Below are 111,215 nucleotides of genomic sequence, written 5' to 3'. Positions count from 1 at the left end.
ACCAATCCGTTCCGGCTCGACCGCACGCAGGCCAACACGCGTTCGCAGAACCACGCCTATACGCCCGAGCAGCAGGCGGTCGACAACGGCAAGGAAGACCTGTTTCCGGAATTCACCGGTCGCGGCACCGCCGGCGGCGTCGGCGCCTTCGGCACCAACGGGCAGGTGATGGGTTATTTCGACGGCAACACCGTCACCGCGTTCTGGAATTACGCGCAGAACTTCGCGATGAGCGACAACAACTGGACCGACACCTTCGGTCCGTCGACGCCCGGCGCGCTCGAGGTGGTGTCCGGCCAGACCAACGGTGCGCAGAACATCGTCGGCACGTCATCGTCGATCGCTGACGGCCAGGGCGGCCTGACGCTGATCGGTGATACCGACCCGGCCTACGATTCCTGTTCGAGCACGACCAGCCAGGTCCTGATGACCAGCAAGAACATCGGCGACCTGCTCAATGCCGAAAAGATCAGCTGGGGCAGCTTCATGGGCGGCTTCGACCTGACGCTCAAGAACAGCAACGGCACCACCAACTGCGGCCGCAGCACGTTCTCGAGCAACGTCAACGGCACCATCGTGGATTACATCCCGCACCACGCCTGGTTCCAGTACTACAAGTCGACCGCCAACCCGACCCATGCGCGGCCGAGCTCGGTGAGCGCTGTGGGCCACACCTACGTTCCCGGCAGCAAGACGCTCGATCCGGCCAATCATGCCTACGATCTCGAGGACTTCTACGCTTCGGTGAAAGCCGGCAACCTCCCGGCCGTTTCCTACATCAAGATGCCGGCCTATCAGGACGGTCATCCCGGCAACTCCGACCCGCTCGACGAGCAGGCCGGCAATGTCGAGCTGATCAACTTCCTGCAGAAGCAGCCGGAGTGGCGCGACACCGCGGTCATCATCACCTATGACGACTCCGACGGTTGGTACGACCACCAGTACACTGCGCCGATCAGCGCCTCGTATGATCCGACCGCCGACCAGGTCAACGGTCTCGGCCAGTGCGGCCGCGGTATCGGCAAGCAGACGCAGCCGAAAGGCCTCAACGGCCAGCCGGTGAACGGCCGCTGCGGTCCCGGCACGCGGACCCCGTTCATCGTGATCTCGCCCTTCGCCAAGAAGAACTTCGTCAGCCACACCCGCATCTCGCAGGCGTCCGTCGTGCGCTTCATCGAGGACAACTGGCTGCACGGCCAGCGTCTCGGCGGCGGCTCGTTCGACGACAGCGTCGAATCGATCTCGGACATGTTCGATTTCGATCATGGCCACGATCACGATCACGACCGCGACGATCGGCAGAACAAGCTGTTCCTCGATCCGACGGCCGGCACGGTGATCGTCAGCCCGTCTGACGATCATCACCACCACTAACGCTCTGGGATCACTGGACGTCATATGAACGGCCGCATGTTGTGGCTTCTCGGCGCCGGCCTGCTTTGCATGGCCGGCGCCGTTGCGGCAGTCGAGACCCAAGGACTCCCGGGGACGAATCCGCATCCGGTGCAGCTCAGGCGCCCGCCGGTCGCCCCGCCGTCCGGCATGGCGCAGCTCGGCCAGAAGATCTTCTTCGACGCGTCGCTGTCGTCGTCGGGCGCATTGTCATGCGCGTCCTGCCACAGTCCGGATCACGCCTACGGTCCGCCCAACGATGGGGCGGTGATGTTCGGCGGGCCCGCGCAGTCGCGGCAGGGGACGCGCGCCGTTCCCGGCCTGACCTATCTGGAACGCCAACCGAATTTCAGCATCGGGCCGGAGAAGGACGAGGACGACAATCTCGTCGACTTCGCGCAACTGGCCGCGGCCGGTCAGCAGGCTGCGCGTGCGAAAAAGGTCGCGACCGGGACCGCGGCATCGGCGGTCAACATCGTGCCGCAGGGCGGACTGTTCTGGGACGGCCGCGCCGATACGCTGCAGGACCAGGCGATCTTCCCGCTGCTCGATCCCAACGAGATGGACGGCGGTAGCATCGAGGTGGTGGCGGGAAAGCTGCGCCAGGCGAGCTACGCCCCGCGCTTTGCCGAACTGTTCGGCGCTCAGGTCTTCGACAACACGCGGCTGCTGGTTGCGGAGGCGATGTTCGCGGTGGCGCGCTATCAGGTCGAGGAGCCGAGCTTCCATCCCTACAGCAGCAAGTTCGACTACTGGCTGGAAGGCAAGACGCGGCTGAGCGAAAGCGAGTTGCGCGGCCTGCAATTGTTCAACGATCCGGACAAGGCCAATTGCGGCGGCTGCCATACCTCGGCGCCGACCCGCGACGGCCTGCCGCCGCTGTTCACCGACCACCAGTATGAGGCGCTCGGCGCGCCGCGCAACGCCGCGCTCGCCGGCAACCGCGATCCCAATCATTTCGATCTCGGGGTCTGCGGTCCGTATCGCACCGACATCGCCGAACAGACGCAATATTGCGGGATGTTTCTGACGCCGACCCTGCGCAACACCGCGACCCGCCGCGTGTTCTTCCACAATGGCGTCTTCACGAGCCTCGACCAGGTGCTCGATTTCTATAACTTCCGCGATACCAATCCGGAGAAGGTGTATCCGCGCGCGGCGGACGGTACGGTGCGCAAATACGACGACCTGCCGGAGAAGCATCACGGCAATGTCGACGTCAGCGATCCGCCGTTCGAGCGCCATCTCGGCGACACGCCTGCGATGACCGCGCAGGATGAAGCCGACATCATCGCCTTCCTGAAGACGCTGACCGACGGTTACCAGCCGGAGCGGTGAGCGGCCGCGACGGCCCACAGCGAAACCCATACGTGAGTTGGCAGGTCCTCGTCATGCGCGCATACTGGGCGCATGAATGTGGTCGAAGGCAATGGTGCCAGAATCCCCGCGATCGGGCTCGGCACCTGGGAGCTGCGCGGGCGGACCTGCGCCCGTATCGTCGAGCAGGCGCTGCGGCTCGGTTACCGGCACATCGACACCGCCCAGATCTATGACAATGAGCGCGAGGTCGGCGAGGGGTTGCGCGCCTCTGGCGTCAAGCGCGACGATGTGTTCCTGACCACCAAGATCTGGACCACGCATTTCATGGCGAAGGATCTTGAACGCTCCGCCAAAGAGAGCCTGGCGCGGCTGCGTCTGACCGAGGTCGATCTGTTGCTGCTGCACTGGCCGCATCCGCACGTGCCGCTTGCCGAGACGCTCGGCGCGCTGGCGCGGGTCAAGCAGGCCGGACTCGCGCGGCATATCGGGGTCTCGAACTTCAACACGGCGCTGATCGAGGAGGCGGTGGCGGCGTGCCCCGAGCCGCTCGCCTGCGATCAGGTCGAGTACCATCCTTATCTCGGCCAGGCCGACGTGATTGAGGCGTGCACGCGCCATGGCATGGCGTTCGTCGCCTACAGCCCGATCGCGAAGGGACGCGTCAAGGGCGACCGCGCGCTGGCACGGATCGGCGACCGCTATCGCAAGACGGCTGCCCAGGCCTGCCTGCGCTGGCTGGTGCAGCAGAATGTCTCGGCGATCCCGCGCACCTCGAAGCTCGAGCGGCTCCAGGAAAATCTCGACATTTTCGACTTCGAGTTGTCGGATGAGGACATGCGCGAGATTTCGGCGATCGGGAGCGTGGCCGCGCGCTGACAGGCCATCTGACGGCCCTCTGACGGCCTATGGCGCATCGGGCCCTTGCCTGTGAAACGCCACACGGAAAATGGCTGGGCGGCGGTCCGGATCATGCTATTGCGCTGGCCGATTGCGGTTTTGGACCGAATGGGGATTGAGGCAGGCGGGTTCCGGCCGGTATTGTGACCGGCGGGGAGACGACACTGATGTGATCGAGCGGGATGAAGTTTCGGCCAAACGCGGATCTGCTGGTGTCGGTGTTCGTGCACCTGATGCTGCTCGCGCTGATTTTCCTGTATTCGGAGGTGCATCAGTTCGATCCGGTCGCCGCTGACACGGTGCCGGTCGAGATCGTGACCCCGCAGGAGGTCGCCAGGAGCGAGGTCCAGACCGAGACCAAGCCCGATCCAGTGCCGAGCCCGTCGCCGACGCCTGAGCTCCAGTTGCCGTCGCTCGACAAGCCTGTCGACACCGCCAAGTCCGAACCACCGGCGCAAGCGCCCGCACCACAGCCGCAGCAGGCTCAGCAGCAACCGCCGCAGAAGCCGGCGACGCCGCCGGAGCCCAAACCCAGCCCGGCTCCGCAGCATGCCGCGGTCGAGCCGCCGGCACCGCAGACGCCGGCACAACAGACGCCACCGATGCCCCAGCCGATGGCGCAGCAAGCGCCGCCGCCGTCGCAACCTGCCTATGCGCAGCCCGAACCTGACCTGTCCGTCAAATACAATGTCCTGCTTGGCTTGCCGCCCGACATCCCCATCAAGCCGCCGGCCGAAGCGCCGCACGGCCTCGGTCCCGGTAAGGACAATTTCGACGCCGCGGCCACCGAGCAGGCCGACGTCGGCTCCAGCGTGGTCGCCGAATTCCGCCGTCATCTGAAGAGCTGCATGAAGCTCCCGGCGACGCTGAGCACCGGCGATGACGTCAGGATCAAGCTCCGGGTGTTTATGAAGCCCGACGGCAAGCTCGGCGCATCGCCGTTGCTGATCGAGGCCACCGCATCGGAGAAGGGGCCGCTGCTGCTCAAGAGCGCGATCGAGGCGCTGCAGGCATGCCAGCCCTACGCGATGCTGCCACGGGATCGCTACGGCGAATGGAAGGTGCTCGACCTCGACTTCACGCCGCGCGATTTCGCATCGTAGGGCAGGGACGAGCGGCGAACTTCGCCTCGCCCCGCGTGCGGGGAGAGGCATAGGCCGCCTTCGGCGGCCGTTCTCAAGAACGCCGAAGCGAAGCTTCGGCTACGTTGCATCGCCAGATGCAATCCGGGCGAGGGGAGTCTCCGCGAGTACGTCTGTGTCCGTCGATGCGGAGCCAGCCCCTCACCCCAACCCACTCCCCGTAAGAACGGGGAGACGGAGCAGAGTGCGGTCGCGCTTGCCGCTCGATCAATTCCTCAGCTTCCCATCGCCTGCCAGGCGTTCGAGGCGAACTGCCGGCGCCAGATCACGATGACGACCGCGGCTGTCGTGGCGAACAGCACCCAGGGGCTGACGAACCAGCCGAGATAGCCGAGCGCGAAGAAGAACGCGCGCTGGCCGCGGTTGAAGTGTCGGCCCGCGGTCTCGAACAGCCGCGTGGTGCGGATCACATGCGCCTCCGCCTCTGGCGTATCGCGCTGGCCGGCCGGCGGCATCGCACCGAACAGGATCGCAACATAGTTGAACAGGCGATAGGCCCAGGCGAATTTGAAGAACGTGTAGATGAAGATCAGGATCAGCCCCATGCACTTGATCTCCCACAAAGCGGGCGAGGGCGTCAGGTTGACCGGCAGCGCGCCGAGCACCGCGAGCGCGTCGCTGGTCGCGCGCAGCAGCGCCAGCGCGCCGCCGATCGCGATCAGGCTGGTGGAGGCAAAGAACGCGGTGCCGTTCTGCAGGCTCGCCATGATCTGCATGTCGACCATCCGCGCGTCGCGGTTGAGCAGATTCCGCACCCAGATCTCGCGATAGACATGCATTCGCGCCGACAGGCTGTCGCGACCATAAGCGGTGTGCTCCAGCGTGATGGCGTAGACCAGCCATTCCAGCGCAAAGAAGCCGACGGCCAGGATGTCGACCCAATAGCCGCTCATTGGTGCTTTCCTTCGTCAATGCTCTGCGACGGGTCCGTGCCGCGCTGCATCCCGCGTCATGTACAGGTTGAACGCGTGCAATGCACTATGGCAAACTGAGGTGGCAACAGGATTCACAGGCATGCTCAAGCTCGTCATCGGCAACAAGAACTATTCGTCATGGTCGCTGCGGCCCTGGCTGGCGCTGCGCGCCAACGACATCCCGTTCGAGGAAATCTTCGTTCCGCTCTACACCGACCAGGCCGACAAGGACCGCATTCTCTCTTTCAGCAAGGCCGGCAAGGTGCCGACGCTGATCGACGGCGACGTCACGGTGTGGGATTCGCTGGCGATCATCGAATATCTCGCCGAGAAGTTTCCCGAAGCGAAGCTCTGGCCGTCGGATCGCGCCGCGCGCGCGCATGCCCGCGCGATCTCGGCGGAGATGCACTCCGGCTTCGTGCCGCTGCGCAGCGAGTGCGGCATGAACCTGCACCGGCCGATCCGCGCCGTCGCGCTGTCGGACGATGCGCGGGCCAATGTGGCGCGGATCGAGGAGATCTGGGCCGATTGCCACGCGCGTTACGGCAAGCAGGGCCCGTTCCTGTTCGGGGCATTTTCCGGGGCGGACGCGATGTACGCGCCCGTGGTGCATCGCTTCCGCACCTACGCGATCCCGGTGAAGCCCGAAGCGCAGCACTATGTCGATGCCATGATGCAGCTGCCGGCGTTCCAGCAATGGACCCGCGACGGCCTAGCCGAGACGCTGCTGATCGACCGATTCGAGAGCGTCTGACGATCCTGGCGCTGCCGAATTGTGACAGCGGCGGCAAAGATCGCGGCTTGACGCCGCGGGGCCGAAGGCGTCGAATCCGAAAGACCGGTTTTGCAAGTCGTGAAAGGACTTAGACCATGGGCATTCTCGATTCCCTGGGGAATTCACCGGAGCTGAAAGGCATGCTTGGCCAGCTCGGGGCGGCAGTGATCCCCGTCGTGCTTGGCCAGGTGATGGGCAATGGCGGGCAGGGCGGCTTGTCGGCAATCGTGGCCAAGCTGGAGCAGGCTGGCCTCGGCGACCAGGTCAAATCTTGGATCGGCACCGGCCAGAACCTGCCGATCACCGCCGAGCAGCTCCAGGAGGTGCTGGGCAGCGACACCGTCAAGCAGCTCGCCGCCAAGTTCAACATTCCGGTCGACCAGCTGTCCAAGGTGCTGGCCCAGCAACTTCCGGCTGTGGTCGATGGCGCGAGCCCCAACGGCAAGCTGCCGCATACCGCCTGAGGCGGCGGAACCGGGTTCCGGCCGAGCTCGGCGGGCAATTTCCGGCTGGCACGTAAATTGCTGCCTATCGCCCTGAAAAACCTGCAAAATCGTAGCTTCGCCACGCCCCAATCTTGCTGGATTTGGGGCGGTGCGATGTGCTACGTTGCCGCAGGGTTCTCAAAATGCCGGCTTGAGCTATCGGGACTGTCAGCTCAGCCAGCAATCTCTAAGAAAATGGAGAGGGCGTTGAAGCATAAGTACTCGATTGGCGAGATCGTCTATTTCACGGCGAGCAACGTGGCGCGCCCCGCTGCGAGCGGCACCTATGAGGTGATCCGCCTGCTGCCGACCGATGGTGACGATTGCCAGTATCGTATCAAGAGCTCGACTGAAGCTTTCGAACGGGTGGCCAAGGAGAGTCAGCTCGCGCTGTCCTGAACGCGTTGTGCGCAAGCCGGTGGCTGGAGCGGGTTCCGCGCCGTCGCCGTCAAAAGGCCCTGTTCGCAGACCCATTGTGCTGAAGGTTGGACGTCGGGATGGCGGCGTTCGCCGTCGCTGGCTGTGCTTACGCTGCGTTGAGGGACATCGCGCATGAACTGGGCTTCCTCGCTGGATCAGATCTGGCGCTCACCGACCTTCCCGATGTGGCTGACGCTGGCCGCGGCGGGCTTCTTTGGGATTGTCGTTCTGGTCACGCTGCTGCGCGCGGAAAAGTCCGTCGCCAACGGCGCGCTGACCGTCATCACGCTGCTGTCGATCGCGGTTGCGGTCGCCGCCACGATCCGCGGCTTCGGGCCGGGCGGGCAGGCGGCGGCCGCCGACACACGGACCGCGCAATTCACCAGCCAGACCGTGCCGGCGCTGGCCTGCGTCGACGAGCTCGCCGGAGATGCTGTTCTCAATGCCTGCGAGAAAGTGCTGTTCGGCTCGTCTGATACGGCCGCGGCTGCGGTCAGCTATGCGGCGGCGCAGATCTCGCGCCTGACCGCGCTCGGCGACCTCGCAACCGCGGAGCGCAATACGACCACCGAATTGCAGGCGCTGCGCCGCGCCATCGAGCACGACCGCTACGGCCTCGTGGCCTACGCACTGATGGCGCGGGACCACTGCACGCCGACGGCGTGTCCCGCGTTCCGCTCGCTGGGCGACAACCATCAGATCATCAACAACATGAACGAGCGGACCTACGAGAACCTGGTCACGCGCTACGCGGCGTCCTGGAACGGCCCGGCCGGCGCGCAGGCGTCGGCTGCCAGCGGCCTGATCGCAGCGTTGCCGCAGTCGATGCCCACCGGCAAGCCGACCAATGCGGAGTTTCCGAGCGCGTCCTCGACGCCGCCGGTCAGCATCATGACGCCCGAACCGGCGAAGCCGGCCGCAGCGGCCCAGCCGCCGGCCGCACGCGCTGCCGCCGCGCCGCCCGCTGCTCCGAAGCGGCCGCCCGCACCGAAGCGCCCGGTCCAGATCGCGCCGGCTCCTGCGCCTGCGGCGCCGCCACCTGCCGCGGCGAGTGCGCCGGCGGCCGCGAACCAGGAATGAGCTGATGGCGGCGGCGTGAGCCGTCGTCATCGCACCGTTCCGGGCAATAAATCCGATATCCACTGCCGCTGATATCGCTCCCTTTCCAAAGGGCGCGCCGGCCGCTACATCCGGCCCATGCCGCTTCATCTCATCAAGCTTGCCGTCGGTTGCGACTCGGTCAAGGAACTCAAGGGTTGGGTCGCCGAACGGATGGCGACCGCGAAGAAAAAGGGCCTGCCGCTCCGTCACATCCACATCACGCGGATGACGCCGAAGCGCGAGGAGGAAATCCTCGCCGGCGGTTCGCTGTATTGGGTGATCCGTGGCGAGATCGCCGCGCGCGAGAAGATCATCGCGCTCGAGCCGTTCCGCGACAAGGACGGCATCGGACGCTGCCGGCTGGTGATGCAGCCCAAGGTGATCGCCGTCTCGCCGCGGCCGATGCGGCCGTTCCAGGGCTGGCGCTATCTGACCGCGGATTCCGCGCCCGCAGATCTCACCAAGTCGAGCGCAGCCAGCGTGGCGTCGATGCCGGAACCGATGCGCCGCGAGCTGCGCGACCTCGGATTGCTCTGAGCAATCGAATTGCTGTGAGCGGAAGACGGCTGGCGCGGATCACTGCGTCACGAGATGCAGCCGGCCCCATTCGGACGCCGGGATCTCGACATAGCGGCCGCCGCCCGCGTTGCTGACGGCGACGTCGAGCAGTTCATGGTCGATCCCCATCTCGCCGAGATAGCGCCGGAACTGGTCGGTGAAGATCGAGGTCAGGCTTTCGCGATGCTCGGCCGAGACGTTGGGGGCGAGCCGGTTGTGGATCGCCATGCCGCTCAGCACCACGCGGCTGCCCGCCGGCAGACTGCGATGCACGCCGCCCGACAGCACCAGCAAGCAGGCAAGATCGCAGGCAATGCTGGACGGCTTCTCCTTGGCGTCCAGCGGGCCGCCGGGCCGCTTCAGCGCAAAGCATTCTTCGTCGGGCTTCCCGTTGCAGGCGTCGACCTCGGTCGCCGCGACTGCGGTATCCATCCCACGGTCGCGCAGGATCCGGCCGAGGCTGGAGGCGACATTAAGGTTGGATTGGCCCTTGATGTTGATCACCACCGGGAGCTTGCGTCCGGCCTGCCGGTCGAGGATTGCCAGCAGGCGCTTGTAAGTGTCCCATTGCACGGAGCCCTCGGCGGCGATCCAGTCCGAGCAGCCCGGGCCGCAGGCATCGGGCGCACCATGCGCGACGTAGAAGATCATCGCGCCGGGCGAGGAATTGACGCCGCCGACCGGCGGCCGGGTCTGCGCCTGCGCCGCGCCGACGGCCAACAGCGCGATGCAGTAGAGAATGCCTTGCCTGAAACAACTGACCATTCCGATCGCCTCTGAAAGGCGCAATCATCCTTGCGTCGCGGCGGCGGCGCAAGCCTGACCCAGCACGGCTACACCGCGATGTTATCGATCAGGCGCGTGCCGCCGATCCTCGCCGCCACCAGCATCCGCATCGGCCCGTCCTTCAGCGAGCCGATCGGCGCCAGCGAGGCGGCGTGGCGGACCTCGAGATAGTCCAGCACGAAGCCGGCCTTGGTGATCTCAGCAGCGCCGGCGGCCATGGTGGTCGCGGCGTCCTCGCCGGCGCGCAAACGGCCCGCCGCCTGCTTCATCACACGGTTGAGCTCGGGGGCCGCACGCCGTTCCTCCGCGGAGAGGTAGACGTTGCGCGAGGACATCGCGAGGCCGTCGCGTTCGCGCACCGTCTTCGAGCCGATCACCTTGACGCCGAGATCGAGGTCCGCGGCCATCTGGGTCACCACCCGGAGCTGCTGAAAGTCCTTCTCGCCGAAGATCGCGACATCGGGCCGGACTTGCGTGAACAGCTTGCCGACCACGGTGGCGACGCCGCCGAAGAAATGCGGCCGGAAGCGATCCTCCAAACCGGCGGTGGCCGGTCCCTCCGGCACGATTCGGGTGGCGAAGCCGTCGGGGTACATCGCCTTCACCTCGGGGTGCCAGATCAGGTCGACACCTTCGGCGGCGAGCTTGGCGACGTCTTCCTTCCAGGTGCGCGGATACGAACCGAAATCTTCCGTCGGCGCGAACTGGGTCGGGTTGACGAAGATCGAGACGACCACCCGCTTGGCGCGACGCTTGGCGAGCCGCACCAGCGACACATGGCCGTCATGGAGCGCTCCCATGGTCGGGACCAGCGCGACGGTCGCCTTCTTGGCGCGCAAGGTGTCGACGGCGCGACGAAGGGCGGGGACGGTACGGACGACGGTGGGATTTCTCGGCATCTGGTCTCGACTCGTGGGACAATCTGGGTGGGGGGAATCCAAGTGGAACGTTTCGCGTTCGGCAGGTGGCGGAGCTTACCAAGTTCGAACCGTTATCGGCAAACCGCCGCGCAAGCATTACCCGATCTCGCGCGCGCATGGATCGCAGGCCGCGTGCCGCCGATCGGCGCAGCCGGCTTGCGCGCTCGATTCATCATTAAGGGCGGCTGCAATTGATTTCCTTGCGCAGTGATGCATTTCACTTGACCGCAGCCGTGCGCGATTTGAAGATCATTGCGGGGATTGAATCATGTTGGTGCAGGCTAGTCAGGGTCAGTCCGGCTCCGCACATGTCGTGGTGCTGGGGAACGAGAAGGGCGGTTCGGGCAAGTCGACCACCGCCCTGCATATCGCGGTTGCGCTCCTGAAGGCCGGACAGCGCGTTGCCAGCATCGATCTCGACTGCCGCCAGCAGAGTTTCACCCGCTACATCAGCAATCGCCAGGCCTGGGCGCGGCGCTCCGGGCTCGATCTCGAACTCCCCGCGCATTATTGCATCAAGTACGGCGAGACGATGCAGATCGAGGAGAACGAGAACGCCGAATTCCAGCAGTTCATGGCCGCGGTGAGCGCGGTGGAACATGCCTATGATTTCATCGTCATCGATACCCCGGGCTCGGACAGCTACCTGATGCGGCTCGCGCATTCGATGGCCGACACGCTGGTGACGCCGATCAACGACAGCTTCCTCGATTTCGACGTGCTGGGCACCGTCGATCCCGCGACCTATGCGGTGATCGGCGAGAGCCATTATGCGGAGATGGTGCGCGACACCAGACGCAAGCGCCGCCAGCTCGACGGCGCCTCGACCGACTGGATCGTGGTGCGCAACCGGCTGTCGATGCTCGGCTCGCGCAACAAGCAGCTGGTCGCCGACGGCTTGAAGCAGTTGTCGCTGCGGCTCGGGTTCCGTGCGGTCGACGGCTTTGCCGAGCGGGTGGTCTACCGCGAATTCTTCCCGCGCGGGCTGACGGCGCTCGACGACATCGACGAGGCGACGCTCGGCACCCGCCCGAGCCTTGGGCACGTCACCGCCCGCGAGGAGGTGATGGGCCTGTTGCGCCAGCTCAAGCTGCCGCTCGACGAGCGTGGCCGCCGCCGCGCCGCCAACCGGGCCGAATGGTTCAGCCAGGTCGACAAGCCGCTAGAAGTCGACGACATCATCGGCAACTAGGCCCGCAAGGCCGGCAATCCCGGTGGCGGCCCAGCATCGGGTAGATTCTCCGAGCGATCGGCTTGGGCGGTCGCAAGGCGATGAACGGAGGATCGAATGGAACGGCGCCAATTCATGTCCCTTCTCGGAGGAGCTGCGTTGGCACCGCTCGCCACCTTGCCGGCCTATGCGGACCCGTCCGACGCCTGCGGTGTTCCGGTCGCGCGGGACGATGGTTGGTCCGTCGCCTCCATCAATGAGGACAAGCTCGCCGACCGCGCTGTGTCCTGCAAGCGATTTCGCCACGGGTTTAGTTCGGCTCCAGCACCGTCATCCTGAACGGCCCGCCATTGGCGGCGGCATGTGCAACGGCATCGTTGACGTGATCGAGATCGAAGGTCGTGACCTCGAACTGGTCGAGCCGCAACAGCCCGGCGCGCGCGAGGTTGACGAGACCAAACGTCGCCTCCGGCGGATACATCCAGACGCCGTGAATGCTGATGCATTCGCGCATGATCCAGGGGTAGGGCAGATCGAGCCCCGGTCCGCCCTGCATTCCGACGCCGCCCATCAGCACGACCCGGCCATAGGGACGCACCGTCATGATCGCGGCGCGCACAGTTGGTGTCGTCACCGATGGCGGCATCAGGTCGAGCACGCAGTCGATCGGGCCGGGCGCGGCGCGCCGCATGCGCTCTCGATCGTCGTCCTCGTGACCGCTCAGCCTGACCGGGCGCACGCGCGGGCCGAAGCGCCGGACCAGATCGGCCAGCACTCTCTCGTTGCGGCCCGGCGCGACGACGCAGGCCGCGCCCATCGCCAGCGCGACGGCGACCGCAGCGCTGCCGAAATTGCCGGTCGCGCCGCTCACCAGCACGGTCTCTCCCGGCTGCAGGCGAGCCGCCAGCAAGCCGCCATAGGGCACGAGACAGGTGCCGAGCGCGCACCATGATGGCGCATCGGCCGGATCGATGGTGCCGATCCGCTTGACGTTCTCGGTCGGCACCAGCGTCTGCTCGGCGAACGAGCCGTGGCGGAAGTGGCGCTGCAGGCGCAGCCCGCCTTCGCCGCGCGCGCTCCAGCCCTGCAAGGTGATGTCGGGCGAGATGCTGTCGTCGCGCGAGCGGAAGGTCGGATCGCAGTACACCCAATCGCCGGCGGCGAGGTGGGTGGCGTCCGGCCCGACGGCGCGCACCCGTCCGATCGCGCCGGGACCCGGAACGGCCGGCAACTCGAGCAGGTAGTTGCGCGCACCGCTGAAGACCTCGTTGGCGTAGGACAGCACGCGCGTCGCGGCGACGTCGACGAGGACTTCGCCCGTTCCCATCACGGGTGCCGGGATCTCCTCGATCGCGAGCGGCGAACCGAACGATTTCAGGATTGCTGCTTTCATCTGGTCTCATCCTTCCTGAGATCGGCATCATCCCGTGCTCTGTTGCGCTCTGGAAGACCTGGTATTATCCTAGGATTGTAAGACCCACTCAGGAGGCCGGCGATGGCCACGGCGCGGCAAAGCGAACTTGGCGATTTCCTGCGGTCGCGGAGGCAGAAGCTGACGCCCAAGCTCACCGGCACTCAGGCCGGGCGGCGGCGCCGGACGCCCGGTCTGCGCCGCGAAGAGGTGGCCGAGCTCGCCGGCATTGGGGTCGATTGGTACATCCGCCTCGAGCAGGGCCGCTCCGTCAGCCCTTCCGCCACCACGATCGACGCGCTTGCGCGCGCGCTGCGCCTCAGCAGGGCCGAGCACGCGCATCTGCGCGCGCTTGCGAAGGATGGCGACCGCCGGCCATTCTCCGCCGAGACCGTGCCGGCTGCGATCCGGCGCGTCGTCGAAAGCCTCAACCAGCCGGCCTATGTCACTGGGCGGCGATGGGACGTGCTGGCCTGGAACGCGGCCGCGGAGGATGTCTTCGCCTTCGGCCGCGTCCCTGAGGACGAGCGCAACACGCTGCTCTTCGTGCTGACCAACCCCAAGAGCCGGCAGCTGTTCGGCGCAGGCTGGCATGAGGAGGCGCGGCGCATCGTGACCCAGTTCCGCCGGACGCACGACCTCTGGGCCGGCGATCCGGCCTTCCTCGGTCTACAGACGCGGCTTCGCGAAGGCTGTCCGGAGTTCGACGGCTGGTGGGGAACCCACGACGTCAGCGTCAGCGTCGCCGGAAGAAAGGCGCTGAACCACCCTAAGCGCGGCCAGCTGACCTTTGAATACGCGACCTTCCAGGCCAACGACGATCCCGGCCTTAAGCTGATCATTTACACCGAAATCGGTTGAAATCCGTGTTCTTCCGGTGATTTCGGCCACACCACGGCCAAAAAGCCGGAACAAAGCAGCCCAAATCCAGTTTCTCCCCCAGGGCGAGCCAAGGGTGAGCCAAGGCTCGAACGCAACCTTGGGAACTCGCATCGAAGGGGAGATAGAGAGCACGAGCTGTCGCAGTGAGGCGTGTGCAACTGCACAAACTATAGGTGCGGCGCACAACGTTATGCCACCGAAGCCACAATATTTGGACTTCCTGTCACGGCGCTGTGACATATATTCTCAAAAGGAGGCCGAAGAGCCTCCGGCCAAAATCGCCCTGTAAAGGCGGGCACCTCGAGGACGTCATGAAGCGTGGAATTCTCGTTCTGCTTTCGCTCTCCGTAGTGATCACGGGTGCGTATTTCACCGCGAGCAAGTGGGCGATCCGTCACGAAACGCTCATGTTCAAGGATCCGACCCGCGATGAGCGGCCGGTCGCGGTCGACGTTGCCGTGCGCTTCGACAAGGAGATGCAGGCTGACGCCGGCATGATCAAGCTCCCGGTTGCGATCCTCAATCATGGCAATACCGTCAAATTTACCGAATATTCCTTCCTCGCTAATGTGTTCGCGGCGCGCGGCTATCTGACCGTCAGCATTCAGAACGACCTGCCGTCGGATGGACCGATGGTGACCAAGGTCGGCGAACTCTATGTCGGGCGCCTGCCGCAGTATCAGCGCGGCATCACCAACATCAAATTCGCGATCGAGGAGATGAAGAAGCGTCAGCCGAACGCGGACTACAGCAAGCTGACGATGGTCGGCCATTCCAATGGCGGCGACATCGCGATGTATTTCGCCAAGCAGTATCCGGACGAGATCAAGAAGGTCGTCACGCTGGATAATCTGCGCGTGCCGTTCATGACCGACGGCAAGTTCAAGATCCTCTCGTTCCGATCACACGATCAGCACTTCAAGCCCGATCCCGGCGTGGTGCCGGACGAGGAGGAGTGCGAGAAGGCCGGTATCACCGTTGTGAACACCAACTTCCAGCACAACGACATGCGCGATACCGGACCCGAGAAGGCCAAGGACTCGATCCAGGCGATGCTCGATAAATTCCTGGCCGACACCGACAGCGATGTTGCGGCGGTCGATACCAGGAATGCGCCGCTGAAGATTCTGGAGCCGGGTCCCGTCTCGCTCTACGTGCCGGTCGAGAAGCCCGTGAGCTTCGGCGAGAAGGTCAAGAAGTCGCTCTCGTTGACCAAGACCGAGACCAAGAAGGATCCCTCGGTCACGAACTGACAGGACCGCCCGGGATTCGATCCGGGCCGGCGGGCGCGTTACGTTGACCAATCCGATGCCGCGGCCCACATAGTGTTTGCTGTACGAGGCAAGCGCTGATGGCTGGCAAGACGATCAAACCGACATCCGGAGGCGACGTGCGCCCGGCCGATGCGTCTGGCGTGCCGGCGTCGAGCGCCAATGACATCGCCGCGTTCGTGGCCAAGGCGCGCGCGATGTCGCCGCATCGCGCCGGCGCACGCGGCAGGCTGGTGTTTGCGCTCGACGCCACGATGAGCCGACAGCCGACATGGGACATGGCGTGCACGCTGCAAGCGGACATGTTCCGCGAGGCCGGCTCGCTCGGCAGTCTCGATATCCGCCTCGTCTATTATCGCGGCTTCAACGAGTGCCGCGCGTCGGGCTGGATCTCCGACAGCGCGCAACTCGCGCGGCTGATGGGCAAGATCGACTGCCAGGGCGGCAATACCCAGATCGGCAAGGTGCTATCGGAGACCCGCCGCGAGGCGGTCGCGGCAGGCGTGCGCGCGCTCGTGTTCGTCGGCGACGCGATGGAGGAGAACGCCGATACGCTGTGCGCAAGCGCCGGAGAGCTCGGCCTGCTCAAGGTGCCGGTCTTCATGTTCCAGGAGGGCGCGGACGCCACTGCCGAGCAGACGTTTCGCGAGATCGCGCGGCTGACCGGCGGCGCGTGGTGCAGGTTCGATCCCGGTGCGGCGGCACAGCTCCGCGAGCTGCTGCGCGCCGCCGCGGCCTATGCTGCCGGCGGCCGCGAGGCGCTGCTGCAACTGGCGAAGACGACCAGCGGCGCGGCCAAGCTGATCGGTCAGATGAAATAAGCCGCCCGCCGGGTCAGGCTCCGCCCGACGTCGCGGCTTTGGCAATTGCGCCGAGCAGCGCCGACATGTTGGCCGTGATCTGTTGGGTCGCTTCCGCGACGCCGTGCCGCTCAGTGAGCCAGGTCGGATCATTGTAGGAGAGCCAGCAGTCGCCGGCCTCGTCCTGCCAGACCAGCGCCTTGAGCGGCAGATCGATCCCGATGGTCTGCGCAGCCTGCATCAACGGCGTGCCGCCCTTGGCGTTGCCGAACACGAACAGTTCGGTCGGACGGAGCGTGAGGCCTACGCCGGCGGCGCCCGCGGCATGATCGATCTGCGCGAACAATGTCAGCCCGCGCGCCTGCAATTCGGCCTTGAGCCGGTCGGCGGTTTGCTTCGGCCCGACATGGCTGCGAAGGCTGATCAGTCCGTCAATCGCCATCAAGCTTCCTCCAGCGCGATTGCCGCAAGCTACCCAATCGCAGGGGGCGGCGCCACGCTAAAGCATGATCCGGAAAAGTGCGAAGCGGTTTTCCGAAAAGATCATGCTCAAACAAGGAGCTAAAGCGCGATGACGATTCTACCGGATCTCATCGCGCTTTAGGACGCCTTCACGCTCCAGTGAGACGAAGCTCCGCATGCTTTTTGTCGCCGGGCCGCCTATATTCAGCGCATGCCAACCCTGATCGCCGGCGTCGTCGCAATTGTCATCCTTTATTCCGCGCTGCAGATGTTTCGTGCGGCCAATCCTGCCGTGCTTGCTCGGGCGATCAAGATCGTGGGTGGGGTGCTCGCGCTGGCCGTCGCGGCCTTCACCGGCGTGCGGGGCGAACTGGCGGTGGCAATCCCGCTCGGCATCTTCGGCGCCGGATTGCTCGGCTGGTCACCGTTCGGGAGCACCGGCTTTCCCAATTTCGGCGGCATGTTCGGCGGTTCGCGCAATCAGGGACAAAGCTCGCGGGTGCGCTCGCAATATCTCGACATGAGCCTCGATCACGACAGCGGCGTGCTCAAGGGCCAGATCGTGGCGGGACCGCAGGCCGGCCGCATGCTCGACGAGTTCGACCTGTCGCAGCTTCTGGCGATGGTCCCGGGCTTCGACGCCGAAAGCGTCGCGCTACTTGAAAGCTATTTGGACCGCCGCTTTCCCGCCTGGCGTCAGGACGCACAGGGCGACCGGACAGGGGGGCAGGGTCGCGCGGCGGCGACCGGCAAAATGACGAACGAGGAGGCCTATCAGATCCTTGGCCTGCAGCCGGGAGCGTCGCGTGACGACATCGGCCGGGCTCACCGCACCCTGATGAAGAAACTCCATCCCGACCAGGGGGGCTCGACGTATCTCGCTGCCCGTGTGAACGAGGCCAAGGATACTCTGCTTCGCACGCATCTCTAACTCCGGCTACGCTACTGACGCCACAGCCGAGAGCTGCCTTCCGTTTCTGATTGATGCCCCGCGTGGCCCGCCGTTGTCCGGCGCGGCCGATCGTTCTTTCGGGAAAACTTAACCGTAAAATATTGACGAGAAGTTCTCATGGTTGCGCCGCGCGCGGAAAGACCGGTCGTTCGCGCGGGCGGCGTGCAAAGCAAAAGGCCGGCACTTGCGGCGCCGGCCCTTTGAAATCAGCTGTTGCTGTCGATCAGTTGCGAACGGTGATGCAGGAGATCTCGGCGCGCTTCAGCGTCTTGCACGCCGCTTCCGCCTGATCGCGCTCGAGGCCGGCAAAGCGGGCGCGGTAGAGCTTGCGATTGTCCTTGGCCACCACCTCGGTGAACGGGTCCGCCTTGCTGAGCAGGCCGCGGGCCGAGCTGCGGGCGAGGTCGATGCGCTTGTTGGCCTCGCCTTCGGACTCAAGCGCGCCAACCTGGATGATCCAGCCGGAATGCGCGGCGCCTGGCTTGACGACGCTGGTCTGCGGCGCGGCCTGCAGGCTGCGGGTCGTCGATTCGATCGAGGCCACGGCCTGCGGTGCCGGGGCGGCGGCCGGTGCATGGACGGACGAGGCCGGCAGCACGCCGAGGATGCCGTTGCCGGTGCCGAAGTTCGCCGGTTGCGGCGGCATCTCGGGCCTCGAGGTTTCGGCAGCCCGCGCCATCATCGCATTGGAGGTCTCGGGAACTTCGCCGCGCGACGGGATGGTGCTGGTGATCGGGGGCGCGGACTGTGCCGGGCCGGCGGCGGCGAGCCTGACCTGGCCGGCCTTGACTTGCACGGTCTTCACCTTGACCGGCTTCATCGGCTCGGCCGAGCCGGGGATCGCGGCGATCGGCTCGGTCTGGATCACGCCGGAGGTCAGCGGGGCCGGCTCGGGCTTGGCCTGCGGCTCAGGCTTTGCCGGGGGCGGCGGCAGGGCGGCGGCGACGGCCGCCATCAGCGTGGGCTTGCTGGCCGGGCGCGGCGCCTGCACCGCGACGGCTGCCGCGGCGGGCTCTGACGCTGCGACCGGCGCGCTGTCCGCGTTGCGGGCGTTGTCGGCATCGGCAACCTCGACATTGGCGTCGGCTGGGTTGCGCTCGGTGATCGCGGCGGCGGTGCGGGTGGTTGCGCCCTTGCCGATGTTCTCGGCCAGCAGGTTGCGCATGATGGCATCGCGGGAGCCGCCGCTGCGGCCGCCGAGCACCACGCCGACCAGGAAGCGGTTGCCGCGGTGGATCGAGGTCACGAGGTTGAAGCCGGAGGCGCGGGTGTAACCGGTCTTGATGCCGTCGACGCCTTCGACGCTGCCGAGCAGGCGATTGTGACCGGTGATCGTGTGGCCGCGGAAATTGAACGCCGTGGTCGAGAAGTAGCGATAGTAGCGCGGGAAGCGATCCTGGATGGCGCGGCCGAGGGTCGACTGATCGCGCGCGGTGGTGATCTGTTCGTCGTTGGGCAGGCCCGAGGCGTTGCGATAGGTGGTCCGGCTCATGCCGAGCGCGCGGGCCTTGCGGGTCATCATTCGGGCGAAGTCGTCTTCGCTGCCGCCGATCGCCTCGGCGATCACGACCGCGGCGTCATTGGCGGAGCGGGTGACGAGACCCTTGATGGCGTCTTCGACCCTGATGGTCTGGCCGGGCCGCAGTCCGAGTTTGGTCGGGTCCTGCTCGGAGGCATGCTCGGAAACCGGCATCTCGGTGTCGAGCTTCATCTTTCCGGAATCGAGGCGCTCGAACAGCAGATAGAGCGTCATGATCTTGGTGAGCGAGGCGGGGTGCCGCAGGCCGTCGGGACTGTTAGCTGTCAGCACCGAGCCGGTGTTGCCGTCGACGATGATCGTCGCGAATTGCGGGCTGTAGCTTTCGCGCGCGGCCTCGCTGTGGTTGTGACGGGCGACGTGGCGCCGGTGACGGCGCGCCTCCGCACTATCACTGGTGATCAGGATCGCCGTCGTGACGGTAACGAGCCCAAGAACGCCAACTCGCAGCGCCCGCGAGGAGGCCAAGGTTGTTCGAAGCATCTACTTCCCCGTCCCAATTTCTATCTAGATCACTGGCTCGTGAGGCGAAATTGTGCCCGGCGGCCGTCGATCCTTGCCTGCGCAACAGACCACTTCGGGCAGAACCATCGGCCCTCGTGGCGGCTCAGGTCGCTCTTCTAGCTAAGGTGTTGTTCACAAACAGCTTTCAAGGCTGCCCGTCGGAAGGCGAACAAAGTCCAGGAATCAGGTTAGGCGGACCGAGTTTCCAAAAGATTAAGCAACCGTTGCGTAGTCCCCCGGGGTTTATCGCAAATGCTCAGGATTCGGGCAAATGTCGTTGTGCGTCGCACAATATTCGTTGACTTTATTGTGCGATGCGATATGTCTATCGCCGTCAGGGGGCCGGGAGCTTCCCGGCAATGGGAATTTGCGCCTTCAAGTCTGGGAAAAGGAATTCCATCCATGGTCAAGATCGAAGACATTCAGAACTACGGCAAAGAGCATATCGAGTCGGTCACTGCGTCTGCGAACAACCTGCAGAGCGGCGTCCAGGCGATTGCCACCGCCTATGGCGACTACGCCAAGAAGTCGTTTGAGGACACCAAGTCGTTCGTCGAGAAGCTGTCGGGCGTGAAGTCGCTGGACAAGGCGCTCGAGGCGCAGACCGAATACCTGCGCTCGTCCTACGAGACCTTCGTCGCGGAATCGCAGAAGATCGCCGGCCTGTACAGCGATTGCGCCAAGCAGACCTTCAAGCCCTACGAGGGCCTGGTCTCCAAGTTCGCGCCCGCTCAGTAAGCGCTACTGATCAAGACAAACGAAAAGCCCGGCCGTTTCGGCCGGGCTTTTTTGTTGTGCCTGAAGCGGGCGGTTATTTCGCCAGCCGCAGCTTGCTCAGCGCCGTGCCGATCGTGTTGAACGTCGTCAAGATCTGGGTCGAACTGGTCAGCATGTAGAACTTGTCGGGGCTGCTGGCGCAATTTTGCAGAACGGTCGAGGTCGGATCGGCGGGCGTGCTCGTGTTCACCTGGATCGCGTAGATCGTGTACATCGGCGCACCATTGGCGTCCTTGGCGGCCTGCAGATTCTGGCACTGTAGGGCTTGCCGCGCATCGATCGGATTGCCGGACGCCTGGCTGCTGCCGTCGCCGTAGTCGGGCCAGCGGTCCTCGGTGTTCAGACCGTCGGAAAGAATGATGATGACGCGGTTGTAGGTGGTGTTGGCGTCCTCTGCCGGCGCGTTCAGCGGACCGCCCACAAGAAGGGACTGCCACGCCCAGGCAAGGCCAACCGACTGGTCTGTGCCGCCGGTCGGCTGCATGGCGTTGACCGCCGTCTTGAGCGCGCTCCAATTGTAGCTCAGCGGAATGATCGGCCCGAGCTGCGGCGAGGCGCTGTTGCTGCAATACAATGAGCTGTTCTCATAGTACTCGTTGGCCGGGAACAGCGTGGTGACGTCGGAGGTGTTCGGCAACACACCGGTCGCATCGTTCGGCTGGGTACGGTCGGTGATGCAGCCCGTCCAGGTGCTGATCGGATTGGTGGACGCGAGCAGCCAGTTGTTCTGGACCGTGGGGAGCTGATTGGTCGAGGTCCACTTGTTGTTGGTCCAGCCCACCACGGCGCTCACGCGGGGCTGCCCCAGATTGTGAATCAGGTCCAGGGGGCCGGGTTGGGTCCAGTCGTGGGTGTACAGATTGCCGGAGCAGGATGTGACGCCGCTAGTGGTGGTGCAACTGCAGCCGGAGACGTTGTTACCGGACGAATTCTTCGGGCAGCTGCAGGAGGACGACCCCGTGCAGAACACACCGGTGCCTGCCGGCGTGCTCACCCAGCAGCCGTTGTAATTCGTGTGAGAGTTGTAGTCGACGCTCGGGCAGATGTAGCCCGAATAGGTCCCGCTCGACGGAATGTAGTTCGCATTGGACGTGCTGGTCGGGCTGGTGTTGCAGGTAAAACCGCCGCTGCTGTTGGTCCAGGGGCATCTCGCGCCGGGGCCCACCGCATGCCAATTCATTGGCAGGCTCGCCTGCGTGCTGCCGTTGTTGGGCTGCGTGGTCGGCGGATTGAGCCAGTCGGTCCAGTCGATGTAGCTCTGGGTATAGTTGCTGGTGCCGAGGTTGACGACCTTGGCGAACGGGATGACGGAGATGTAGACGTCGCCGTTGTTCTTGCTCAGCGCGCTGAGCTGGTCGATCAGGCCGCCGGTTCCGGCCACCGCGTTCCGCAGCGCGGTAATCTTGCCGTTCTGGCTCATCGATCCCGTGTTGTCGAGGGCCAGCGCGACGCGCATCTTGACGTTGCCCCAGGTAGTGGTGGTCGAGGAGCCGAAGTTCACTTTCCGGAAATTGCCGCCGGACAGATCGGCAAACTTCATGAAATAGGTGTTGATGTAGCCGGACCCGCTCAGGAGAATGGTCGCCGCCGCGGTCGAGGTCGGGGTCGTATAGGTGGCCGAGATGGCAATGCCCTGGCCGTCCTTGTTGGTGAAGAGGCTGTTGAAATAGGTCTGCGCCTTGCTCGGGATCTGCGCGGCCGTGATGGTGCCCATCGTCAGATCCTTGGACAGCATCAGCGCGGTGGAATCGAGGGCCGACTGCATCGCTGTGCGAGCATTGTTGGCGCGGGTATAGTCGACCGCTGCTCCCACGAAGGCGAGGATCGGCAGGATCGCGAAGGTGAAGATCACCGCGACATTGCCGTCGGTTGCCCTGGAAAACCGGCGGATGGCCGCGCGGACGCAATTGGAAATGGCTGAACCAAGCATGGCGCTCTCGTCAAAAATGGATTGCGCGGCCATCTCGACGTGCGCGGCTAAACAGATGGTGAATCGGGGAACGGAAACCCGGCGAGCGGCCCGGTGGAAGATCAAAAGCAGGGCAAAAGCATGCGCTATCCTGAATGCCGGCTAAATTGGATACCCTAGTCCTTTGTCAAATCAGGCAGAAATGATTAACCTTCCGAGGGTTGCCGCGCCGGGAATCGGACCGGTGGGCTGCGGCGGGTCTGCGCTTGCGGCAGGGCGTCGTGAGGCCCATATTCGGGAAGTCGATCCGGCCGCCGGATCGGACCGGGAGCGGCAATCTGGAAAGCATTGCTGGGGGTTCCGCGATTAGTCTTGCGGCAATCGCGACCACCTTCCAATCGCCAACCGGTTTCCCGCCAGTTTCCCTTGGGGAATTCGAACGCCTGAGCCATGCTGCGATACACGTTGACAGTCCCGATCTCCGAGCCGGTTTCGGCCATGCCCGCGGTGTCCGCCGCTCCGGTGCCGAAAATGAGCAATGACGACAACCGCAATGGAACGGGCAGCGGCCCGTCGACCTCGGTCATCACCAAGGTCAAGCCGAAGACCAAGCGCCCGAACCTGTATCGTGTCCTGATCCTGAACGACGACTACACGCCGATGGAGTTCGTGGTTCACGTGCTGGAACGATTCTTCCAGAAGGACGCCGAGGCGGCGACCAAGATCATGCTGCACGTTCATCATCACGGGATCGGCGAGTGTGGCGTGTTCACCTATGAGATCGCCGAGACCAAGGTGACGCAAGTCATGGACTTCGCGCGCAAGCATCAGCATCCACTGCAATGTGTGATGGAAAAGAAGTAGTTCGCCGGAACGATTGACCTGCCGCGGGAAGCGGAACGGGTTTTGCATCGCGTTTTTGACGCAGCGAACGGCGTTTCCGTACGATCACGGGGCGCGGCCGCACCACGTCCCGGCGCCCCCGAATTTAGAAGAAAACCATCATCGCGGGACCGGTCTTTCGCCACGATCCGTCGTAACTATATCAATGGCGATCACGAAGGTTGTTATTGCCTGACCCGGTAATGGCGATCATGATGGCCGGGGGCCATAGAGGACGCGAATGCCTACTTTTTCCCAAAGCCTAGAACAATCCTTGCATCGTGCATTGGCGATCGCGAACGAGCGTCACCATCAATACGCGACGCTCGAACACCTTCTGCTGTCGCTGATCGATGACTCGGATGCGGCGGCGGTGATGCGGGCCTGCAGCGTCGATCTCGACAAGCTGAGGACCAGCCTCGTCAATTATCTCGAGACCGAATTCGAAAACCTGGTGACTGACGGCGCCGACGACGCGAAGCCGACCGCCGGGTTCCAGCGCGTGATCCAGCGCGCGGTGATTCACGTCCAGTCGTCCGGTCGCGAGGAAGTGACCGGCGCCAACGTCCTGATCGCGATCTTCGCCGAGCGCGAGAGCCATGCCGCATATTTCCTGCAGGAGCAGGACATGACGCGCTACGACGCCGTCAACTACATCAGCCACGGCATCGCCAAGCGGCCCGGCGTGTCCGAGGCGCGGCCGGTGCGCGGCGTCGACGAGGAAACCGAGACCAAGGGCAACGAGGACGCCAAGAAGAAGGGCGAGGCGCTCGATACCTATTGCGTCAACCTCAACAAGAAGGCGCGCGACGGCAAGATCGATCCGGTGATCGGCCGCAATGCCGAGATCAACCGTGCGATCCAGGTCTTGTGCCGTCGCCAGAAGAACAACCCGCTGTTCGTCGGCGAAGCCGGCGTCGGCAAGACCGCGATCGCCGAAGGCCTCGCCAAGCGCATCGTCGACAGCGATGTGCCGGAAGTGCTGGCGGCCGCGACCGTGTTCTCGCTCGACATGGGCACGCTGCTCGCGGGCACCCGCTACCGCGGCGATTTCGAGGAGCGGCTTAAGCAGGTCCTGAAGGAGCTGGAGGCGCATCCGAACGCCATCCTGTTCATCGACGAGATCCACACCGTGATCGGCGCCGGCGCCACCTCCGGCGGCGCGATGGATGCGTCCAATCTGCTGAAGCCTGCGCTGGCTTCGGGCACGATCCGCTGCATGGGCTCGACAACCTACAAGGAATATCGTCAGCACTTCGAGAAGGACCGCGCGCTGGTGCGGCGCTTCCAGAAGATCGACGTCAACGAGCCGACGGTGGAAGACGCGATCGCGATCCTCAAGGGCCTCAAGCCCTATTTCGAGGATTACCATCGGCTGAAATACACCAATGAGGCGATCGAGGCGGCGGTGCAACTGTCGTCGCGCTACATCCACGACCGCAAGCTGCCCGACAAGGCGATCGACGTGATCGACGAGTCCGGCGCGGCGCAAATGCTGGTCGCCGAGAGCAAGCGCAAGAAGACGATTGGCATCAAGGAGATCGAGACCACGATCGCGACCATGGCGCGGATCCCGCCGAAGAGCGTGTCGAAGGACGACGCCGAGGTGCTGAAGCATCTCGAGCAGACCCTGAAGCGCACGGTGTTCGGTCAGGACAAGGCGATCGAGTCGCTGGCGGCGTCGATCAAGCTGGCGCGTGCCGGCTTGCGCGAGCCGGAGAAGCCGATCGGCAGCTATCTGTTCTCGGGTCCGACCGGCGTCGGCAAAACCGAGGTGGCCAAGCAGCTCGCGGCGTCGCTCGGTGTCGAGCTGTTGCGCTTCGACATGTCCGAATACATGGAGCGGCACACCGTGTCGCGCCTGATCGGCGCGCCTCCCGGCTATGTCGGTTTCGACCAGGGCGGTCTGCTCACCGATGGCGTGGACCAGCATCCGCATTGCGTCGTGCTGCTCGACGAAATCGAGAAGGCGCATCCGGATCTCTACAACGTGCTGTTGCAGATCATGGATCATGGCCGGCTCACCGACCACAATGGCAAGCAGGTCAACTTCCGCAACGTGATCCTGATCATGACCACGAACGCGGGCGCGGCCGACCTCGCGCGGCAGGCCTTCGGCTTCACCCGCTCGAAGCGGGAAGGCGACGATCATGAGGCGATCAACCGGCAGTTTGCGCCGGAGTTCCGCAACCGGCTGGATGCGATCGTCTCCTTCGCGCACCTCAATGCCGAGGTGATCGGCATGGTGGTCGAGAAGTTCGTGCTGCAGCTCGAGGCGCAACTCGCCGACCGCGACGTCACGATCGAGCTGTCCGAGCCCGCCAAGGCCTGGCTGATCGAGCACGGCTATGACGAGCAGATGGGCGCGCGTCCGATGGCGCGCATCATCCAGGAGCACATCAAGAAGCCGCTCGCGGATGAAGTTCTGTTCGGCCACCTCAAGGGCGGCGGACACGTCCGCGTCGTGCTGGTCAAGGACGAGGCGACCGCCAAAGACAAGATCGGCTTCGAATATCTCGAGGGCCCGGTCACGCCGAAGCCCGAGAACCTGCCGCCGCGCAAGCGCAAGCCGCCGAAGGGCGGGCCGAACAATGGCGGCGGAGGCGGCACCAAGGGGCCGGCCTCGAAGGGGCCGATGGTCAAGGCCTGAGGCGCAAGCGAACAAACAAATGAAAAAGGCCGGCTGTCCAGCCGGCCTTTTTGTTTAAGCCGATGGAGTCGCGCGTTGTGTGCGCGCGCGCGAGTTTCACTCGCCCTTCAAGCGCTGGCCCTCATGGACCCGCACCTGGTGAGCGCCGCGGCTGCCGGCCGAGGACAGCCGCAGCGTGCTGAGCACGGCGCCCACGACGGCAAAGCCGACGCCGACCATCAGCGAGATCCGGGTGCCGTCGGCCGGATAGCGCGCCAGCAGCATCGCCACCAAAGCTGCGCCGACGGTCTGTCCAAGCAAGCGCGCGGTCCCGAGCATGCCGCTGGCGCCGCCGGAGCGCTCGCGCGGGGCGGCGGCGATCATGGTGCGGTTGTTCGGGGTCTGGAACAGGCCGAACCCCGCGCCGGCGAGCGCCATGCGCCAGATCACGTCGATCGGTGTCGCATGGACCGGCATGAACGCCAGCGTGCCCAGACCCAATGCGAACAGCAGCAGGCCGATGCCGCCGAGCAGGCCGGCCGGGTAACGCTCGACCAGCCAGCCCGCGATCGGCGCTGCGAATGCGACCGCGATCGGCCACGGCGTGATCAAGAGGCCGATCTGCACCGCCGAATATCCGAAGTGGTTTTCGAGATAGAACGGCATCGCGACGAAGGCCAGCATCTGGCCGCAGAACGAGGCGATCGAGGTGCCGATCGACAGCGCGAAGATCGGTATCCGCAAGAGGTCGACCGGCAGCAGCGGCGAGGGCAGATGCTGCTGCCGCCGGTACAGAAGATGGGAAGCGACCGCGGCAATCGCGAACTCCAATGCGCAGAGATACAGTGCCTCGCCATGGCCGGCGCTGTCGATCGCGCTGATGCCGAACCCGAACGCGATGGCGCTCATCGCGGCGCTCTGCCAGTCGAAGGCGTGAACCGCGGGCCGGGTATGCGGCAGGAAGCGCCAGCCCAATGCCAGCGTGACGATGCCGAGCGGGACGTTGATGGCGAACAGATACGGCCAGGTGCCGACCGCCAGGATGACCGAGGCGATGGTCGGGCCTACCGCGGCCGAGATCGCGACCACCAGCGCGTTGACGCCGATGCCGCGGCCGAGCTGCGAATGCGGATAGATGAAGCGGACCAGCGCCGTATTGACGCTGAGGATGCCGGCAGCGCCGAACCCCTGCAGGATACGGGCGACCGTCAGCAGCGGCAGCGTATGCGACAGCGCGCAGAACAGCGACGCCAGCGTGAACAGCAACAGCCCCGCCAGATACACCCGGCGATAGCCGATGATCTCGCCGAGCGAGGCCAGCGGCAGCAGCGAGATCGTGATCGCGAGCTGATAGCCGTTGACGATCCAGATCGAGAAGGCGGGGCTGGCGTCAAGATCCCGCGCGATGGTCGGCAGCGCCACGTTGGCGATCGAGCCGTCGACGACGGCCATCACGAGGCCGAGCGCGATCGTGAGAATGGCCCAATTGCGCTGCGGTTGCGGCAGCCCGTCGGGATGCTCAATGATCGCGGACGACATGTCGTGAAATGGCTCTCGGTTCCAGCATGGGCGGGCTTACCGGATGCTGGATTAACCTGGCCTTTGCAACCCCCGAAATGACAGATGCCGGCCGCGATCGAAACGCGGCCGGGGAGCTGCCGGAGGACGCTCAGCCTTGGCCGAGCAGTTCCTTGATCCGTCGCTGCAACTGCCGCTTCTTGATCTCGCTGCGGCGGACCCGCTCGTCGAGATCGCTGACCGGGGTGTCCGAGGTCATGATCCGAAACGCAAGGCCGACCTTGTTGGCCTGGCGCCAGATCATCCGCGCCAGGAATGAGCGGCCCTTGCGCGCGACGTTGAGATTCATCTCTTCGGGCAGTCGCGTGGCGTCGCCAAATTCGACGCAGGCGCCGCCTTCACTGATGTTGCGGACGACGCAATCCATCGTCGAGCCTCGCTCATTGATCTCCGCAACCGCACCGTAAAACACCTTGTCACGTGGGCTCTGGCGCCGGTCCTGCATGGGAAATCCTCCTAAATTAACGGCAGGACTGTACCGGTCCGGGCACGCGAAAAGAAGGGTACGAACGGAACCCGTTGGAGTTAGTGTAAATTGTTTGCATCTGTGAAGGTCCGGATTCCCGGCTATTTTGCGCCGCAAACCACCCGAGAAATCAGTTCGGCACCCGGCTGTGCCGCCAATCGCGCGGGGAAAGGCCGTAATGGTCGCGGAACACGCGGCCGAAATGCGAGAGATCGTTAAAGCCCCAGGCGAACGCAATCTCGCCGATGTGGCGATGCGCGTGCGCCGGTGAGGCGAGGTCGCGCTTGCAGCGCTCCAGCCGCTGCGCCAGCACGAAGCGCTGGAATGAAGTGTCCTCATCGGCCAGCAGGCTGTTGACGTAGCGCGGCGAGATGCCGAGCGCCGCGGCGGTCTCGGTGAGGCTGAGCTCGGGGTCCGGCAGATGCGCGAGCACATGCGCTTTCAGCCGGTAGAGCAGGGCGGAGCGGTGCGTCGACGCCGGCAGCGTCGCGCCGCCGAGCCGCTCGCTGATCGCCATCGCGAGCAAATCGGCGGCCTGATCGGCGAGCCGGATCGCATTATCAGGATCGAGCTTGTCGGCGATCTCGGAGAGCCCGCTGATGAACTGCCAGGCGAGCCGCTGCACGGGGCGATCCGATGTGAACGTGGTCGCCGTCAGGCCCTGGGTGCCGGCAAAGCGCCGGTGCAGCATCGCGCGCGGCACCTGGAAGATGGTCTGCGTGAAGTCGTCGTTGAAGCGCAGCTCATACGGGCGCGTGGTGTCGTAGAACGCAAACTCGCCCGGCTGGATCACGGTCTCGCGGCCGTCCTGCACGACGGCGCCCGCGCCACTTTGGCCGAGCGCGAACAGAACAAAATCCTCGCTGGTGCGCGCGATCCGCGACGGCGTGCGCAGCACGCGCTGCCGGCCCGACGAGACGACGGAGCATTTCACCGCGCCGAGTTGCGCGCTGGTGATGGCGCCGTGGAAGGCGGTGCCGAGATCGGACTTGCAGTCGAGTTGCACGAACACGTCGCAGACGATGTCGCGCCAGAGTGCCAGGCGCCGATGCGTGGGCGCGACTTCCGTGGTGAACAGGGCCGGCATGAATTCCTCCCTTCACGAGTGCAAACGCTGGCCACGCAAACAAAGCAAGCTTCGTACCGGGGACGGCTGGGGGAATCTCCTCCGCAGTCGAATTTTCCTTCCGTCCTGGTCGAACGGCGCTCCCGGTCCCGGGGCAGCATGATGTCAGAGGCCGCTAGGCCCGATCAAGTACGAACCAGGCCGCATCGCCGGCCACGAGGAGGACATCATGGGCATCGAACATCCGAAATATCGCGTTGCGGTGGTGCAGGCCGCCCCTGCCTGGCTCGACCTCGACGCCTCGATCGCCAAGAGCATTGCCTTGATCGAGGACGCCGCCGCCAAGGGGGCCAAACTGATCGCGTTCCCCGAGGCCTTCATCCCCGGCTATCCCTGGTACATCTGGCTGGATTCGCCGGCCTGGGCGATCGGGCGCGGCTTCGTGCAGCGCTATTTCGACAACTCGCTGAGCTATGACAGCCCGCAGGCCGAGAAGCTGCGGCTCGCGGTGAAGAAGGCCGGCATGACGGCGGTGCTCGGCCTGTCCGAGCGCGACGGCGGCAGCCTCTATCTGGCGCAATGGCTGATCGGGCCCGACGGCGAGACCATCGCCAAGCGGCGCAAGCTGCGGCCGACACACGCCGAGCGCACCGTCTACGGCGAGGGCGACGGCAGCGACCTTGCGGTGCATGATCGCCCCGGCATCGGCCGCCTCGGCGCGCTGTGCTGCTGGGAACATCTGCAGCCGCTATCGAAATACGCGATGTACGCCCAGAACGAGCAGGTGCATGTCGCGGCCTGGCCGAGCTTCTCGCTGTACGATCCGTTCGCGCCGGCGCTCGGCTGGGAGGTCAACAACGCGGCCTCGCGGGTCTATGCGGTTGAAGGCTCATGCTTCGTGCTGGCGCCCTGTGCGACGGTCTCGCAGGCGATGATCGACGAGATGTGCGACCGCGACGACAAACACGCGCTGCTGCATGTAGGCGGCGGCCACGCGGCGATCTACGGGCCGGACGGCAGCTCGATCGCCGAGAAGCTGCCGCCCGACCAGGAGGGTCTGCTGCTCGCCGATATCGATCTCGGCGCGATCGGGGTCGCCAAGAACGCCGCCGACCCGGCCGGGCATTATTCGCGGCCCGACGTCACGCGCCTGCTGCTGAACAAGAAGCCATCGAAGCGGGTCGAGCATTTCGCGCTGCCGCTCGACATCGAAGAGATCGACGCGGCCGCGAGCTGAACGCCTGACATCAAACCGGAGGCGACTGCCATGGAATCCGCGATTCCCTCTCATCTGCAAACAGCGCGCTCCCGTCATCGTCGTGTGCCCGACGATTATGCGCCGCCTTATCCCTCGTTCGTCGCGCGCCACAAGCCCGCGGTCGCAAGCGTCATCATGGCCTATTTCGGCGTGCAACATCGTGGCGAGCCGACCGCCGCGATGGCCGAGGCACTGGCACTGATCGCAACGCGCTTTGCTGGTGAGAACGGCCCGACGCATTGGGACCGCGCGCAATATGTCGACCAGGCGGGCTTCTCCAACGTCGTCTCGGTCGCCTATTGGGACGATGCCGGGCGTTTCGATAGCTGGTTCGAGGCCGCGCGCGAGGCCTGGACTGGCAGCGGCGCCAGCGATGGCGTCGGCCGCTTCATCGAGGTGCTACGGCCGAATGTCGAGCGTTACGAGACATTGTTCTCGTCGCTCGGCCGCCCCGAGGGCGTCGCGGTCCTTGCCGACGGCATGAGCGGCGAGGTGCAGGAGCATGCTTACTGGGGCGGCATGCGCGACCGCATTCCGCTGTCGCAGACTGACGCGATGACGCCAGGCGGCGAACCGCGCGTGATCCGCGACGGCGCGCGCATCCGCGTGGTCGCGCATGACAATCTCTGCCTGATCCGCTCCGGCCAGGACTGGAGCGACACCGAGGCGTCGGAGCGCAAGATGTATCTCGACGATGTCGAGCCGGTCCTGCGCGAGGGCATGGACTTCCTGCGCGACGACGGCGTGCCGATCGGCTGCTACGCCAACCGCTACATGCGCGTCGTCGACGCGGATGGACGGCTGACGGAAAAGTCCTACGGCCAGAGCTGGTGGAAGAGCCTCGCGGCGCTGGAGCGCTGGGCGGAATCGCATCCGACCCATGTCAGGATCTTCGGCGCGGCGATGAAGTATCTCTCGACCTTGGGACCGGCCGCAAAGCTCAGGCTGTATCACGAGGTCACGGTCGCCGCCGCCGACGAGCAGTTCTTCGAGTATCTCGGCTGTCACGAGCGGACCGGCATGCTGGGCGCGGTGCAGATCGCGGCGGCACCAGCCGGCTGATGCGAGCTGCATTCAAAATATCGAAAACAACCCCATGCACAGTAGTCGGTGGCTGCCGGCGTTCGACACGGCAGCTTGACGCGTCGGGCAAATCAGCGGTAGACTTCTATTATTCAGAAGTGCAGGCGCACCTCAGCTCGCTCAGTGTCATCACCCGCGAAAGCGGGTGATCCAGTATTCCAGAGAAGTCTGTGCTTGAGCTGAGAGGCCGCGGCGTACTGGATCGCCCGGTCCACGTACGCAATTGCGCACAGGCCGGGCGATGACAGCGGTGGACGACGATATAGCCCTCAATGCGATCCGATCTAAGAGCCGGCTTCGCTCCTCTCGACCCCGAAAGCGGGAGGGTGTAGCGAGCGCGGCGTCAGGCCGTTCTAGCCAAACTTCTACGGCCGCAGCCGGCCGCCGCGTTCCGTGATGGCCTGCGCCAGTTCGACCGCCGGGCCGCGTCTGGTCCGGCGGGCGGTGCGGACCACGAACTCGACGCTGCCGAGCGGCGGCAGGCCTGACGCCGGCATTGCTTCTAGTCCATCCGGGATCAAGCCCTGCGCCTGTGGGGTGATGCCGAGACCGGCGAGTGCTGCGGCGCGGAGGCCGCTGAGGCTGCCGCTGGAGCAGACGATGCGCCAAGGCCGTCCGAAGCGTTCCATCGCCTCCAGCACCACGCTGCGGCTGACGCTCGGCGGCGCGTAGAGGATCAGGGGCAAAGGCTGGTCGGGATCGAGCCGCATGCCGGGCGCACTGGTCCACACCAGACGGTCCTGCCACACCAGTTGCCCCAGCGCGTCGCCGGGCCGGCGCTTGCCCAGCACGAGGTCGAGCTCGCCGGCGTCGAGCTGCTGGTACAGTACGGCGCTGAGCCCGATCGTCAATTCGAGATCGACCTGCGGGTGACGGCGGACGAAGTCGCGCAGCAGATCGGGCAGGCGCGAGCTGGCAAAATCCTCGGCGGCACCGAACCGGACCTTGCCGCGCACCTGCGACCCCGCGAAGTAATCGCGGGCGCGCGCGTTGGCCTCCAGGATCGGGCGCGCAAAGCCCGTCATCGCCTCACCGTCCGCGGTGAGCACGACCGAATGGGTGTCGCGCACGAACAGGCGGCGTCCCGCGGCGGCCTCGAGCTTGCGGATGTGCTGGCTGACCGTCGACTGCTTCAGGCCGAGGCGGCGGCCGGCCTCGGTGAAGTTCTGGGTCTGCACCACGGTCAGGAAGGTTTCGAGCTGGACCGGGTCGAGCATGGCAGCGTTCCATCATTACATAACGTAATGACAATAACATCGGTAAGCGCGGTTCACAATCGGCATGGGGAAGGCCATTTTCCGGTCAAGGAAAGGAAGCCACCATGACCATCAGTCGCCTGCGATCATTCGTGCCCGTCGACCCCTACATCGCCGCCATCGTCGGCATGGTCGGCCTCGCCACCCTGCTGCCGCTGCACGGGCAGGGCACCGTGATCGGCGGCTACGCCACTGATGCCGCGATCGCGCTGCTGTTCTTCCTCCACGGCGCCCGGCTGTCGACATCGGAGGCGCTGGTCGGTGCCCGGCACTGGCGGCTGCACCTCGTGATCTTCCTGTCAACCTTCGCGCTGTTCCCGCTGCTCGGCCTCACGGCGCATGCGCTGGCGCCGCACCTGCTGACGCCGGCGCTGTGGGCGGGCGTGATCCTGATCTGCATCCTGCCGTCGACGGTGCAGTCGTCGGTCGCCTTCACCTCGATCGCGCACGGCAATGTGTCGGCTGCACTGTGCTCGGCGACCGCCTCCAACCTGCTCGGCATCGTCGCGACGCCGCTGCTGGCGGGCTTCCTTCTGTCGAGCCATGGCGGGTTCTCCGGCAATGCCGCGCTCGACATCGTCGTGCAGCTGCTGCTGCCGTTCGTAGCGGGGCAGTTGTCGCGGCCGCTGATCGGACGCTGGGTCGAGCGGCACCATGCGATGCTCGGCCTGGTCGACCGCGGCTCGATCCTCCTGATTGTCTACACCGCGTTCAGCGACGGCGTCAGCCATGGCATCTGGCACCAGGTCAACGCGACGCAGATGGCCATCGTGCTCGGCCTCGATGCGCTGCTGCTGGCGATCGTGCTGCTGATCACCAATTTCGGCAGCCAGATGCTCGGCTTCTCGCGCGCCGACCGCATCGCCATCATGTTCTGCGGCTCGAAGAAGAGCCTCGCGAGCGGATTGCCGATGGCGAGCGTGCTGCTCGCCGGGCAGTCGGTCGGGTTGATCGTGCTGCCGCTGATGCTGTTTCACCAGATCCAGCTGATGACCTGCGCCGCGCTGGCGCGCCGTTATGCGGGCGGCGAGGAAGGGTCGTCACATGATGTCGCCCCGGCGCACGCGTAGGCATTTCTCCCTCGCTGTCGTCCCCCGGCTTGACCGGGGGACCCAGTACGCCGCGGCTTCTCCGTGATCGGCGTCTCTGGAATACTGGATCGCCCGGTCGAGCCGGGCGATGACACCGTTAGCTTGACAGGCGATGGTCTTCGACGCTCAACCTGAAGCTACGCCACACGCAGCCCCTTCGCGATTTCCTTCTGCGCGTCGAACTCGCGGCGCAGGCGGGCGAGCTCCTCGGCGCTCAGTGCGTCGGCGTTGCTGTAGTCGCGCTTCCATGACGCGTCTTCGCTCCAGCGCAGCGGCGACTGCACGGTGGTCTGCGGACCGGGCGCGGTTTCCAGCACGCGCAGCGCGAGCTCCAGCGTGAAGGCCTGCGAGGCCACGTCGTGCGGCTTGCCGGCGGAGTTGCCGAGCGGGAAATCCGAGAACAGGAAGCGCGGCACCGCGGCGTGCTCGACGATATCCTTGGCGCAGCCCATCACGACGGTCGGGATGCCGTTGGCTTCGAGATGCCGCGCCACCAGGCTGACGGTCTGGTGGCAGACCGGGCAGTTCGGCACCAGCACCGCGACGTCGACCTTGTCGTCGCGGCAACGCCTGAGGATTTCCGGCGCGTCGGTCTCGATAGTGACGCGGTGGCTACGGTTGGTCGGGGCCCCGAAGAAGCGCGGCGCGACTTGGCCGATTTTGCCGGCCGCGGCGAGGCGCTTCAGTTGCGTCAGCGGGAACCAAGTGCCGCTGTCGGTCGCCGTGGTGTGGATGCGGTCGTAGGCGATGTGCGAAATCCGCATATCGTGTGGCTGCGACGTGTCGCCGTCATAGACCGCATAGAATTTTGCCCCGCCATTGTATTTCGCGCCGGGGCCCTGGTCGCCTTTGGCGGGATCGAACGGCGCCGCGGTCGTGATGATGGCGACGCGGGACTGGCTCAGGGGCTTCTGCAGAGGTTGGAACGGGGCGGAGGTGTAGTGCGCCCAGCGGTAGGGGGTGGTGTAGCCGATCGCCGCATAATAATCGCGGGTCCGCTTCATGTAGCCGATCGGGGCGTCGTCGTCGGGGGCAAAGCCGGTTTGATCGTCTGAGGCTGCGGCCATTTTGCGCTCCCTTTTGCGCGCCATCATTTCAGTCCATAGCTAGACCACGAGCTTGCGGTGTCAAGCCGCGCCGCGCGGGAACAGATTTGCGATGCGAACAGGTCTTTGCGCCGCATGGGTCATGCTTGTGTTGCTGGTGCCGCCGGCCGGCGCCGGCGCGGAGGACGCGCCTGCCGCAGCCCCAGCGACGCCGCCGAGTGCCGAGCAGCCCGCAACGCCGCCCGCGGACAAGCCAGCCGCGCCCGCCGAGAACCCTGCAGCGCCGGCCGAGCAGCCCGCGCCGCCGCCGGGAGAGCAGGCCGCACCATCAGCCGAGAAACCTGCTGCTGCCGCGCCCGCGGCACCTGCCGAGAAGCCCGCGGCGGCGGCAACCGACAAGCCCGCGGACGATGCGCGCGAGAGCGACACCCGCGAGGCGATGTGCCTGATGATCGAATCGGCGGCACGGGCGAACGACCTGCCGCTTGAATTCTTCGCGCGCGTGATCTGGCAGGAGAGCCGTTTCCAGGCCGATGCGGTCGGTCCCATCACGCGGAACGGCCAGCGGGCGCAGGGCATCGCGCAGTTCATGCCGGGCACGGCAAGCGAGCGCGGGTTGCTCGATCCGCTCGATCCGGTGCAGGCGCTGCCGAAGTCGGCCGAATTTCTCAGCGAGCTGCGCAGCCAGTTCGGCAATCTCGGCCTCGCGGCGGCCGCCTACAATGCCGGCCCGCGCCGGATCCAGGACTGGCTCGCCGGCTCCGGCTACATGCCGCAGGAGACGCGCAATTACGTCTCCGCGATCACCGGCTCCAGCGTCGACGACTGGGCTGCCGCCGGCCGCAACGGCAAGATGCCAGCGCGTGCGCCGACCACGAGCTGCCGCGAGCTGATGGCGCTGCTGAAGCGCGCGCCCAATCCGTTCGTGGCCGGGCTCGAACAGCACATCACGCTGTCGGCGGCCAAGGTGTGGGGCGTGCAGCTCGCCGCAGGCTTCAGCCGCGACAATGCGCTCGCGATGTATGCCCGCGCCATCAAGCGGCTGTCGAGCGTGATCGGCGATCAGGATCCGAGCTTGCTCGGTTCGCGGCTGCGCACCCGCGGCAGCGCGATGTTCTACCAGGTGCGTATCGGCGCCGACACGCGCCCCGAGGCCGACGGCCTGTGCAGCCGCATCCGGAAGGCGGGCGGGGCGTGCTTCGTGCTGAAGAACCGGGCGTGAGGCACGGACTTCTCCACTTCATTGCGAGGAGCGAAGCGACGAAGCAATCCATCTGTCCGAGCAAGCGGAGCAATGGATTGCTTCGCTCCGCTCGCAATGACGAGTGGGGTTATCGCCACTGCATACCCGCCCTGTGCGGCCGCTTGCTTGACCCATCGAGCACCGCGCCCTAAGCCGCCGACATTGCAAACCATCCGGCTTCCCGTGGCGCTTCCTCCGCTCGATTCTCCGCAATGGCAGACCTCGTTCCGCGCCTTCCTGTGGGGCGCGCGGTCGATCGGCGCGACCGTGCTGACGCTGGTGCTGTTTGCGACCTATCTCGGCATCGGCGCGCTGGCGCATGATAGCGGCTTCTCGCTGGGCTGGACGCTGGCGAGCACGGCGTTCGTCTGGGCGGGCCCCGCGCAGATCATCGTGATCACGACGCTCGGCTCCGGCGCCACCGTGCTGCAATCGGCCATCGCCGTCACCGTCAGCGCGATCAGGCTATTTCCGATGGTGGTGTCGGTGTTGCCGATGATGCGCACCGAGGACACCAAGCGCCGGCATCTCATCCTGGTGGCGCACCTCACGGCGGTGACGCTGTGGGTCGAATGCTTCCGCTTCCTGCCGCAGGTGCCGCGCAACCGGCGGATTGCCTTCATCCACGGGCTTGGCCTGGGGCTGGTCTCGGTCTGCCTGATCGCGAACACGATCGGCTACACGCTCGCGGCCAACCTCACGCCGCTGCTCGCCGCCGGCATGCTGATGCTGACGCCGCTGGCCTTCCTGTTCTCCACCGCGCGCAACTGCCGCGAGCTCGCCGACGTCATCGCGCTGGTGCTTGGGCTCTTGCTGTTCCCGCTCGCGGCGATGCTGAACAGCGGCGTCGACATCCTGGTCAGCGGCGTCGTCGCGGGAACCATAGCCTACGGCGTGCACCGGGCCAGGGCAGGCATCGTGAGGGCGCGCGCATGAGCACCTTCATCGGCGACTGGCACGCGCTCGCGATCCTGTTCGTGGCGGGCGTCATCCCCAACCAGATCTGGCGCATGCTCGGCCTGTGGTTCGGCGGCGGCATCGACGAGAACTCCGAGCTGCTGGTCTGGGTGAGGGCGGTCGCCACCGCGATCCTCGCTGGTATCATTGCGCAGATCGTGGTGCAGCCGCCGGGCGCGCTCGCAAGCGTGCCGGATTGGCTGCGTTACGGCGCCGTCGCCGCTGGCTTCGTGGCGTTCATGCTGGCGAGGAAATCGATCTTCGCCGGCGTGATCGTGGGCGAAATCGTTATGCTGTCAGGCAAATACTGGCTCGGCTGATTGCGGCGACCGCATTATCCGTTACTCTCGTTCTCCAAGAAAACAATAACGGGAGAACGCCATGCAGCGGCGCGCATCATCGGCTTTCATTGTTGCTCTAGCCGTCATGCTGGCGACGGCGCTGTCTGCGCGTGCCGCAGACTATCCGTCACGTCCGATCAAGCTCGTGGTGCCCTACGCCGCGGGCGGCCCGACCGACGTGCTCGGCCGGATCGTCGGCGAATATCTCGGGCGCGATCTCAAGCAGGTGGTCGTGGTCGAGAATAAGGCCGGCGCGCAGGGCGCGATCGGCGCCGAGGCGGTGGCGCGCTCCGACCCCGACGGTTACACGCTGTTCGTGACGGCGGCCTCGATCTTCGTGCTCAATCCGCTGCTCTACAAGAAGCTGCCCTACGATCCGGCCCGGGATTTCCGCCTGCTGTCCGTGATTACGGATGCGCCGATGATCATGGAGGTGAATCCGTCGGTTCCTGCCAAGACGATCGCGGAGTTCGTCGCCTACGCCAAGACAAATCCCGGCAAGCTCAATTTCGGATCGGCCGGCACCGGTGGCACGGTTCACCTCGCCGGCGAGATGTTCAAGCAGATGGCCGGCGTCGAGATGACCCATGTGCCCTACAAGGGCGCTGGACCCGCGCTCCAGGATCTGCTGTCAGGCAACATCCAGCTGATGTTCGACACGCTCGGCACCGCGCTGCCGCCGGTCAAGTCAGGCATGCTGCGCGCGCTCGGCGTCAGCTCGACCGAGCGCATTGCGGACTTGCCCGATCTGCCGACGATTGCCGAGAGCGGCTATCCCGATTATGCGGTCAGCGTCTGGTATGGTATTGCGGCGCCGTCGAAGGTGCCTGACGAGATCGCGAGCAAGATCAAGGCGAGCCTCGACCGGGCCTTGAACGACGAGGCGTTTCGCGCTTCGCTGGTCAGGATCGGTTTCCCGCCGCTGCGCGTAAAGAGCCAGGCCGAGATCGACAGATTTTTGGACACCGATCGCGCGCGGTGGGCGGGCGTGGTCAAGGCGCTGAACATATCGTTGGACTGACACATGGTACGTGAAATGGAATTGCGCCAGGGCGAGGTCGCCGTGGACATGCCGACGGCACGCGACGCCGGGCTCGTCTTCATCGGTCGTATTCGCACGCCCTGGACTTCGCGGCTGGCGACGCCGCGGCAGGGGCGGCATGACGGCCCGGTGTGCCGGCTCGAGATCTTCGAGCCCTGGGTCGCTGCGATCAAGGGCGTCGATTTCTATTCGAACCTCGAAGTGCTGTACTGGCTGCACCAGTCGCGCCGCGACATCGTGCTGCAGAGCCCGAAGAACAACGGCAACACCCGCGGCACGTTCTCGCTGCGCTCGCCGGTGCGCCCGAATCCGATCGGCACCTCGATCGTCAAGCTGGTCGGTGTCGAGGGCAATGTCATCCTGGTGCGCGGCCTCGACTGCCTCGACGAGACGCCATTGATCGACGTCAAGCCCGACCGCTGCGAGTTCACCCCGCTCGCCCCGCCACAGGCGGGGGATTTCGAGACGGAGTGAGACCTCTCCACCGTCATTCCGGGGCGCGCGGAGCGCGAGCCCGGAATCCATCCTTCCGCGCGTTTCTTGGTGAAATGGATTCCGGGCTCGCGCCAAGAGGCGCGCCCCGGAATGACGAGGAGTGAAGCTCTCCGTCGTCGAGATCCCGGGTTCGTCGCTACGCGCCGCCCCGGGATGACGCCGATGGCGTCATTTCAACGCCGCGATCAGTTTCGCCGCATTCGCTTCCAGCACCTTGCCGTCTTCCTTGTGGCTGGCAGGCGGCAGCAGCGCGACGCCGTCCTTGCGCGGCATCACGTGCATGTGGAGATGGAATACGACCTGGCCGCCGGCGGGCTCGTTGAATTGCTGCACGGTGATGCCGTCGGCCTCGAACGCCTTCATTCCGGCGGCGGCGATCTTGTGGGCGGCGCGTGCGACATGGGCGTAGTCGTCGGGCGTGATGTCGAGGATATTGCGGGCAGGGGCCTTCGGGATGACAAGCGTATGCCCGGGCGAGCGCGGCATGATGTCGAGGAAGGCGAGCACGTGGTCGTTCTCGTAGACCTTGTAGGACGGAAATTCGCCGCGCAGGATTTTTGCGAAGGGGTTGTTGTTGTCATAGGCGGCGGGCATGGCGGCGGCTCCCTGGATTTTGTGGGTCTAATTTCTCGGTCGCGAGGCAAACGTCAAGCGTCGTCGTCGACGGTCTTGCGGAACGGACCGGCCTCGCTGAGTTCGCGGCCGACCTCGGCGACATAATCGCGCTCGCGCTTGAGGTAATCGGCGATCGCGCGGCGCAAGCCGGGATCGGCGATGAAATGCGCCGAATAGGTCGTCTGCGGCAGGTAGCCGCGCGCCAGCTTGTGCTCGCCCTGCGCGCCGGCCTCGACCACCTTGAGTCCGCGCTGAACCGCGAAATCGATCGCCTGATAGTAGCAGACCTCGAAATGCAGGAACGGGTGGTGCTCGATCGCGCCCCAGTTGCGGCCGAACAGCGTATCCGAGCCGATGAAGTTGATCGCGCCGGCGATCCAGCGGCCGTTGCGCTTGGCCATCACCAGCAGCACGTCCCGGCTCATGCTCTCGCCGATCAGCGAGAAGAATTCGCGGGTCAAATACGGCCGGCCCCATTTGCGCGAGCCGGTCTCCATGTAGAACTCGAAGAACGCGTCCCATGCGTCCTCGGTGATATCGGAGCCGGTCAGCCAGTGGATGGTGATCCCGGCGGTCACGGCCTCACGGCGTTCGCGCTTGATGCCCTTGCGGTGACGCGAGTTCAGCGAGCCCAGGAAATCGTCGAAAGTCTTGTAGCCCTCATTGTGCCAGTGGAACTGCTGGTCGGTCCGTTGCAGGAAGCCGTGTGCGCCGAGGAACTTTGCCTCGTCCTCGCGGGCAAAGGTGACGTGCACGGAGGAGGCCTCGGTGGCGTTGCAGAGCGCCCGCAGGCCCCGCGCCAGCGCCGAGCCGATCGCCTCGCGGTCGACGCCGTCACGGATCAGCAGCCGCGGCCCGGTCGCGGGCGTGAAGGGGACCGAGACCTGCAGCTTCGGATAATAGCTGCCGCCGGCGCGGTGATAGGCCTCGGCCCAGCCGCGGTCGAACACGTATTCGCCCTGCGAGTGCGATTTCAGATAGCACGGCACGACGCCGACGATCCGGCCATCGAGCTTTGCGATCAGATGCCGCGGTCCCCAGCCGGTCCGCGGGCAGGCCGAGTTCGAAGCTTCGGCCGCGGCGAAAAAGGCGTGGGAAACGAAGGGGTTATAGCTCGAACTTGCGGTCGTCTGGCAATCGCCTGCGGCAGCGGGCGAGGCCAGGGTGTCGAGGTTGTGGATGCTGTCCGCATCCGTCTTCGGATTGGCGCAGGCATCCCATTCGGCGGCTGGAATGCCGCCGATGTCAGCCACAGCCTCTAGGGTGATTTCAGACGACGCCATCGAGAGTGAAGACCGGTGCCTCTTTTGAGCATGATCTTTCCGGAACAGCTGGCTCCACTTCCGGATCATGCTCCGCATTCCGCCATCGCTGATGACGACCAACTCCCGACAAGATCGTGCGTCGCAGCGACGAGTTCAAGAGTCTCTGCGACATGTCAGGTTCCCGGCACAAACCCTTCGAAAATCATCTGGTCGGCGTAGCGCGTCGCGCGCTCGCGCTGTTCCGCCGTGCTTACGGTCCAGGCCAGCAGCGGGCAGCCGAACACGTTGCGGGCGATCCAGGGCGCCGGCGCCGGCAGCTGGTTGACCCAGAAGGCCACGAAATGCGGCTCGGTCTTGAAGCCGTGGCGCAGGTACAGCATGCCGTCGCGCTGGGCCGGCGTCAGCTTGGTCCAGGAACTGTCGTCATAGGTACGCTGGGCGGTGATGCCGCGCGGCAGGTTCGGCATGGCCTCGCGCAGCGCCAGCACCTGGTCGGGATCGAACGACATGCCGACGACGGGGCCGGAATAGGACGACAGCACCTCGGCCATCCGTCGAACCAGCTTGCGGTCGCCGTCGAAATGGCTCTTCACCTCGATCACCAGCGGGACGCGGCCGGCGACCAGCGCGCAGAGGTCGCCGAGCGTCATCATCTGCTCGGAGGTGTTCTTGAATTTCACCGCCTTCAGCTCGGCTGCCGTCTTGGTCGACAGCAGGCCCGAACCCTCGGTGAGGCGGCCAAGCGCATCGTCGTGATGCACCATCGCCTCGCCGTCGGCGGTGAGCTGGATATCGCACTCGATGGCGAAATTGCCTGCGACCGCGGCGGTAGCCGCGGCCGGCATGTTCTCGATGACGCCGCGTGCGGCATCGTGCAGGCCGCGATGGGCGACCGGCCGTTTGGTCAGCCAATCAGGAGCGCGCATCGCTCAGGCGACTTCGAACACGCCTTCGACCTCGACCGCGGCATCCGCGGGCAGCGAGGCGACGCCGACGGTGGTGCGGGCATGGCGGCCCTTGTCGCCGAACGCCGCGACCATCAGATCGGAAGCGCCGTTCAGCACCTTCGGTCCGTCGAAGAAGTCCGGCGCCGAGTTGATGAAGCCGCCGAGCCGCACCACGCGCACGACCTTGTCGAGATCGCCGAGCGCCGCCTTGACCTGGGCCAGGAGGTTGATCGCGCAGCCCTGCGCGGCGGCGACGCCCTGCTCGAGCGTGACGCCGGCCCCTAACTTGCCCTTGGCGATCAGCTTGCCTTCGGCGTTGAAGCAGACCTGGCCCGAGACGAACAACAGGTTGCCGCTGCGGACGAAGGGGACGTAATTTGCGACCGGGGAGGTCGGCTGGGGAAGTGTGATGCCCTGTGACGCCAGTTTCTGTTCGACGGTACCCGCCATTTTTGTTCCCCAATTGGATTTGCACGAAGCCTGAAACGCGGTCAGGGCCAAGTTTGTTTCGCGCATCGTGCCGCCGGTTGCAAGCGACGGTAAGGTGAGGGCGGCGCGGCCGTGACGTGTGGAATCGCACGGAAAACTGCCGGAAATGACGGCAAATTCGCTGCTTACATTGCCATTTTGTCAGACTTGCCCCAGTTGCGGCGCAATACCACCGTCACTATTGTGGCGAATCCCTGCCTCCTCGAGGAAAACCTATGACCTTGCCGTTTCGGAATTCGTCGCGTGCCCTGGTGCTCACGATCGCCGTTGCCGCAGGATCCGGTCTGGTTCAAGGGTCCGCTGCTGCGGCCGGTGGGCCGTTTCTGGCGCATCAGGCGCTGTACGATCTCAGCCTCGTGAAATCGCGCGGCTCCAATTCGGTCAGCGATGCGCGCGGGCGCATCCTGTACAATTTCTCCGGCAGCTCCTGCGAAGGCTACACCTCCGAATTCCGCCAGGTGTCCGAACTCGACAGCGGCGAGGGCAAGGTGACGCTGTCCGATCTGCGCTCCTCGTCCTGGGAAGACGCGTCGGGCAAGAGCTACCGCTTCAAGATCGACACGCGGATGAACGACAGTGACTCGTCGCCGGTCGACGGGATCGCCGAGCGCGTGGGCGATCATATCACCGTGAAGCTGACCCAGCCGGTGAAGAAGACCTTCAATCTCGACGGCAAGATCGTGTTCCCGACCGAGCAGATCCAGCACATCATCGCCGCCGCCCGCGACGGCAAATCGGTGCTCGAACAGACCGTCTATGACGGCTCCGACAATGGCGAGAAGGTCTACAACACGCTGACCGTGATCGGCCGGCCGATCGCAGGCGACCGCGCGCCGTCATCGCCCGATCCGTCGACCGCGAGCGACGCGATGAAGACCATGACGCGCTGGCCGGTGACGGTGAGCTATTACGACAGCGACGCGCGGGCCAAGGATGGCGAGCAGACGCCGGTCTATGCGATGTCGTTCGAGCTCTACGAGAACGGCGTCTCCCGCGCGCTGGTATTGGACTACAACGATTTCGTGATCTCGGGCGCGCTGGACAAGTTCGACGTCAGGGATTCCAAGCCCTGCAAGTGACGGCTGGCGATCGCCACCCACTCACTCGGTGTCGTCCCGGCGAAGGCCGGGACCCATAGCCACCGAAGGTCGTTATTGCGCAACGCTGGGGCCACAGCTTCCTTCAACAACTCAACCCTGTGGTTATGGGTCCCGGCCTTCGCCGGGACGACGGCGGAGACCGCACTGGCCGGAACCATCAGACACGAGTACGCTTCCCAAAACGCGCGTGTCAGGGAGGCACATCATGAGCAAATCAGACCATCTGCGCCCCAGCGGCCTGCATCACAATCCGGCTTACTCCCATGTCGTCGTCGCGACGGGCGCACGCACGATCTACATTTCCGGACAGGTTTCCACCGACGAGGAGGGACGGGTGGTCGGCGCCGGCGATCTCGCCGCGCAGACGACGCAGGTGATGCAGAACCTTGGCATGGCGTTGAAAGCCGCCGGGGCGAACTATTCCAACATCGTCAAGATCACGACCTTTGTGGTGGGATACAAACCGGAGCTTCGCCCGATCATCGGCAAGGCGCGCTCGGCGTTCTTCGAGGGCATGGAGCCGCCGGCCTCGACGCTCGTCGGCGTCACCGCGCTCGCGGCGCCGGAATGGCTGATCGAGATCGAGGCGGTGGCCGTCGCGGATTGATGCAGGTCGTCATGCGCGGGCTTGACCCGCGCATCCATCGCTCTTCGAAGAATCTTTCTGGATGGATGGCCGGGTCAAGCCCGGCCATGACGATCGATTACTCCTCCGCGCTCTTCCCCGGCCCCTCATAGGCAATACCCCTGATCACGGCGGCGTTGCCGAACTTCTTGCGCAGATTGTCGATCGCGCGTTCGGCGTGGGCCGAGCGGCGGTCGAGCATGTCGGAATCGTTGGCCTGCGCGCCCGGGCGCAGCGCGCTGACGCCGGCGCCCATCAGGCGGAACGCGGTGCCGTCGATCTCCCTGGCCAGCATCTCGCGCGTTACCGCAAAGATCTTTGCGGCTAATTGGGTCGGCGTCTGGATCGATTGCGAACGGGTGCGCTGGCGGAAATCAGCGGTCTTCAGCTTCAGCGTGATGGTGCAGCCCGAGAGGTCGCCGCTCTTCAGCCGCGCCGAGGTCTTCTCCGACAGCTTCCAGAGCAGTTTTTCCAGAACTGCAAAATCGCGGATGTCGGTCTCGAAGGTGGTCTCGCTCGAGATCGTCTTGGCGCCGCGATCGGGCACCACGCTGCGGTCGTCGATGCCGCGCGCCAGCCGCCACAGCCTGCGGCCTTCGCTGGCGAACTGCTTCATCAGTTCGTTCTCGTCAGCGCGCTGCAGGTCCGCGATGACGCGGAAGCCGCGCTGCACCAGCTTCTCCTGCGTCGCAGGGCCAACGCCGTAGATGAAGCCGACCGGCTTGCTGGCCAGCATCTCGCGCGCCTCGTCCTGGTCGAGCGTGGCGAAGCCCCTGGGCTTGTCCAAGTCGGAGGCGATCTTGGCGAGGAATTTGTTGCAGGACAGCCCGACCGACACCGTGATGCCGATGTCGCGCTCGACGTCGCGGGCAAACCTGGCGAGCACCTTGCCCGGGATCATGCCGTGGACGCGCTGCGTGCCGGCGAGGTCGAGGAAGGCCTCGTCGATCGACAGCGGCTCGACCAGCGGCGTCAGCGCCTGCATCGCCTGGCGCACCTCGCGCCCGACCCGGACATATTTCGCCATGTCGGGCGGGATCACGGTCGCGTCGGGGCAGAGTTCCAGCGCCTTGAACATCGGCATCGCCGAGCGGACACCGTAGGTGCGGGCGATGTAGCAGGCAGCCGACACCACGCCGCGCTTGCCGCCGCCGATGATGACGGGGCGGTCGGCGATCTCAGGATTGTCGCGCTTCTCGACGGTGGCATAGAACGCGTCGCAGTCGATATGCGCCAGCGCCAGCGCGGGCAGGGTGCGGTGGCGCACCAACCGCGGCGAACCGCAATGGCTGCATCGCTTCACCTTGATGTCGAGATCGCCGAGGCAGTCTCGGCAGAAACTGAGGGGGCCGTCGGAAGCTGGCGCCGCCGTCGTCACGGCACGTCGCGCTCCCATTTCGGGTCGCCCAGCACCTGGTGGGCGGCAGCGATATTGGTCGGGTGCAGTTCGGAGGCGGCGGCGAACGCCTTCATGGTGGCATCGTCGCGCATCACGAAATCGAGCACGCTCGCAAGAAATTGAGGATTGGAGGCCGCGTTCCGCAGCGTCTCCGGACCGATTCCGGTTTCGGCCAGGAACAAGCCCAGCCGCTCGGGATCGCCGGCAATGAAGCCGAGCGCCTGAATCGCAACGATTTCAGCGACTTCCCGGGGGTTGTGAACAGGCTTTTTCAACGCGCCGGTTTGCCTTTCCGTTAACTTATGGTCTCTAATGAGGGGCCCATCATGCCCGAGTCTTCCGCATGTGTTCAAGCAACGGAAACCACGCTGCGGAAGTTGGACGTCGGGTTAACGGGTTAGAGCGATTCTGGCGCTAGTTTGAATTCACATTTTCGACGCGCTCCGCGCGCGGTGCTTGAGGTGCCGCAGCCGAGCCTGTTTCCTAAGTCTGGGAGGGACGGGATGGCCAAAACCGTCCTGATCGTGGAGGACAACGAGCTCAATATGAAGCTCTTTCGCGATCTGTTGGAAGCGCATGGCTATCAGACTTCGGGCACCAGCAATGGCTTCGAAGCGCTTGATCTCGTCCGCAAGCTGCGCCCCGATCTCATCCTGATGGATATTCAACTGCCCCAGGTCTCCGGCCTGGAGGTCACGCGCTGGATCAAGGACGATCCCGATCTGCGCACGATTCCGGTGGTCGCGGTCACCGCCTTCGCCATGAAGGGCGACGAAGAACGCATCCGCGAGGGCGGCTGCGAAGCCTATTTGTCCAAGCCGATCTCGGTCGGCAAATTTATTGAGACTGTCCGACGCTTTATCGGATAGGGGAGTTGTGGTGCCATGTCCGCGCGTATCCTCGTCGTCGATGATGTTCCGGCGAACGTCAAGCTGTTGGAAGCCCGGCTGTCAGCCGAATATTTCGATGTGCTGACCGCTTCCAACGGGACCGAGGCGCTGGACATCTGCGCGCGCGCCGAATGCGACATCATCCTGCTCGACGTCATGATGCCTGATATGGACGGCTTCGAGGTCTGCCGCCGCTTGAAGTCGAATCCGGCGACCCACTTCATCCCCGTCGTCATCGTCACCGCGCTCGACAGTCCTGCGGATCGCGTGCGCGGCCTCGAAGCCGGCGCCGATGACTTCCTGACCAAGCCGGTGTCCGACGTCGTGCTGATCGCGCGCGTGCGCTCGCTGACGCGGCTGAAGATGATGACCGATGAGCTGCGCATGCGCGCCATCACCTCGCTCGAGATCGGCATGCAGGCGCCCGAGCGCAGCGCGATCGCCGACCGTGGCACCGGCGGCCGTATCCTGCTGGTCGACGACCGGCCGTCGTCCTACGAGAAGCTGGCGCCGATCCTGTCCGCCGAACACACCGTCGACGTCGAGACCAATCCGGCGGAAGCCTTGTTCCACGCCGCCGAGGGCAATTACGATCTCCTGATCGTGTCGCTCAGCCTCGACAATTTCGATGGCCTGCGGCTGTGCAGCCAAGCCCGCTCGCTGGAGCGTACGCGCCAGGTGCCGATCCTCGCGGTCTCGGATGCCGACAACAACGCGCGGCTGATGCGCGGGCTCGAGATCGGCGTCAACGACTATCTGCTGCGTCCGGTCGACAAGAACGAACTGCTGGCGCGGGCGCGCACCCAGATCCGCCGCCGCCGCTACACCGATCATCTGCGCGACAACGTGCAGAACTCGATCGAGATGGCGATCACGGATGCGCTGACCGGCCTCAATAACCGGCGCTACATGGAGAGTCATCTCGCGACCCTTGCGGAGCAGGCCTCGATCCGCGGCAAGCCGCTGGCGCTGATGATCCTCGACATCGACTACTTCAAGGCGATCAACGACACCTACGGCCACGACGCCGGCGACGACGTGCTGCGCGAATTCGCCGTTCGCATCCGCAAGTCGATCCGCGGCATCGATCTCGCCTGCCGCTATGGCGGCGAGGAGTTCGTGATCGTGATGCCGGAGACGGACCTGCATGTCGCCGGCATGGTCGCCGAGCGGCTGCGCCGCTCGATCGCGGGCGAGCCGTTTGCCGTTGAGAAGGGCGGCAAGCGGATCACGGTCACGATCTCGATCGGGCTCACCACGCTGGAGCGCAAGGGCGAGCAGGTCACCGACGTGCTCAAGCGCGCCGACACCGCGCTCTATCGTGCCAAGCACGACGGTCGCAACCGCGTGGTTTCAGCGGCGGCGTAATTAGAACTTTCCCGGATTTCGCTTCACTCCATCCGCGCTATGATGCCGATATCTGCGCGCCGATCGCCGCGGCCGCCTGCTGCAGACGCGGCAGATAGCGGTCGGCGAATACGGCCTCACTCATCGCCGTCGATCGCCACACGATATTGACGCAGCCAAGCAGGCGCCCAGTACTGAGGATCGGCACCGCAATGCCGATGTCGCCCTGTCCTGCCGGCGCGGAGACACCGGTTGCGGCCCGGCAGCCATAGCCCTTTTGTCGCGTGTGTTCGAGGACGGCCTCGATGTTCCGGCGGAGTCCGGCGCCAGCGCGTGTGCTCCGGTCCGCTACGTGACAGGCGTCGGCGATCGCCTGCCGCCTTTCTGCGTCGCCGCAATACGCAAGCCAGGCACGGCCGAGGCCGGACCCCAGCAACGAGACGCGCAGCCCGATGGGCACCCGGGCGATCGGCAGCGGGGTGAGGGCGCGATTGCTCTCGATGATCTCCATTGTGCCGTCGCGATAGACGCCGACGTCCGACGGCCATATGACGTCGCGGCACAGGTCGTGCAGCACCGCCGTGCTGCAATCGAGCAACTGCTCCTTTGCCTCGGAAGCTGCCGACAAACGTCCCCGCGACGTGCGTCGCCAACAGCCATCGGCCAGCCGCTGGCTGACATAGCCGTGGCGTTCAAGCGTCGACAGCAGGCGCAGCAGGGTCGGCTTCGGGAGCCTCGTGATCCGATGCAAGTCGCGCAGCGCCATCGCGTCACGCGTCTCGAGTGTGTCCAGAACACCGAGGCCGCGTGACAAGGCCCTGACCGCATCTTGCTCCATCTCTCAGCTCTTCCGTCGCCGGTGGGGATGTCTCTACATCCTCACGTTCCACTCTCCGGAACGCCGGTTCAAGAGCAATTGATGGGCGCCACAGGGCCTCCTACGCTCGCTGCCATGCAATGTGGGAGGTCTCGATGCCCAAAATGACCCGCCGGAAATTGATCAACTCGGCAGCCGCAACGTCCGTCACGCTGGCTCTCGGGCAGCAGGGGGCATTCGCACGGACGCCGCCGAAGCAGCCGAACATCATCTTCATCCTCGCCGACGATCTCGGATATGCGGATCTATCGTGCTACGGCCTGTCCGAGATGCACACGCCGAATATCGACCGGATCGCCGCCGGCGGTCTGCGTTTCCTTCAGGCCTATGCCAATTCGGCGGTCTGTTCGGCGACGCGCACCGCGCTGATCACCGGCCGCTATCAATATCGGCTCCGCCTCGGATTGGAAGAGCCGCTCGCCGGCGCCGGCAAAACCGTCGGTCTGCCGCCGGAGATGCCAACCATCCCCTCGCTGCTGAAGAAGCTCGGCTACGGCACGACGCTGGTCGGCAAATGGCACATGGGCGAGCTGCCGAAATTCGGTCCGTTGCAGAGCGGCTACGATCACTTCTACGGCTTTCGCGGCGGCGCGCTGGACTATTACGCACACCAGGGGCCGGATCATCACGACGACCTGTGGGACGACGACATGCCGATCCACAAGGTCGGCTATTCGACGGAGCTGTTCGGCGATCGCGCGATCAGCGTCATCGAGGGGTATGCCAAGGCCAGGCAGCCGTTCTTCCTCAGTCTGCATTTCAACGCGCCGCACTGGCCGTGGGAGGCGCCGGGCGATGAGGCGGAGTCGCAGCGTCTCGCGGCGAAGTCCCTGTTCGACTTCGACGGCGGCTCGCTCGCGACCTATCGACGGATGGTTCAGGCGATGGATGCCCAGATCGGCCGCATCCTGCGCACCCTCGAGACGAAGGGCATCGTCGACGACACCATCGTGGTCTTCACCAGCGACAACGGCGGTGAACGCTTCTCGAACACCTGGCCCTTTACCGGCCACAAGACCGAGCTGCTGGAAGGGGGGCTGCGCATCCCGGCCGTGATCCGCTGGCCCGGCAGGATATCCGCAGGCCGGACGCATGAGCAGGTCATGGCCAGCATGGACTGGCTGCCAACGCTGCTGGCCGCCGCTGGCGGGGCGCCGGATCCAGCGTATCCGCCGGACGGCATGAACCTGCTGCCCGTACTCACCGCCAATCCGGCGCCGGTACCGCGCAAGCTGTTCTGGCGTTACAAGGCGAATGCGCAGCGTGCGGCGCGTGACGGCGATTGGAAAATCCTCAAGATGCTCGACAAGACCTTCCTGTTCAATGTCGTGGCCGATCCGCTGGAGCGCGCCAATCTCAGGGATCGGCACCGTGACATCTACGACCGCATGGTCGCGGCATGGACCGAGTGGAACAAGGACATGCTGCCGGAAGTGCGTGAGAGCTTTACGGACAGTTTCGACAGCGGCCAGCTCGCCGATCATTTCGGCTCGCAGAAGGCCAGCGGTGAGCCTGATCTCGAAAAGACGTTTCCGCAGCAGGGCCAACGGTGAGGGCTGGGTCGCCCGTTCTCGCGAGGGTGACCCAGCACTGGAGGAGCTGTCCTACCGCCCGCGCTTTACCGCGTCATAGGCCAGCCGCTTGAACTCGAACGAGAACGGATGGACGAACGCCATCTGGCGCTGCGCCATCATGACGCCGGCCATCCCGGTCTTCGGCGAAATCCACCACTGCGTGCCCGCGACGCCGCCCCAGTAGAATTCGCCGGCCGCGTCGGGATGATCGATCGGCGAGGGGGTGAGGATCAGGCCACCGGCAAGTCCGTGCGCCTTGCCGGGTTGCTCGCCCATCATCGCGAAGCGGATCCACTGTCCTTCGGGCAGCTGGTTGGACATCATCATTGCGATCGTGTCCGGCTTCAGCAGCGTCGGTCCGCCGGGCAGCAGGCTGCGGATCAACGCGACCATGTCGGGCATCGTCGAGACGAGGCCGCCACCGCCATTGAGCCTGGCGACCGGGCGCAGATAGGCGCCGGGGAACGGCGCATTGTCGGTGCGGGTGAGGCCCGGCTTCATCGGCTCCATCAGATCTGCGCCGGCGTAATACGCGACAAGGCGTCCCTGGTCCTGTTGTGGAACGACGAAGCCGGTATCGACCATGCCGAGCGGATCGAGGATGCGCGCCTTGATGAACTTGTCGAAGGTCTGGCCGCTGACGACTTCCACCAGGCGTGCCACCACGTCGATCGCGAGCGAATATTCCCACGACGTGCCGGGCTGATAGATCAGCGGCAAATCGGCCAGCACGTCGACCATTTCAGCCAGGGTCGTGTTGGGATTGTGCACGCCGCGCTCGTTGAGCGCCTTGAAAATGACGGTGCCGGGATCGAAGAAACCGTAACTCAAGCCGGCGCTGTGGCTGAGCAATTGGCGGATGGTGATCGAACTCTTCGCGGGCTCGGTTTGATCGATCGACGTCGCGCCTTTCAGCAGGACCTTGCGGTTGCGGAGCTGCGGGATGAATTTCTCGATCGGATCGTCGAGCTGGAAGCGGCCATCCTCGAACAGCAATAGCGCCGCGCAGGAGGTGATCAGCTTGGTGTTGGAGAACACCCGGAAGATGTGGTCGGTGCGCAGCGGGCTCTGCGCTTCCTTGTCGGCCCATCCAACGCAGCCCGTGTCGGCGATGTCGCGCCCGACCAGAACCGACCAGGAGATTCCGGACAGCAGATCGTTGTCGATATAGCGCTGCATGGCGGCGCGCGCCGGCGCGAAATCGTAGCCGGTGGCCGTCACCTTCAGATCTTCCATGGTTGTTCCCCAGTTGTGCCGCAGGTTGTCGCGCGGTCGTCAATCTCGCCGGACGGAATATCCAATCGGGTATGTCGTCGCGTGCCGTCACGCTACCAACCAAACCGGACTTGTGTACGCAACCGGATTTATCCAGTGCGCTTGTTGTCCGCAGGCGCGGCGCCGTCCACCTTGACCCCCGCATTCGCCAGCAGCACGCGGGCGGCTTCCTTGGCCGCGCGCGCCATCGCCGGATCGTCGCGCACCAGGTCCTGCGCGATCGAGCCGTCGACCAGCAGCGTCAGCTGGGTCGCAAGTGCCTCGGCCTCCGCGACGCCAAGCTGCCGCAGCAGATCGCGAAACCAGATCCGGCGGCTTTCCTTGAAGGCGATGGCGATGTTGCGCACGGTACGGTCCTCGTCGTCCGGCCCGAGCTCGGCGACCGCGTTCACGAACGGACAGCCGCGAAAATCCTTCGCCGAGAACCGCCGCTCCAGCGAATCGAAGGTTGCGAGAATCTGCTCGGCCGGCGGCTTGTCGGAGGGGCGCGGCTGCACGAAGCGGCGCTGCAGATAGGCCTCGATCAGCGCGTCCTTGGACGGGAAGTGATTGTAGAGGGTGCGCTTGCTGATGCCGATCTCGGCCGCGATGGTGTCGACCCCGATGGCGCGAATGCCCTGCAGGTAGAACAGCTTGTCGGCGGTCTCGAGGATCCGCTCTTTCATGGTCTGTTTGGGAGGCGGGGAAGCCATGCGCCGGCGGTGATCCTCTTCGCTTGACAGTTGGCCCCCTGTATAGCCTAAGTACACAGGTCTGTGTAACCAAAACATGCGTGAATCGCAGGCCGTGGCACTCGTGCTGCGCCGTCATGGGAGAATAAGAACAATGCCCCTGTTGCAGGTCCTGCGTCCCACGCTTCCCATTCTGATCGGCGCCTCCATCATGCTCACGCTGAGCATGGGGCTGCGGCAGAGCCTCGGCATCTTCATGCAGCCGCTGACGCACGACATCGGCATTTCGGTGTCGCATTTTACGTTGGCGCTGGCCGTGCAGAACCTGGCCTGGGGCTTCCTGCAGCCGTTCGCGGGCGCGATGACGGTGCGCTACGGCTTCCGCCCGATCATGGTGGTCGGTGCGCTGGCCTACATCGCGGGCCTCGTGCTGATGACGACGGCGCATGGCCTCGTCGCCATCATGATCGGCGCCGGTGTGCTGATCGGCCTTTCGCTCGCCTGCACCGCGAATGCGATCGCGATGTCGGTCGCGGCGCGCGCGGTGTCGGAGACGGTGCGCTCGACCGTGCTCGGGATGGTCTCGGCCGCGGGCTCGCTCGGTGCACTGCTGTCGGCGCCGATCGGCCAGATGCTCAATGAAGGGTTCGGCTGGCGCGTCGGGCTTGCCGGATTCGTCATCCTGTCGATCGGGATGATTCCAGCCGCGTTGTACGCCGGTCGCGTCGACAAGATTCCGCTGCCGAAGCCCGCGGCCGATGATATCGGCAACGCCACGGCGGCGACCGCGGCCAAGACCGCGTTCGGCAACGCGTCGTTCGTGGTGATGACCTGCGCTTACATGGTCTGCGGCATGCAGCTCGTCTTCCTCACCACGCATCTGCCGTCGTATCTGGCGATCTGCGGGCTCGATCCGATGCTGAGCGCGCAGACGCTCGGCATGATCGGCGGCTTCAACGTGCTGGGCTCGCTGTTCTTCGGCTGGGCCGGCCAGCGCTGGAACAAGCTCGCGCTGCTTGGTGGCATCTACATCCTGCGCTCGCTGGCGCTCGCCTGGTACTTCATGCTGCCGGCAACGCCGGGCTCGACCTTGCTGTTCGGCGCCATCATGGGCTTCCTCTGGATGGGCGTCGGTCCGCTGGTCGCGGGCGCGGTGGCCGAGATGTTCGGTCTGCGCTGGCAGGCGATGATCCAGGGCCTTGCCTTCATGAGCCACCAGGTCGGCAGCTTCCTCGGCGCCTACGGCGGAGGGGTGATCTACGACTCGCTCGGCTCCTACACCATGGCTTGGCGCATCGGTGTCGCGCTCGGTCTTGCCGGCGGCATCATCCAGGTCGCCTTCGCGCTGATCCGGCCAGCGCAGCCGCCACTGCTCAAGACCGCCTAGCTTCCGATTCCGGCCACCGGCGACTGCCCCATGCGAGGGCAGTCGCCGGTTGCTGCCTATTTTTCCATCGATCGTTTGCTCCGAGAACGTGCAATGGAGCGCGAAGCCGTTCCGGCCGAACATCGAAGTAGCAGTGCTTTCAAAACGTTACGCGGCACGCTTCCGTGGCACGAATCTTGTTTCAATTTGGCTAGAAATCGTGCCGGAACCCGTCGCTGAGGTTCCGGCCTGGGGACCCATGGGAAGGGCTGGCCGCGATGAGGCTAGTCGCCGTCATTCTCCAGCCATCCGCGCACCACGGCCTTCGCCGCGCCGCCGAGCAGGGGGCGCTTGTGCCTCGCGTCCGGTCTGATGCCGCGACGACTTCGCGGCTTCGCGCCGTCGGCATCCTCGACGCCCGGAGCGCGCTGCGCCCATTCCGAACACCGATGTTTCTTGTGATGGGAGGACGATGATGGAGTCTGCGACATACACGCGCCCGAAGCTCGTGAGAATCGTGGTTGCTTTGCTGGGAGTGACGTTTCTTTGCCTGTTGTTCAGCAACCTTGCGCTGGCTGAGGATGCGGCGGCGCCGCCGGCCTGCGGCGGCAAGATCCTCGAGAAGTGCACGCCGAATTCCGGCGACACCGCCTGGATGCTCACGTCAGTCGCGCTCGTCCTGATGATGACGATCCCGGGGCTCGGCCTGTTCTATGGCGGCATGGTGCGCAAGAAGAATGTGGGCGACACCGTGATGACCAGCTTCGCCGTGACCTGCCTGGTCACGATCCTGTTTGCCGTCGTCACCTACAGCCTGGCGTTTCGTGCCGGCACGCCGTTTATCGGCGGTCTGGATCGCCTGTTCCTCAAGGACATCCTGAGCGACATCGGCAAGGGTGGCATCGGCAATCCCAATCCGCTAGCCGCGACCATTCCTGAGTCCGTCTACATCTGCTTCCAGATGACGTTCGCCATCATTACGCCGGCGCTGATTGCCGGCGCGTTTGCCGAGCGGATGAAGTTCTCGGCGATGCTCTGGTTCATCGGGCTGTGGGCGATCTTCGTTTATGCCCCGATCGCGCACTGGGTCTGGGGTCCTGACGGGATCTTCTCGGCGGGCAACGATGCTGCCTATGTCAAGGTTCTCGATTTCGCCGGCGGCACCGTGGTGCACATCAATGCCGGCGTGGCGGGCCTGATGTGCGCCATCATGCTCGGCAAGCGCGTCGAGACCGGGCCGGCGCACAACATGGTGCTGACCTTCATCGGCGCCTCGCTGCTGTGGGTCGGCTGGTTCGGCTTCAACGCCGGCTCCGCCGTCACCGCCGGAATGCAGGCGGGCATGGCCATGCTGGTGACCCAGATCGCGACCGCAGTGGCGGGCTTCACCTGGATGCTGGTGGAGTGGGCGTTGAAGGGCAAGCCGACCGTCGTCGGCATCTGCTCGGGGGCCGTTGCGGGCCTCGTCGCGATCACGCCGGCCTCCGGTTTCGTCGGGCCGGTCGGCGCGTTCGCGATCGGCATCGCCGCCGGCGTCTGCTGCTACTGGGGATGCACCGGCTTGAAGCGCATGTTCAGCTACGATGACGCGCTGGACTGCTTCGGTGTCCATGCCCTCGGCGGCATCGTCGGGGCGCTGCTGACCGGGGTGTTCGCGGTCGAGCAGTATGGTGGTACGGCCGGCGTTCTGGAGGGAAATCCCGGGCAGTTCATCAATCAATGCATCGGCGTCGCGACGGTTTTCGTGTATGATGCCGTCGTGAGCCTGATCATCCTGTTCGTGATCAATCTCTTCGTCGGGCTTCGCGTGACGCGCGACATCGAGCGCGAAGGGTTGGATCTGGCACTGCACGGCGAGGTCGTGCAGTAGACTTGGCGGCATTCCGCGCAAGCCGGCGATCGCCGGCTGGCGCGGATCAAAGCTGTTCGAGGTGATCCGATGAACTGGTTCTATTGGAACACAGCGTGGTCGCTGTTCTTCAGCCTCGTTTGGTTCATGACCATCACACACAATCCGGATGCAGAGATCGCGGACGCGCATCTGCGCGATGAGGCGTTCAAGGGCTAGCTCCGGTAGTAGCGCCACATCCTGAGGAACGTCCGGTGGATTTCGTCGGGCGTCCGATCGAATGGCTCGAGACTGACGCGGACCACGCCACGGTGGTCCATGCGCCACGGCAAGCGCATCAAGAGCCGATAGGCCGGCCGCTTGCGCCAATCGGCCACCAGCGCGCTGCCGAGCGGCCCATCGAGTGCGATCTGCAGTTCGTGAACGGTCATCGCGCGCTCGGCGATCTCGACGAGATCGATGCGCGTGATGGCGCGCCAGCGGATCAGCCCGAAGGCCTGGATGAATATGCCGTACTGGTTGGCCCCGATGGTCGGACGACCGGCCTCCAGCAGAGGAATGTTGTAATAGGTGAAGCCGCCCGCGGCAGCCGCCGGCGCCAGCCAATAGAGCGCGCCCGTGATCCAGCTCGCGGTCAGGAAGATCGCGGCGAGGGCTGCCGTGACATAGACCGGAAAGTAGGTGTCCTCGCGGCCGTAGGCGACCGAGTAGCCGCCGACGTTTCCCTCGTCCAAGGTTGCGATCATCTGAGCCCTGCGCCCCGGAACCTGTCCGGGAATCATGCGGGATGACGCAGGCTAGAAAGCAAAAACGGGGCCGCGAGGGCCCCGTTTGAAACGTCAGAAGCAGGCGATCTTACTTGATCTTGGCTTCCTTGAACTCGACGTGCTTGCGCGCGACCGGGTCGTACTTCTTCTTGACCAGCTTGTCGGTCATGGTGCGCGAATTCTTTTTGGCGACGTAATAGAAGCCGGTATCGGCCGTCGACACGAGCTTGACCTTGATGGTGACCGCTTTGGCCATGTGCAAAACCTCGAAAATGCAGGGATATCGGGAGCCGGCCAAATCGGCCCGCGTTTGGCCGGGAAACTAGCCAGAAACCGCCCAAAGTCAAGGATTTCCAAGCCAAAACCACCCCGATTCCGGGCCGATTACCCCCCAAAGAACTGATTTTTGGGCCGCGGCAGGCCCAAATTCTCGCGCAGGGTCTGACCTTCGTACTCGGTGCGGTAAATCCCGCGCTTCTGCAGTTCCGGCACCACCTTGTCGACGAACTCGAACAGGCCCTGCGGCAGATAGGGGAACATGATGTTGAAGCCGTCGCTGCCGCGGCCGGTCAGCCATTCCTCCATCTGGTCGGCAATGGTCTGCGGCGTGCCGACGAAGGCGAGCCCGCCATAGCCGCCGACGCGCTGGGCGAGCTGGCGCACGGTGAGCTTGTCGCGCGCCGCGACATCGACGAGGCGCTGTCGCCCGCTCTTGCTGGCATTGGTTTCCGGGATCGGCGGCAATTGCCCGTCAGGATCAAAGCCGGACGCATCGGTGCCGAGGACCACCGACAGCGAAGCGATCGCGCTGTCGTAATGCACGCGGCTGTCGAGCAGCGCGCGCTTCTCCTTGGCTTCCTCGACGCTGTCGCCGACCACGACGAAGGCGCCGGGCAGGATCTTCAGATGCTCGGGATCGCGGCCGATCTTCTCCATGCGGCCCTTGATGTCGGCGTAGAGCTTCTGTCCGTCCGCAAGGCTGCCGCCGCCGGTGAACACGGCCTCCGCCGTCTCGGCCGCAAGCTGCCTGCCGTCGTCGGACGCACCGGCCTGCACGATGACCGGCCAGCCCTGCACGGGGCGGGCGATGTTCAGCGGGCCGCGCACCGAGAGATATTTGCCCTTGTGGTTGAGCACATGCATCTTGTCGGGATCGACGAACAGCCCGGACTCGACATCGCGCACGAAAGCATCGTCGGCGAAGGAATCCCAGAGACCAGTCACGACATCGTAGAACTCGCGGGCGCGCCTGTAGCGCTCGGCGTGCTCCATGTGATCGTCGAGGCCGAAATTCAGCGCCGCGTCCGGATTGGACGTGGTGACGATATTCCAGCCGGCGCGGCCGCCGGAGATGTGATCGAGTGAGGCGAAGCGCCGCGCGACGTGATAGGGCTCATCGAAAGTGGTCGAGCCGGTCGCGATCAGGCCGATATTCTCGGTGACGGCCGCGAGTGCCGACAGCAGCGTGAACGGCTCGAACGAGGTCACGGTGTGGCTGCGCTTCAGCGCGTCGATCGGCATGTTCAGCACGGCCAGATGGTCGGCCATGAAGAAGGCGTCGAACTTGCCGGCCTCGAGCTTCCGGATCAGCGTCTTGATGTGATCGAAGTTGAAATTGGCGTCGGGCCAGGCCCCGGGATAGCGCCAGGCGCCGGTGTGAATGCTGATCGGCCGCATGAATGCGCCGAGCTTGAGTTGACGCTTCGCCATTGCCCCGTTCCGTCTTTGATGTCGTTAGCGGAACAGATAGGGAGGCCGGGCGGCAACGCCATGAGGGTCCTTAAGAAGAATCTTGCAATCTGGGCGACGAGCAGAGGATATTTTCAACCGGCACCTTTGTCATCGGGGAGGGGGACATGGTCTATCCGGGAAGGCTGTTGCTGATCGCGGGTGTTCTGGTCGCGATGGTGCTCTGTGTTGGAAGCCCGGCGCGGGCGCAGATCGTTGCGATCGGCGCAAGCAACGTCGCAGGAAAGGGCGTCAGCAGTTCGGACGCCTGGCCGGCCCAGCTCGAGGGGATGCTCGCCGCGAAGGGCCGGAGCGTTCACGTGACCAACGCGGGGATATCAGGCGATACCAACGCGGGCATGCTGGGGCGACTGGATTCCGCGGTCCCCGAAGGGACCAAAATCGTGTTGCTCGACCGCCGCGGCGGCGGCTGGAATGCGCGCCGACGCGGGCAGGGAGATCAGAATGCCGAACTGGCTGCGATCGAAGCCCGGCTTCGCGGCCGGCACATCCGCGTGATCCCGATGTGGTGGAACGAAGTGCTGCGCAATTATCTCCAGCCGGACCAGATTCACTTCACGGCGGAGGGACACAGGGTGGTCGCAGCGCACATGCTGCCCGCGGTGATATCAGCGGTGCGCTGACCTGACGTTGTGTACCGGTATTGCTGGGGTCACGCCCCCAGCACGTCTTTCTGCATCTTGCCGCCGTAGAAATGGAAGAACGGCACCGGCGCGTCGTGACGAAGCGGGCCGGTGGCGAGGCGGCGGTCGAGCTCGGCGAGCACGTTCTTGGTCATGGCGTGCGCGTCCGCGAGCGGCTCGGAGCCGATTTCGACCCACACGAGCTCGACCAGTTCGGCGTCGGCATGCACCACGCCTTCGACACGATGCGCGATCGTCGAGGCGTCGGCGGTGAAGAAGCGGGTGTCGAAGCGGCGGACGCGGCCGGGCGGCGTGATCGCACGCGCGATCAGGAACAAGCCGGACGGATCGGGCAAGAGACCAGCGTCGGCGAACGGCGCCCAGGGGCCATCGAGCTTCTGCGACTTCTCGACCTTGCGGCCGAGGCAGAGCCCGGTCTCTTCGCAGGCTTCGCGGATCGCGGCATTGGCGAGCGCACGCGCGCGGCCGGGCGTGATCTTCGGGCTGCCCTTCAACAGATTGGCTTCGAGCTCCGGTGTGATCGGCGCTGCGACCGGCACGCGGTTGTCGGCCTTGTCGACGCGGCCGCCGGGGAACACGAACTTGCCGGGCATAAACACGACCTTGTCGTGGCGCTTGCCAACCAGGACCTTCGGCTTGGCGCCGGAGCGATCGATCAGGATCAGCGTCGCCGCATCCTTCGGCCGGAAGTACGCGTGGTGATCGGCTTCTTTCTCGCCCTGATGGACGACGGCGGCGGGTGCGGCAGCTTCAGTCATTTCATCCCTTTCATTTCTTCTTGATGGCCGGTTTAGCTAGACCGGCGGGATGTCGCTAGGGGGATTCTCGTCAAAGCCATGCATGCGCAGGGCCCATTGCAGTCCGATCACGGCTCCCTTCACCGGCTGCAACAGCGCCAGCGATGCGAACAGCGTGAACGGCAGATAGATCGCAAGTTGCAGCCACACCGGCGGCGCATAGTCGGTCTCGATCCACAGCGCAGTCGGTACCACGATATGGCCGACAATGACGATGACGAGATAGGCGGGCAGATCGTCGGCGCGATGCGGCGAGAAATCGAGATCGCAGACTGGGCAATGGCCGTCGCATTTGAGAAACTTGCGGAACAGCCGGCCTTTTCCGCAGCGCGGACAACGGCTGAGGAACCCGCGCTTCATCGCGGTCCACACGTCGCGCTTCTCGGGCTCCACAGCGTCGCGAGTCCAAACCACCGTCGGCGGTGTCACTTCCATGACTTGCCTCGCTTCGATTTGCCGGACTTCTGCTTCGCCGGCTTGCGATCCTTCTTGTTGCGCGCCTTCCGTTCCTTGTGTGCCTTCTTGCCGGACCCCTTGCCTGGTCCTTTATTTGGCCCCTTGCCAAATCCCGCGCTGCGGCGCTCGGTTCCGACGCCCTCGCGTTTTCTGCCGCGCGGAATTGCCTGACCTTCGGATAATAGCTCAAAACGCAGCGCGCCCGCCACCGGCGCGGCCTCGACCAGCCGCACGTCGACGACGTCGCCGAGCCGATACATCGCGCCGCTGCGCGTGCCGATCAGCGCGTGGCGGGTTTCGTCGTAGTTGAAATACTCGCTGCCGATGGTGCGGATCGGGATCAGGCCGTCGGCGCCGGTGTCGTCGAGCTTCACGAACAGGCCGGCGCGCGTCACGCCGGAGATGCGGCCCTGGAACGAAGCGCCGACCTTGTCGGCGAGGAAATGCGCGATCAGCCGGTCGGTGGTCTCGCGCTCCGCCTTCATCGCGCGGCGCTCGGTGACGGAAATCTGCGCGGCGATCTCGGCCAGCGTTTCCACGCTCTCGTCGGTCGGCAAGGCACCTTCGCCAAGGCCGAGTGCGCGGATCAGTGCGCGATGCACGATCAGATCGGCGTAGCGGCGGATCGGCGAGGTGAAGTGCGCGTAGCGCCGCAGGTTCAAGCCGAAATGGCCGTAGTTCTCGGCGGAGTATTCGGCCTGCGCCTGCGAGCGCAGCACGACCTCGTTGACCAGCGGCTCGTAATCCTCGCCGGAGACTTGTGCCAGCACACGGTTGAACTGGGCGGGACGCAGCGCGCCCTGCTTGGTGAAGGGCAGGTCGAGTGTCTTGAGGAATTCCTGGAGGTTGTGCACCTTCTCCTGGCTCGGCTCGTCGTGCACGCGATAGATCAGCGGCAGCGCCTTCTTCTCCAGCATCTCGGCGGCGGCGACGTTGGCGAGGATCATGAATTCCTCGATCAGCCGGTGCGCATCGAGCCGCTGCGGCACGATCACCCGATCGACGGTGCCATCGCCCTTCAGCAGGATCTTGCGCTCCGGCAGATCGAGATCGAGCGGATCGCGCTCGTTGCGTGCGAGCTTGACGAGTTCATAGGCCGACCACAGCGGCTTGAGGATCGGATCGAGCAGGGGACCGGTGGTGTCGTCGGGCCTGCCGTCGATCGCGGCCTGCGCCTGCGCGTAAGCGAGCTTCGCCGCCGAGCGCATCAGCACGCGATGGAAGGTGTGCGAGCGCTTGCGGCCGTCGGAGCCGATCACCATGCGCACCGCGAGCGCACCGCGCGGCTCGCCCGGCACCAGCGAACAGAGATTGTTGGAGATGCGCTCGGGCAGCATCGGCACCACGCGATCGGGAAAATACACCGAGTTACCGCGCTGGAGCGCGTCGCGGTCGAGCGCCGAGCCGGGCCGCACATAGAAGGCGACGTCGGCGATCGCGACGTGGACGATGAAGCCGCCCTTGTTGTTCGGATCGGAATCGACCTCGGCATGCACCGCGTCGTCGTGATCCTTCGCGTCCGGCGGGTCGATGGTGACGAGCGGCACGTCGCGCCAGTCCTCGCGGCCCTGCAAGGTCGCGGGTTTTGCTTCTTCGGATTCGCGCACGGCGGCGGCGGAGAACACCTGCGGAATGTCGTGCGTGTTGATCGCGATCAGGCTGATCGCTTTCTCGCTCGCGATCGAGCCGAGCCGCTCCTTGACCCGGGCGGAGGCAAGCCCGTAGCCGCGGGTGCGGATCAGGTCGACGCTGATGAGGTCGCCGTCCTCGGCATCGCCGCTGTCGGCCTTGGCGATGTTGAGCTCGCGCCCGGCCTGCTTCTTGTCGACCGGGATCAGGCGCCCGCCGCCATCGGGGTTCTTGCGGAAGATGCCGAGGATGCGACTGCGCCCGTGGTCGATCACGTTGATGACGCGGCCGCGATAGTGCCTGTCGCCGTTCTCGTCGGTCACCTCGACGTGGAGCAGCGCGCGGTCGCCGACGCCGGCGGTAGTGCCGGGCTTCGGCCGCCGCGGCGTCTCGATGCGGATTTTCGGGGCGGTGCCGTCTTCCGAGTCCCACTCGGCAGGGGTGGCGATCAGCTCGCCGTCGCTGTCGCGGCCGGTGATGTCGGCGAGCAGGGTCGGCGGCAATGCCGCCGGTTCGTGGATCTTGCGGCCGCGCTTGGCGACCGTGCCGTCGTCCGCGAGCTCGCGCAGGATCCACTTCAACTCGATGCGGTCGGCGTTCTTCAGGCCGAACTCGCGCGCGATCTCGCGGGTGCCGACCTTGCCTGGATTGGCGCGAATGAAGGCGACGATGGCGTCCCGGCCCGGAAAGCCATGGTCGGGTTTTCGTTTCACTTATCCTCTTGCCTTGCCGGCGCTCTTCTTTGCGGGCGCTTTCGCGGGTGCCGATGACTTTGCGGGCGAGGTCTTGGCACCGGAGGCGACCGGCGCGCGCGCCTTGCTGGTCGCATCCGCTTTCGGCTTCGCAGCCGCCTTCTTCGACGCAGCCTTCTTGGCAGGCTTGGCCTGGGCGTCGCCGTCGGTCTCTTCAGACGTTGTCTTTTCAGATTTGGCTTTCTTGGCCTTGGCAGGCTTTTCCGCCTTCGCCTTCTTGGCCTTCTTGCCGCCGCCCTTGGCCGCGCGCTCGTCGATCAGCGCGATCGCTTCCGGAAGCGTGATCTCGTCCGGGGTGCGATCGCTCGGGATCGTTGCGTTGACGCCACCGGCCGCGACATAGGCGCCGTAGCGGCCGTTCTTCAGCGCAACGGCGCCGAGCGTCGGGTGGTCGCCGAGCGGCTTGCCCGGATCGGCGCCGAAGCGGCGGCCGCTCGGGCCCTTCGCGATCTTCTCAGCGATCAGCGTGACGGCGCGGTTCAAGCCGATATCGAACACCTCGTCGCCGGCCTCGAGGCTGGCATAGGTCTTCTCGTGCTTCACGAACGGCCCGAACCGGCCGAGGCCGGCGGTGATCGGCTCCCCGGTTTCCGGATGCTTGCCGATCTCGCGCGGCAGCGACAGCAGCTTCAGCGCGAGTTGGAGATCGACATCGCCAGGCGAGGTGCCCTTTGGAATGCCGGCGCGCTTCGGCTTCTCGCCTTCGGCGTAATCCTTCTGCTCGCCGAGCTGGATGTAGGGGCCGAACCGGCCGGCCTTCACCGTGACGTCGAACCCGGTGTCGGGATCGGTGCCGAGCACGCGATCGGCGCTCTCGGCGCTGTCGGCTGCGAGCGGCCTTGTGTAGCGGCATTCCGGATAGTTCGAGCAGCCGACGAAGGCGCCGAACTTGCCGGCCTTGAGGTTGAGCCGGCCGGTGCCGCAGGTCGGGCACTGCCTGACGTCGCCGCCGTCCGCGCGCGGCGGATAGATGTGCGGGCCGAGCATCTCGTCGAGCGCATCGAGCACCTCGGAGACGCGCAGGTCCTTGATGTCGTTCACCGCGCCGGTGAAGCCGCTCCAGAAATCCTTCAGCACCTGCTGCCAGGAGATCTCGTTGTTGGAGACGCGATCGAGCTGTTCCTCGAGATCGGCGGTGAAGTCGTACTCCACGTAGCGCGAGAAGAAATTCTCGAGGAACGCGACCACGACGCGGCCCTTGTCCTCGCCGTGCAGCCGCTTCTTCTCGAGCTTGACGTAGCCGCGGTCCTTCAGCACCTGCAGGATCGAGGCGTAGGTCGAAGGACGGCCGATGCCGAGCTCTTCCATCCGCTTCACCAATGATGCTTCCGAGAAGCGCGGCGGCGGCTCGGTAAAATGCTGGGTGACGGCAAGGCTCTGGCGCTTCACCGCCTCGCCCTGGCTCATCGCGGGCAGGCGGCGTGAATCCTCGTCCTCCTCGTCGTCGCGGCTTTCCTGGTAGAGCGCGAGGAAGCCGTCGAACTTGATGACCTGGCCGGAGGCGCGCAGCTCCAGCACACGGGCGCCGGCCTTGGCCTCGATGTCGACAGTGGTGCGCTCGAGTTCGGCCGATTCCATCTGGCTCGCAATGGTGCGCTTCCAGATCAATTCGTAGAGCCGCGCCTGGTCGGCATCGAGCCTGCGGCCGATGGCGGCCGGACGGCGCGACAGATCGGTCGGGCGGATCGCTTCGTGCGCTTCCTGCGCGTTCTTGGCCTTGGCCTGGTATTGGCGCGGGGCATCCGGCACATAGGCGTTGCCGTAATCCTCGCCGATCACCTTGCGGGCCTGGGTGATCGCGGACGGATCGATCTGCACGCCGTCGGTTCGCATATAGGTGATGAGACCGGTGGTCTCGCCGCCGATGTCGATGCCCTCATAGAGCCGCTGCGCGATGCGCATGGTGTGCGCCGGCGCGAAGCCGAGCTTGCGGCTGGCTTCCTGCTGCAGGGTCGAGGTGGTGAAGGGCGCCTGCGGATTGCGCCGCGCCGGCTTGGCTTCGACGGTCGCGACCTTGAACAGCGCGGCCTCGATCGCCTTCTTGAAGTCCTCGGCTTCCGCGCCGGAGCCGATGTCGAGCCGCGCGATCTTCTTGCCGTCGGCGCCGACCAGCCGCGCCTCGAAGGCGTCGCCGCGCGGCGTCAGCAGCGTCGCGACCAGCGACCAGTACTCCCGGGGCACGAACTTCTCGATCTCGAGCTCGCGGTCGCAGACCAGCCGCAGCGCGACCGACTGCACGCGGCCGGCGGAGCGGGCGCCCGGCAGCTTGCGCCACAGCACGGGCGAGAGGGTGAAGCCGACCAGATAGTCCAGTGCGCGGCGCGCCATATAGGCGTCGACCAGCGCGCCATCGATCTGGCGCGGCGCCTTCATGGCGTCGGTGACCGCCTGCTTGGTGATGGCGTTGAACACGACGCGCTCGACCTTCTGGTCCTTCAGTGCGCGCTTCTCCTTCATCACCTCCAGCACATGCCAGGAGATCGCTTCGCCTTCGCGATCAGGGTCGGTTGCGAGAATCAGGCGGTCGGCCCCCTTGAGCGCCTTGGCGATGTCGTTCAGCCGGCCGGCGGCCTTGGCATCGACCTCCCAGATCATCTGGAAATTGGCGTCCGGATCGACCGAACCATTCTTGGCCGGGAGGTCGCGAACATGGCCAAACGACGCCAGGACCTCGTAGGAGGACCCCAGATATTTGTTGATCGTCTTGGCCTTGGCAGGCGACTCCACAATGACGATATTCATGTCATTCCAATGGCTTATGGGAAAACTTGAAGGTGGGTTCCGCTAGACTCGCGGCCCGCAGTGTCGGGGCGAACATGGGTGCTGGGGCGGTCGGTGTCAAATCGCCAGATATTGAAGGGAGGGCTCAAGCTGTGGAGTCTCTATCCCAAGGGTTGAAAAATACGTCCTAGAGTTGCGCCCGGAAACGGCGTATCTCTTTATATATAGGGTGGGAATCGGATTAGGCCTTTTGAGCAGCACAGGGGGCGGGCGCAAGCCCAAGCAGTCCGGCCGACGGCGACCGGAGGGCGACGAGCCAGATGGGGAGCCAGGTGGGGAGGGCGGTCCGGATGACGCCCTGGTCCTGATCGCAGCGGCCGCGACCGAGCTCGCCAAACTCGCCCAGCGCCACAAGTTCGATTTCCTCGACCATCTGCTCGCGATGACCCGCCTTGAGGCCGACGAGCAATTGCGCGCGCGTAGCCGAAGGAAGCTGTCGTGAGGGCATGACAGGGCCGGTCTTGCATCAGGGCTCTCTCCATTCGCCAGGACGGCGGCGAGGATGGGTCTCGTTCGCTACGACGCGCCGTGATCTGCGCACCTCATCTCGGTGTCATCGCCCGGCTCGACCGGGCGATCCGGTATTCCAGAGGTAGAAGTGCTTGAACTGAGAAGCCGCGGCGTACTGGATCGCCCGGTCCATGTGCGCAATTGCGCACAGGCCGGGCGATGACAGTTGTGGATGAGGCCAAGCTTCGCGCTCTCGCGACGATGACGAAGGATGGCGTTTACGCCGATACGCGCCGCGCGCGCTTCACGGCAGGCCGCGGCTTCAACGTGGTATCGGCCGCACCCAACACGCGCCCGTCCTGCGACAACAGCGCGAGCTTCTTCACCGGGTTGCCCTTGCCGCGGTCGACCATGATGGTCGCGATCTCGTCCGGATGGTCGTCGAACTCCTCGGTCCACTGCCGGAGCGCGACCAGGATCGGAAAGATGCCGTGGCCCTTCGGCGTCAGGACATATTCCTGATAGGCGCTGCCGTCGGAGGCGGGGACCGTCTTCAGGATGCCGCGCTCGACCAGCGTGCGCAGCCGTGTGGTGAGGATGTTCTTCGCAAGCCCGAGGCTGGCCTGGAATTCGCCGAAGCGGCGCCGGCCGAGGCTCGCGTCGCGGATGATCAGGAGCGACCACCAGTCGCCGAACACGTCGAGCGCGCGGGCCACCGGACAGCTGTCGCCTGCAAGGCTGGTTCGTTTCACGACGCACGCTCCGAAAGTTGGCCATCACGCTCTTGTGTGGTTGCAATATTAAACCTGATGGCCTAGGTAGGCAACTAAGTTTAATAATGCAACCAACTAACTGGAGGCGGACATGAGACTGGCGAACAAGACGGCGTTGATCACCGGCGGCAACAGCGGCATCGGGCTTGCGACAGCAAGGCTGTTCGTCGCCGAAGGCGCCAAGGTCGTCATCACCGGGCGCAACAAGGAGACGCTCGCGGCGGCGGCACGGGAGCTCGGGCCGAACGCGTTCGCGGTGGTGGCTGACGCCACCGATGTCGCTGCGCTGGAAGCCGCGGTGAAGCAGGGCGCGGAAAAGTTCGGCAAGTACGACGTGCTGTTCGCCAATGCCGGCATTCCCGGCCAGACGCCGGTTGGCGGCACCACGCTCGCCGCATTCGAAAATGTGATCCGCACCAATCTCACCGGCGTGTTCTTCACGGTGCAGGCGGTCGCGCCTTATCTGAACGACGGCGCGTCGATCATCCTCAACGGCTCGGTGATTTCCGTGCTCGGCAATCCCGGCTATTCGGCCTATGCGGCGAGCAAGGCCGGTGTGCGCGCGATGGCGCGTGTGATGGCGTCAGAGCTGTCGCCGCGCAACATCCGCGTCAACGTAGTGGCACCGGGCGCGGTGCGGACGCCGATCTGGGGCGCGGCGATCGCAACGCCCGAGGCTGAAAAGGCGTTCGAGCAGCGCATCGGCAAGTCCACGCCGCTCGGACGTATCGGTGAACCCGATCACATCTCGAAGACCGTGCTGTTCCTCGCGTCCGACGACGCGGCGCACGTGCAGGGGCAGGAACTGTTCATCGATGGCGGTGCAACGGCATCGCCCGCGGGCGCGCCGATCTATCGCGGCTAGTTTGTTTCGCATTGTAACGAACGGCCGGTGTGAAGCAGTTCACACCGGCCGATTTCGCGCGCGACTACTATCGCGCGTATTGAACCTTTGACGTACTCGCCGGACTCCTGAATGGGCGGGAATTTTTTCACCACGGAATCATTTTGGAGTTCCTTCATGCCGAAAGCAGCCCGCATTGCGACGCCGATCCCGGTTTCGTCTACGTCCGAAAATGAAAATTCAGACTCAGCGCAGTTTGTGACGGTCGCGCTGTTTTCCGGCATCGGTTTGTTGATCTCGCTCGTCGCCGTCATCTTCGGCATTCAGGGCGTCTGGCTCTGAGGTATCGCGCGGGGCAAGTCCACGCATGACGCGTAGCGTTTGGACGAGACCTTGCCCCACCCACAACTGTCATACCCCGCGTATGCGGGGTATCCAGTACGCCGAGACCTCTCGGTCCAATAAACGGCGTCTCTGGAATACTGGGTCACCCGCTTTCGCGGGTGACGACAGCGGTTCTGGAACTAGGCGGCGTTTAGGCTGCCGGCGGCCTGCAGCGCGCCTGCAACGGCCTTCTCGCGATGCTCGGGACCGACCTGGATGCCGTCGGCGGGGATCAGCTCGAGATTCTTGACGCCGATGAAGCCGAATACCCCGCGCAGATAAGTCTCGAGGTGCTCGAGCGCGGCCATCGGCGTGTCGGCGCCGTAATAGCCGCCGCGCGAGATCGCGATGATGACGCGCTTGTTGCCGGCCAGTCCCTCGACGCCGGCAGCGCCATATTTGAAGGTCTTGCCAGCGACCACGATGCGGTCGATCCAGGCCTTGAGCTGGGAGGGAATGGTGAAATTGTACATCGGCGCGCCGATCACGACGATGTCGGCGGCAAGGAACTCGTCGAGAACGGCCTGGCCGGTCGCGATGTCATCGCGCACCGACGGGTCCGGCGCCGCGCCCTGGCCGGCGGCGAGGTGCAGGCCGGAGAGGTGAGCGAGCGGGGTCTGGGTGAGATCGCGGTAGCTCACGACCAGGCCCGGATTGGCCTGGCGCAGCCGCTCGACGGCGGCGGCAGAGACTTGGCGGCTGACGGAGTGGGGGCCGAGGACTGAGGAGTCGATGTGCAGAAGTTTCATGGCAGGGGTCACCTTTGGTATAGGTTTGTAACTGGCGCTATATGAGTGACTGCCCTAAATGTCCGCAAGAACGCACATTTTTGAAACCCGAGCACAGCAATGAGACCTGAGAACATCCATGTGACTGCTCCGCCGAGGCCGAGTCCCGACCACAGCGATTGTCGTGCGGTCGCCTCCGTGCTGGCGCGGGTCGGCGACAAGTGGAGCGTGTTCGTGATCATGATGCTGATGGAGGGGCCGAAGCGCTTCAACGAGCTGAAGCGAATGATCAACGGCATCTCGCAGCGGATGCTGACGCTCACGCTGCGCGGGCTCGAGCGCGATGGCCTTGTCACGCGCACGGTGTTTCCGACCATCCCGCCGCGGGTCGATTACGAGCTCACGGATCTTGGCCGCGGCCTGGCGAAGCCGGTGAAGGCGCTCGGCGAATGGGCCTTCGCGCATCTGCCGGAGATCGAGGGCGCGCGGACACGGTTTGACGGACGCAACGAGTAGGGAGTGTTATCCGTCACCCTGAGGAGCGCGCTCTTGCGCGCGTCTCGAAGGGTCGACGGCCACCAGCCGGGCCGTGCATCCTTCGAGACGCCTGCTGCGCAGGCTCCTCAGGATGACGGTGACGGATTGGAATAAGTCACCCAAGCTGCTGCGTCAGATCATCGACACCAGCCCGCCACCGTGACGCTCGAGTCGGCCGGCGAGCTCGAGTTCGAGCAGCACCGCACGGACGACGGCGGGCGAGACATCGGCCATCCGGATCAGATCGTCGAGGCTGATCGGGCTCGGTCCGAGCAGATTGATGATGCGGGCGCGATCGGACGCATCGGTGGCAAAATCCAGTGGCTCGTCGTCTTCGCGCGCGGACAGCATGACGGGCCGCTCCATGATCGGCGTGACCGCGTTGATGACATCGGCGGCTTCGGTGACCAGCGTGGCGCCTTGCTTGATCAAATCGTTGGCGCCGGCGGCGCGCGGATCGATCGGCGAGCCCGGCACCGCGAACACCTCGCGGCCCTGTTCGGCGGCCATCCGCGCCGTGATCAGCGAGCCCGAACGGTGCGCGGCCTCCACCACCACGACGCCGAGCGATGCGCCCGAGATCAGCCGGTTGCGGCGAGGGAAGTCGCGCGCTCGCGGCACGTGGCCGAGCGGCATCTCCGAGATCGCCGCGCCGCGCGCAAGCAGGGCGGCGAGCAGATCCTCATGCTCCGGCGGGTAGATTTTGTCATGGCCGCCGGCCAGCACGGCGACCGTGCCGCTTGCAACGGTCGCGCGATGCGCCGCCTGGTCGATGCCGCGGGCGAGGCCGGAGATCACGACAAAGCCGGCATCGCCGAGATCGCGCGCCAGCTGGCCTGCAAATTTCAACCCGGCGCCGGAGGCATTGCGGGAGCCGACGATCGCGATCATTGGCCGCATCAGCGTGTCGCGCGCGCCGCGCACGGCAAGCAGCGGCGGCGCGTCGTCGATGGTGGCAAGCCGCGCGGGATAGTGGGCTTCCTCCGGCGCGACGAGGTCGATGCCGAACTTGGCGCAGGCCGCGAGCTCCGCGGCGGCATCGGCCTCGCTCGTGATGCGCCCGGGTCCCGATGCGCCGCCGCGGCGCGCGAGATCAGGCAGGCGCTCCAGCGCATGCGCCGCATCGCCAAAATGGCGGAGCAGCGATGCAAAGGTGCGCGGGCCGACATTGTCGGAGCGGATCAACCGGAGCCGGTTGAGCCGTTCGGTGTCGGTGAGTTCAGTGGTGCTGGGAGACCGGTCATGCATGCGGGGGCCAGCTTCGCCCAACCTGGGATTGTGATCAACTGCGACGTTGGCGCAGCGACGCGCGACGCGCTACAAGCGCTTGCCAAGAAGCCGTCAAGAAACAGGAAGTCTGCCGATGATTTCGCTTGCCGATCTCCAGCGCCGCATCGCCTCCGGCGAATTGTCCGCCGATGCCGCTATCATGCAAACGCAGGACGCCATCGCGGCGCAGGACAAGACCATCGGCGCCTTTGTCCGTCATGACGCGACGGCGCGCGCGCAGGATGCCGGGCCGCTGCGCGGGATTGCGGTCGGCATCAAGGACATCATCGATACCGCCGGATTCCCGACCGAGATGGGGGCTGCGATCTATCGCGGCCATCAGCCGCGCGCCGATGCGTCTGTGGTGATGGCGCTGAAGCAGGCCGGCGCGACCATCATCGGCAAGACCACGACCACCGCGTTCGCGGCGAACGATCCGACCGCAACGCTCAACCCGCACAATCACGCGCATACGCCGGGCGGATCATCGTCGGGCTCGGCAGCCGCGGTTGCCGCCGGGATGATTCCGCTGGCGCTCGGTACGCAGACCGGCGGATCGGTGATCCGGCCGGCCTCGTTCTGCGGCGTCGCCGCGATCAAGCCGAGCTACCGGCTGCTGCCGACCGTCGGCGTGAAGTGTTTTTCGTGGACGCTCGATACCGTCGGGCTGTTCGGCGCCGGCGTGCGCGATGTCGCGCTGGGGCTGGCGGCGATGACCAAACGGTCTGACCTGGTGGTGCCGTCGCAGATCGCAGCACCGCGCATCGGCGTGGTGACGCAGGCCTTCGCCGGCGCGCCGGAACCATCCGGCGCGGAGGCGTTGCAGAAGGCCGCGCGGGCCGCGGAGCAGGCGGGCGCAACCGTGCGCGAGCTTGCGGTGCCCGACAACATCGCCGAGGCGTGGCGGATCCATCCGATCGTGCAGGAGTTCGAGGCGCACCAGTCGCTCGCCTGGGAGTACGGCCAGAACTACGATGCGATGCCGCCGCTGCTGCGCGGCCGGCTCGACGAGAGCAAGGGCGACACGCCTGCCGAGTACGACGCGGCGATGGACGTCACGCTGCGCGCGCGGCAGGCGCTGTCAGCGATTTTTGGCGAGGTCGATGTGCTGTTGACGCTGTCGGCGCCGGGAGCCGCGCCGAACGGCTTGGCCTCGACCGGCGATCCCCGTTACAACCGGCTGTGGACGTTGATGGGCGTACCGTGCGTCAACGTGCCGACGCTGACTGCCGAGGGCGGACTGCCGGTCGGCGTGACCGTGATCGCGGGTTTTGGTGATGACGCGAAGGCGCTGGCGGCGGCGAGCTTTGTCGAGGATGCGCTGAGGAAATAACCGCCGTCATTCCGGGGCTCGCGAAGCGAGAACCCGGAATCCATTTCACAGCGAAGATGCGGCCCAATGGATTCCGGGCTCGATGCTGCGCATCGCCCCGGAATGACGGAGAGAGTTATTTTTTCTCGCCGATCTTGCCTTCGGTGCCGGCCTGCAGGCGCTTGATGTTCTCGCGGTGTGTGTAGAAGAGCAGCAGCGTCAGCACGGCGAACAGCGAGGCGAGCGCGTTGTGGCCGAACCACCACAGGAACAGCGGCGTCACGAACGCGGCGATCAGCGCCGACAGCGACGAGTAGCGCGTGGTGGTGGCGGTGCCGATCCAGATCACGGCGAAGATCAGCGCCGCCGGCCAGAACAGGCCGAGCAGCACGCCGATATAGGTCGCAACGCCCTTGCCGCCGCGAAATTTAAGCCAGACCGGGAAGAGGTGGCCGAGGAATGCGCCCAGCGCCGCCAACATCGCCGCGTTCGGGCCGTCGATTGAGCCCGCGATGATCACAGCGACCGTGCCCTTGAGCATGTCGCCGATCAGCGTTGCCGCGGCGAGGCCCTTGTGGCCGGTGCGCAGCACGTTGGTGGCGCCGATATTGCCCGAGCCGATGGTGCGCAGATCCTGCGTGCCGGCGAGCCTGGTGAGGATCATGCCGAACGGGATCGAGCCCAAGAGATAGCCGATCAGGAAGGCGGCCAGCAGCATCGCGTCAGCGGACATCGCGGTGGCTCCCCGGACGGTCGGTTAGGTCCATTTTGGACAATCCTGTCAATGAAATATTAACCATCGATCCGCACCATGGCCTTGGAAATGAGGGACCTTATCATGGCTTCTGTTCGCAGGCGGCTGGAGCAGGTTTTCTTTGTCGTTTACGTCGCGGCCATCGTCGTGGGAACGACGATGGAAGCAATGTCGCAACTCGCGGCGCGCTGAGTTCCGCGCCTAGTCTAGACGTGTTCGTACACCGTCCGTCCGCCGACGATCGTCCGGGTCACGCGGCCCGAGAAGCGGGCGTCGTCGAACGGCGTATTTTTGCACAGCGATTTGAGGTCATCGCGGTCGAGCACCCAGGGGGTGTCGGCATCGATCACGATCACGTCGGCCGGGGCGCCGGCGCGCAGTGTGCCGCCGGGCAGGCCGAGCAGTTCCGCCGGTCGGGTCGACATCGCCCGGATCAGCGTCTTGAAGTCCATCTCGCCATTGTGGATCAGCCGTAGCGCCGCCGGCAGCATGGTCTGCAGGCCGACTGCGCCGCTCGCCGCTTCCGCGAACGGCAGCCGCTTGACCTCGACGTCCTGCGGATTGTGATCGCTCATCACGACGTCAATCAACCCGGAGGCAAGCGCTGCGACCAGCGCCTTGCGGTCCTCCTCGGTGCGCAGCGGCGGCGCCAGCTTGAGGAAGGTGCGGTAGGGGCCGATATCGTTCTCGTTCAGCGTCACGTGGTTGATCGAGACCGAGGCCGAGACGTGGAGCCCGTTGTCGCGGGCACGCTTGAGGATTTCCAATGACTCGATCGAGGTCAGCGACGCCGCGTGATAGCGGCCGCCGGTCAGCCCCGCGAGCCGCATGTCGCGCTCGAGCATGATGGACTCCGCCGCGGTCGGGATCCCCGCAAGCCCGAGCCGCGTGGCGAATTCGCCCTCGTTCATCACGCCTTCGCCCACGAGGTGCGGATCCTCGGTGTGGTGCACGATCAGCGCGTCGAAATCGCGGGCATAGGTCAGTGCGCGTCGCATCACCTGGGCGTTGGTGACGCTGCGGTCGCCGTCGGTGAAGGCGACGGCGCCGGCAGCCTTCAACAGGCCGATCTCGGTCATCTCCTGGCCCTGCATGCCCTTGGTCAGCGCTGCCATCGGATGGATGTTGACGATCGCGGTGTCGCGGGCGCGGCGCAGCACGAAGTCGACGGTCGCCGAATTGTCGATGACAGGCGAGGTGTCGGGCTGGCAGATGATGGTGGTGATGCCGCCGGCGGCGGCGGCCTGGCTCGCGGATGCAAAGGTCTCGCGGTGGCTGGCGCCGGGTTCACCGACGAAGGCGCGCATGTCGATCAGGCCGGGGGCCACGATCTTGCCGGCGCAATTGACGATGTCGGTGCCTTCGGGGACGCCGGCGGCGCCGATGCCGCGCTTGGCGTCACGGATCACGCCGTCGGCGATCAGGACGTCGCCCGGACCGTCGAAGTCGCGGGACGGATCGATGACGCGGGCGTTGGCGAGCAGGATGGGGCGGCGGTCAGTCAGCATGGCGTCACGCGTTCGGCAGGTTGCGGGCGAGCGCTTCGAGCACTGCCATGCGCACCGCCACACCCATTTCGACTTGTTCTCGGATCAGCGATTGCGCGCCGTCCGCGACGAAGGTGTCGATCTCGACACCACGGTTCATCGGGCCCGGATGCATCACCAGCGCATCGGGTTTGGCGTATGCGAGCTTCTTCTGGTCGAGGCCGAAATAGTGGAAGTACTCCTGGCTCGACGGCACGAAGGAACCGTTCATGCGCTCGCGCTGCAGCCGCAGCATCATCACGATATCGGCGCCGTTCAGCCCCTCGCGCATGTCGCGCGCGACTTCGACGCCCATCCGCTCGATGCCGCGCGGCAGCAGCGTGGAGGGCCCCACCACGCGGACGCGGGCGCCCATGGTGTTGAGCAGGAAGATGTTGGAGCGCGCCACGCGCGAATGCAGCACGTCGCCGCAGATCGCAATCGTCAGCCCCTCGATCCGGCCCTTGTTGCGCCGGATCGTCAGCGCATCGAGCAGCGCCTGGGTCGGGTGCTCGTGGGCGCCGTCGCCGGCGTTGATCACGGAACCGTCAACCTTGCGCGCCAGCAGCTCGACCGCGCCGGACGCATGGTGGCGCACCACCAGGATGTCGGGGTGCATCGCGTTCAGCGTCACCGCGGTGTCCATCAAGGTCTCGCCCTTGCGGGTCGACATCGATGACACCGACATGTTCATAACGTCGGCGCCCAGGCGTTTTCCGGCGATCTCGAACGAGGACTGGGTCCGGGTCGAGGCCTCGAAGAACAGATTGACCTGGGTACGGCCGCGCAGACTGGCGCGTTTCTTGTCGACCTGGCGGTTGAGCTCGACATACTCCTCGGAGAGGTCGAGCAGGCCCGTGATGTCGTCAGCGGAAAGGCCCTCGATGCCCAGCAGATGCCGGTGACCGAGGACAAAAGTCGATTTCAATGATGGGGTCATTAAAGCGAGAGCTATAGGCGTGGATGGCCGGTGGGGCAAGCGCGAAGAGGGCCCGCAGGAGTTTTCCCCGAGTAAGATGGGGCTGGGTTTCTCCGCCATCATGCCCGGGCTTGTTGCGAGCTGTCCGGGCCTTGCTTTTGCTGGTTTTTCGGGAACAAGACGTGCACGGCCGGGTTCAGGCGGAGCATAGGCGAGGTAGTCCTTGGACGGCCATGCAGGCAAGACAGCGGAGCGAGAATTCGTGAAATTCGCCGTGATCGCATTGCTGGTCTTCGGGGTGATCTCTTCCGCCTTCGCTCAGGGCCTGCCCGGCGGCTTCGTGTTCCTGCGTGAGATCGATCCGACCATCATCCAGGACATCCGCTACGCGACCTCCAACAATTTCATGGGGCGGCCGATCGCGGGCTATGGCGCGCCGGAATGCGTGGTGAAGCGGGATGTGGGGCTGCGGCTCAAGGCCGTGCAGCAGGAACTGGCGCGGCAACGCCTGTCGCTGAAGATGTTCGATTGCTACCGGCCGGTGCGCGCGGTCGCCGACATGGTGGCGTGGTCGAGGAACGGCAAGGAGACCGCCGCCGAGCGGCGCTACAACCCGGCGTTCTCGAAGGCGGATCTGTTCCGCCTCGGCTACATCGCCACGCATTCGGGGCATTCGACCGGCGCCGCGGTCGATCTCACGCTGGTTGATCTGACCGCGGACAATTCGCGCAAATTCGATCCGGCCAAGGACTATGCCGATTGCACCGCGCCGGTCGCCGCGCGCGCGCCCGAGGGCAGCGTCGACATGGGCACCGGCTATGACTGCTCTGATGCGAAGGGTCACACCGCCTCCGGCGCGATCACGCCGGCGCAGCGACGCTGGCGCAACCTTCTGGTCGCGGCGATGGCCCGGCAGGGGTTTGCCAACTATTCAAAGGAATGGTGGCATTTCTCGCTGCCGGGAGCGAGCGCGGCAGCATATGACTTCCCGATCGCGCGGGCGCGCTAGTGCTGGATTTTCTTCAAATCCGGGACATTTTCGTAAGACAAGGCTTGCCATCGCAAAAGTAGCCGAATGCGCTTTCAACACTCCTTAATTGTGGCCGTATGAAGTGCGGGCATTGCGGGAGCAGAAAACATGCGTTGGGCTGTTGTCATTGTTGCCGTCGGTGCGTTCGGCATCGCGATCTACGACCAGTACGACAAGGGCGCGAACTATCAGCGCGTCGATGCGCGCATCAGCAGCGTCAATGACCAGTGCTATCTGGAAAAGGTCGAGCGCGGCGTCATCACCAAGACGACGTTCACGTCGGACCTCACTCGCTGCGAAACCGCTGAGCTGCTGCGGAAGGAGCATCCGAAGTGGCAGGGCTATCACGTGATGCACAAGATCGAGGTGCGCGTCGTGTATGTCTCGCCGGTCGATGGCGTCTCGCACCGGTCGAGCCTGGAGATGTCGTTCTTCCCCAGCGGCAAGCCGCTGCGCGCCGGCGAGGTTTTTCCGGTACTGGCCTCCAAGACCAAGGCAGACAAGACGCGCATGATCTGACCGTCACAGCGGTCCGACAGGATGGGAGTTCGACTATGCGTCTGGGGCTCTACGGCATCATCGCGATCGGCGTCGCGGGCCTCTATGTCTACATCGAGCTCGACAAGCGGGTGAACTTCCGACCGATCGACGCGCGCGTCAGCAGCGTCAAGGAGCAATGCTATCTGGAGAAGACCGAGGACAATCGGAGCTCGACCTCCGATCTGTTGCCTTGCGAACTCACCGAACTTCTGGCGCGTCACCATCCGAAATGGCAGGGCTCCGACATCAAGCACAAGATCGAGATCCGGTTTGCCTACATCTCTCCGGTGGACGGCGCCGCGCACGAATCCAACCTGCAACTGGCTGAATATCCCGATAACCGGCAACTGAACCGCGGCGACATCTTTCCGGTCCAGGCGTCCAGGAGGGAGGCGAACCGGACCCGCGCCAATGACTGGGTCGACCGCTGGCTCGGCCGTCATGCGCCGAAGCATGGAAGCATCTAGCGGACGTGTACTTTTCGCTGCCCCGTGCCGGCCTGCAGGCTTATGATCCCCCGATTCCAGTTACGGGACTGCTGCTGCCAACGAAGACCGTTGTCCGGGCATCGCGCGCAGTGCGACCAATCGCCGGGGAGACCATGACGCAGGCTCCGTTCGCCACCCACGATGTCTTCAACCAGTCGCCGCCATTTTGGGGTGTCGACCTCTTCACGGCGGACGCGCCGCTCGCTGCCGCCGTCGTCGCCAATGGCGGGGCGCGCGCCACAGCGGAGCTGTCGGATTTCGGCAAGCACTGGGGATCGGCCGTCATGGCGGAGCGTGGCCGCGTCGCCAACGAGAACACACCGAAGCTGCGAACCTTCGATGCCAGGGGCAACCGCCGCGACGAGGTCGAGTTTCATCCGGCCTATCACGAGCTGATGGCGCACTCGGCCCATGCCGGCGTGCACAACTCGACCTGGACCGCCGACGGCAAGCCGGCCGGCGGCGCGGCCGAGGTGGTGCGCGCGGCAAGGTTCTATATCGCGTCCCAGGTCGAGACCGGTCATCTCTGTCCGATCACGATGACGCGTGCCTCGGTCGCGGCGCTGGCCTCGCAGCCCGATATTCTGGCGAAGACGATGCCGGTCATCGCCACGCGCGCCTACGATCCGAGCTTTGCGCCATGGTGGACCAAGCGCGGCATGACGCTCGGCATGGGCATGACGGAAAAGCAGGGCGGCACCGATGTGCGCGCCAACATGACGCGCGCCGAGCGCGATGGCGACGCCTGGCGCATCACCGGGCACAAATGGTTCATGTCGGCGCCGATGTGCGACGCATTCCTGGTGCTGGCGCAGGCGGAGCAGGGGCTGAGCTGCTTCTTCATGCCACGCTTTGCGCCCGACGGCACGGTCAATGCGATCCACTTCCAGCGGCTGAAGGACAAGCTCGGCAACCGCTCCAATGCCTCATCCGAGGTCGAATTCCACGGCGCCCATGCCGAATTGATCGGTGAGGAAGGCAAGGGCATCCGCACCATCATCCAGATGGTGCAGCTGACGCGGCAGGATTGTGCGATCGCATCCGCAGGCCTGATGCGCTCGGGGCTGGCGCATGCGCTCAATCACGCGCGGCATCGCAGCGTGTTCCAGAAGCATCTCGCCGACCAGCCGCTGATGCAGGCGGTGCTGTCGGACATGGCGCTGCATGTCGAGGCGTCGATCGCGCTGGTGATGCGGCTGTGCCGCGCCTTCGATCGCGCACCCACCGATGCGGGCGAGGCCGCCTATATGCGGCTGCTGACGCCGGCGATCAAATACTGGACCTGCAAGAGCGCACCCGGCTTCCTCTACGAGGCGATGGAGTGCCTCGGCGGCAATGGCTATGTCGAGGAGGGCATTCTCGCGCGGCATTACCGGGAGTCGCCAGTCAACGCGATCTGGGAAGGCTCCGGCAACGTGATGTGCCTCGACGTGCTCAGCGCGCTCGGCCGCGAGGCCGATGCCGCGCTCGCGGTGTTTCGTGCACTCGCCGAGGAGACCAGGGGCCTGCCTGGCGCCGCCGAGGCGGTTACGTCGATTGGACAATCCTTCCGCCGGCCGGACAGCGAGCGCATCGCGCGGCTTGCCGTCGAGAAGCTGGCGCTGCTGGCCGCCGCCGCGGCGCTCAACCAGGTATCGCCGGGGAACGCCGAATTGTTTGCGGCGACACGGCTTGCCGAAAGCCACGCCGGCATGTACGGCGCGGTGGACCTTTCCGATGCCGATCAGCGCGCGCTGCTGGCGCGGGCGCTGCCATGAAAGTTTGCTGATGGACGCACTCAATCCCGATACCCCGCCGGCTGCTATCGAACCGCCGCCACGTCCCCCTCGGGTGTGGAAGTTCTGGGGCACCGCGCTGTGGGGCCTTCTGATCTTCGCCGCGATGTTCCTCGGCCAGGTCACGGTCATCGTCTACCGCATCATTGCGCAGGGCGGAGAACTGTCGGCGGCCGGCATCACCCATGTGGTCGCCGACGGTCTGACGATCTCGCTCTCGGTCCTCGCCGGCCTGCCGATGGTGCTGCTGGTGCTGTGGTTCGCGATCCGCCGCACTGGGATCCCGTTCGCCTATTACCTCGGGCTGCGCGGGACGTCGTGGAAGAACGTGATCATCGGCGTCGTCGCGCTCGGCATGCTGGTCGGCGCCTGGGACATGGTGTCCCGCGCCGCCGGCCGCGAGGTGACGCCGGGCTTCATGGGCGACGTGCTGAAATCGGCGCAGGAGCACAGCGCGCTGTGGCTTCTGGTGATCGCCTTTGCCGTGGCCGCGCCGCTCTGGGAAGAATTGTTCGCGCGCGGCTGGCTCTATCGCGGCTGGTCGGAATCCAGGCTCGGCCCTTATGGCGCGATCCTGCTGTCGTCGATCGTCTGGACCTTCATGCACCTCCAGTACGACTGGTTCTTTCTCTGTGAGGTCCTGTCGATCGGGTTCCTGTTCGGTTATCTGCGCTTCCGCACCGGTTCGACCTGGCTAACCATCCTGCTGCACGGGCTGAACAATTTTGCGGCGACGCTGCAGACCTGGTGGCTGGCGGGCTGACTGTTCCATATGTTAGGTTGAAGCTAGGCCCACCTTCGCTGCAAAATTGTTGCAGAAAAATCCCATATGTCGAACTTCGAAAATGCCGGTGCGCGGACATCTGCTTCGGCGCCGCCACTGCGGACCTGGGACTTCTGGGAGACGACACTCGTCACCCTGATTGCCTACGGCGTTTATATGCTGGCAGGAGGTCTAGCCGCGACATTCATCGTCGGGCTGCAAGACGGCGTAGCCAAGATGTCGCCGGCTCAATTCCAGGATTTCGCATCGCAAGGGAGATGGTTCGGCCCGGTCATTGCCATTGCGAGCCCGTTGACCATCGCCGTGCTGTGGATCGCGATCCGGAAGGCTGGCCGCGGGTTTGCCGAATATCTTGCGCTCAACTGGCCGAGCAGGGGTGAGGTAGTTCGCGCCCTGTTGATCTCTGCCATCATTATGGGCGCCGAGACCCTGAGCGGACTCCTCTTTGGTTCAGAGTTTGGCACGCCCGATTCATTCCTGATTGTCAAAGGACCTGGCGGGTTACTGGCCCTCCTCATTGCTGTGTGCATTGCCGTGCCGATCATGGAAGAATTCATCTTTCGTGGATTCACGTTTCGCGGTTGGTCGGAGTCATTCCTCGGTCCGACGGGTGCCATCGTCCTTACATCAATCGCGTGGGCGATGATCCACACTCAGTACGATTGGTTTGGGCGCTTCTGGATATTCGTCTCAGGTCTTGCTCTCGGCCATTTCCGCTGGCGCAGCAATTCGACCTGGCTGACGGTCATTGCTCATTCGGCCATGAACATTGTCGCGTTTCTCTCGACGGGCCCTTACACCTAGGATTGTCTGCAACCAAGGAAGTTGCGACCGGCATCGTAGTGGTCGCCGCGATCGTCTGCAGCGTGATGGTCCGGAACCAGCAGCCGCGCGTCGCCGCCCATCGGGAACCTGACTGAGGGGGATGCAGGCGGCCCCCTCACAGTGCTATAATCTAGATCAATGAACGAGCGCGGGCCGGACCGAAACTAGGCAGCGGCGGCTGCCCTCGTGCGAGCTCTTGTCATGGCTAGGTTGATCCGAACGCTCTTGGCCAGCGTCGTCGCGCTGGCGTCCCTCGGCGCCATCACGCAGCAGGTGCGCGATCAGGGCGTTACCGATACCGAAATCCGCATCGGCAACCTGATGCCGTACAGCGGCGCGCTGGAGATTTTCGGCCAGATCGGCAAGGCCGAAGCCGCCTATTTCGAGATGATCAACGAACGCGGCGGCATCAATGGCCGCAAGATCCGTTTCATGTCCTACGACGATCTGTCTGATGCGTCCAACTCCATGGACCTGACGCGCATTCTGGTCGAGACTGACAATGTGCTCTTGATGTTCGGTTCGTTCGGCACGCCCGGGAATCTCGCGGTGCGGAAGTATCTCAACGAACTGAAGATCCCCCAACTCTTTGTTGTCTCCGGCGATCAGGACCTCAGCGAGCCGTCTCTCTATCCCTGGACCATGGGCTGGCAGCCCTCGTACCGCGAGGAGGGACGGATCTACGCCAACTACATCCAGGCCTTCTATCCCGGAAAGAAAATCGTGGCGCTTTGGGAGAATGACCAGTTCGGGCGGGAATTGTTCAAGGGGCTGGTGCAGGGGCTGGGTGATGTCGCCCACAACATCAGGGTCGACATTGCCTATGATGTCGACGATCAGCATCTGGACGGCCACATCTCGATCCTGAAGCAATCGGGCGCCGAGGTCTTTGTGTTTGCCGGAGTGCCGGAAAATGCCACCAAGGTGATCCGGGCGGCGGCCGAGCACGGCTGGCGGCCGGTGTTTGTCGTGAACCAGATGGCGTCATCGATCGAGACGGTGCTCAAGCCGGCCGGCACGGAGAATGCAACCGGCGTCATCACCGCCGCCTTCCTGAAGGATGCGAGCGATCCGGCCTGGAGGGAAGAGCAGGGCGCCTGGCACAGCTTCCTCGACAAGTATACGAAGGCCGGCGGCAAGGACGATGCAGCCGCAGTCTATGGTTACGCGGAGGCCGAAACGATGGTCCAGGTGCTCAGGCAATGCGGCAACGACCTGTCGCGCGAAAACGTCATGAGGCAGGCCGCGGCGCTCAGGGATTATCAGGCGTCCGCCTTGCTGCCGGGCATCAAGATCAACAGCGGTCAGTTCCGACCGGTCGAGCAATTGCGGTTGTTGCAGTTTGATGGCCGCAGCTGGCAGCCGATCGGCGATGTGCTCGATACGGCATTCACCGGTTCGAGTGGGAAGTAGCGACGATCAGCACTGCGAGCCGAGCCTGCGAGCGCAGGCCGCATGCTACGGCCCGACCGCGGCAATCACGATCGGCATCGTGATCGCGGCCAAAATCGTCTGCAGCGTGATGATCTGGGCGAGCAGGGGCGCGTCGCCGCCCATCTGCCGTGCCAGCACATAGGCTGACGGCGAGGTCGGCACCGCGGCGCAGGCCGCGACGATGGCGAGATTGGCGCCGGTGATGCCGAACCACACCGCGAGCGCGACGGTCAGGACGGGCATCGCGACCAGCTTCAGCACCAACGCGATGCTGGCGGCGAGGCTGGGACGGAAGATGCCTGCCAGATGCAGCCCGGCGCCGGTCACGAGCAGGCCGATCGCCAGCGACGAGCCGCCGAGCGCGTCGGCGACGTCGTGCCAGATCTTCGGCAGCGGGACATGCGCGACGTTGATGGCGAGCCCGATCACGCAGGCCCAGATCAGCGGGTTCTTCACGACGGTCATCACGATGGCGCCGGCGGACCGCTTCTCGGATGAGGCATATTTCGCCAGCACGGCGACGCTGAAGACATTGACCAGCGGGATGATCGCGACCATTGCCACCGAGGCCAGTGCAAGTCCGACCTTGCCATAGAGGTTGCCCGACACCGACAGCGCGACATAGGTCTGCCAGCGGGTGGCGCCCTGGAAGATCGAGGAGAAGGCGGGGCCGTCGACCCCGACGCGCGCGAGCGGGCCGCGCAGCGCAAGACAGAGCAGGCACATCACGAGCGCCGCGAGCAGCAGCGCGCCGCCGACGCCCGCGACCGGCACCTTGGTCAGATCGGCCTTGACCAGCGTCTGCACCAAAAGCACCGGGAACAGCACGTAGTATGTGAGCTGTTCCAGCCCGTGCCATTGGGTGTCGAGCCGCATCAGCGTGCGCCTCAGGACGAAGCCGAGCACGATCAGCAAGAACACCGGCAACAGCGCCGCGATCACCACCGCCATCGTCAGCGGTCTCCGCGCAGCTTCGCCAGCCGGTCGAGCGCGCCCTGCAGGATGAAGATTGCGGCATGCTCGTCGATCACCTCGGCACGCCGGGCGCGGCTGACGTCCATACCGATCAGCTCGCGCTCGACGGCTGCGGTCGACAGCCGTTCGTCCCACAGCCCGATCGCAAGCGTAGTGAGGCCTGCAAGGTTGCGGGCAAAGGCCCGGGTCGATTGCGCGCGTGGGCCCTCGCTGCCGTCCATGTTGATCGGCAGGCCCAGCACGAAGCCGACGGCGTTGCGCTCGGCCGCGATCGCGAACAGCCGCGCGGCGTCGGCCTTGAACTGCTTGCGGTGAATGGTCTCGACGCCGGTCGCGAGCCGCCGGTCCGGATCGGAGACGGCAACGCCGATGGTCTTGGTGCCGAGGTCGAGGCCGACCAGCGCGCCGCGCTCGGGCCAATGCGGCACAGCTTCGATCAGGGGGAGGATGGGGGCGGGCATGACCTTGCGCTTTAGCACGCACCCGCGCGCCGAGGCAAAGCCCGGCGGCAAGCAGCCGTCCATGCGAAAACGCCGGTCAGGCGGCGATCACCCGATCGTCGCCGGAAAGGCATGCGGCAAGTCCCTGCAACGCGCTGGATTGGTGCGTGGCGCGGCGCTGGATGAACAGCGTCTCGACATGCGCATGCTGCGGACTGAGCTTGTGGATCTTGATGTCGCGCTGGACGTGGTCGCGCTCGACGACCGCGCGCGGCAGCACGGTGACGCCCATGTCGGCGGCGACACAGCCGACCATGCCGTCGAGCGTGCCGAGCTCGAAGCGGGCGGCCGACGGCCAGCCGAACTCGGTGAACACCTGTTCGAGCCGTTGCCGGTAGGTGCAGCCGGTGCGGAACACGAGCGCGGTCGGGCCCGACTCCGGCGTGCCGGCGCGCAAGGCGGCGAGCGATTTCCAGCGCTGCGCGGTGACGAGCACCAGTTCCTCGGTGAAGGCCGATGTCGCCGACAGTTCGGCGTGCTCGATCGGACCGGCGACGAAGGCGCCGTCGAGCGAGCCGTCGAGCACGGCGGCGACGAGGTCAGCGGTCGGTGCGGTGCGCAAGGTCAGACGCACCGCCGGATAGCGGCGATGAAACTCGGCAAGCAGCGTCGGCAGCCGCACCGCGGCGGTCGTCTCCATCGAGCCGATCGACAGCGGCCCCTTCGGCTCGCCATCGTCGCGCGCGGCGAGCACGGCTTCGCGCGACAGTGCCGCCATGCGCTGCGCGTACGGCAGGAGGCGGCGGCCGGCGCCGGTCAGCGACATGCCGCGGCTGTGACGCTCGAATAGTGCCGTGCCGATCTCGGCCTCAAGCGCCTTGATGCGCTGGGTGACGTTGGACTGCACGGTGTTCAGCTCGTCGGCGGCCCTCGTGATGCCGCCGAGCCGGGCGACCGTGGAAAAGGTGAGCAGGTCGGTCAATTCCATCTGGGACCACCGTTTCATTTTAGAGATGGTAGCGTTCTCTAGTATTCATTTTCCGAGAATGTTAGGCCCGCTTAGGCTGCGAGTCCAGAACAGCAGTCCAGAACAGGGAGCAACGCATGCCGATCGGCACCGAATTGACGGCACGTCTGGGCATCGCGCATCCGATCCTGGCGGCGCCGATGGCGATGATCACGGGAAGCCGGCTGGTCATGGCGGTGAGCGACGCGGGCGGCCTCGGCATTCTCGGCGGCGGCTATGGAGACCGGGCTTGGCTCGAGGCGGAGACTGCGATGCTCAGGCGATATCATCGCCCGTTCGGGATCGGCTTCATCACCTGGAGCCTCGCGAAGCAGCCGGAGCTGATCGAGATCGCACTGGAGGCGCGGCCGCGCGCGGTGATGCTGTCATTCGGTGATCCCGCACCGTTCGCGCCCAGGATCAAAGCCGCGGGCGCGCTGCTGATCTGCCAGGTGCAGAGCGAGGAGATGGCGCAACAAGCGCTCGATTGCGGCGCCGACATCCTGATTGCGCAGGGCACGGAGGCGGGTGGTCACGGTGCGTCGCGCACCACGCTCGATATCGTGCCTGCGATCATCGATTTCGCAGCAGGGCGCGTCCCTGTCGTGGCAGCCGGCGGCATCGCCGATGGCCGCGGCCTCGCGGCGATGATGATGCTTGGCGCATCCGGCGTGCTGATGGGAACGCGGTTCTATGCCAGCGCCGAGGCCGACGCGCCCGAGCGGGCGAAGCAGCTGATCTGCGCCGCGAAGAGCGGCGAGACGGTGCGCGGCGTGGTGATGGACTGGTCGCGCAAGCTGATGTGGCCGGCGCCGTTCACCGCGCGCTCGCTCTCCAACGATCATCTGCGGCGCTGGTCTGGCCGCGAGATCGAGCTGATGCAACGCGCCGACGAGGTCGCGGTGGAATACGCCGCCGCGAGGGAAGCGGCCAATTTCGATGTTGCCGCGGTGTTCGCCGGCGAGTCCGTCGGGCTGATCCATGATATCGTCCCCGCGGCCGAGATCGTCGGCCGCATCGTCGCCGAGGCCGAGCAGACGTTGCAGGGCCGGCGCAACTCTCTTTCCTCTTTGTCCTGAACAAGCGCGAGATAGACCATGTGGCCGGACCATCGATTGATCGATCGTTTCAAGACCGAATTCCCGATCGTGCTGGCGCCGATGGCCGGCGTGATGGATGCGGAGCTCGTGATCGCGGTGGCGCAGGGCGGCGGGCTCGGCTCGCTGCCCTGTGCGATGCTCTCGGCCGAGAAGGCGCGTGAGCAGGTCAACATCATCCGCCAGCGCGTGTCGACGCCGGTCAACCTCAACTTCTTCTGCCACAAGGCGGTCGACGCCGATCCGGCGCGCGAGGCGGCATGGCGGCAGCGGCTGGGGCCGTACTATCGCGAACACGGCCTCGATCCGGATGCGCCGATCAATGCGGCGAACCGCGCGCCGTTCGATGCGGCCTTCTGCGCCGTGGTCGAGGAGCTGAAGCCCGAAGTCGTCAGCTTCCATTTCGGCCTGCCGGAGCCGAAGCTGTTGCAGCGGGTGAAGGCAGCGGGCGCCATCGTGATGTCGTCGGCGACCACGGTGAAGGAGGCGATCTGGCTCGAGGAGAACGGTGCCGACGTCGTCATCGCGCAAGGCGCCGACGCCGGTGGCCATCGCGCCATGTTCCTGACCGATGACATCGCCGAGCAGCCCGGCACGTTCTCGCTGCTGCCGCAGGTGGTCGATGCGGTGAAGGTGCCGGTCGTCGCGGCCGGCGGCATCGCCGACGGACGCGGGATCGCTGCGGCCTTTGCGCTCGGCGCCTCCGCCGTGCAGATCGGCACGGCGTTCCTGCGCTGTCCGGAATCCAAGGTGACCGCGCAGGGCCGTGTCGCGCTGGCGCAGGCCAGCGATGAATCGACCGTCATCACCAATGTGATGACCGGCCGCCCGGCGCGCGGTGTCGCCAACCGCGTGATGCGCGAGGTCGGCCCGATCTCACCAGACGCGCCGGCGTTCCCGCATGCGGCGACCGCCCTCGGGCCGCTGAAGGCGGCTGCCGAAAAACAAGGCAAGGTCGATTTCACCAACCTCTGGGCCGGGCAGGCGGTGCGGATGGGCAAGGAGATGCCGGCCGCCGAGCTGACCCGCGCGCTGGCGGGCGCCGCGCTGGCGCGGATGGGCAAGATGGCGGGCTGATTTCACCTCCATCTGCGCAATTTCGGTGTATGCCCCGGACTGCCGCCTCCGATATCCGGCTATCGAGAGACGGCAGTTCAATTGGCGCAGGAGCACCACGGCATGATCACCTGTTATCTGCGATACGAAGTTCGTCCGGACAAGCTCGCCGAATTCGAGGCTTATGGTGCGATGTGGCTGGAGCTGGTGCCGCGGTTTGGCGGCACTCATCACGGCTATTTCTTGCCGTCCGAGGGCGCCAGCGACGTCGCGTTGGCGATTTTCAGCTTTCCGAGCCTTGCGGCCTACGAACAGTACCGCAAGGATTCAGCGCTCGATCCGGACGTTCAGAAGGCGATCGCCTTCGCGAGGGAGACGCGCTGCTTTGTCCGCTATGAGCGGTCGTTCTTTCGGCCGTTGCTGCCGAAGCAGGCCTAGCCGACCGCGGCGGGCCGGATCGCACTCTCAGGCCTGGCGTGCGGGCTCGCTCTGGTTGATCTCCAGATGCTCGGTCGCGAGCCTGCGATAATGCGCGGCCATTTCCCTGTAATGCTGCCGGGAGATCGGATCCGCGGCGCGCAGGGCGCGGCGCTCGAACATCTCGGCCTTTTCCTGCAGAGCTTTTGCCTGGGACTTGGCCATCGCTCGCCTCGCTCAGACCAGGCAGGCTACGTAGAGGATCGCAATCCCCAGCACCGTGCCGATCGACCACAGGGCGGGATCCCAGCCCTCCGGCCGGGGGCGGTTTTCCAGCGTTTGCATGACGCACTCCGAACTTTTTGATTTGGAGCGAGTAGGCGCCCCGAATGTTTCGGCACCACTTCGTGGCAGCCGCAAAGTGGTTTCGTCGCAGGCTTTTGCGGCCCGGAATGGCTCGCCCGGGTGCCCGGCGAGGGTGCCGAAGCCCCCGGGGCAGAGGGATTCGCGCGGTTGCGGCGCAAAACCGGCCTCTGCTATACGGCGGGCTGACCTTTCAGCCCCGAGGCCCTATATAATGTCCGTCGACGCCACAACCGTCCGCCGCATCGCGCATCTGGCGCGGATCGCGGTCAGCGACGCCGAAGTTCCCCATCTCCAGGGCGAACTTAACGCGATGCTGGCCTTCGTCGAGCAGCTGTCGGAGGTGAATGTCGACGGCGTCGAGCCGATGACCTCGGTGACGCCGATGGAGATGAAGAAGCGCGCCGACGTGGTCAATGACGGCGAGATCGCCGACGACATCGTCCGCAATGCGCCCGATACGACCAACCACTTCTTCCTGGTGCCGAAGGTGGTCGAGTAGTTCTCTGTTCTTGGACGGTCCCGATGTGTCTGCTCTGCGACGATGAAAAGGCCTACAAGGCCTATATGGACTTCCTCGATGCGATGGAGCGCAAGGGGAAGGTCGCCGATCCCAATGCGGCGATGGACGCGGTGCTCGACCATCTCGAGGCGCTCGATGCCGCCCGCGCCAAGGAAAATGCCCGGAGAAATATGAGCCCCCGGCAGGACGACCCCGCCAACGACAAGACCCTGTCTCCGTTCTTCTGCAGCCCGATCAATAAATGACCGATTTGACATCGCTGACGATCGCCGAGGCCCGCGAGGGCCTGGCGAGCAAGTCTTTCACCGCCCGCGAACTGACTGACGCGCATCTCGCCGCCATCGAGGCCGCGCGCGTGCTCAATGCCTATGTGCTGGAGACGCCGGACCGCGCCCGCGAAATGGCGAAGGCGGCCGACGAGAAAATTGCAAAGGGTGAGGGCGGGCCGCTGGCCGGCATCCCGCTCGGCATCAAGGACCTGTTCGCGACCCGCGATATCAGGACCACGGCGTGCTCGAAGATCCTCGGCAATTTCATTCCGCCCTACGAGTCGACGGTGACCTCGCAGCTCTGGCGCGACGGCGCGGTGCTGCTCGGCAAGCTCAACAATGACGAGTTCGCGATGGGCTCGTCGAACGAGACCTCGTGCTTCGGCACGGTCACCAACCCGTGGCGGCGCGAAGGCTCCAACACCACGCTGGTGCCGGGCGGCTCGTCCGGCGGCTCGGCCTCGGCCGTGGCGGCACTGCTCTGCATGGGCGCGACCGCGACCGATACCGGCGGCTCGATCCGCCAGCCCGCCGCGTTCACCGCGACCGTCGGCATCAAGCCGACCTATGGCCGCTGCTCGCGCTGGGGCATCGTCGCCTTCGCATCCTCGCTCGACCAGGCCGGCCCGATCGCGCGCACGACGCGCGATGCCGCGATCCTGATGCGCTCGATGGCCGGTCACGATCCCAAGGACACCACATCGGTAGACATCGCCGTGCCGGATTACGAGGCCGCGATCGGCAAGTCCGTGAAGGGCATGAAGATCGGCATCCCCAAGGAATATCGCCTCGACGGCATGCCGGCCGAGATCGAGAAACTCTGGGGCGAGGGCGCGCAGTGGCTGAAGGCCGCCGGCGCGGAGCTCGTCGAGGTGTCGCTGCCGCACACCAAATACGCACTGCCGGCCTACTACATCGTGGCGCCGGCGGAGGCCTCGTCGAACCTCGCGCGCTATGACGGCGTGCGCTACGGGCTGCGCGAGCCGGCCAAGAACATCATCGAGATGTACGAGAACTCCCGCGCCGACGGCTTTGGCGACGAGGTGCGCCGCCGCGTGCTGATCGGCACCTATGTGCTCTCGGCCGGCTACTACGATGCCTATTATCTGCGTGCGCAGAAGGTGCGGACGCTGATCAAGAAGGACTTTGAGGACTGCTTCGCCAAGGGCGTGCATGCGATCCTAACGCCGGCGACGCCGTCGGCGGCGTTCGGCATCGGCGAGAAGGGCGGTGCCGATCCGGTCGAGATGTATCTCAACGACATCTTCACGGTGACCGTGAACATGGCGGGCCTGCCGGGCATCGCCGTGCCCGCGGGCAAGGATACGCAAGGCCTGCCGCTCGGCCTGCAACTGATCGGTCGTCCGTTCGACGAGGAGACGCTGTTCTCGCTCGGCGAGGTGATCGAGCAGGCGGCCGGCCGCTTCCCGGCGCCAAAATGGTGGTGAACGATGGCGGATTTCCGCGCCAGTCTCGCTGACGCTGCGCCTGATGCGGCGCTATCGCCGCCGCTCGCCGCATTGTGGTGGGCGAGGAAGGGTGACTGGGACCAGGCGCACAAGATCGTGCAGGACGAGAGCGACGCCAATTCGGCCTGGGTGCATGCCTACCTGCATCGCGTCGAGGGCGATCTCGGCAATGCCGGCTACTGGTATCGCCGGGCCGGCCAGCCCGTCGCCAACGATACCATAGAGGCCGAGTGGGAGCGGATCGTCTCCGCGCTTTTGGTCTGAACAACCGGTGCCAAGCGCGGTGTCTTGGCACCGCGAGCATTAACCTTGTTTTGGCCGCCATGCCGCCGCCCAGATTGGCCGTGATAGGCTGGTGGAACCGGGCGGGGGCCAGCGGCAAAGAGAGTATTCGTGCGTGGGTCGGGCATAGGGGGATGGCTGTCAGCAATGCTGGTGGCTGCGGTGGCGGTGGGTCTTGCCGGCTGCGCAACCGTCTACAATCTCCCGGGCAACGTGCCGCTCGGCGCCGCGGCTGCCGACACCAACGGTGTCAGCGATATTCCGACTTACGAAGATGACCTGCTGCTTGCGCTGTCGTTCTCCGGCGGCGGCACCCGCGCCGCGGCGTTTTCGTTCGGCGTGCTCGAAGAGCTCGACCGGGTGCGCTCCAGCGCCGCCGGCACCAAGACGCTGCTCGATCGCGTCGACTTCGTCTCCGGCGTCTCCGGCGGATCGGTCACTGCGGCCTATTTCGGATTGAAGCGGCGCGCGGCGCTCGACGATTTCCGCGAGCGCTTCCTGCTGCGCAATGCCGAGGAGGGACTGAAGACCAGGATCTCGCTCGGCAATATCGGGCGCGCGCTCGGCGGCGGCGTCAACGACAGCCAGTTCACCGACTGGCTCGATCAAAACCTGTTCGACGGGGCGCGGTTTGAGGCGTTGCCGGACGATCACCGGCCGCGGGTCTGGATCAACGCCTCAGACATCTACAACCGCACGCCGTTCGTGTTCGGCAAGACGTCGTTCGATGCGCTGTGCAGCGACATCCGCTCCTATCGTGTCGCCGAAGCGGTGGCGGCGTCCGCCGCGGTGCCGCTGGCGTTCGCCCCGATCGTGCTGCAGACCTATCCCGGCGGCTGCGCCGCGCCGCTGCCGCCCTGGCTCGACCGGGTGCGTAACGATCCGAACGCGCAGCCGCTGCTGCGCTCCTATGCCGAGGCCCAGGCGCGCTACCGCGACGGCTCGATGCGCTACGTCAAGCTGCTCGATGGCGGCCTGGTTGATAACTACGGCCTGTCGGGGCTGAGCATCGGCCTGCTCGCCGCGCAACGCCCCTATGAGCCGCTGAGCGAACGGCAGGCGGCCAAGCTCAGGCGCATCCTGTTCCTGGTGGTGGATGCCGGCCGCGGCATCTCCGGCGACTTCGTGCAGACGCTCGAAGGGCCGAGCGGCGTCGAGCTGGTGTCCGCAGCCGCTGACACCGCGATCGATGCAAGCGTGCGCTCGAGCTACGCCGCCTTCACGTCGCTCGCCAATGACTGGTCCGGCAAGTTGAAGCGCTGGCGCTGCGGCCTGTCGGCGGCGGATCGCACCAGGCTCGGCGTCGGCGCCGGTTGGAAGTGCGGTGACGTCGCGATCTATGTCGAGCGGCTCGGCTTCGACCGGCTCGGACCGGAGCGCGCCGGCATCCTGAACGCCATCCCGACGCGGCTTTCGCTGCCGGCCGAGCAGGTCGACCAGTTGATCACGGGCGGTGCCGACGCGCTGCGCTCAAGCAAGGCCTATCAGCAGTTCCGGCGCGGCCTCTGATCCGCGCCCATGCCCGGGCGCGGGCTGCAAGGGGACCGCAAGGCGGCTTGACTGGCGCGGTCGGTTGCGCGAAGCCCAATCCATCCCAGATAATACTTGTCCGGAAACCGAGATCCATGACCGCATCTGCTGCCCCTCACAAACTGATCAAGAGCGCCACCGGCGATTGGGAGGTCGTGATCGGCATGGAGGTCCATGCCCAGGTCACCTCGAACGCGAAGCTGTTCTCCGGCGCGTCGACCGCGTTCGGCGGCGAGCCCAACTCCCACGTCTCGCTGGTCGATGCCGCGATGCCGGGCATGCTGCCCGTGATCAACGAGGAGTGCGTCCGCCAGGCGGTGCGCACCGGTCTCGGGCTGAATGCGCAGGTCAATTTGCGCTCGGTGTTCGACCGCAAGAACTATTTCTATCCGGACTCGCCGCAGGGCTACCAGATCAGCCAGTACAAGTCGCCGATCGTTGGCGAGGGTGAGGTGGTGCTCGAGCTCGATGGCGGCCGCAGCGTCACCATCGGGATCGAGCGGCTGCATCTGGAGCAGGACGCCGGCAAGTTGCTGCACGATCAGTCGCCGACGATGTCCTTTGTCGACCTCAACCGCTGCGGCGTCGCGCTGATGGAGATCGTCTCCAAGCCCGACATCCGCGACGCCGAGCAGGCCAAGGCCTACGTCACCAAGCTGCGCTCGATCCTGCGCTACCTCGGCACCTGCGATGGCGACATGGAGAAGGGCAGCCTGCGCGCCGACGTCAACGTCTCGGTGCGCCGCCATGGCGAGACCGCGCTCGGCACCCGCTGCGAAATCAAGAACATGAACTCGATCAACTTCATCGGCCAGGCGATCGAGTACGAGGCGCGGCGCCAGATCGAGATCATCGAGGACGGCGGCTCGATCGACCAGGAAACCCGGCTGTTCGACCCGAACAAGGGCGAGACGCGCTCGATGCGCTCCAAGGAAGAGGCGCACGACTACCGTTACTTCCCCGATCCCGACCTGCTGCCGCTCGAATTCAGCCAGGCCTTCGTCGACGAACTCAAGGCGCAGCTGCCGGAACTGCCGGACGAGAAGAAGTCCCGTTTTATTACGGGCTTCGGCCTGTCGTCCTATGATGCGAGCGTGCTGGTCGCCGAGCGCGAGAGCGCGGAGTTCTACGAGACGGTGCTCGCTCGTCTCGCCGACAAGGCGCGTGACGGCAAGCTCGCCGCCAACTGGGTGATCAACGAGCTGTTCGGCCGTCTCAACAAGGAAGGTGTGGCGATCGCAGCCTCGCCGGTGTCGGCGGAGCAACTCGCCGCGATCGTCGATCTGATCGGCGAGGGAGCGATTTCCGGCAAGATCGCCAAGGACTTGTTTGAGATCGTGTGGCAGGAGGGCGGCGATCCGCGCGCGCTTGTCGAGGCACGCGGCATGAAGCAGGTGACCGACCTTGGCGCGATCGAGAAGGTGGTCGACGACATCATCGCGGCCAATCCCGACAAGGTCGAGCAGGCGAAGGCGAAGCCCGCAGCCCTTCAATGGTTCGTCGGTCAGGTGATGAAGTCGTCGGGCGGCAAGGCGAACCCGAAGGCGGTCAACGAGCTGTTGAAGTCCAAGCTCGGCGTCTGAACGAACAGGACAATGATGTTGTCCTTGGCGCATGATCCAGCCGGATCATGCTCTCGCGCCGTCACCACCGGCGTCGTCGCGCGCGCGTGAACGCGGCGTGATCCTGCCTCACACCCTCCCTCGATGGTCGCACTGACGCCTTCGGCGCCGAATCGCCGAAGCTGCGATTCGTTCGCGAATCCGGTCCGGGTGACCTCAAACGAGGCAAAAGTCGTCTTACCCACGAAAATTTTTTCGTTGCCAAAAATTACGACTCGGCGTTCGCGGCGCGCCGCTTTTCGTCACGGCTTGCGACTCAACGCAATGACGCTCGCGCGCCGATCGTTCGAATGCGAATTCAAGAAGTGCCTGCAATACAGGCGTTTCCTGCAACGTTGACAAATGCCGATGTCGGCAGCTCTTGCACTTCTTGCATCGTCGCGTGAACGCAATGCCGATTTGATCGGCGCCGCGCGCTGTGCGCACTGCCACCGCTGCGTCAACACTTCCTTAAGCGGGACACTGTTTTTTTCAGTCTGTTGGTGTATTCGGGAAGTAGTGCATATCGATTCCCGAGTGCACGCAGCGAGAGCCATCTCACATACTGGAGGGCAACATGGCTAAGAAGGCAAAGAAGGCGAAGAAGGCGAAGAAGGCGAAGAGCGCAGTGAAGAAGACTGCGAAGAAGACCCGCAAGGTCGCCAAGAAGAAGTAAGCCTCTCGCCTTGAGAGGATTGCCGGCGGCTTGATGCCGGCACGTCGCGAGAGCCAGCGGACGGACTGCTGAGAGGCACATCCCCACCCCAAGGCTCTGGCTGACGAAAGAGGGTGTCGGCGAGACATCAGGTCAAACGGCTGGATCGAATTTCGGAGAGGGCAACCTTCCCAAAAGCGGTCCGGCAGAAGAAACAGAGATTTCTTCGTTCGGTGCGGGGCCGGCTTGGTTCCGCAATTTCACCGGCGAGAATGCCGAGCTGAAATCTGGTCCTGACGTGTTCGCCGACCCCCTCGTTCCGGCGGCCCGCGCAGTCCGCGCCCGGCAGCCACTTTCCACATCCCATTTTCTGGATCGACGTCGAGCCTGACGGGCTCGCGTTCCTTTGCGCGACCGTACCGCGGCTTCGCGGACCGTCCGCCAGGCGTGGTAGCCCGCCGTCAACTCATCGACTGATCGGATGCGTCGGCGGCCGGGACCGGCCGGCGCCCGCGGCCATTGTCCGCGATGGTTATCGATGTCCGAAGCACCAGGGTAAACCGGCGTTCACGAATGCACGGAAATGCCTGCGGCACAGGCACTTCTGCGATTCCGGCGAACACGCCCGGCGACCCCGATTTACATCCCGTTCATCGCGATACTTAAACCGCTCTTCAAATTTGATGGGCCATGATCATCCCAACAAGCCGGCAAACGGCGAGCGCATGATCCCCAAGGGTCAGCGCGGGAATGACAGGGCGTTTCAACAGTGGACGGGGGCCGCGCTCGGGGGAGGGCGGCCAACAACAAAAAGGGGAATGACGACAATGTTTCAGGGGGTCATCGATCACGAAGGCGCTGTCCCGGTTGCTGCGACTGCAATCCAGGACGTGCTGTTCGAGCGTGGCATGTATTGGGCGAGCGGCCGCTCCGGCGTGGTCAACCTCGTCGCGGCGCACAAATGGTTCAACCTCGCGGCGCTCAAGGGACGTACCGACGCAATCGCGCACCGCCGCGAAGTCGCCGAGCAGATGTCCGACGTCGAGATCGCTGCCGCCCAGCGCGAAGCCCGCGCCTGGATGACGACGCACTAAGCTTTCGTTTTGGCGCGTTTTCTTCACGCGAACCGTAATCCACTTCGCTCGAAACCGCGCAGCTCGAGCTGGGAGCCTCGGCTCCCTCGCTCCATCTAGAACCAGTATCGCGCGGCGTAGATCGCGGTCATCAACGCTCCGGCGGCGATGACGAACTGCCGGACGATGTGAGCCGGCAGGATCCGGATCAGGTGGCCTCCGGCATAGCCGCCGACCATGGCGCCGAGCAGCATCACAGATGTCTCCGGCCACCGTACCGCTCCCTGCACGATGAAGATCAGCGTTGCGGCGAGCGACACGCAGGTCGCGAGCAGGTTCTTCAATGCCTTGATCGCCCTGATGTCGTTGGGTTCCGTGATCGACAGCACCGCGGTCAGGATGACGCCGAGCCCGGCACCGAAGAACCCTCCATAGACACACGCCAATCCCAGGACAGCACTGCTCGCGCCGGTCGAGGGCAGAGCTGCGGCCTTCTGATGTCCGGTGGTCCACGTCTGGATCCGTGGCGCGAAGGCAAACAGCAGCGTTGCGAATGCGATCAGGGCCGGCACCGGCAGGACGAACAGCCGCTCGGGAAGCAACAAGAGGATGCCGGCACCGACTCCGCCTGCAACCGTGGAGACGGAGACGAAGCTGATCGTGCGCCGCGTCGGCGGCGGCAGCTTGCCGCGATCGGCGAGCGCTGCGATCAAATGCCCCGGCGAGATCGCCACCGCATTCGACGCATTGGCGATGACCGCCGGCAGGCCTGCGGCAAGCATCGCCGGAAAGGTGATGAGCGTCGCGCCGCCCGCCAATGCGTTGATGACGCCCCCTGCGCCACCGGCCGCGAGCAGCAGAAGACTTGTTCCGGTGTCCATCCTTCACCCCTTTGCAGGGTGAGCAGGCTAGCGGGCGGAGCAGCGGCCGGTCTGGAACGTCTGTGACGCCGCCTCAATCGCGCCAGTAGACGCCCGGCGTCGTGCCGAAGGTGCGCCGGAACAGACGGGTGAGGTGGCTCTGATCGGAAAAGCCGGCATCCGCCGCAACGGCTGCGATCGGCTCGCCGGCGCGCAGCAGTTGCCGGGCAAGATTGAGCCGGGCGAGCAGGCGGAAGGCATGCGGCGCGACGCCGAGCTCGCGCCTCACCATGCGGCTGAACCCTTCGCGGCTTCGCCCGAAGCTGGCGGCGATCTCGCCGATCGGTTCTAGGCTCTCCGTCAAGGCCGTGCCGAGCTTGGCTCTGCCGGTCTGCTCGGTCGAACCGGGCGCCTCGCGCGACAGGATGTCGTTGGCGATCTCGCTGATGTGCTCGGGCGATATCTCGTCGATGCTCCGCCAGCGGTCCCCGACATTGATGATCCGGAGCGACGAGCAGGTGCGGCCCGCCGGAACATAGGCATTCAGGCAAACCGTCTCCTCACCCGGTGTCGCCACCGGTGCGTGCAGCATTCCCGCCGGGATCAGCGCGGCATGGCCCGCAGGCACAGTGACGGTCGCGCCGTCGATGCGAAAGGCGCGCGACCCCGACAGCACCAGCACGATCTGGCTCTCTTCATGGAAGTGCGGTCGGAGGCTGAGCGAGCCGGCACCGCGCCACGACGCCAGCTCGACGATGTCGTCACGGTCGGCGCGCCGGTAGTTCCAGGCTTTGGTCATGGCGAACCGGGTGATCACAGAAGTCTCGAACCGGCGGGTGAGTGATCCCCGAGCGTAGCACGAGGGTCACCGACCGTCACGGCTGCGCGACTGAAGCCATCGGTGAGGCCGTTCGCATTGTCGCGACGGCGATGAGGGCGGCAACGAGGTTGGCGGCCGCGCTGATTGCCACCGGGATGAAGTAGCTGTGGCTGACGTCGAACGCGAAGCCGGCGGCGCTCGGACCCAGCAGCGTGCCGAAAGCGACGCTGGTGTAGAGGATGCCGATGATGCCGCCGACATTGCGGCCGCCGAAATGGTCGGTGACGACAGCGGGCAGGATCGCCACCCAGCCGCCATAGAACACGCCGAACAGCAGCGCGAACACCGTGAGCGACCAGAAGCTGCCGGCGATCGCCCAGATCGCCAGCGAGACGGCCATGCCGAGATACATCGCGATCAGGAACGCATCGCGGCCGACCCGGTCGGCAATGCCGCCGAGGAAGAAGCGGCCGGCGGTGCTGCCGACGCCGATCATCCCGAGCAGCAGCACGGCGAGCGTCGGCGCCACCTGATGGTCGACGGCAAAGGGCACCAGGTGCACGAAGGGTACGAATACCCCGAACGCGCTGATCAGGCAGGCCGCATAGAGCCCGGCGAACCGGCCAGTTCGCACCGCGCCGCGGATCGAGACGCCCTGGCGGAGCGGCGCGCCTGAAACCGCTTCAAGCGGATCGCCATCCGGTCCGGTGCCATGGCGGCGCGGATCGTCGGCGATCAGGAGCGATGCGCCGATCCCGGCGGCGGCAGCAACAACGCCCAACACGACATAGGCATCGCGCCAGCCGAGGCTCGTGATCAGCCAGGTTGCGAGCGGCGGCATCACCAGTGTCCCGACTCCGATCCCGCTGACGGCGAGGCCCGACGCAAAACCGCGCCGACGCACAAACCAGCGCTGCACGGCGCCCAAGGTCGGAACATAGGCGCAACCGACGCCGGCACCGATGCCGATGCTGTAGGCGGCATAGACCTGGAGGATGGTCTGCGCCTGTCCCGCCAGCACCATGCCGAGCCCGACCAGCGCCATTCCAAGGACCGCGAGCCTGCGTGCGCCCCAGCGATCGGCAAGCGGGCCGGAGACGATGCCGAGACCGAAATACAGGAAGCCGGCGAACGAGAACACCAACGAGACCGAACCGCGCGAGGCACCGAACTCCCGCTGCAACGACTCGACAAAGGACGAGAACGTGTAGGCGCTGCCGAAGCCGATCAAGGTCACGACGAAAGCTGCTGCGACGACAAACCAGCCATAGAACGGCTTTGCTCTCTGATACCCGGCATGCATGACGGCGTTCCTCATGATCGTTCTCCCTGCGATGCGCCGCCGCCTGCCTTGGCCGGCGGATAGAACAGCATCTGCGTGCAGCGAAACAGCGCGATGGTCTTGCCGGTTGCTTCGCTGCGGATCTCGGCATCCCACACCTGGGTCGTGCGGCCGGCATGAACGAGGCGCGCCTCGCAGCTGACGCCGCCTTCGCGCGCGGCACCGATGAAGTTCGTCTTCAGCTCGCCGGTGGCGAAGCCGGTCGCGCCGTTCGGCAAGGAGGCGAGGCAGCCGAAGCCGCACGCGGTGTCCGCCAGCGCGACGATGCTTGCGCCGTGCAACAGCCCGTGCGGCGAGAAGTGCTTCGCTGCAATCTCGAAGCGGGCGCGGATGAGGCCGCGTTCGGCTTGGAGCCATTGAAAGTCCAGCAGACCGGGCAGGCTGCCGGGTTGCGATGCGTTGATACGGTCGACGCGTTGGCGGGTATCGCTCCCTGCACCGATCTCGCGCAAAGCGAGTTTGTTCGGGACCTCAGTCATGTCGTGTTCTGACTCCATCAGGGAACCGAGAGCCGCCATCGCGAGCCGCGGAAGAAGATTAGAAAATCTAACTTTAATGGCCCGGATTTCTCTGAGTTGACGTGGCTCTCAGCCTAGCGATAGGCTATATGAGCGCTGATAAGGCCCCGTTGGCAAACCAGATTTGCTGCACGATTGAGATTAGAAAATCTAAATCATGGAGAGCAGGCTTCCACCCCTGAACGCGCTCAAGGCGTTCGAGTCCGCCGCCCGCCATCTCTCGGTAAAGCTCGCGGCCGAGGAACTGTGCGTGACGCCGGGCGCGGTGAGCCAGATGCTCAAGACGCTCGAGGCCCATCTTGGCGTCAAGCTGTTCGAGCGGGTGCCGCGCGGCATCTATCTCACCGACGCCGGGCGCGACTATCTGCCGTCGATCCGCAATGCGTTTCGCCAGATCGCGGAAGCCTCGCGCCGCGTCGCTGCGTCGGTCGACGTCGGTACGCTGACGGTGAGCGTCACGCCGTTCTTTGCGTCGGCCTGGCTGGTGCCGCGCATGGCGTCGTTTCAGGGGGCGCATCCCGAGATCGATCTGCAGATCGTCACCAGCAACACGCTGGTCGATTTCTCGCGCAGCGGCGTCGACGTCGCGGTTCGCCACGGCCTCGGCCGGTATCCGGGGCTGCGCAGCGATCGCGTCGTCACGGTCGAGATGGTGGCGGTCGCCTCGCCCTCGCTGGTCGCGCGTCTCGGGCGACCGGCATCTCCCAGTGATCTCGCGGGCTGGCCGCAGGTGCATGATGCCGATCGCAAGGGGTGGAGCCTGTGGTTTCAGGCCAATGGCATCGCCGAGGTTCGCACGCCCCGCGGTCCCTCGTTCGACGACAGCGGTCTGCTGCTGAAGGCCGTGCTGACCGGGCAGGGCGCAGGCCTGCTGCCGGCGGCGATGGTCGCAAATGAGATCGAGAGCAGCGAACTGATCCAGTTGCTGGAGACCGCGCATCTGGAGGAGTTCGCCTACTATCTCGTCTGCCCCGACAACCGGCAGGGGCTTCCGAAGATCGCAGCGTTCAGGGAATGGATATTGGGGCCGATGACGCAGTCAGCGCTTGGGGACCGCTAGTTATCTCGCCGCCGCGCTCTACCGATAGAACGCGTTCGGCGGCACGCCAAAATGCTTGCGGAACATCGCGGTGAAGGCGCTCTGGCTGGCATAGCCGGCATCGAGCGCGACATCGACCACCCGCGCGCCGCGCGCGAGGCGTTCGAGTGCGAACAGCAGGCGGGCCTGCTGCCGCCATTCGCCGAACGTCATGCCGGTTTCCTTGGCGAAGAGACGATAGATCGTCTTCGACGTCAGCTTCAGCCGGCGCGCCCACTGCTCGGCGGTGGAGGCGTCGTCCGGACGGGCCACCAGCGCCGCACAGATCCGCGCCAGCCTTTGGTCGCGCGGCATCGGCAGATGCAGCGGCAGCACGTCGATCTCGCGCAACTGGTCGAGCAGCACGCGCATCAGGCGCTCGTCGGACGTCGCGGGCGCATAGTCCAGCGGCACCCCCATCGCGGCGACGAACAATTCGCGCAGCAGCGGCGAGACCGTGAACACGCAGCTGGTCTGCGGCAGATTGGGGACCGCGTCGGCATCGACGAACACGGTGCGGATCTTGACCGCGCCGCACATCCGGACCTCGTGCGCGAGACCGGCTACCAGCCACACCGCGCGATTGGGTGGCACCACCCAGGTGCCCTCGGCGCAGCGCACGATCATCACGCCTTCGATCGCGTAGAGCAGCTGGCCGCGCGGATGCGCATGCAGGCCGGTCGATGTGCCGCTCGGATAGTCGATCTCCATCGCCGCCATCGGCCGCGCCGTGGCGTGATAATCGAGGTGCCGTGTGATCAGCTCGTCCAACACGTCTTCATCTCGCATGTCCCAATCTCGCTAGGTGAGGTCATTCTAGCGTGAGACGGACTTCGGCGCGACAGGTAGTTGCTGGTGTGTCCTTCACCAACGCGCTGCCGGATCATGCTCAAGAAGAATGCTGCACTTCTCTATCCCTTCGTTGCCATCGTGCTGTGGGCCGGCAACGTCATCGTCTCGCGTCTGTCGGCGCACACGATCGGTCCGCAGGCAATTACCTTCTATCGCCTGCTGGTCGCGGTGCTGCTGATGTCCCCGTTCGTGGCGCGCGCAGCCTGGCGCAATCGTCGCGCGATCTGGCCGCATCTCGGGCCGCTCGCGATCCTCGGTTTCCTTGCGATGTGCCTGTTCCAGAGCCTGTCGTATCTGGCGGCCGAGACCACCACTGCGACCAACATGGCCGTGTTCACCGCGCTGACGCCGCTATTGACGGTCGCGCTCAGCGCCGCGCTGCTCGGCGAGCAGCCGACGCTTGGCATGATCTGCGGCGCGCCGCTGTCGTTCGCGGGCCTCGTCTATCTCGTCAGCGGCGGCGAATTGTCGTCGCTGTTGCAGAACGGCGTGCATGCGGGCGACGCACTGATGCTGCTGGCCGCGATCGTCTATGCGTTGTACGGCGTGCTTTTGAAGCGCTGGAATCTACCGATCACCGGCTGGCAATCCACCTACATGCAGGCACTGTGCGCGCTGGCCGTGATGTTTCCCGCGTTCCTCGCGACACCGACGCCGCTGCGGCAGGTCAACGCGGCGACCTGGCCGCTGATCGTCTATGCCGGCGCGCTGGCCTCGGTGGTGCTGCCGTTCCTGTGGATCCGCGGGGTCGCGCAGCTTGGCCCGAACCGCTGCGCCATCTTCATGAACCTGCTGCCGGTGCTGACGGCTGCTGCCGCGATCGTGATGCTGGGTGAGCCCGTCAGGTCCTTCCACGTCATCGGCGGCGGCCTCGCGCTGCTCGGCGTCGCCTGCGCGCAGGCGTTTCCGCGGCCGCTGTTGCGAGTGCAGCGTGCTTGAGCATGAAGACGCGATCATCTCCTAGATGCGGCCTATCGTCACATCGATGACGGTTCAATTTTTCGCTGCGCGGGCGTTACGACGTCGTGTCCGCGCAACTCCCGAGTTCCAAAACGCGAGAAGATGTTTCTGATCATTGCTGATCGATGTTCGGTCACTGTCGAATCTGCGTGCTCGTAGCTCGCTTGGATCATGAACTTCACATCCAGAGCGATCAAACTAAAGGATAGCTAGCTTCTCACTTCGAGTCGTGAGGGTTTGCTGGTTTCATCGGTAGTTGTCTCGGGCGAGTCATGAAGAAGAAGATCGCATTTGGTGCGATTCTGGTCGGCGCAATCATCCTGGTTTTGTTCGCGCAAAAAATTTTGGACCGTCACGAATCTCCTAGCGGAGACGCTGCTCTTTAGCGGTCAACGCACGGCTATCATTATTAGCCGCCTGGAGGCGCAGGAGCAGACCGCGAACAAGCAAGAGCAGACGGCGAGTAAGCAGGAGCAGGTTGCAAGCAAGCAGGAGCAGGCCGCTAGCCGGCAGGAGCAGATTGCAAACAAGCAGGACGAGGCTGCAAGCAAGCTTGAGCAGGCTGCAAGTCAGCTGGAGCAGACGGCAAATAAACTGCGGGCGGATATTGGTGCGGTAATCGACCGGCAGGACCGCGGTCAGCCTGCGCCCGATCTGCAGGGCAATTTGATTCAAGTTTCGCTGCCTCAAAGCGAATATGGACCGATGACGCCGGTCTCCATGACAAAAATCTCGCCGCGAGAATTTCTGATCGCCAACTACCGGGATGTCTATCTGTTCGACCAGGACCAACGCACTGCGGTGCCGCTTGAGATCGACGTCGAACTGCCTGTCTGGAGCCCAACGGCCGTGTTCTATTCGGCCTTCTACGACAGGATCTTCATCGCGAACTACGTGGGAGGCGACATTATCGTCGCTCGGCTTGAGCGTACGCCGTCCGGCGCAAAGCTTCATCTGACCGAGCGGATAGCGGATGTCGGTATCAAGGGGGCGGAGGGAGTGGCGATCTCGCGAGGAGGTCGATTCATGGGCGTGGCGGACTACGACGGCAACGTGGTCTCCATGTTCGAACGCGTCGATGATAAATGGATTCTGCGCTGGAAGCGGGATCTGCTGGCCTCTCACGGCATCACGATTATCGGAGATGAGGTCTTCGCCTCAGGTCAGGGGAGCATTGTCAAGCTGTCGATTGAAACCGGGCAAGAGCTTGCCTGGACTGCAAATATCGGCTCCCGGCCCATTCAATTTGCCACTTGCATCAACGAAGACGAAAGCACAGGCGATCTGATCGGTTCGGATCCAATGTCCGGCGTCGTTTTCACGATGACGAAGGGCTTTCAGTTAAAGGACGTGTTCGGCGCGAACGGTCCGACCCATGCAAATCTGTCCGCGCCGTTCTGTGCCTATCGGGACAAGGACGCAGTCTATATTCTGTCCACCTACCAGGACAGGCTCGTCGCTATCAGCGAAACCGTGACAACCTCTTTCGAGTTCGGATACCCACGATGGAACTACATCGCTGATCAATCGCGATTTCGATACCCCTCGGTGATGTCGCGCGGATCCGTCCAGTTCGATGCGCCGAGCTATCGGATGTTCGACAAGACTGTGCGTGCAGCCTATGGCGCGCTGGCGGCGAGTGACGGCACGCTGTTGATGATGCCCGCCCGCGGAGATTTGTTTGGCGACGAGTCGACCTTTTACGCGACCGGCATAGCGAGCGACCCAAACTGGCTTGCCATCGTCTCCAATTCATCACCCAAGGCAGTTCTCTATAACCGCAAGACGGGGGCGCTGGGTGGCGTAACGATTGGCGAGTGGGATTGCTGGGCGCAAGCGAGCGAAATCCTGTGTCCATCGCGGCGCTATTCCATCGGCGAACTTTCTGCTGCCGCGGGCATGTTGGATCGCGAGGAAGAGGCCAAGATGGCGGGAGGCTGGGTTGGCAGCGCGATCCCGCTGCTGAAGTACTGGGCAGAATGGGCATCAACGCCTCGCTCGGCAGAGGCGCGCCCCTAGACGTCAGCGGGCTCACTCTGCGTGATAACACGCAGGCTCTACATCAGCGATCTCGCGGTTTTGATCACATATGAAGGGCCGGGCCAGAATAGAGCGCCACGGTCGGCGGTCACTTGTTCGGTGAAACGGAGTGATCGCGATGCGTGGTGCCTTGGTCTTGACGTTGCCTCTTGTGATCCTGTGGAGTGCGGTTGCCGACGCGGCACCTGCGCATCACCGGCGTGTGCGACAACACCTCATCATTCGTCCGAGCGAAGAGGTGCTCGCACCTGGCTGGTACAGATATCCCGGCTACGGGCCGATCCCGCCAAGCGAGAACCGGAATCTCGATCCATCCACCCGCGGTAGCGGCTGACGCCGGTGCCGCGTCGCTGAGTGACCCGCCTCACATCGCTCGCGGAGCAGTTCTGGGAGCGTGTCGGGCAAGGCGATGCAATGGTGCGTCGGCCCAATTGTGGAGGAGGGTAAATCATGCGTTCAGTTTCACTGAGCTTCGCCGTCGCAACCGCGATTGCTCTGTTCACGTTCGGTCAGTCTGCTTCTGCCGCTCCCATCGGTGCAGTCGTGAAGGCGTGCGACAGAACCGCAGGATGCTACTACCCAAGGCTGGAGACCTGTCGGGTTGCTCGTCGAAAGCCTGCTTCTACTGCCCCAACGACGGCAAGCGGCAGTGCTTCGGAGTGCAGTGAGGTGGCAGGGGCCTGCTTCAGGCAGGCCCCTTTGCGTCTGAGACCCTGTACCGGTTGCAAAGGGGCTAGCGGAGACGGACGGATACCTCTCTCTTCCATCGAACAGGAGGTTGGTCAACGGATCGAGCGATGCTGCGTCGTTGATCAGCTTGTGCAGAGATCGCTCGTGACACGCTCTTCGAGCATGGCGATGGTTCCCTTGAGATTGTCGTGCCGCTCGTGGAGCGACCTTGCCAAAATCGGATACCTTGTGTCCGATCGGTCATGAATTCCCGCGCGCGTTTCTTCGGTCGCAATGTCGGCTTCGATCTGCTGGCAGGCCAGGACAAGATCGGACAGCATCTTCCTGACCGTCGACTCTCGTCCGGTGCTTGCGCGAGCTGTCTCAAAACGATGATGCATGTTCATGTGCGTGCTCCGAATGTCCGAGTTCGGTACACCGCGAACCGCGGGCGCCGAACTATTCACGGGCACATCGCAAGTCGCTTGCCAGGAGCGGGGCCGTAAGAATACGGCCGGACGAAAATCCGATGGGTCTCGCGGGCTATTCCCGGCGCCAAGCCGGTACGCAAGCGCTTAGCGTGACGCGCTTGTAGTCTCGAGCGGCATTCTGATCTCCGGATTGTTCAGCAAACTTGACCGCTGCCTCCATGTCCTGGGAGGCAGACGCGCTATCGCAGAACAGGCTGTGAATTTCCGCCCGGTATCGATATGCCCGGTAGTTCATCGGGTTGTACTGAAGCGCCAAATTGTAGTTGCTTTGTTCCTCAGCGGCGCCACGGCGCGCTTGATCCGACTGACTGTTGAAGTTGGCCAGGCGATTGAGCGCCTGGAGTGTTCCAAGCTCGGTGTAACGTTGAGACATCGCGCCGAAACTTGCAGGAAGTGCTTCGGCCGAAGAAGCAGGTTGCTTCGCCGCGCTGTGCGCGCGTTCAATTTCGATCTTCTTGTATTTGATGGCGTTGTCGTAGTCCCGCAGGCTTTGGAAGGTGCTCGATATTTCGCCGTTGATCGGCACGATATAGGCAGTCGAGAGCCGACGATCGCTCAGCAGGTTGAGGCACGCCTGTATCTTTGCCTGCGCAGGCAGGACGTCGCGACATTCCTTGTCGACCACACGCCGCTCGTCCGGCGAATGCACGGCTGGCGGCGTCTGGGCAGCAGGCAGGACAACAGCCAGTGCGAAGCAGACCGCTAACCTGAGAGCACGACTCGGGCCGTCCATTTTGTTTCTTTGCCTTCAGCCCGACCTCGACCAGCCAGCGGATACTTCGTGCGGGCTCCATGATGATTTGATGCCAAATAATCAAGCCGAGGGGAAGCTGCGACTTCCACCCCGGCTCTCCCGGACGCTAGTCATCGATGAACTCAAAAGTGAGGCCGTCCGTGACTGGGACAGACCGAACGGCCTCAGCCGGCCCACAGGACCAAAATGGAAGAATGCGGCCGGCTGTCCAGCTACGGTGTCGCCGGCCAGATGGTTTCGCCAGCCAATTGACGTCGCGACCGTCCGACCCCTTCGAACCGTTGGCTCAGGTCACCTTTGCTTCCTTGGTGATAGCGGCAATTGAGGGACCCGATTTTCGAACGATTGAAGCAAATTGTTGATCGGAGACCTTGAGGCGCTTCCTCAATATTTTGACTTGGACCTTGTCGCGCAGATCCAGCGAATTGCGAAAATAGGTTTGCCTGTGCTTGTTCATGGGAGCTCGGCTCGCAAAGGACATAAGTTGCTCGCGATGTTGCGGCATTGCGTCGACATCGATCGGTCGACGAGGGGACCGGTCGCCCTCGCGAGCGTGCCGTCGCCGCCTACGCAACGCCGGGCCAAGGGCGACGTTCCATTAACGCCGCCGGCGCCTGCTAGGAGCGCGCTGGGTCGGTTTGACGACAGGTCGTCATGACAAACGCTGCCTTGCTGCATTGCCAATCGCTGCCAAGCGCAGCGCTCGAGACGGGGCGTGGGGCAGCAACGATCGCCAGCACAACAACCATGCAAGCCAGCGAAGTTGCGATGACGAACCTGCGGGCCTTGGATGAGAAGTGCTGCCGCAACCAGGGAGCCAGATCGGCGGATCGGCGAAGCTGGGCGTTACGCAAAACCTGGTCGATATCCTGGAATTGAATGCCACTGTCCTGCTGCATGGCTTTACTCCGGAAACATTCAGGTGATGAAAAACTCAGGGAATGCTGCGCGCGGTTTGTTTCGCGCTCGCTTCGACGCGCCGGGAATGATGTTTCGTTCACGCGGAGGTGACGACCGGTTCAGGCCGAGGGGCTTGGGCGGCTAGCGAACCATCGGATCAAAGTGGGGTGTCGGATATCAGCGGCACCCGGTCTGCAGACGCTACCGGGGCCTGCCCAACAGGCGAAGGGTGGCGGAGAGGGAGGGATTCGAACCCTCGATACAGCTTGAGACCGTATGACGCTTTAGCAAAGCGTTGCCTTCAGCCACTCGGCCACCTCTCCAATGGCGCCGATATGCCCGAGTGGGCGCTGAGCCGCAAGCGGCAGATTCAGATTGCGACAAGGTGATTTGGTGGCAGCTCAGCCGCCGGCCGCCCCGGAGCGGGCGCAGAGCCTCTATACAGGGCGGCGCCTTGCAGGTGCGGGGCCGAATAGTGGATGAAATGCTAGTTATAACAACGAGTTAGTTTTATTTTCGCAAGGCCTGAACGCAGCCCCTCGCAAGACTGTTGAAAACCGGCCGCGCCGGCTCATTCCACGCTGGCGCCGCGGCGCAGGTCGGCGTCGATCTGCAATCTGGTCCCGCCGCCGAAGCGGGCGCGGTAGACCTGCAGGTTCTCCATGATCCGCTGGACGTAGTTCCGCGTCTCCGAGAACGGAATCAGCTCGACCCAGTCGACCGCGTCGACCTTGGGATCGCGCGGGTCGCCATAGCGCTCGATCCACTTCTTCACGCTGCCGCGGCCGGCATTGTAGGCGGCGAAGGTCAGGATGTAGGAGCCGCGATAGTCCTCGAGCAGGCCGCCGAGTTCGGCGGCGCCGAGCATCGCGTTGTAGACCGGATCGGTCTTCATCCGGTTCAGGTCGAAGCCGATGCCGGCGCGCTTGCAGACGTAGCGTCCGGCGTCCGGCGTCACCTGCATCAGGCCGTAGGCCTGGGCCGGCGACACCACCGCCGGATTGAACGCGCTCTCCTGACGCGCAATCGCGTAGACGACGCTCGGCTCGACCTCCGGTCCGACCTGGCGGAACGATGGAATGCCGTTCACCGGATAGGCGTAATGATCGAACGGCAGTCCGCGATTGAGCGCGGCCTTGCCCATCAGCAGCATGCCGCGAGCATCGCCATGGCGCGCGGTGAGTTCGCCGAGGTCGGCCAGCGCCTCCGGATCGCCATTGTCGCCCATGTCGCCGAAGATCGGGATCGCGAGCTCGCGCGCGTCGATTTCGTAGAGCAGCCCGACCGCGCGCACGATTTCCAGCCGGTCGGCGCCGCGGCCGCGCGGCGCGCTGTTCAATTCGATCTGCGGCAGGCCGAGCTTGGCGCGCGCGAGCTGGCCGTAATAGCTGGTCGACTGCTCGGCCGCACGTGCGTAGGCGGCGCGCGCCTCCTGGCCGCGGCCGGCGGCTTCCGCGGCGCGGCCCTGCCAATAGCCGGCACGCGCAAGCGCGGTCGGGTTGGCGCTGCCGACGCCGATCCGCGCGAAATGCTGGGAGGCGAGGGCGGGGTCGTTGAGAAAGCGCAGCGCGATCCAGCCTGAGGTGAATTCCTGCTCGGTCTTGTAGATGTCGCGGGCGGGCAGCGCCGCGTCGCGCGCGATCAGATAGGCGGTGCGAAACTCGTTGACGTCGATCATCTTGCGCGCCAGCAGGCGGCGCTCGACCCACCATTCGTCGACGTTGAACAGCCGCGCGGCGTCCTTCGGCGCGCTCAGCATCAGCTGCGCGGCCTCGCTGAACTTCTCCTCGCGGCGGAGTAGCTGGATCTTGGCGAACAAATAGCCGGTGTCGCCGGAGAGTTCGCGCGGCACCTCTTCGAGCAGCGCGCGCAGGTTCGAGCCTTTGCGGTTCGCTGCGATGCGCGCCTTGGCGAGCGCCAGATAGCCGGAGCCGAGACGTCTGGCCGCGCGGAGGCCGGCGGCCTCGTTGTCGGTGCCGTAGAGCATGGTGTCCATGCGCGCCTTGTGGTCGCCGGCGGTCAGGAACGAGCCGAACTGGTCGAGCGCGGTGCTTTCGGTGTCCTCGCTCATCGGGTCGTTGCGCCAGGCCTCGCGCACCAGGCGCTCGGCATTGCCGCGGTCGCCGCGTCCGATCATCACCTTGGCGAGTGCGAGCCGGCCCTTGGCCGAGACCGGCGATTCATTCTGGAACCAGGCCCACACCGCGGAATCGTCGCGATGGTCGTCCCATAGCGATGCCTCGATGCGGCGGCGCAGGAAGGTCTGCGAGGGCCAGCTCGGATTGGCGTCGAGGAAGGCGCGGTAGCGCTCGACCGAGGCGCCATTGTCCTCGCTGCGCAGGATCAGCCATTCGGCAAGCTTGCGCGCAACCGGATCGGAGATCGAGGCCTCGGCCTCGGTGGCGTCTGCCGCCTTGCGCTTGCGCAGCAGCTCGACGACGCTCGCAAGCGCCTCCTTGTCGGACTGCGACGTCGACGATGTCGCGGCCACGGCCGCGGGCAGCACCGGCTTGCGCGCGAGCGGCGCGGCATGCTGGCGGGTCGCCGGAACCAGCGCGGGGGCGGCGGCGCGGACGGGCGCCGGCTTGTTCGGCAGGCTTCCTGTCCCAGCCGGAGAAGCGGGCTTCGGCGCAGTGGTCTTTGCCTCAGTGGACTTGGACGTGGTGCTCTTTGACGCGGCGGCCTTCGAAGCGTCGGTTTTGGAAGAAGCGGCCTTGGCGCCGTCGGCCTTCGCGGCGCCGGATTTCGAAGAAGTCGCCTTGGCGGCATCCGTCTTGGTCCCGCCGGTCTTGGTCTCGCCGTTCTTGGCGGCGGTTGGCTTTGAAGCATGCGCCTTCGAGGTGCCGGCCTTGGAAGCGTCGGTCTTGGCAGCGGCGCCCTTGGAAGCCGCGCTCTTCGAGGCAGCTGTCTTGGAGGCCGCGTCGTGGGCGGCCGGCGTTGCGACTGGAACATCCTCGGCGGCCCATGCATCGGCCGTGATGACGGCCAAGCCGACGACGAGCGCGAGGCTCGTCGCCAGCGCCGTCGATCGCAATGTGCCTGCGCGGGCGGAACGGATCACAGAAGTCCTCCGCGGCCCCGAATCATCTGGTCGTTTGGGCCATCGGTTCTTATTTGATTGAAAACGTAGACAAAATACTAAGAAGCCTGCCGGTGCGGCTGTTTGCGCCAGCACAACGGCAAAATCGCGGCTGGAACCGGCTGGGAATAGGTTCGGTACGGCCCTTTCGCCTATCGGTCAGACCCGATATGAATTGCCTTTCGTGGCGTTTCGCATCAACCGGATGCCGGTTGCACGGACGTGAAGCAAGACAACAACAAGGGTCCGTCGACCTAGCCTTTAGCCTGAAGCGTTTGGAGGAAGTCCATGGCAGCCAAGACAAAATTCCGGGGATCATTCACTGCCTTGGTGACGCCCTTCAAAAACGGCGCGGTGGATGAGGCGGCGTTCCGCGGCCTCGTGAACTGGCAGATCGCCGAGGGTACGCACGGCCTGGTGCCGGTCGGCACCACGGGCGAGAGCCCGACGCTGAGCCATGACGAGCACAAGCGCGTGGTCGAGTGGTGCATCGAGGAGGCCAAGGGCCGGGTGCCCGTGATCGCCGGCGCCGGCTCGAATTCGACCAAGGAGGCGATCGAACTCGCCGAGCACGCCGAGAAGGCCGGAGCTAATGCGGTGCTGGTCGTGACGCCGTACTACAACAAGCCGACCCAGGAAGGCATGTACCAGCACTTCAAGGCCATCAACGATGCGATCGGGATTCCGATCATCATCTACAACATCCCGCCGCGCTCGGTGATCGACATGTCGGTCGACACCATGGCGCGGCTGTTCGAGCTGAAGAACATCGCTGGCGTCAAGGATGCGACCGCGAGCATGGTGCGGGTGTCGCAGCAGCGCGCCGCGATGGGCGAGGACTTCAACCAGCTCTCCGGCGAGGATGCCACCATCATCGGCTATATGGCGCATGGCGGCCACGGCTGCATCTCGGTGACCTCGAACGTCGCGCCGCGGCTGTGCTCGGAGTTCCAGACCGCCTGGCAGAAGGGCGACGTCACCACCGCGCTGAAGATCCACGACAAGCTGATGCCGCTGCACACCAACCTGTTCATCGAGAGCAATCCTGCGCCGGTGAAGTATGCGATGTCATTGCTCGGCAAGCTGGACGAGAAGCTGCGCCTGCCGATGGTGCCGGTCTCTGAATCGACCCGCCAGGCCGTCCGCAGCGCCATGGTGCATGCCGGCCTGATCAACTGAACCGAGCCGGTACCGCCGTGAACAATACTGTGCGCAATGTTGAACAGAAGGGGATGGGCATGCTGAAGGAATTCCGCGATTTCGCCATGAAGGGCAATGTCGTCGACCTCGCGGTCGCCGTCATCATCGGTGCAGCCTTCGGCGCGATCGTCACCTCGCTGGTCGGCGACGTCATCATGCCGATCATCGGCGCGATCACGGGTGGCCTCGACTTCTCCAATTATTTCACCGGACTTTCCAAGACCGTGACGGCGACCAATCTGGCCGACGCCAAGAAGCAGGGCGCGGTGCTGGCCTGGGGCAATTTCCTCACGCTGACGCTCAATTTCCTGATCGTCGCCTTCGTGCTGTTCATGGTCATTCGCGTCATGAGCCAGTTCAAGCGCAAGGATGAGGCCAAGCCCGCCGAGCCGCCGAAGCCGTCCGACGAGGTCGTGCTGCTGACGGAAATCCGCGACCTCCTCAAGAAGGGCTAACGTGGCCGACAAGAACGAACGTCCGATCAAGGTTGTCGCTGAAAACCGAAAGGCCCGCTTCAACTACGCCATCGAGGATACCGTCGAGGCCGGCATTTCGCTGACCGGCACCGAGGTGAAGTCGATCCGCAGCGGCAAGAGCACGATCGCGGAATCCTATGCGGATTCCAAGGACGGCGAGATATGGCTGATCAACGCCAATATCCCGGAATATCTGCAGGCCAATCGCTTCAACCATGAGCCGAAGCGGCCGCGAAAACTCCTGCTGCATCGCAAGCAGATCAACAAGCTGCTTGGGGCCGTCGACCGCGAGGGCATGACGCTCATTCCGCTGAAGCTGTACTTCAACGAGCGCGGCCGTGCCAAACTGCTGCTCGCCGTCGCCAAGGGCAAGAAGCTGCACGACAAGCGCGAGTCCGAGAAGAAGCGTGACTGGGGCCGCGAAAAGGGCCGCCTGATGCGGGCGCGGGGCTAGGGCGTTCCGAGTCCCGTCACTGCGACGATGGCGGATGGAGATTGGTCCGATGAACCAGAGCAGCCTCACCGACGTTGACTGGAGCAAGATCCCGGCGCCCACGGACGATGGCGGCGCGGCGCATCTGACCGGCATGACGATCCCGCCGGTCAGACTGCGCGCCACCGACGACACCTCGGTGGCGCTGTCGGCGCTCGAGGGCCGCACCGTGGTGTTCGCCTATCCGCGAACCGGCGAGCCCGGCAAGATCGGGCTGGTCGACGATTGGGACATGATTCCGGGGGCCCGCGGCTGTACGCCGCAGACCTGCGCTTTCCGCGACCTGTTCGCCGAACTGAAGGCGGCTGGTGCCGCCCAGGTGTTCGGGCTGTCGACGCAGAGCAATGCGTACCAGACCGAGATGGCGTCGCGCCTGCATCTGCCGTTCCCGGTGCTGTCCGACGAAGCCTTGGAACTGACGCACGCGCTGAGATTGCCGACGATGTCGGTGGCGGGCCTGACGCTGATCAAGCGGCTCGCGCTTGTGATCGACGATGCGCGCATCACGCACGTGTTCTATCCGGTGTTCCCGCCCGACCGGAACGCCGGCGACGTGCTGGAATGGCTGAAGGACAATCCGCCGAAGGGCTAAGGCGTTTTCGAACGACCTGGATACGCGCTTCGCGAAGTGGATACGGCAGAAGGCGCTAGCCGAGCTCCTTGCGCACGGTCGCGAAGACCTTGCGGAACATGTCGGTCGTTAGCACGCCCGTGTTCGTGTTGTAGCGCGAGCAGTGGTAGCTGTCGTAGAGCTTGAAAGTGCCCGCGCTATGCACGGCGCCGTGCACAAAGGGCGCGGCAGCCAAACGAACATCCAGCGCCCGCAATGTTGATTCGTGGGCGATTCGCCCGAGCAGCACGATCGCGCGCAG

General features: G+C 65.0%; 112 protein-coding genes and 1 tRNA gene (2 of these 113 only partly in view). 63 read left to right on the top strand and 50 right to left on the bottom strand.

Features of this window, described 5'->3' with window-relative positions; translation table 11 throughout:
- From ACE103_RS24030 to ACE103_RS24015, 4 genes are all read left to right on the top strand, one after another.
- A protein-coding gene (locus tag ACE103_RS24030) for a phospholipase C (RefSeq protein ID WP_375775137.1) crosses the window boundary here: on the top strand, window positions 1-1,374 show its 3' portion. 330 nt of this gene lie to the left of the window's left edge; only the last 1,374 of its 1,704 coding nucleotides appear in the window; the start codon falls outside the window, past its left edge; it ends in the stop codon at window positions 1,372-1,374.
- Window positions 1,375-1,410: 36 nt separating this feature from the next.
- Window positions 1,411-2,730 (top strand): cytochrome-c peroxidase, encoded by a 1,320-nt coding sequence (locus ACE103_RS24025; protein ID WP_375775136.1) that lies wholly within the window; start codon window positions 1,411-1,413, stop codon window positions 2,728-2,730.
- A gap of 72 nt (window positions 2,731-2,802) precedes the next feature.
- The gene (locus ACE103_RS24020; protein WP_375775135.1) at window positions 2,803-3,588 is read left to right on the top strand and encodes an aldo/keto reductase; all 786 of its coding nucleotides are present in this window, start codon (window positions 2,803-2,805) and stop codon (window positions 3,586-3,588) included.
- A gap of 203 nt (window positions 3,589-3,791) precedes the next feature.
- On the top strand, window positions 3,792-4,712 hold the full coding sequence (locus tag ACE103_RS24015) for a hypothetical protein (protein ID WP_375775134.1): 921 nt from the start codon (window positions 3,792-3,794) through the stop codon (window positions 4,710-4,712).
- Window positions 4,713-4,966: 254 nt separating this feature from the next.
- Here the strand turns inward: ACE103_RS24015 and ACE103_RS24010 are convergent, their stop codons facing one another.
- On the bottom strand, window positions 4,967-5,644 hold the full coding sequence (locus ACE103_RS24010) for a DUF599 domain-containing protein (protein ID WP_375775133.1): 678 nt from the start codon (window positions 5,642-5,644) through the stop codon (window positions 4,967-4,969).
- A 121-nt stretch (window positions 5,645-5,765) separates the two neighbouring features.
- Here ACE103_RS24010 and ACE103_RS24005 point away from each other — a divergent pair, with 121 nt between their 5' ends.
- The 5 genes from ACE103_RS24005 (at window position 5,766) to ACE103_RS23985 (ending at window position 8,983) form a co-directional block, all read left to right on the top strand.
- Entirely contained in the window at window positions 5,766-6,419 is a 654-nt protein-coding gene (locus ACE103_RS24005; RefSeq protein WP_375775132.1) for a glutathione S-transferase family protein, read from the top strand.
- 116 nt (window positions 6,420-6,535) lie between these two features.
- Window positions 6,536-6,904 carry a YidB family protein gene (locus ACE103_RS24000; protein WP_375775131.1) on the top strand — a complete coding sequence of 123 codons (369 nt, stop codon included), beginning with the start codon at window positions 6,536-6,538 and terminating at the stop codon, window positions 6,902-6,904.
- A 216-nt stretch (window positions 6,905-7,120) separates the two neighbouring features.
- Window positions 7,121-7,324: a hypothetical protein gene (locus tag ACE103_RS23995; protein ID WP_092114848.1), complete on the top strand. Its 204-nt coding sequence runs from the start codon at window positions 7,121-7,123 to the stop codon at window positions 7,322-7,324.
- 153 nt (window positions 7,325-7,477) lie between these two features.
- A complete protein-coding gene (locus ACE103_RS23990) occupies window positions 7,478-8,425 on the top strand; it encodes a hypothetical protein (RefSeq protein WP_375775130.1) in 948 nt (315 codons plus the stop codon).
- 117 nt (window positions 8,426-8,542) lie between these two features.
- Entirely contained in the window at window positions 8,543-8,983 is a 441-nt protein-coding gene (locus ACE103_RS23985; protein WP_223967481.1) for a DUF1489 family protein, read from the top strand.
- A 39-nt stretch (window positions 8,984-9,022) separates the two neighbouring features.
- On the opposite strand, the gene ACE103_RS23980 is transcribed toward ACE103_RS23985, so the two are convergent.
- Both ACE103_RS23980 and panC read right to left on the bottom strand, forming a co-directional pair.
- Window positions 9,023-9,769, bottom strand: coding sequence for a hypothetical protein (locus ACE103_RS23980; protein WP_375775129.1), 747 nt, complete (start codon window positions 9,767-9,769; stop codon window positions 9,023-9,025).
- Between the two features lie 68 nt (window positions 9,770-9,837).
- Window positions 9,838-10,689, bottom strand: a complete 852-nt coding sequence (gene panC, locus ACE103_RS23975) for a pantoate--beta-alanine ligase (protein WP_375775128.1) — start codon at window positions 10,687-10,689, stop codon at window positions 9,838-9,840.
- A gap of 289 nt (window positions 10,690-10,978) precedes the next feature.
- On the opposite strand from panC, the gene ACE103_RS23970 reads away from it, so the two are divergent.
- Complete coding sequence (locus ACE103_RS23970) at window positions 10,979-11,902, top strand: division plane positioning ATPase MipZ (protein ID WP_223967484.1); 924 nt, start codon at window positions 10,979-10,981, stop codon at window positions 11,900-11,902.
- A gap of 289 nt (window positions 11,903-12,191) precedes the next feature.
- On the opposite strand, the gene ACE103_RS23965 is transcribed toward ACE103_RS23970, so the two are convergent.
- A complete protein-coding gene (locus tag ACE103_RS23965) occupies window positions 12,192-13,274 on the bottom strand; it encodes a zinc-binding dehydrogenase (RefSeq protein WP_375775127.1) in 1,083 nt (360 codons plus the stop codon).
- A gap of 102 nt (window positions 13,275-13,376) precedes the next feature.
- Between ACE103_RS23965 and ACE103_RS23960 the strand changes: the two genes are divergently transcribed.
- The 3 genes from ACE103_RS23960 to ACE103_RS23950 all read left to right on the top strand — a co-directional run bounded on the left by ACE103_RS23960 (window position 13,377) and on the right by ACE103_RS23950 (window position 16,266).
- A complete protein-coding gene (locus ACE103_RS23960) occupies window positions 13,377-14,153 on the top strand; it encodes a helix-turn-helix transcriptional regulator (RefSeq protein WP_375775126.1) in 777 nt (258 codons plus the stop codon).
- Window positions 14,154-14,485: 332 nt separating this feature from the next.
- Window positions 14,486-15,427, top strand: coding sequence for an alpha/beta hydrolase family protein (locus ACE103_RS23955; protein ID WP_375775125.1), 942 nt, complete (start codon window positions 14,486-14,488; stop codon window positions 15,425-15,427).
- Between the two features lie 98 nt (window positions 15,428-15,525).
- Entirely contained in the window at window positions 15,526-16,266 is a 741-nt protein-coding gene (locus ACE103_RS23950; protein WP_375775124.1) for a VWA domain-containing protein, read from the top strand.
- A gap of 13 nt (window positions 16,267-16,279) precedes the next feature.
- Here the strand turns inward: ACE103_RS23950 and ACE103_RS23945 are convergent, their stop codons facing one another.
- On the bottom strand, window positions 16,280-16,687 hold the full coding sequence (locus ACE103_RS23945) for a DUF302 domain-containing protein (RefSeq protein ID WP_223967489.1): 408 nt from the start codon (window positions 16,685-16,687) through the stop codon (window positions 16,280-16,282).
- A 231-nt stretch (window positions 16,688-16,918) separates the two neighbouring features.
- Between ACE103_RS23945 and ACE103_RS23940 the strand changes: the two genes are divergently transcribed.
- Window positions 16,919-17,638 (top strand): DnaJ domain-containing protein, encoded by a 720-nt coding sequence (locus ACE103_RS23940; RefSeq protein WP_375775123.1) that lies wholly within the window; start codon window positions 16,919-16,921, stop codon window positions 17,636-17,638.
- A 244-nt stretch (window positions 17,639-17,882) separates the two neighbouring features.
- Here the strand turns inward: ACE103_RS23940 and ACE103_RS23935 are convergent, their stop codons facing one another.
- Entirely contained in the window at window positions 17,883-19,679 is a 1,797-nt protein-coding gene (locus ACE103_RS23935; RefSeq protein WP_375775122.1) for a serine hydrolase, read from the bottom strand.
- Between the two features lie 423 nt (window positions 19,680-20,102).
- On the opposite strand from ACE103_RS23935, the gene ACE103_RS23930 reads away from it, so the two are divergent.
- Window positions 20,103-20,438, top strand: coding sequence for a phasin family protein (locus tag ACE103_RS23930; protein WP_092114837.1), 336 nt, complete (start codon window positions 20,103-20,105; stop codon window positions 20,436-20,438).
- A 73-nt stretch (window positions 20,439-20,511) separates the two neighbouring features.
- Here the strand turns inward: ACE103_RS23930 and ACE103_RS23925 are convergent, their stop codons facing one another.
- Entirely contained in the window at window positions 20,512-22,407 is a 1,896-nt protein-coding gene (locus tag ACE103_RS23925) for a pilus assembly protein TadG-related protein (protein ID WP_375775121.1), read from the bottom strand.
- Window positions 22,408-22,917: 510 nt separating this feature from the next.
- Here ACE103_RS23925 and clpS point away from each other — a divergent pair.
- Both clpS and clpA read left to right on the top strand, forming a co-directional pair.
- Complete coding sequence (gene clpS, locus ACE103_RS23920) at window positions 22,918-23,250, top strand: ATP-dependent Clp protease adapter ClpS (RefSeq protein ID WP_076858080.1); 333 nt, start codon at window positions 22,918-22,920, stop codon at window positions 23,248-23,250.
- Window positions 23,251-23,509: 259 nt separating this feature from the next.
- Complete coding sequence (gene clpA / locus ACE103_RS23915; RefSeq protein WP_223967493.1) at window positions 23,510-25,918, top strand: ATP-dependent Clp protease ATP-binding subunit ClpA; 2,409 nt, start codon at window positions 23,510-23,512, stop codon at window positions 25,916-25,918.
- A gap of 96 nt (window positions 25,919-26,014) precedes the next feature.
- Here the strand turns inward: clpA and ACE103_RS23910 are convergent, their stop codons facing one another.
- The 3 genes from ACE103_RS23910 to ACE103_RS23900 form a co-directional block, all read right to left on the bottom strand.
- Window positions 26,015-27,436 carry an MFS transporter gene (locus tag ACE103_RS23910; protein WP_375775120.1) on the bottom strand — a complete coding sequence of 474 codons (1,422 nt, stop codon included), beginning with the start codon at window positions 27,434-27,436 and terminating at the stop codon, window positions 26,015-26,017.
- 130 nt (window positions 27,437-27,566) lie between these two features.
- The gene (locus ACE103_RS23905) at window positions 27,567-27,920 is read right to left on the bottom strand and encodes a PilZ domain-containing protein (RefSeq protein ID WP_223967495.1); all 354 of its coding nucleotides are present in this window, start codon (window positions 27,918-27,920) and stop codon (window positions 27,567-27,569) included.
- A gap of 151 nt (window positions 27,921-28,071) precedes the next feature.
- Window positions 28,072-29,028, bottom strand: coding sequence for a helix-turn-helix domain-containing protein (locus ACE103_RS23900; protein WP_375775119.1), 957 nt, complete (start codon window positions 29,026-29,028; stop codon window positions 28,072-28,074).
- A 208-nt stretch (window positions 29,029-29,236) separates the two neighbouring features.
- Here ACE103_RS23900 and ACE103_RS23895 point away from each other — a divergent pair, with 208 nt between their 5' ends.
- Window positions 29,237-30,244 (top strand): carbon-nitrogen hydrolase family protein, encoded by a 1,008-nt coding sequence (locus tag ACE103_RS23895; RefSeq protein ID WP_375775118.1) that lies wholly within the window; start codon window positions 29,237-29,239, stop codon window positions 30,242-30,244.
- A 30-nt stretch (window positions 30,245-30,274) separates the two neighbouring features.
- Window positions 30,275-31,327, top strand: coding sequence for a phenylacetaldoxime dehydratase family protein (locus tag ACE103_RS23890; RefSeq protein WP_375775117.1), 1,053 nt, complete (start codon window positions 30,275-30,277; stop codon window positions 31,325-31,327).
- Between the two features lie 386 nt (window positions 31,328-31,713).
- Here ACE103_RS23890 and ACE103_RS23885 read toward each other — a convergent pair whose 3' ends face one another.
- The gene (locus ACE103_RS23885; RefSeq protein ID WP_375775116.1) at window positions 31,714-32,565 is read right to left on the bottom strand and encodes a LysR family transcriptional regulator; all 852 of its coding nucleotides are present in this window, start codon (window positions 32,563-32,565) and stop codon (window positions 31,714-31,716) included.
- Between the two features lie 104 nt (window positions 32,566-32,669).
- Between ACE103_RS23885 and ACE103_RS23880 the strand changes: the two genes are divergently transcribed.
- Entirely contained in the window at window positions 32,670-33,674 is a 1,005-nt protein-coding gene (locus ACE103_RS23880) for a bile acid:sodium symporter family protein (protein ID WP_375775115.1), read from the top strand.
- A gap of 158 nt (window positions 33,675-33,832) precedes the next feature.
- On the opposite strand, the gene ACE103_RS23875 is transcribed toward ACE103_RS23880, so the two are convergent.
- On the bottom strand, window positions 33,833-34,762 hold the full coding sequence (locus tag ACE103_RS23875) for a glycine reductase (protein ID WP_375775114.1): 930 nt from the start codon (window positions 34,760-34,762) through the stop codon (window positions 33,833-33,835).
- 121 nt (window positions 34,763-34,883) lie between these two features.
- On the opposite strand from ACE103_RS23875, the gene ACE103_RS23870 reads away from it, so the two are divergent.
- The 5 genes from ACE103_RS23870 to tsaA all read left to right on the top strand — a co-directional run bounded on the left by ACE103_RS23870 (window position 34,884) and on the right by tsaA (window position 38,798).
- Entirely contained in the window at window positions 34,884-35,963 is a 1,080-nt protein-coding gene (locus ACE103_RS23870) for a lytic transglycosylase domain-containing protein (protein ID WP_375775113.1), read from the top strand.
- 204 nt (window positions 35,964-36,167) lie between these two features.
- Window positions 36,168-36,920, top strand: coding sequence for an AzlC family ABC transporter permease (locus ACE103_RS23865; protein ID WP_223967503.1), 753 nt, complete (start codon window positions 36,168-36,170; stop codon window positions 36,918-36,920).
- Window positions 36,917-37,261 (top strand): AzlD domain-containing protein, encoded by a 345-nt coding sequence (locus ACE103_RS23860; protein WP_212318624.1) that lies wholly within the window; start codon window positions 36,917-36,919, stop codon window positions 37,259-37,261. Before ACE103_RS23865 ends, ACE103_RS23860 begins: the two co-directional genes overlap by 4 nt.
- Before the next feature lie 61 nt (window positions 37,262-37,322).
- Window positions 37,323-38,303, top strand: a complete 981-nt coding sequence (locus tag ACE103_RS23855; RefSeq protein WP_375775112.1) for a Bug family tripartite tricarboxylate transporter substrate binding protein — start codon at window positions 37,323-37,325, stop codon at window positions 38,301-38,303.
- A 3-nt stretch (window positions 38,304-38,306) separates the two neighbouring features.
- Complete coding sequence (gene tsaA / locus ACE103_RS23850; protein WP_074128941.1) at window positions 38,307-38,798, top strand: tRNA (N6-threonylcarbamoyladenosine(37)-N6)-methyltransferase TrmO; 492 nt, start codon at window positions 38,307-38,309, stop codon at window positions 38,796-38,798.
- A gap of 189 nt (window positions 38,799-38,987) precedes the next feature.
- Here the strand turns inward: tsaA and ACE103_RS23845 are convergent, their stop codons facing one another.
- The 4 genes from ACE103_RS23845 to ACE103_RS23830 form a co-directional block, all read right to left on the bottom strand.
- Window positions 38,988-39,413 carry an HIT family protein gene (locus ACE103_RS23845; protein ID WP_375775111.1) on the bottom strand — a complete coding sequence of 142 codons (426 nt, stop codon included), beginning with the start codon at window positions 39,411-39,413 and terminating at the stop codon, window positions 38,988-38,990.
- Window positions 39,414-39,466: 53 nt separating this feature from the next.
- Window positions 39,467-40,717, bottom strand: coding sequence for a GNAT family N-acetyltransferase (locus tag ACE103_RS23840; protein WP_223967506.1), 1,251 nt, complete (start codon window positions 40,715-40,717; stop codon window positions 39,467-39,469).
- Window positions 40,718-40,872: 155 nt separating this feature from the next.
- Window positions 40,873-41,625, bottom strand: a complete 753-nt coding sequence (locus tag ACE103_RS23835; protein WP_375775110.1) for a glycerophosphodiester phosphodiesterase — start codon at window positions 41,623-41,625, stop codon at window positions 40,873-40,875.
- Window positions 41,626-41,628: 3 nt separating this feature from the next.
- Entirely contained in the window at window positions 41,629-42,096 is a 468-nt protein-coding gene (locus ACE103_RS23830; RefSeq protein ID WP_050404836.1) for a RidA family protein, read from the bottom strand.
- Between the two features lie 254 nt (window positions 42,097-42,350).
- Here ACE103_RS23830 and ACE103_RS23825 point away from each other — a divergent pair, with 254 nt between their 5' ends.
- A complete protein-coding gene (locus tag ACE103_RS23825; RefSeq protein WP_375775109.1) occupies window positions 42,351-43,214 on the top strand; it encodes a cell envelope integrity EipB family protein in 864 nt (287 codons plus the stop codon).
- A gap of 226 nt (window positions 43,215-43,440) precedes the next feature.
- On the top strand, window positions 43,441-43,842 hold the full coding sequence (locus ACE103_RS23820; protein ID WP_375775108.1) for a RidA family protein: 402 nt from the start codon (window positions 43,441-43,443) through the stop codon (window positions 43,840-43,842).
- 97 nt (window positions 43,843-43,939) lie between these two features.
- Here the strand turns inward: ACE103_RS23820 and ACE103_RS23815 are convergent, their stop codons facing one another.
- Together ACE103_RS23815 and ACE103_RS23810 are read right to left on the bottom strand one after the other, a co-directional pair.
- On the bottom strand, window positions 43,940-45,256 hold the full coding sequence (locus ACE103_RS23815; RefSeq protein WP_375775107.1) for a DNA polymerase IV: 1,317 nt from the start codon (window positions 45,254-45,256) through the stop codon (window positions 43,940-43,942).
- Entirely contained in the window at window positions 45,235-45,534 is a 300-nt protein-coding gene (locus ACE103_RS23810) for a DUF3572 domain-containing protein (protein WP_375781170.1), read from the bottom strand. The genes ACE103_RS23815 and ACE103_RS23810 overlap by 22 nt, the downstream gene beginning before the upstream one ends.
- A 228-nt stretch (window positions 45,535-45,762) precedes the next feature.
- On the opposite strand from ACE103_RS23810, the gene ACE103_RS23805 reads away from it, so the two are divergent.
- Window positions 45,763-46,128, top strand: a complete 366-nt coding sequence (locus tag ACE103_RS23805; protein ID WP_016845968.1) for a response regulator — start codon at window positions 45,763-45,765, stop codon at window positions 46,126-46,128.
- Window positions 46,129-46,143: 15 nt separating this feature from the next.
- Complete coding sequence (locus tag ACE103_RS23800) at window positions 46,144-47,517, top strand: PleD family two-component system response regulator (protein WP_212318641.1); 1,374 nt, start codon at window positions 46,144-46,146, stop codon at window positions 47,515-47,517.
- A 37-nt stretch (window positions 47,518-47,554) separates the two neighbouring features.
- Here ACE103_RS23800 and ACE103_RS23795 read toward each other — a convergent pair whose 3' ends face one another.
- A complete protein-coding gene (locus ACE103_RS23795; RefSeq protein ID WP_375775106.1) occupies window positions 47,555-48,334 on the bottom strand; it encodes a helix-turn-helix domain-containing protein in 780 nt (259 codons plus the stop codon).
- A gap of 134 nt (window positions 48,335-48,468) precedes the next feature.
- On the opposite strand from ACE103_RS23795, the gene ACE103_RS23790 reads away from it, so the two are divergent.
- Window positions 48,469-49,926, top strand: a complete 1,458-nt coding sequence (locus ACE103_RS23790; protein WP_375775105.1) for a sulfatase — start codon at window positions 48,469-48,471, stop codon at window positions 49,924-49,926.
- Between the two features lie 51 nt (window positions 49,927-49,977).
- Here the strand turns inward: ACE103_RS23790 and ACE103_RS23785 are convergent, their stop codons facing one another.
- A complete protein-coding gene (locus tag ACE103_RS23785; protein WP_375775104.1) occupies window positions 49,978-51,183 on the bottom strand; it encodes a serine hydrolase domain-containing protein in 1,206 nt (401 codons plus the stop codon).
- Window positions 51,184-51,311: 128 nt separating this feature from the next.
- Window positions 51,312-51,914 (bottom strand): TetR/AcrR family transcriptional regulator, encoded by a 603-nt coding sequence (locus ACE103_RS23780; protein WP_375775103.1) that lies wholly within the window; start codon window positions 51,912-51,914, stop codon window positions 51,312-51,314.
- Between the two features lie 133 nt (window positions 51,915-52,047).
- Here ACE103_RS23780 and ACE103_RS23775 point away from each other — a divergent pair, with 133 nt between their 5' ends.
- From ACE103_RS23775 to ACE103_RS23765, 3 genes are all read left to right on the top strand, one after another.
- Entirely contained in the window at window positions 52,048-53,280 is a 1,233-nt protein-coding gene (locus ACE103_RS23775; protein ID WP_223967514.1) for an MFS transporter, read from the top strand.
- 451 nt (window positions 53,281-53,731) lie between these two features.
- The gene (locus ACE103_RS23770) at window positions 53,732-55,129 is read left to right on the top strand and encodes an ammonium transporter (protein WP_375775102.1); all 1,398 of its coding nucleotides are present in this window, start codon (window positions 53,732-53,734) and stop codon (window positions 55,127-55,129) included.
- 69 nt (window positions 55,130-55,198) lie between these two features.
- Window positions 55,199-55,327 carry a hypothetical protein gene (locus ACE103_RS23765; RefSeq protein WP_256520374.1) on the top strand — a complete coding sequence of 43 codons (129 nt, stop codon included), beginning with the start codon at window positions 55,199-55,201 and terminating at the stop codon, window positions 55,325-55,327.
- On the opposite strand, the gene ACE103_RS23760 is transcribed toward ACE103_RS23765, so the two are convergent.
- The 3 genes from ACE103_RS23760 to ACE103_RS23750 form a co-directional block, all read right to left on the bottom strand.
- The gene (locus ACE103_RS23760; RefSeq protein ID WP_375775101.1) at window positions 55,324-55,854 is read right to left on the bottom strand and encodes a hypothetical protein; all 531 of its coding nucleotides are present in this window, start codon (window positions 55,852-55,854) and stop codon (window positions 55,324-55,326) included. The genes ACE103_RS23765 and ACE103_RS23760 overlap by 4 nt on opposite strands.
- 109 nt (window positions 55,855-55,963) lie before the next feature.
- Window positions 55,964-56,131: a 50S ribosomal protein L33 gene (gene rpmG / locus ACE103_RS23755; RefSeq protein WP_018271988.1), complete on the bottom strand. Its 168-nt coding sequence runs from the start codon at window positions 56,129-56,131 to the stop codon at window positions 55,964-55,966.
- 128 nt (window positions 56,132-56,259) lie between these two features.
- Window positions 56,260-57,585 (bottom strand): LLM class flavin-dependent oxidoreductase, encoded by a 1,326-nt coding sequence (locus ACE103_RS23750; protein WP_375775100.1) that lies wholly within the window; start codon window positions 57,583-57,585, stop codon window positions 56,260-56,262.
- A 146-nt stretch (window positions 57,586-57,731) separates the two neighbouring features.
- Here ACE103_RS23750 and ACE103_RS23745 point away from each other — a divergent pair, with 146 nt between their 5' ends.
- Complete coding sequence (locus tag ACE103_RS23745) at window positions 57,732-58,247, top strand: hypothetical protein (RefSeq protein WP_375775099.1); 516 nt, start codon at window positions 57,732-57,734, stop codon at window positions 58,245-58,247.
- A gap of 29 nt (window positions 58,248-58,276) precedes the next feature.
- Here ACE103_RS23745 and ACE103_RS23740 read toward each other — a convergent pair whose 3' ends face one another.
- Genes ACE103_RS23740 through topA form a run of 4 tightly spaced genes read right to left on the bottom strand, consistent with a single transcriptional unit; the run spans window position 58,277 to window position 64,644 of the window.
- Window positions 58,277-59,026: an NUDIX domain-containing protein gene (locus tag ACE103_RS23740; RefSeq protein ID WP_229168009.1), complete on the bottom strand. Its 750-nt coding sequence runs from the start codon at window positions 59,024-59,026 to the stop codon at window positions 58,277-58,279.
- A gap of 36 nt (window positions 59,027-59,062) precedes the next feature.
- Entirely contained in the window at window positions 59,063-59,500 is a 438-nt protein-coding gene (locus tag ACE103_RS23735; protein WP_375775098.1) for a DUF983 domain-containing protein, read from the bottom strand.
- Window positions 59,491-61,863 (bottom strand): ribonuclease R, encoded by a 2,373-nt coding sequence (gene rnr, locus ACE103_RS23730; RefSeq protein ID WP_375775097.1) that lies wholly within the window; start codon window positions 61,861-61,863, stop codon window positions 59,491-59,493. The genes ACE103_RS23735 and rnr overlap by 10 nt, the downstream gene beginning before the upstream one ends.
- Window positions 61,864-64,644: a type I DNA topoisomerase gene (gene topA / locus ACE103_RS23725; RefSeq protein WP_375775096.1), complete on the bottom strand. Its 2,781-nt coding sequence runs from the start codon at window positions 64,642-64,644 to the stop codon at window positions 61,864-61,866.
- 229 nt (window positions 64,645-64,873) lie between these two features.
- Between topA and ACE103_RS23720 the strand changes: the two genes are divergently transcribed.
- Complete coding sequence (locus tag ACE103_RS23720) at window positions 64,874-65,125, top strand: hypothetical protein (protein WP_375775095.1); 252 nt, start codon at window positions 64,874-64,876, stop codon at window positions 65,123-65,125.
- Window positions 65,126-65,411: 286 nt separating this feature from the next.
- Here ACE103_RS23720 and ACE103_RS23715 read toward each other — a convergent pair whose 3' ends face one another.
- Window positions 65,412-65,885, bottom strand: coding sequence for a winged helix-turn-helix transcriptional regulator (locus ACE103_RS23715; protein WP_375775094.1), 474 nt, complete (start codon window positions 65,883-65,885; stop codon window positions 65,412-65,414).
- A 112-nt stretch (window positions 65,886-65,997) separates the two neighbouring features.
- Here ACE103_RS23715 and ACE103_RS23710 point away from each other — a divergent pair, with 112 nt between their 5' ends.
- Entirely contained in the window at window positions 65,998-66,771 is a 774-nt protein-coding gene (locus ACE103_RS23710) for an SDR family NAD(P)-dependent oxidoreductase (protein ID WP_375775093.1), read from the top strand.
- Window positions 66,772-66,927: 156 nt separating this feature from the next.
- Entirely contained in the window at window positions 66,928-67,092 is a 165-nt protein-coding gene (locus tag ACE103_RS23705; protein ID WP_223967525.1) for a hypothetical protein, read from the top strand.
- Window positions 67,093-67,274: 182 nt separating this feature from the next.
- On the opposite strand, the gene ACE103_RS23700 is transcribed toward ACE103_RS23705, so the two are convergent.
- A complete protein-coding gene (locus ACE103_RS23700; protein ID WP_375775092.1) occupies window positions 67,275-67,883 on the bottom strand; it encodes an FMN-dependent NADH-azoreductase in 609 nt (202 codons plus the stop codon).
- A 99-nt stretch (window positions 67,884-67,982) separates the two neighbouring features.
- Between ACE103_RS23700 and ACE103_RS23695 the strand changes: the two genes are divergently transcribed.
- Window positions 67,983-68,378: a helix-turn-helix domain-containing protein gene (locus tag ACE103_RS23695; protein ID WP_342711596.1), complete on the top strand. Its 396-nt coding sequence runs from the start codon at window positions 67,983-67,985 to the stop codon at window positions 68,376-68,378.
- 153 nt (window positions 68,379-68,531) lie between these two features.
- On the opposite strand, the gene dprA is transcribed toward ACE103_RS23695, so the two are convergent.
- A complete protein-coding gene (gene dprA / locus ACE103_RS23690; protein ID WP_375775091.1) occupies window positions 68,532-69,647 on the bottom strand; it encodes a DNA-processing protein DprA in 1,116 nt (371 codons plus the stop codon).
- A gap of 115 nt (window positions 69,648-69,762) precedes the next feature.
- On the opposite strand from dprA, the gene ACE103_RS23685 reads away from it, so the two are divergent.
- On the top strand, window positions 69,763-71,001 hold the full coding sequence (locus ACE103_RS23685) for an amidase (RefSeq protein WP_375775090.1): 1,239 nt from the start codon (window positions 69,763-69,765) through the stop codon (window positions 70,999-71,001).
- 115 nt (window positions 71,002-71,116) lie between these two features.
- Here ACE103_RS23685 and plsY read toward each other — a convergent pair whose 3' ends face one another.
- The 3 genes from plsY to ACE103_RS23670 form a co-directional block, all read right to left on the bottom strand.
- Window positions 71,117-71,713 (bottom strand): glycerol-3-phosphate 1-O-acyltransferase PlsY, encoded by a 597-nt coding sequence (gene plsY, locus ACE103_RS23680; RefSeq protein ID WP_375775089.1) that lies wholly within the window; start codon window positions 71,711-71,713, stop codon window positions 71,117-71,119.
- Between the two features lie 227 nt (window positions 71,714-71,940).
- Window positions 71,941-73,242: a dihydroorotase gene (locus tag ACE103_RS23675; RefSeq protein ID WP_375775088.1), complete on the bottom strand. Its 1,302-nt coding sequence runs from the start codon at window positions 73,240-73,242 to the stop codon at window positions 71,941-71,943.
- A gap of 4 nt (window positions 73,243-73,246) precedes the next feature.
- A complete protein-coding gene (locus ACE103_RS23670) occupies window positions 73,247-74,200 on the bottom strand; it encodes an aspartate carbamoyltransferase catalytic subunit (protein ID WP_298368991.1) in 954 nt (317 codons plus the stop codon).
- Window positions 74,201-74,441: 241 nt separating this feature from the next.
- Here ACE103_RS23670 and ACE103_RS23665 point away from each other — a divergent pair, with 241 nt between their 5' ends.
- The 7 genes from ACE103_RS23665 to ACE103_RS23635 all read left to right on the top strand — a co-directional run bounded on the left by ACE103_RS23665 (window position 74,442) and on the right by ACE103_RS23635 (window position 81,034).
- Window positions 74,442-75,188: a M15 family metallopeptidase gene (locus tag ACE103_RS23665; protein ID WP_375781169.1), complete on the top strand. Its 747-nt coding sequence runs from the start codon at window positions 74,442-74,444 to the stop codon at window positions 75,186-75,188.
- A gap of 129 nt (window positions 75,189-75,317) precedes the next feature.
- Window positions 75,318-75,728 carry a hypothetical protein gene (locus ACE103_RS23660; protein WP_375775087.1) on the top strand — a complete coding sequence of 137 codons (411 nt, stop codon included), beginning with the start codon at window positions 75,318-75,320 and terminating at the stop codon, window positions 75,726-75,728.
- 35 nt (window positions 75,729-75,763) lie between these two features.
- Window positions 75,764-76,216, top strand: a complete 453-nt coding sequence (locus tag ACE103_RS23655) for a hypothetical protein (RefSeq protein ID WP_375775086.1) — start codon at window positions 75,764-75,766, stop codon at window positions 76,214-76,216.
- Between the two features lie 134 nt (window positions 76,217-76,350).
- A complete protein-coding gene (locus ACE103_RS23650; protein ID WP_375775085.1) occupies window positions 76,351-77,994 on the top strand; it encodes an acyl-CoA dehydrogenase family protein in 1,644 nt (547 codons plus the stop codon).
- A gap of 10 nt (window positions 77,995-78,004) precedes the next feature.
- Window positions 78,005-78,775: a lysostaphin resistance A-like protein gene (locus tag ACE103_RS23645; protein WP_375775084.1), complete on the top strand. Its 771-nt coding sequence runs from the start codon at window positions 78,005-78,007 to the stop codon at window positions 78,773-78,775.
- A 66-nt stretch (window positions 78,776-78,841) separates the two neighbouring features.
- Window positions 78,842-79,600, top strand: coding sequence for a lysostaphin resistance A-like protein (locus ACE103_RS23640; RefSeq protein WP_375775083.1), 759 nt, complete (start codon window positions 78,842-78,844; stop codon window positions 79,598-79,600).
- A 222-nt stretch (window positions 79,601-79,822) separates the two neighbouring features.
- Window positions 79,823-81,034: an ABC transporter substrate-binding protein gene (locus tag ACE103_RS23635; RefSeq protein WP_375775082.1), complete on the top strand. Its 1,212-nt coding sequence runs from the start codon at window positions 79,823-79,825 to the stop codon at window positions 81,032-81,034.
- Between the two features lie 45 nt (window positions 81,035-81,079).
- Here ACE103_RS23635 and ACE103_RS23630 read toward each other — a convergent pair whose 3' ends face one another.
- The 3 genes from ACE103_RS23630 to ACE103_RS23620 form a co-directional block, all read right to left on the bottom strand.
- The gene (locus tag ACE103_RS23630; RefSeq protein ID WP_375775081.1) at window positions 81,080-82,006 is read right to left on the bottom strand and encodes an AEC family transporter; all 927 of its coding nucleotides are present in this window, start codon (window positions 82,004-82,006) and stop codon (window positions 81,080-81,082) included.
- A gap of 2 nt (window positions 82,007-82,008) precedes the next feature.
- A complete protein-coding gene (gene ruvX, locus ACE103_RS23625) occupies window positions 82,009-82,491 on the bottom strand; it encodes a Holliday junction resolvase RuvX (protein WP_375775080.1) in 483 nt (160 codons plus the stop codon).
- A 76-nt stretch (window positions 82,492-82,567) separates the two neighbouring features.
- A complete protein-coding gene (locus ACE103_RS23620) occupies window positions 82,568-83,458 on the bottom strand; it encodes a LysR substrate-binding domain-containing protein (RefSeq protein ID WP_375775079.1) in 891 nt (296 codons plus the stop codon).
- A gap of 116 nt (window positions 83,459-83,574) precedes the next feature.
- Here ACE103_RS23620 and ACE103_RS23615 point away from each other — a divergent pair, with 116 nt between their 5' ends.
- From ACE103_RS23615 to ACE103_RS23605, 3 genes are all read left to right on the top strand, one after another.
- Window positions 83,575-84,555, top strand: a complete 981-nt coding sequence (locus tag ACE103_RS23615; RefSeq protein ID WP_375775078.1) for an NAD(P)H-dependent flavin oxidoreductase — start codon at window positions 83,575-83,577, stop codon at window positions 84,553-84,555.
- An 18-nt stretch (window positions 84,556-84,573) separates the two neighbouring features.
- Complete coding sequence (locus tag ACE103_RS23610) at window positions 84,574-85,650, top strand: NAD(P)H-dependent flavin oxidoreductase (RefSeq protein ID WP_375775077.1); 1,077 nt, start codon at window positions 84,574-84,576, stop codon at window positions 85,648-85,650.
- A gap of 102 nt (window positions 85,651-85,752) precedes the next feature.
- Window positions 85,753-86,067 (top strand): NIPSNAP family protein, encoded by a 315-nt coding sequence (locus ACE103_RS23605; protein ID WP_375775076.1) that lies wholly within the window; start codon window positions 85,753-85,755, stop codon window positions 86,065-86,067.
- A gap of 27 nt (window positions 86,068-86,094) precedes the next feature.
- Here ACE103_RS23605 and ACE103_RS23600 read toward each other — a convergent pair whose 3' ends face one another.
- Window positions 86,095-86,271: a hypothetical protein gene (locus ACE103_RS23600; RefSeq protein WP_375775075.1), complete on the bottom strand. Its 177-nt coding sequence runs from the start codon at window positions 86,269-86,271 to the stop codon at window positions 86,095-86,097.
- A gap of 352 nt (window positions 86,272-86,623) precedes the next feature.
- On the opposite strand from ACE103_RS23600, the gene gatC reads away from it, so the two are divergent.
- From gatC to ACE103_RS23565, 7 genes are all read left to right on the top strand, one after another.
- Window positions 86,624-86,911, top strand: coding sequence for an Asp-tRNA(Asn)/Glu-tRNA(Gln) amidotransferase subunit GatC (gene gatC / locus ACE103_RS23595; protein ID WP_207829947.1), 288 nt, complete (start codon window positions 86,624-86,626; stop codon window positions 86,909-86,911).
- Window positions 86,912-86,934: 23 nt separating this feature from the next.
- Complete coding sequence (locus ACE103_RS23590; protein ID WP_223967544.1) at window positions 86,935-87,177, top strand: hypothetical protein; 243 nt, start codon at window positions 86,935-86,937, stop codon at window positions 87,175-87,177.
- Window positions 87,174-88,649 carry an Asp-tRNA(Asn)/Glu-tRNA(Gln) amidotransferase subunit GatA gene (gene gatA, locus ACE103_RS23585; protein ID WP_375775074.1) on the top strand — a complete coding sequence of 492 codons (1,476 nt, stop codon included), beginning with the start codon at window positions 87,174-87,176 and terminating at the stop codon, window positions 88,647-88,649. The genes ACE103_RS23590 and gatA overlap by 4 nt, the downstream gene beginning before the upstream one ends.
- 3 nt (window positions 88,650-88,652) lie before the next feature.
- The gene (locus ACE103_RS23580) at window positions 88,653-88,934 is read left to right on the top strand and encodes a hypothetical protein (protein ID WP_375775073.1); all 282 of its coding nucleotides are present in this window, start codon (window positions 88,653-88,655) and stop codon (window positions 88,932-88,934) included.
- Window positions 88,935-89,099: 165 nt separating this feature from the next.
- Complete coding sequence (locus ACE103_RS23575; RefSeq protein ID WP_375775072.1) at window positions 89,100-90,461, top strand: patatin-like phospholipase family protein; 1,362 nt, start codon at window positions 89,100-89,102, stop codon at window positions 90,459-90,461.
- A gap of 116 nt (window positions 90,462-90,577) precedes the next feature.
- Window positions 90,578-92,065: an Asp-tRNA(Asn)/Glu-tRNA(Gln) amidotransferase subunit GatB gene (gene gatB / locus ACE103_RS23570; protein WP_375775071.1), complete on the top strand. Its 1,488-nt coding sequence runs from the start codon at window positions 90,578-90,580 to the stop codon at window positions 92,063-92,065.
- A 1,500-nt stretch (window positions 92,066-93,565) separates the two neighbouring features.
- Entirely contained in the window at window positions 93,566-93,832 is a 267-nt protein-coding gene (locus ACE103_RS23565; RefSeq protein WP_223967548.1) for a hypothetical protein, read from the top strand.
- 95 nt (window positions 93,833-93,927) lie between these two features.
- Here ACE103_RS23565 and ACE103_RS23560 read toward each other — a convergent pair whose 3' ends face one another.
- The 4 genes from ACE103_RS23560 to ACE103_RS23545 all read right to left on the bottom strand — a co-directional run bounded on the left by ACE103_RS23560 (window position 93,928) and on the right by ACE103_RS23545 (window position 97,312).
- Entirely contained in the window at window positions 93,928-94,692 is a 765-nt protein-coding gene (locus tag ACE103_RS23560) for a sulfite exporter TauE/SafE family protein (RefSeq protein ID WP_375775070.1), read from the bottom strand.
- A 73-nt stretch (window positions 94,693-94,765) separates the two neighbouring features.
- Window positions 94,766-95,488 carry a helix-turn-helix domain-containing protein gene (locus ACE103_RS23555; RefSeq protein WP_375775069.1) on the bottom strand — a complete coding sequence of 241 codons (723 nt, stop codon included), beginning with the start codon at window positions 95,486-95,488 and terminating at the stop codon, window positions 94,766-94,768.
- Between the two features lie 58 nt (window positions 95,489-95,546).
- Entirely contained in the window at window positions 95,547-96,809 is a 1,263-nt protein-coding gene (locus tag ACE103_RS23550; protein ID WP_375775068.1) for an MFS transporter, read from the bottom strand.
- The gene (locus ACE103_RS23545; protein WP_375775067.1) at window positions 96,806-97,312 is read right to left on the bottom strand and encodes a PaaI family thioesterase; all 507 of its coding nucleotides are present in this window, start codon (window positions 97,310-97,312) and stop codon (window positions 96,806-96,808) included. The genes ACE103_RS23550 and ACE103_RS23545 overlap by 4 nt, the downstream gene beginning before the upstream one ends.
- Before the next feature lie 196 nt (window positions 97,313-97,508).
- Here ACE103_RS23545 and gcvA point away from each other — a divergent pair, with 196 nt between their 5' ends.
- Complete coding sequence (gene gcvA, locus ACE103_RS23540; RefSeq protein ID WP_375775066.1) at window positions 97,509-98,411, top strand: transcriptional regulator GcvA; 903 nt, start codon at window positions 97,509-97,511, stop codon at window positions 98,409-98,411.
- An 18-nt stretch (window positions 98,412-98,429) separates the two neighbouring features.
- Here the strand turns inward: gcvA and ACE103_RS23535 are convergent, their stop codons facing one another.
- Entirely contained in the window at window positions 98,430-99,218 is a 789-nt protein-coding gene (locus tag ACE103_RS23535; protein WP_375775065.1) for a helix-turn-helix domain-containing protein, read from the bottom strand.
- A 96-nt stretch (window positions 99,219-99,314) separates the two neighbouring features.
- On the opposite strand from ACE103_RS23535, the gene ACE103_RS23530 reads away from it, so the two are divergent.
- Window positions 99,315-100,220: a DMT family transporter gene (locus ACE103_RS23530; protein ID WP_375775064.1), complete on the top strand. Its 906-nt coding sequence runs from the start codon at window positions 99,315-99,317 to the stop codon at window positions 100,218-100,220.
- 312 nt (window positions 100,221-100,532) lie between these two features.
- Window positions 100,533-102,260: a hypothetical protein gene (locus ACE103_RS23525; protein ID WP_375775063.1), complete on the top strand. Its 1,728-nt coding sequence runs from the start codon at window positions 100,533-100,535 to the stop codon at window positions 102,258-102,260.
- An 833-nt stretch (window positions 102,261-103,093) separates the two neighbouring features.
- Here ACE103_RS23525 and ACE103_RS23520 read toward each other — a convergent pair.
- From ACE103_RS23520 to ACE103_RS23495, 6 genes are all read right to left on the bottom strand, one after another.
- Window positions 103,094-103,357, bottom strand: a complete 264-nt coding sequence (locus ACE103_RS23520; RefSeq protein WP_375775062.1) for a hypothetical protein — start codon at window positions 103,355-103,357, stop codon at window positions 103,094-103,096.
- A 136-nt stretch (window positions 103,358-103,493) separates the two neighbouring features.
- Window positions 103,494-104,174, bottom strand: a complete 681-nt coding sequence (locus tag ACE103_RS23515; protein WP_375775061.1) for a hypothetical protein — start codon at window positions 104,172-104,174, stop codon at window positions 103,494-103,496.
- 307 nt (window positions 104,175-104,481) lie between these two features.
- Window positions 104,482-104,652 carry a DUF3606 domain-containing protein gene (locus ACE103_RS23510; protein ID WP_223967560.1) on the bottom strand — a complete coding sequence of 57 codons (171 nt, stop codon included), beginning with the start codon at window positions 104,650-104,652 and terminating at the stop codon, window positions 104,482-104,484.
- A gap of 160 nt (window positions 104,653-104,812) precedes the next feature.
- Window positions 104,813-105,094 carry a hypothetical protein gene (locus ACE103_RS23505; RefSeq protein ID WP_375775060.1) on the bottom strand — a complete coding sequence of 94 codons (282 nt, stop codon included), beginning with the start codon at window positions 105,092-105,094 and terminating at the stop codon, window positions 104,813-104,815.
- A gap of 231 nt (window positions 105,095-105,325) precedes the next feature.
- Window positions 105,326-105,418: transfer RNA gene (locus tag ACE103_RS23500), tRNA-Ser, on the bottom strand.
- A 248-nt stretch (window positions 105,419-105,666) separates the two neighbouring features.
- Window positions 105,667-108,156 (bottom strand): transglycosylase SLT domain-containing protein, encoded by a 2,490-nt coding sequence (locus ACE103_RS23495; protein WP_375775059.1) that lies wholly within the window; start codon window positions 108,154-108,156, stop codon window positions 105,667-105,669.
- A 306-nt stretch (window positions 108,157-108,462) separates the two neighbouring features.
- On the opposite strand from ACE103_RS23495, the gene dapA reads away from it, so the two are divergent.
- The 4 genes from dapA to ACE103_RS23475 are packed head-to-tail and all read left to right on the top strand — an operon-like array spanning window position 108,463 to window position 110,935.
- A complete protein-coding gene (gene dapA, locus ACE103_RS23490) occupies window positions 108,463-109,353 on the top strand; it encodes a 4-hydroxy-tetrahydrodipicolinate synthase (protein ID WP_223967563.1) in 891 nt (296 codons plus the stop codon).
- A gap of 59 nt (window positions 109,354-109,412) precedes the next feature.
- Window positions 109,413-109,829, top strand: a complete 417-nt coding sequence (gene mscL / locus ACE103_RS23485; protein WP_223967564.1) for a large conductance mechanosensitive channel protein MscL — start codon at window positions 109,413-109,415, stop codon at window positions 109,827-109,829.
- A 1-nt stretch (window position 109,830) separates the two neighbouring features.
- Window positions 109,831-110,304, top strand: coding sequence for an SsrA-binding protein SmpB (gene smpB, locus ACE103_RS23480; protein ID WP_097673428.1), 474 nt, complete (start codon window positions 109,831-109,833; stop codon window positions 110,302-110,304).
- Between the two features lie 49 nt (window positions 110,305-110,353).
- On the top strand, window positions 110,354-110,935 hold the full coding sequence (locus tag ACE103_RS23475) for a peroxiredoxin (protein ID WP_223967565.1): 582 nt from the start codon (window positions 110,354-110,356) through the stop codon (window positions 110,933-110,935).
- 55 nt (window positions 110,936-110,990) lie between these two features.
- Here the strand turns inward: ACE103_RS23475 and ACE103_RS23470 are convergent, their stop codons facing one another.
- A protein-coding gene (locus ACE103_RS23470) for a uracil-DNA glycosylase (protein WP_375781168.1) crosses the window boundary here: on the bottom strand, window positions 110,991-111,215 show its end. 435 nt of this gene lie beyond the right edge of the window; the window shows 225 of its 660 coding nt (coding positions 436-660); its start codon lies beyond the right edge, outside the window; it ends in the stop codon at window positions 110,991-110,993.

The organism is Bradyrhizobium sp. ma5 (assembly GCF_042258955.1).
GTDB lineage: Bacteria > Pseudomonadota > Alphaproteobacteria > Rhizobiales > Xanthobacteraceae > Bradyrhizobium.
This window is presented reverse-complemented; position numbering and strand designations above follow the sequence as displayed.

Coding starts and splice junctions, on each gene's coding strand:
- ACE103_RS24025 (WP_375775136.1), top strand. CDS start 1,411: ATGTTGTGGCTTCTCGGCGCCGGCCTGCTTTGCATGGCCGGCGCCGTT.
- ACE103_RS24020 (WP_375775135.1), top strand. CDS start 2,803: ATGAATGTGGTCGAAGGCAATGGTGCCAGAATCCCCGCGATCGGGCTC.
- ACE103_RS24015 (WP_375775134.1), top strand. CDS start 3,792: ATGAAGTTTCGGCCAAACGCGGATCTGCTGGTGTCGGTGTTCGTGCAC.
- ACE103_RS24010 (WP_375775133.1), bottom strand. CDS start 5,644: ATGAGCGGCTATTGGGTCGACATCCTGGCCGTCGGCTTCTTTGCGCTG.
- ACE103_RS24005 (WP_375775132.1), top strand. CDS start 5,766: ATGCTCAAGCTCGTCATCGGCAACAAGAACTATTCGTCATGGTCGCTG.
- ACE103_RS24000 (WP_375775131.1), top strand. CDS start 6,536: ATGGGCATTCTCGATTCCCTGGGGAATTCACCGGAGCTGAAAGGCATG.
- ACE103_RS23995 (WP_092114848.1), top strand. CDS start 7,121: ATGGAGAGGGCGTTGAAGCATAAGTACTCGATTGGCGAGATCGTCTAT.
- ACE103_RS23990 (WP_375775130.1), top strand. CDS start 7,478: ATGAACTGGGCTTCCTCGCTGGATCAGATCTGGCGCTCACCGACCTTC.
- ACE103_RS23985 (WP_223967481.1), top strand. CDS start 8,543: ATGCCGCTTCATCTCATCAAGCTTGCCGTCGGTTGCGACTCGGTCAAG.
- ACE103_RS23980 (WP_375775129.1), bottom strand. CDS start 9,769: ATGGTCAGTTGTTTCAGGCAAGGCATTCTCTACTGCATCGCGCTGTTG.
- panC (WP_375775128.1), bottom strand. CDS start 10,689: ATGCCGAGAAATCCCACCGTCGTCCGTACCGTCCCCGCCCTTCGTCGC.
- ACE103_RS23970 (WP_223967484.1), top strand. CDS start 10,979: ATGTTGGTGCAGGCTAGTCAGGGTCAGTCCGGCTCCGCACATGTCGTG.
- ACE103_RS23965 (WP_375775127.1), bottom strand. CDS start 13,274: ATGAAAGCAGCAATCCTGAAATCGTTCGGTTCGCCGCTCGCGATCGAG.
- ACE103_RS23960 (WP_375775126.1), top strand. CDS start 13,377: ATGGCCACGGCGCGGCAAAGCGAACTTGGCGATTTCCTGCGGTCGCGG.
- ACE103_RS23955 (WP_375775125.1), top strand. CDS start 14,486: ATGAAGCGTGGAATTCTCGTTCTGCTTTCGCTCTCCGTAGTGATCACG.
- ACE103_RS23950 (WP_375775124.1), top strand. CDS start 15,526: ATGGCTGGCAAGACGATCAAACCGACATCCGGAGGCGACGTGCGCCCG.
- ACE103_RS23945 (WP_223967489.1), bottom strand. CDS start 16,687: ATGGCGATTGACGGACTGATCAGCCTTCGCAGCCATGTCGGGCCGAAG.
- ACE103_RS23940 (WP_375775123.1), top strand. CDS start 16,919: ATGCCAACCCTGATCGCCGGCGTCGTCGCAATTGTCATCCTTTATTCC.
- ACE103_RS23935 (WP_375775122.1), bottom strand. CDS start 19,679: ATGCTTCGAACAACCTTGGCCTCCTCGCGGGCGCTGCGAGTTGGCGTT.
- ACE103_RS23930 (WP_092114837.1), top strand. CDS start 20,103: ATGGTCAAGATCGAAGACATTCAGAACTACGGCAAAGAGCATATCGAG.
- ACE103_RS23925 (WP_375775121.1), bottom strand. CDS start 22,407: ATGCTTGGTTCAGCCATTTCCAATTGCGTCCGCGCGGCCATCCGCCGG.
- clpS (WP_076858080.1), top strand. CDS start 22,918: ATGAGCAATGACGACAACCGCAATGGAACGGGCAGCGGCCCGTCGACC.
- clpA (WP_223967493.1), top strand. CDS start 23,510: ATGCCTACTTTTTCCCAAAGCCTAGAACAATCCTTGCATCGTGCATTG.
- ACE103_RS23910 (WP_375775120.1), bottom strand. CDS start 27,436: ATGTCGTCCGCGATCATTGAGCATCCCGACGGGCTGCCGCAACCGCAG.
- ACE103_RS23905 (WP_223967495.1), bottom strand. CDS start 27,920: ATGCAGGACCGGCGCCAGAGCCCACGTGACAAGGTGTTTTACGGTGCG.
- ACE103_RS23900 (WP_375775119.1), bottom strand. CDS start 29,028: ATGCCGGCCCTGTTCACCACGGAAGTCGCGCCCACGCATCGGCGCCTG.
- ACE103_RS23895 (WP_375775118.1), top strand. CDS start 29,237: ATGGGCATCGAACATCCGAAATATCGCGTTGCGGTGGTGCAGGCCGCC.
- ACE103_RS23890 (WP_375775117.1), top strand. CDS start 30,275: ATGGAATCCGCGATTCCCTCTCATCTGCAAACAGCGCGCTCCCGTCAT.
- ACE103_RS23885 (WP_375775116.1), bottom strand. CDS start 32,565: ATGCTCGACCCGGTCCAGCTCGAAACCTTCCTGACCGTGGTGCAGACC.
- ACE103_RS23880 (WP_375775115.1), top strand. CDS start 32,670: ATGACCATCAGTCGCCTGCGATCATTCGTGCCCGTCGACCCCTACATC.
- ACE103_RS23875 (WP_375775114.1), bottom strand. CDS start 34,762: ATGGCCGCAGCCTCAGACGATCAAACCGGCTTTGCCCCCGACGACGAC.
- ACE103_RS23870 (WP_375775113.1), top strand. CDS start 34,884: ATGCTTGTGTTGCTGGTGCCGCCGGCCGGCGCCGGCGCGGAGGACGCG.
- ACE103_RS23860 (WP_212318624.1), top strand. CDS start 36,917: ATGAGCACCTTCATCGGCGACTGGCACGCGCTCGCGATCCTGTTCGTG.
- ACE103_RS23855 (WP_375775112.1), top strand. CDS start 37,323: ATGCAGCGGCGCGCATCATCGGCTTTCATTGTTGCTCTAGCCGTCATG.
- tsaA (WP_074128941.1), top strand. CDS start 38,307: ATGGTACGTGAAATGGAATTGCGCCAGGGCGAGGTCGCCGTGGACATG.
- ACE103_RS23845 (WP_375775111.1), bottom strand. CDS start 39,413: ATGCCCGCCGCCTATGACAACAACAACCCCTTCGCAAAAATCCTGCGC.
- ACE103_RS23840 (WP_223967506.1), bottom strand. CDS start 40,717: ATGGCGTCGTCTGAAATCACCCTAGAGGCTGTGGCTGACATCGGCGGC.
- ACE103_RS23835 (WP_375775110.1), bottom strand. CDS start 41,625: ATGCGCGCTCCTGATTGGCTGACCAAACGGCCGGTCGCCCATCGCGGC.
- ACE103_RS23830 (WP_050404836.1), bottom strand. CDS start 42,096: ATGGCGGGTACCGTCGAACAGAAACTGGCGTCACAGGGCATCACACTT.
- ACE103_RS23825 (WP_375775109.1), top strand. CDS start 42,351: ATGACCTTGCCGTTTCGGAATTCGTCGCGTGCCCTGGTGCTCACGATC.
- ACE103_RS23820 (WP_375775108.1), top strand. CDS start 43,441: ATGAGCAAATCAGACCATCTGCGCCCCAGCGGCCTGCATCACAATCCG.
- ACE103_RS23815 (WP_375775107.1), bottom strand. CDS start 45,256: ATGGGAGCGCGACGTGCCGTGACGACGGCGGCGCCAGCTTCCGACGGC.
- ACE103_RS23805 (WP_016845968.1), top strand. CDS start 45,763: ATGGCCAAAACCGTCCTGATCGTGGAGGACAACGAGCTCAATATGAAG.
- ACE103_RS23800 (WP_212318641.1), top strand. CDS start 46,144: ATGTCCGCGCGTATCCTCGTCGTCGATGATGTTCCGGCGAACGTCAAG.
- ACE103_RS23795 (WP_375775106.1), bottom strand. CDS start 48,334: ATGGAGCAAGATGCGGTCAGGGCCTTGTCACGCGGCCTCGGTGTTCTG.
- ACE103_RS23790 (WP_375775105.1), top strand. CDS start 48,469: ATGCCCAAAATGACCCGCCGGAAATTGATCAACTCGGCAGCCGCAACG.
- ACE103_RS23785 (WP_375775104.1), bottom strand. CDS start 51,183: ATGGAAGATCTGAAGGTGACGGCCACCGGCTACGATTTCGCGCCGGCG.
- ACE103_RS23780 (WP_375775103.1), bottom strand. CDS start 51,914: ATGGCTTCCCCGCCTCCCAAACAGACCATGAAAGAGCGGATCCTCGAG.
- ACE103_RS23775 (WP_223967514.1), top strand. CDS start 52,048: ATGCCCCTGTTGCAGGTCCTGCGTCCCACGCTTCCCATTCTGATCGGC.
- ACE103_RS23770 (WP_375775102.1), top strand. CDS start 53,732: ATGATGGAGTCTGCGACATACACGCGCCCGAAGCTCGTGAGAATCGTG.
- ACE103_RS23765 (WP_256520374.1), top strand. CDS start 55,199: ATGAACTGGTTCTATTGGAACACAGCGTGGTCGCTGTTCTTCAGCCTC.
- ACE103_RS23760 (WP_375775101.1), bottom strand. CDS start 55,854: ATGATCGCAACCTTGGACGAGGGAAACGTCGGCGGCTACTCGGTCGCC.
- rpmG (WP_018271988.1), bottom strand. CDS start 56,131: ATGGCCAAAGCGGTCACCATCAAGGTCAAGCTCGTGTCGACGGCCGAT.
- ACE103_RS23750 (WP_375775100.1), bottom strand. CDS start 57,585: ATGGCGAAGCGTCAACTCAAGCTCGGCGCATTCATGCGGCCGATCAGC.
- ACE103_RS23745 (WP_375775099.1), top strand. CDS start 57,732: ATGGTCTATCCGGGAAGGCTGTTGCTGATCGCGGGTGTTCTGGTCGCG.
- ACE103_RS23740 (WP_229168009.1), bottom strand. CDS start 59,026: ATGACTGAAGCTGCCGCACCCGCCGCCGTCGTCCATCAGGGCGAGAAA.
- ACE103_RS23735 (WP_375775098.1), bottom strand. CDS start 59,500: ATGGAAGTGACACCGCCGACGGTGGTTTGGACTCGCGACGCTGTGGAG.
- topA (WP_375775096.1), bottom strand. CDS start 64,644: ATGAATATCGTCATTGTGGAGTCGCCTGCCAAGGCCAAGACGATCAAC.
- ACE103_RS23710 (WP_375775093.1), top strand. CDS start 65,998: ATGAGACTGGCGAACAAGACGGCGTTGATCACCGGCGGCAACAGCGGC.
- ACE103_RS23705 (WP_223967525.1), top strand. CDS start 66,928: ATGCCGAAAGCAGCCCGCATTGCGACGCCGATCCCGGTTTCGTCTACG.
- ACE103_RS23700 (WP_375775092.1), bottom strand. CDS start 67,883: ATGAAACTTCTGCACATCGACTCCTCAGTCCTCGGCCCCCACTCCGTC.
- ACE103_RS23695 (WP_342711596.1), top strand. CDS start 67,983: ATGAGACCTGAGAACATCCATGTGACTGCTCCGCCGAGGCCGAGTCCC.
- dprA (WP_375775091.1), bottom strand. CDS start 69,647: ATGCATGACCGGTCTCCCAGCACCACTGAACTCACCGACACCGAACGG.
- ACE103_RS23685 (WP_375775090.1), top strand. CDS start 69,763: ATGATTTCGCTTGCCGATCTCCAGCGCCGCATCGCCTCCGGCGAATTG.
- plsY (WP_375775089.1), bottom strand. CDS start 71,713: ATGTCCGCTGACGCGATGCTGCTGGCCGCCTTCCTGATCGGCTATCTC.
- ACE103_RS23675 (WP_375775088.1), bottom strand. CDS start 73,242: ATGCTGACTGACCGCCGCCCCATCCTGCTCGCCAACGCCCGCGTCATC.
- ACE103_RS23670 (WP_298368991.1), bottom strand. CDS start 74,200: ATGACCCCATCATTGAAATCGACTTTTGTCCTCGGTCACCGGCATCTG.
- ACE103_RS23660 (WP_375775087.1), top strand. CDS start 75,318: ATGCGTTGGGCTGTTGTCATTGTTGCCGTCGGTGCGTTCGGCATCGCG.
- ACE103_RS23655 (WP_375775086.1), top strand. CDS start 75,764: ATGCGTCTGGGGCTCTACGGCATCATCGCGATCGGCGTCGCGGGCCTC.
- ACE103_RS23650 (WP_375775085.1), top strand. CDS start 76,351: ATGACGCAGGCTCCGTTCGCCACCCACGATGTCTTCAACCAGTCGCCG.
- ACE103_RS23645 (WP_375775084.1), top strand. CDS start 78,005: ATGGACGCACTCAATCCCGATACCCCGCCGGCTGCTATCGAACCGCCG.
- ACE103_RS23640 (WP_375775083.1), top strand. CDS start 78,842: ATGTCGAACTTCGAAAATGCCGGTGCGCGGACATCTGCTTCGGCGCCG.
- ACE103_RS23635 (WP_375775082.1), top strand. CDS start 79,823: ATGGCTAGGTTGATCCGAACGCTCTTGGCCAGCGTCGTCGCGCTGGCG.
- ACE103_RS23630 (WP_375775081.1), bottom strand. CDS start 82,006: ATGGCGGTGGTGATCGCGGCGCTGTTGCCGGTGTTCTTGCTGATCGTG.
- ruvX (WP_375775080.1), bottom strand. CDS start 82,491: ATGCCCGCCCCCATCCTCCCCCTGATCGAAGCTGTGCCGCATTGGCCC.
- ACE103_RS23620 (WP_375775079.1), bottom strand. CDS start 83,458: ATGGAATTGACCGACCTGCTCACCTTTTCCACGGTCGCCCGGCTCGGC.
- ACE103_RS23615 (WP_375775078.1), top strand. CDS start 83,575: ATGCCGATCGGCACCGAATTGACGGCACGTCTGGGCATCGCGCATCCG.
- ACE103_RS23610 (WP_375775077.1), top strand. CDS start 84,574: ATGTGGCCGGACCATCGATTGATCGATCGTTTCAAGACCGAATTCCCG.
- ACE103_RS23605 (WP_375775076.1), top strand. CDS start 85,753: ATGATCACCTGTTATCTGCGATACGAAGTTCGTCCGGACAAGCTCGCC.
- ACE103_RS23600 (WP_375775075.1), bottom strand. CDS start 86,271: ATGGCCAAGTCCCAGGCAAAAGCTCTGCAGGAAAAGGCCGAGATGTTC.
- gatC (WP_207829947.1), top strand. CDS start 86,624: ATGTCCGTCGACGCCACAACCGTCCGCCGCATCGCGCATCTGGCGCGG.
- ACE103_RS23590 (WP_223967544.1), top strand. CDS start 86,935: ATGTGTCTGCTCTGCGACGATGAAAAGGCCTACAAGGCCTATATGGAC.
- gatA (WP_375775074.1), top strand. CDS start 87,174: ATGACCGATTTGACATCGCTGACGATCGCCGAGGCCCGCGAGGGCCTG.
- ACE103_RS23580 (WP_375775073.1), top strand. CDS start 88,653: ATGGCGGATTTCCGCGCCAGTCTCGCTGACGCTGCGCCTGATGCGGCG.
- ACE103_RS23575 (WP_375775072.1), top strand. CDS start 89,100: ATGCTGGTGGCTGCGGTGGCGGTGGGTCTTGCCGGCTGCGCAACCGTC.
- gatB (WP_375775071.1), top strand. CDS start 90,578: ATGACCGCATCTGCTGCCCCTCACAAACTGATCAAGAGCGCCACCGGC.
- ACE103_RS23565 (WP_223967548.1), top strand. CDS start 93,566: ATGTTTCAGGGGGTCATCGATCACGAAGGCGCTGTCCCGGTTGCTGCG.
- ACE103_RS23560 (WP_375775070.1), bottom strand. CDS start 94,692: ATGGACACCGGAACAAGTCTTCTGCTGCTCGCGGCCGGTGGCGCAGGG.
- ACE103_RS23550 (WP_375775068.1), bottom strand. CDS start 96,809: ATGAGGAACGCCGTCATGCATGCCGGGTATCAGAGAGCAAAGCCGTTC.
- ACE103_RS23545 (WP_375775067.1), bottom strand. CDS start 97,312: ATGACTGAGGTCCCGAACAAACTCGCTTTGCGCGAGATCGGTGCAGGG.
- gcvA (WP_375775066.1), top strand. CDS start 97,509: ATGGAGAGCAGGCTTCCACCCCTGAACGCGCTCAAGGCGTTCGAGTCC.
- ACE103_RS23535 (WP_375775065.1), bottom strand. CDS start 99,218: ATGCGAGATGAAGACGTGTTGGACGAGCTGATCACACGGCACCTCGAT.
- ACE103_RS23530 (WP_375775064.1), top strand. CDS start 99,315: ATGCTCAAGAAGAATGCTGCACTTCTCTATCCCTTCGTTGCCATCGTG.
- ACE103_RS23520 (WP_375775062.1), bottom strand. CDS start 103,357: ATGAACATGCATCATCGTTTTGAGACAGCTCGCGCAAGCACCGGACGA.
- ACE103_RS23515 (WP_375775061.1), bottom strand. CDS start 104,174: ATGGACGGCCCGAGTCGTGCTCTCAGGTTAGCGGTCTGCTTCGCACTG.
- ACE103_RS23510 (WP_223967560.1), bottom strand. CDS start 104,652: ATGAACAAGCACAGGCAAACCTATTTTCGCAATTCGCTGGATCTGCGC.
- ACE103_RS23505 (WP_375775060.1), bottom strand. CDS start 105,094: ATGCAGCAGGACAGTGGCATTCAATTCCAGGATATCGACCAGGTTTTG.
- dapA (WP_223967563.1), top strand. CDS start 108,463: ATGGCAGCCAAGACAAAATTCCGGGGATCATTCACTGCCTTGGTGACG.
- mscL (WP_223967564.1), top strand. CDS start 109,413: ATGCTGAAGGAATTCCGCGATTTCGCCATGAAGGGCAATGTCGTCGAC.
- ACE103_RS23475 (WP_223967565.1), top strand. CDS start 110,354: ATGAACCAGAGCAGCCTCACCGACGTTGACTGGAGCAAGATCCCGGCG.